This window comes from Natrinema sp. H-ect1 (assembly GCF_041821105.1).
Classification (GTDB): domain Archaea; phylum Halobacteriota; class Halobacteria; order Halobacteriales; family Natrialbaceae; genus Natrinema; species Natrinema thermotolerans.
In genome coordinates this window covers 1-105,353 of the sequence record NZ_JBGUBA010000009.1, presented here as the reverse complement: position 1 = coordinate 105,353, position 105,353 = coordinate 1, and the positions used below count along the sequence as shown (strand labels likewise).

Here is a 105,353-nt window from a genome sequence, read left to right as displayed (position 1 = left end):
TCGATGGTACTCGAGTGCGTCCTCGTCTAATCCCATATCGGGGACACTGTGGGCGACTACAAAAAACAATGCGAAGGGGAGTTTCGACGGCTGTCGAAATAAACTGTTCCGCGGCCGCAGTTCGCCCGGACAAAAGACGGAGATTCGACCGTTTTATACACTCCGCGGAAGTGTGGTGGGGTATGGACGTCGCGCTTGGTGGGACCTTCGACCCCGTTCATGACGGCCATCGGCGGCTGTTCGAACGGGCGTTCGAACTCGGGGACGTGACTGTCGGCTTGACCAGCGACGACCTCGCCCCGAAGACACGAGACGTCGACCGGCGGGTTCGGTCGTTCGACGAACGGAAACGAAACCTCGAGTCGGAACTCGAGTCGATCGCGGCCGATCACGACCGCACGTTCGAGGTCCGGCTGCTTGAGTCGCCAACGGGGATCGCAACGGAACCGCAGTACGACTATCTCGTCGTCTCGCCGGAGACCCGCGAGGGCGGCACGCGGATCAACGAGATCCGCCGCGAACGCGGCCACGACCCGCTCGAGGTCGTCGTCGTCCCCCACGTACTGGCCGACGACGGCGACATCATCTCGAGTACCCGGATCGTCCACGGCGAAATCGACGAACACGGAAACGTCGTCGACGGGGAGTAAGCGTCGTCGCGGAGACCAACCCGTCGGTGACGAGCGTCAAGCCAACGGCCGATTGCCGTCGGACAGTACCGGCCGATACGGCTTCGTATCGTACAATTACGCCGGGACAGCCCGCTTCTGAGTCGTGGAACGGTCGTGCTACGAAACGATTACCAGCGCGGCGGCTCGAGACCCGCCGCCTCGAGCAACTCCTTCCAGCGCGATTGGATCGAGAGCCGGGAGACGTCGGCGGCGTCGGCGACCGCGCCCTGGGTACGGCCGTCGCCGGCGACGAGCGAGCCGGCATAGAGGCTGGCGGCCAGGACCGCCCGCTTCGATCGATCCGACTCGGGCACGTCGGTCAGAAAGAGGTCGACCGCACACGAGCGAGCCTCCGTCGACAGCTCGAGGCGGTCGGCGATCGTCTCGAGTTCCGCGAGCCACGGCTCGTACTCGACCCGGTCCCGGGCACTGTGCATACCTCCGAGTACCTGCTGAGCCGATATAAACGTGCGGTCACGGCGAGCCGTTCGACGAGCGGCCGATCGGCTCGCCGTCCCAACGAGAGACTACCGACACAACGGTCGGCTACGATTCATGGAGTGTGTGGACCGTTCGCGGCGGATTCGACTAGGAGCCGACTACTAAACCGCGTGTCGCCCCAACGGTCCGTCGACGTGCGGCGTGTCGAGTCCACCTCATGACAGAGCCAACCTGCAAACTCGTCTGTACCGGCTGCGGGCTCGAGTTGGCCTACCGGGAGCGCTCGCTGGCCGAACGGGCCGCGGAGTTACACCAGCTTCGGGATTCGGAACACGTGACGTTTATCGTCCCACCGGACTGGTCGCCCGAGGAGCCGGTGACCCACTGTTGAGCGCCGCTTGGCGCGGACCGACAGGTACTTACTCGATTCGTGAAAACTCGAGAGCGAGCGCGGGTAGCCAAGCCAGGCCAACGGCGCAGCGCTTAGGACGCTGTCCCGTAGGGGTCCGCCGGTTCGAATCCGGTCCCGCGCATTCTCCGCGAACAACTTCGTGAGCGGAGAATGCGGTCAGCGGATTCGAACGAGAGAAGACGGACGAAGCGACGCGAGTCCGTCTTCCCGTTGTTCGAATCCGGTCCCGCGCGCTATACTCGATCGGTCCCGACACTCCCTCGAGCCGTGCTGCTATCGCGACTAAATCCGTGAGCGATACGACCGGTGACCGAGCCACTGCTGGAGGGCCAACGGCCGCGCCGATCGTTTCGGCCGGCTACTGTCGAGAGAAACGACGGACAAGCGTCAGACGCTCCATAACGCTTATTCGGGCAGAAACAGGTTGTATGTTCAATGGCCGGGTTAGACGACGTCTTCGGGGACCTCTTTGCGAGTGTCGATGCGGTCGTACTCTTCTCACCCAGCGGCTCCTACTACGAGCAGTTCGTGGACATCGAGGACCTCGACGTGATCGTCGTCGGGACCGAAAACGCCGTCGGCGCGGAGACGTTCGTCGAACTCCCCCTCGAGTTCGGGAACATCTCCGAACGGATCCGATACGGCCTCGAGGGGGCTCTCGAGCAGGGCGTGATCGAGGACGGCGACGAGTTGGCCTGTGCAAGCAGCGTCTTCAGCGATGGAATCGATACCGTCTCGCGGGTGCGGGCCGACGCGGAGACCCGGACGGGGATCTACGACCTGTTCGTCAAGTCTCGGGCCGATCCGGAAGTAGTCAAGTCGGTGCTGGAAGTGGCGATCGAACTAGGCAAGAAGGGCCAGAAGGGCAAGCCGGTCGGCGCGCTGTTCGTCGTCGGTGACGCGGGCAAGGTGATGAACAAGTCCCGCCCGCTTTCCTACAACCCCTTCGAGAAGTCCCACGTTCACGTCGGCGATCCGATCGTCAACGTGATGCTCAAGGAGTTTTCGCGGCTCGACGGTGCCTTCATCATCTCCGACGCGGGCAAGATCGTCTCGGCGTATCGCTACCTCGAGCCCTCCGCGGAGGGGGTCGACATCCCGAAGGGGTTGGGCGCGCGGCACATGGCCGGCGGCGCGATCACGCGCGATACCAATGCGATCGCGATCGTCCTCTCGGAGAGTGACGGCCTCGTCCGGGCGTTCAAGGCCGGAGAACTCATCCTGGAGGTCGATCCGGAGGCGTACTGATATGGTAGAGTGGCAGCCGCTTCTGAACGAACCGGCCGTCATAGCCGCGGCGGTACTGACGCTCGGCCTCGCCGTCGGCTATCTGGTCGGTCGGCTCAACGAGGAACTGCTCTCGGCGTCGGGCGTCCCGGAGGCCGTCGAAGGAACCCCCTTCGAGCGGACCGCCCAGTCGATCGGTACCTCGACGGTCGAGATCGTCGCCCGCCTGAGTTCGTGGTTCATCTACGGCATCGCGGTGTTGACCGCGATCCACATCGCCCAGCTGCTCGACACCGACGCCTTCTGGCTGCGGGTCACCGAGTTCGTCCCCCAACTGTTCATCGCCGTCCTCGTCCTCATTCTGGGGTTTATCGTCGCGGACAAGACGGAACTGATCGTCAGCGAGTACCTCCGTGGCGTCAAGCTCCCCGAAGTATCGGTCATCCCGAAAGTGGTCAAGTACTCCGTCCTCTATGTCACTTTCATCATCGCGCTCGGGCAGGTCGGCGTCCACGTTCTCGCGCTCTTGATCCTGCTGACCGTCTACGCCATCGGCATCGTCATCGTCGGTACCGTTGCGTTCAAGGACTTCCTCGTCTCGAGCGCCGCCGGAATCTATCTGCTTCTGAACCAGCCCTACGGGATCGGCGACGAGATCCGGATCGGCGACCAGACCGGTATCGTTCAGGAAGTCGATCTGTTCGTCACCAAGATCGAGGACGACTCCGAGGAGTACATCGTCCCCAATCGGAAAGTCTTCGAAGACGGGATCGTCCGGATGCGGGACTGACTGGGCCGAGACGGGAACCGACTACTCGAGCGAGAGGCCGGCGTGCCAGCGATCGACGCCGGCCTCGCGTTTGACGGCATCCATCTTCGCCAGCAAGTGCGTCGCAAGCGTCGCGGTCTCGGCGGCACGGGACTCGCCTTCGGTCCGGAACGCGCCGGTCTCGCGGTTGGCATAGACGGTACAGACCGCGCCGGCCCGGAGCCCGTAGAGGTTCGCGAGGGTCAGGATGGCGCTGGCTTCCATCTCGATGTTCTTCACGTTCGCCGCTTTGAGTTCGTCGACTAACTCGTCCGAACCGGCGGCCTCGAAGCCGTCGAACCCGGGCCGGCCCTGGCCCGCGTAAAAGGAGTCCGAACTCATCGTCACGCCGGTGTGGTAGTCGTAGCCGAGCCGTTCGGCGGCGGCGACCAGCGCCGAGACGACCTCGCCGTCGGCGGCGGCCGGGTAGTCCTCGCGGACGTACTCGTCGCTGGTCCCCTCCTGACGGACCGCGCCGGTGGTGATCACCAGGTCGCCGACTGCCATGTCGGGCTGGATCGCGCCGCAGGAACCGACCCGGAGGAACGTGTCGACACCGATCCGGGCCAGTTCCTCGACGGCGATCGCGGCCGACGGGCTACCGATCCCCGTCGAGGTGACCGAGACCGGCGTCCCCTCGTAACTGCCGGTCGCGGTGCGGTACTCGCGGTGGTGGCCGCGGATCTCGTGGTCGTCCCAGGACGCCACGATCTTCTCGAGGCGTTCGGGATTGCCCGGCAACAACACGGTGTCGGCCACGTCGTCGGGGCCGACCTCGAGGTGGTACTGTTCGTCGGCGTTCGGGTCTTCGCTGTCTCGAGTCATCGAATAGCGGCGGTTCGGTGCGACGCTGTATATAAACCCGGGGCGGCCGTAGCGACGGTATGGCACGCGGGACGCTCACGGACACCTATGTCGCGGCGATCCAGCACGACCTGGCGGAGCTGCCGGCCGACGCGACCCGGGTCGGCGTCGTCCGCCGGCCGACCTCGTGGTTCCACGCGGCCGTCGACAAGAACCTGCCCGAACTCGGGCCCCCGGAACCGCTCCTCGAGTCGATGCGCGACGCCGAGGAGGACATGAAGATACAGGGGCTTTGCGAGGAGGGTGCCCACAACGCCGCGTGGGATCAGGTCGGGTTCGGCGAGGCCTACCGGGACCATCTCGAGAGCGACGACAGCGCGCGGGCGGCGATCGAAACGCTCTCCGAGCGGTTGGCAGCGGGCGAGTCGCTGGCGCTGGTCTGTTACGAAAACACCGAGAAGAAGCGGTGTCACCGGACGATCCTCCGGGAGTACCTCGACACACAGGCTTGAGTAGGCGGCCCGCAAACGGACGAGGAGAGGCACGAGTTCGACCCGTCGGAGCGATCCAACGACGAGATAGCGCGGTTCGTCAAGACCGCCGTCACGCCCCGCCCGATCGCCAGGGTCAGCACGCGAAGCGAGAACGGGACCGATAACCTCGCCCCGTTTAGTTCGTCGCTCTTGTGAAGCACGCTGTTGATTTTCAGAGCGCGGCGTCAAGAGCATGTTTGAGCGCTTCATCACCTGGTTTTCTGTAGAGTCCGGAGCTGAAAGGCTCTAAGATACTGCGTTAGCATGTCTTTTGATACTCCTCGGTGGGGCGAGAGCCACCGTCGCGTCAGCGACGCGTGGCTCTGACAGCTGTTAACGTGGACTTCGCCGTCAGCGTATTCACCGTCGCCGTGGATCTCGAAGCGCCCAAATCGCGAGTTCACCCATGTCGTATCGGGCGTACATTGTATCCGTTACACCCAGCCAGTATATAATTAAATAATATTTATTTTATATTTACAAAATTTGAATTATATATCGGTGGGAGATATTAAATTCAGACAAACCAAAACCCATATTAATACCGTAGTGTATTTTGACCTGTGTATACTGGGATTGCAGAGACAACAGGAAAGGTAGCAGAAGTCACCGATGCGGGCGAGGGACGTCGCCTTGTGATCAGCGCAGACGGCGTGTTCGACGACCTGTCGGTTGGGGATAGTATCTCGATCAGCGGTGTCTGTTTGACGGTCGAAGAGGTCGGCGGCGGTGAAATCGAGTGTTTTGCCGCCGAGGAGACGCTCGAACGGAGTTGGTTCTCCGAGCTAGCAGCTGGACAGTCCGTCACGCTGGAACGGCCACTACAGCCGAGCGACAGGATGGGGGGCCACATCGTTGAAGGACATGTCGAAGACACCGCCGAGATCCTCGATATCGAGGAACTCGATGAAGGGTGGAACCTTACACTTAAAAAACCGGCCGATCTAAGCCAGTACATCGTCGAGAAAGGGTACATCACTATCGAGGGAATGAGTCTCACCGTCACTGGCGTCGAAGACGACAGTTTTTCGGTGACGATCATCCCGGAGACGTGGAATATCTCAAATCTCTCGGAGAAGTCGACCGGTGACCACGTGAACATCGAAACCGACGTCGTTGCTCGGTACGTCGAGAACATCGTCTCCGAGACGCAGTAGCCGAAAAAGTCCTTCCACGCCGTACTCTTGAAGAGGCTAGGGATGCTGTCACCCGTGTCCTCGTTGAGGAATTTAGCGTTGTTCGTATCTGGTACAGTAGGCTATCTGGCCGTCAAAATGCTGCACTCGAAGCTGAACTCGAGCGGTCAGTGGGAACCCATCACGAGACAGTAGGCGTCGTGACGTAGCAAATCTCCGAAGTAGATTTAGATAGCGCCCTTGAGGCGGTCGCGACTGATAGCCGATCACTCTTGTGGCGTAGATTGTTGGTGAGTTAGAGCGTAGTTTCGAAGATGGTTTTGAGTGCCTCTTTCCCTGGTTTTCGGTAGGCTTGTCCTTGGAGACGCATTGATGGGGCGAGAGGCAGGATAGCGCCAGCGATCCATGGCTCTCGCAGGTAGTGACGTGAACGTCTCCATCGGCGTATTCGCCGTCGCCGTGGACGACGTATTCGCGGTCGAATGCGTTGTCCTCGTCGAGCGGTTCGTACGCTCGAAAGCCGTCGGTATAGACCGTGATCGACACTTCTTTGCGGTCAGCAAGGAGGAGTCGAATTGTCGATTCATCAGCGGCTTTCGCTGGCAGCACGTAGCGGTCGCCGGTGCCGCGATCAGCCAGAATAAACACGGGTGGCTTGTCCTGCTCGTACGGTCCTCGTCCACGCGTGGAGAGGCCACGCGAGCGCGACGATCGGTCGCGCTCGCGGCCTTTTAGCCCTAAAGAAACGCAGACTTCGTCGATTTCGAGGGGACCGACGAGGTCGAGCGAAGGCGTGTCGAGCGCCTTCGTGAATCGCTCGACGTGCTGGTAGATCGTTTTGTACTGGACGTCGATCTCTACTGAAGTTGGTGAAAACTCGTGTCAAACCGGAGAAACACGTATATCGAGAACAGCCACTCTCTGAGTGCAATCTTCGAATGGGCGAAGATCGTGCCGGTCTTGTCGTTGAATGTACGGTCACAATTCACACACAGATAGCGCTGAAGGTGTCCATAGCTGCCGTTCTGACCTGACGGTCAAGAACCGCAGCGAGGGCAAGGAACTCCGTTACGCCAGCGAACCTGCTGTAACTGGTCCGCTGCGACCGATTCCGATCCAAACACATTGAGCGGAATCATACCTAACGGACACCGCTGACGCGGTGTCCTTGCTCTCTTTGATTCTAGAGCGACAGCTACGCAGCATCAACAATCTCCTACAGAAGAGCGTTAGTTCGTCCAACTACGTCTCTCTGCAGGAGCCGACCGTCCTCTTCAACACGCCCGACGGCGACCGCGGCGAGTATCACACCGTCTCGGCTCCGCGGGTCGCGGACGCGACGATCTCGATGGAGTGTACGCTCCACGACTCGCTCGCGGTCCACGACAAACTGATGTGCCTCGGCGACTGACCGACGGCAAACTCGACGCCCGCGACCTCGACACGGTCGACCGCCTCGGAGGGCCGTACTACACCATCTCGGAGCCGGTGCCGTTCGAACGCAAGTTCTGATGCGGGTAACGACGCAGGCGGCCGCTGGCTCGAGACCTACTCAAGCGTTTCTTCGGAGATCGTGTTCGGCAGCAGTTCGCCCAGCGTGTACTCGGTCACGTCGTCGCCGCCCTCGTCACAGATCACGGCGAGGTCGTCGTCGTCGCAGAACTCCGCCAGCGTCTGGCGACACATTCCACAGGGCGTGACGCCGTCGCGCCGATCGGAACTGACCGCGAGCCGCGAGAACTCGCGGTGGCCGTTCTTGACCGCCTCGGCGACCGCGACCTCCTCGGCGTGGAGGCTGTTGCTGTAGTTGGCGTTCTCGAGGTTACAGCCGGTGAAGACCGCGCCGTCGGCCGTCTCGAGGGCGGCACCGACACGGTACTCGGAGTAGGGGACGTGGGCCCGGTCCTGTGCGTCGCGGGCGGCCGCGATCAAGTCGTTCATGGGACCCGATTCGACCGGCGGGGACCAAAGGATGTCGGCTCCGACGCCGGTCGTCGACGACCGCTACCGGACGTCCTCGATTGCCGCTTCGATGACCCCGCTGGCCTCGTCGACGAGATCGTCGACCGACTCGCTCTCCGCGTAGAGGCGCACGTAGGGTTCGGTACCGCTCGGGCGGACCAGCAGCCACGAGGCGTCGTCGAACTCGAGGCGGACGCCGTAGTCGGTGTCGACGGCGGCCTCGGGGAACGCGTCGGGCAGGTCGCTCTCGAGGGCAGACATGGCGTCGCTTTTGGCCGTGTCGGGGCAGTCGAGACTGACCTTTCGGTAGGGGCGTTCGGTGACCGGCTCCCGGAGCCGGTCGGTGTCGCCGGCCGCGGCGACGAGCGCGGCGACGACCGCCGCGCTTGCGACGCCATCGATCCAGCCGCCGAAGGCGGTGTGGATGTGCTTCCAGGGCTCGGCGGCGAAGGCGATTTCGGTGTCGTCCGAGCCGCGCTCGCGCTCCCGCGCGATCCCCTCGTGGAGTGCCCCGAGCCGGACGCGCTCGACCCGGCCGCCGGCCGCGCGGACCCGCTCGTCGATACGGGCGGAAGCGTTGGGTGTGGTGACGACGACGGGGTCGTCGGCGTCGCTGTCGGCCGTGTAGCGTGCCGCAACCACTGCGAGGACCGTGTCCTCGTGGATCACCTCGCCGTCGGGGTCGAGGACGACCAGCCGGTCGGCGTCGCCGTCGTGAGCGAGTCCAAGGTCGAACTCGCCGTCCGCGACGAACGCCGAGAACTCCGCGAGCGTCTCCGGGGTCGGTTTGCTCCCCCGGCCGGGAAAGTGGCCGTCGACGGAGGCGTTGACCGCGACGACCGTCGCGCCGAGTCGCTCGAGGACCTGTGGGGTCGCGAGCGCGCCGACGCCGTTCCCGCAGTCGACGGCGATCCGCAGTCCCTCGAGCGGGTCCGGCGGAGTCGCGGCGTCGCCATCGGGACCGGCATCGGCGAACCGCTCCCGGACGTAGCCGGTGACCGCGTCGCGGTACTCCGAGAGGACGGCGAGGCGTTCGCCGTCGCCCCACTCGTCCCAGTTAGCGAGGCCGTCCTCGGCCGCAACGGCCTCGTCGACGGCCCGTTCGGCGCCGCTGTCGTACTCGACGCCGTCGGCGAAGAGCTTGATGCCGTTGTCCGCTGGCGGGTTGTGGCTGGCGGTGAGCATCACGCCCCGCCGGCCGCGCGAGGCGTAGGCCAGTGCAGGCGTCGGCACCTGTCCAACACGGCGGACGTCGGCCCCGGCGCTCTCGAGGCCGGCTTCCATCGCCGCCGAGAGCGCCGGGCCGGTCTCTCGCCCGTCGCGGCCGACGACGAACGTCGCCCCGGGTTCGCCGGCGGCTTGGCCGACGGCGAGCGCGAGCGACGGCGTTACCTCATCGACGGGACCGCGAATCCCCGCGGTTCCGAACAGCGTCATATGCGCTCGTTCCGCGAGCAGCCACTTAGCAACGTTGCAACTCGTCGCGGACGATAGCGGGGCTCGACGCCGGACAAAAGGGGTTACTCCGCCGGCAGGTCGTCGATCAGTACGACGGCCTCGCCGTCGATTACGGTCGCGTCGTCGTCCTCGTTTCGGACGACCGTCTCGAGGCGGTACTGGTCGTTGCCGAGGGACTCGACGATCTCGACGCGGGCGGCGACGCGATCGCCGATGCCGACGGGGCCGCTGAACTCGAGGTCCTGTGAGAGATAGATCGTGAGTCCTGGGAGGCGAGCGAGGGCGGCACTGATGAGTCCGGAGACGAGCGTCCCGTGGACGATACGTTCGCCGAAGCGGGTCTCTTCGGCGAAGTCCTCGTCGAGGTGGAGTCTGTTCGTGTCGCCGCTGACCGCGGCGAAGGCCCGGACGTCCTCGTCGGTCAGCGCCTTCTCGAAGGTGACGGTGTCGCCGACGCTGATGCCGTCGGGGTCATCGACCGTGCGATCGAACTGCCAGTCGAGGTCGGAGTACTCGATGGAGGGGATCGGCGGTACGATCCTGTCGCCTTCGGAATCGCGGTCGCCGTTGGCGGCGGGAACCATCGCGGAGACGGCCGCTCGGTTGGCCGCGGTCGCGGTTCGGAGGAACCCCCGCGTCATCGCCGACCAAGCGTCGGTCATGGCGGCGAAGTTCTCACCCCCAGTGTTCTCGTGTGACATCTACGAGCGGCTAAGCGAGGGACGTATATGACTTCTTTGGCTGCATTTCGGCCGATCCAAGCCCGTGTTACTGGCCACAAATCGCCGTAAAACTCGATTACGACTCGGTCGTATTCGCCGGTCATCCCGTCGCCATGACGGTCGTGATCGGCGAGCGGTCGGCACCGATGGGACTCGCTCGAGACGGGGACTGTCCGGACGGGTCGGCGACGTGGCCCGGAGTGACCCACTTCGAACCCCCTGAAACCATCTGCTGGTACTAGATGGTATCTAGTGGAAAGCCTTATGCTGTCCGCGATCCAAGAGACTGTTGATGACGGACGACTCCGACCGATCGCCCTGGTTCCCGCCTGCCATGTTTACCGAGCAGATGCAGGAAGCGGGCGAGCAGGTTGCCCAGTCCCAGCAGGAGATGATGAAACAGTTGCTCCAGGCCAGTTCGGCGAATCCGCTCGAGGATACGTCGGCCTTTGGCCCGATGAACATGGGCACGGCGACGTTCAAGGCCCGCGTCCAAAGCGGCGGTCGGATCAGCATTCCCGAACCCGAACGGGACGCCCTCGACATCGAGGAGGGCGATATCGTCCAGACGATCGTCGTCCCCGTCAAACGCAACCGAGAGGATCAATCATGACTCAGAACCCATTCACCGCAGTCTTCGACGCACAGCGCACCGCACTCGAACAAAGCCAGTCGTTCGCCCACGAGGCTCTCGAGGCCCAGCAGACCTCGATCAGCGCCGTCGCCGACGTCGTCGAGACGTCGGGATCGCTGGCCGAGTCCAACGCCGAACTGACCAAGGGCGCGATCCACGCCTATTTCGACGCCCTCGAAGCGTCGATGCCCGAAGAGGCCGCCGAGTTCGACGACCTCCGCGATCTCGTCGACGAGAGTTTCGATTCCGCGACCGAGGCCCAGTCGCAGTCGCTCGAGGCCGTCCTTGAGGCCCTCGAGGAGTCCGAACTCGCCTACGAGGAGTTCGCCGCGAACTACTCCGAAGTCGTCGACTCGTCGTTCGACGCCGCCCTCGAGGCCCACGAGCAGGTCGAGGAGAACGTCGAAGCGGTCGCCGAGGACGTCGAGACCGCCGCCGACGAGTTCGACGCGTCGGCCTGAATTAGGCCCACCCGTTTTTCACCCACCATCCCCAATTTCCGTATATGTCAGACCAACACCAGCCCCAGGCAGGAGACTGGAGCGCGTTCGCCGAACAGTGGAACGAGCAGTTCCTCGACGCACTCGAGGACAACATGGAAGCGCAGGCCCAGTTCGTCGAGCGCTGGTCCGAAAGCGTCGGCGAACTGAGCGAGGACGAGGAACTCTCCGACGGCGTCGAGGGCTATGCCCGTGCCTACGAGACGTGGATGAACGCCTCCCAGCAGATGGTCGATCGGATGAACGACCAGCTCGAGGGCGAGGACGTCGACATCGAGGAGTTCCGTGACATCTGGCTCAACACGGCCAACGAGGCGTTCAAGGACGTGATGTCGACGACCGCGTTCGCCAAGATGACCGGCGAGACCGTCGGCGACGTCCTCGAACTGCAACAGCAGGCCGACGAGGCGGCTCAGGAGACGCTGCACACGCTCGGCTTCGCGACCGAGGACGACATCGTCGAGGTCGGGGACCGGCTCGTCGAACTCGAGCGCCGCCAGCACGCCGTCGAGCAGAAACTCGACCGCGTTCTCGACCACCTAGAGGAGCAATGAAGAACCCCTTCGCAACCGCCCTGAACATGCAACGGCAGGCCTGGGAGGCGACCGCCGACCTGGCCGAGAAAAGCAGCGTCGCACCCGACCGGACCGAAACCGTCGAGAACGTCGGGGTCGGGCAAACGCCCAGCGAGGTCGTCTACGAGGAGAACAAGCTCGAACTCCTCCACTACGAGCCGATGACGGAGGAGCAACACGACATCCCCATCCTCATCGTCTACGCGCTGATCAACAAACCCTACATCCTCGATCTCCAGCCGGACCGCTCGGTGGTCCAGACGCTGCTCGAGGCCGGCTTCGACGTCTACCTGATCGACTGGGGCGAACCCTCCAAGCTGGATCGGACGCTCGGTCTCGACGACTACGTCAACCGGTATATCGACAACTGCGTCGACGTGGTTCGGGATCGCTCCGGACTGGACGCGATCAACATCCTCGGCTACTGCATGGGCGGGACGATGTCGGCCATGTACGCCTCCTTGTCTCCCGAGAAAGTCGAGAACTTGGCGCTGATGGCCGCCGGGCTCTGCTTCGACGGCGACGGCGGCGTCCTCGAGCTGTGGGGCAGCGAGGACTACTACGACCCCGAGACGGTCACGGCGACGTTCGACAACGTTCCCGCCGAGTTCTTGGACGTCGGCTTCGCCCTGATGGATCCGGTCCAGAACAACGTGACCAAGTACGTCACGTTTTACGACAACATGGAAGACGAGGACTTCGTCGAGAACTTCGCCCGGATGGAGCGCTGGCTGGCGGAGGGGATCGACGTGGCCGGCGAGGCCTACGAGGAGTTCATCCGCGACATCTATCAGGAGAACAAGCTCTACGCAAACGAACTCCGGTTGGGCGGCGAACACGTCGATCTGGCCAACATCGACATGCCCGTCCTCCAGATCGTCGCGGAGTACGACCACCTCATCCCGCCGGCGGCCTCCAAACCGTTCAACGACGAGATCGCCTCGGACGACACCGAGATCCTCGAGTTCGCGACGGGCCACATCGGCATGTCCGTCTCCTCGCGAAGCCACGCGGAACTCTGGCCGGAAGTCTGTGACTGGTTCGAGGCGCGCTCGAACGGGACGGAAGAAGGGTCACGCACCTCGGATCGGTCGACCGACCCCGACGCCGCGGACGCGGCGCTGGCCGAGGACGTCGCCGGCAACGAATCGGGTGCCAGCGACCTCGCCGACGGCGGCGTCGACTTCGAGTCGGGGACGGATATCGACGCCGAGACGAGCGAGTTCCACGGTCAGGATCTCTCGGACGCGGAGATCGCCGATCGCGGCGAGGGGGACGTCCAGGCAGAACCGGCCGAGCCGGGCGAGATGACCGTCGACGAGGACGTCGTCGAGGAGGTCGCTGGCGAGGACGCGGCCTCGGAGATCGCGTCCGAACCCGACGATCTCACCGATCTCCGGGGCATCGGCGACGCCTACGCAGCGGCGCTCGCCGAGGCCGGGATCGAGACGTTCGCGGAGTTGGCCAACGCCGATGCCGCCGACCTCGCCGCCGAAACCGGGATCTCGCCGACTCGAGTCGAAGACTGGATCGACCAGGCTCGAGAGCGCTGAGGCCGGTGTCGACGATGGGGCGATCCGATCGCCCCGGTCGCCCTCCGGTCGTTTGCACTCACTGTATTGATAGCTAACAGGTCGTTATTTACCATCGGACGTTGAATGTGTGAGTTATGTCCATGGATGGTCGCACCTGCGTTATTACGGGCTCGGCGAAGGGGATCGGTCGCGGCATCGCCGAGTACCTCGGCGAGGAGGGAGCGAACGTCGTCATCAACTACCGATCGTCGGAGGGCGAGGCCTACGAGGCAGTCGACGCCATCGAATCGGCCGGCGGCTCGGCGGTCGCGGCTCAGGCCGACGTCTCCGACCGTGCGGCGGTCGAGAACATGGTCGAGGTCTGCCACGAGGCGTTCGGCCCGGCGGACGTCCTCGTGAACAACGCCGGCATCACAGCCGACAAACAGTTCACCGAGATGTCCCCCGAGGAGTGGAACCGCGTGATGGACGTCAATCTGGGCGGCATGTTCAACTGTACGCAACTGTTCTACGACGACCTCTGGAACGCCGAAGAGGGTCGATTGATCAACATCTCGAGCGTCGTCGGCAAACAGGGCAACTACGGCCAGGCAAACTACGCGGCCGCGAAAAGCGGGATGTTCGGCTTCACGCGGACGATCGCCCTCGAACTCGCGAAGGGGGGATCGACGGCCAACTGCGTCGCACCGGGCTTTACCGCTACCGATATGCTCGAGAGCGTCCCGGACAAGGTGTTAGACCGGATCATCGCGGGGATCCCTCTCGAGCGACTGGCGGAGGTCGAAGACATCGCCGCAGTAGTTCGATTCCTCGCCAGCAAGGACTCCTCGTACGTGACCGGCGAAGTGATCGACGTCAACGGCGGGATGGACCTGTAACGACAGTCGTCGCTTCGTTCTGCGTTCGAACGCGACTCAGTCTGCACTCCCCGGGAGTTCTGAAATCGCGTCCGCCGTTTCCGCGGCGAGTTCCGCGACGATCTCTCCTGCGGGACGAACGTCGTTCGTCAATCCGACGCTCTGGCCGGCAAACAGCGCCATCGATTCGACGTCGCCCTCGACGCCGGGCGTCGCGAGCGCCTCGTCGTAGCGTTCGATGGGGGCACCGTCACCGCTGTCGGTCCGCGCGACGACCTCGTCTTCGCCCGGTCGCTCGCCGGCGGGCGGTTCGCCGGCCTCGCGCCAGCGCTCGAGCGTCTCGTTCTCGAGGACCCGATGCGGCGTCCCCGGCCAGCCCTTGTCGAACAGCGTCGTATAGGCGGTATCAGTCTCGTCGCTCTCGCGGAGCCGCCGCCGGTACTCGTCGTGAACGCGCGCCTCCTCGCTCGCGACGAATCGAGTCCCGAGCCACGCGCCGTCGGCCCCGAGCGCGAGCGCGGCGGCGATCCCTCGGCCGTCGGCGATCCCGCCGGCCGCGACGACCGGGACCTCGTCGCCGACCGCGTCCGCGACCCGCGGCACGAGTGCCGTCGTCGCGACCTCGCTCTGGACGTGACCGCCGGCCTCGAGGCCCTGCGTGACGACGGCATCGACGCCGGCGTCGACGGCGTCGCGGGCCGCCTCGGCGCTGCCGACCGTCCGGGTGACGACCGCGCCTGCCTCGTGGATCCGATCGACGTACGGAGCGGTATCGCCGAACGAGAGGGTGACGATCGGCGCGCCCGCATCGAGAACGGCCTCGAGGTGGTCGGCGGTGTCGATGGCCGTCGTCGCTTCGTCCAGCACGAGGTTGACTGCGAACGGGTCGTCGGTCAGCCCGCGGGTCTCGCGGATCGCTCGCCGCGTTTCCTCGCGGTCGCGCCACGTGACCGCGAGGTGACCGAGCCCGCCGGCGTTCGAGATGGCGGCCGCGAGTTCCGGTGTGGTCGCGCTGCCGATCGGTGCCTGGACGATCGGGTACTCGATTCCGAGCAGGTCAGTGAGTCGCGTCTCGAGCGTCATCCGTGACTACGCCTGCCGCTTTTCCTTCTCGAGGACTCGAACGTCCTCGATCCCGGTGTCGGGGTACTGTCCGTCCGCGTCCTTTTCCACGGCCTTGACCATGTCCCAGACGACGTTCAGGCCGGTCGTCACGCCCTCGAGGGCCTCCATCTCGCAGCCGGTCTTGCCGGTGGTCTCGACGGTGACCCGGAGTTCGATCCGGTCCTCGTCGAGGGCGAACTCGGTATCGACGTTCGTGATCGGGATCTGGTGACACATCGGGATCGTCTCCCAGGTGTGTTTGACGGCCTGGATCGCGCCGACGCGGGCAGTCGCGAGGACGTCGCCCTTGCCGACCTCGTCGGCCCGGATCGCCTCGATCGTCGCGGGCTGCAGGCGGATCTCGCCGGCTGCGACCGCGCGGCGCTCGCTGTCGGGCTTGTCGCCGACATCGACCATCTGGACGTCCCCGTCCTCGGTGGTATGCGTGAGATCGTCGGCGCTACCTTCGTCCGCACTGTCGGCCAAGCGGTCGTCACTCATCGTCACCACCCCAGAGGACCCCCGGGAGTTCCCCGACCAGTTCCGACGCGAGGAGGCCGTAGTCGTCGCGCTCGGCGAGGCGTTCGCCCGCGAGCCCGTTAACCTGAGCGCCCGCCGCGGCGGCCTCGAGCGGGTCGGCATGCTCGAGCAGCGCCGCGACGATCCCGGCGAGCGTGTCGCCGGTGCCGCCGACTTTCATGCCGACGGTGCCCGAGCGACTGATCCGGGTCCGCTCGCCGTCGGTGATCACGTCGTTTGCACCCTTCGCGAGGACGACGTGTCCCAGATCGGCCGCGAACGCCTCGATCTCGTCGGCCGCGGCCGCCAGATCGTCGGTGTCCGGGCCGCCCATCCGTGCCAGTTCGCCCCGGTTGGGCGTACAGACCAGCGTCGCGTCGGTCTCTAACTCGGGGACGACCGCGAGCGCGTCGGCGTCGACGACCGCCCGGCCCGTGTAGGCCGAGAGGAACTGACGAGTCGCCTCGAGGGTCTCGTCGGCGGTCCCGAGGCCGGGGCCGATGACGACGACGTTGTCGTAGCGCTCGGCCGTCTCGAGCAGGTCGTCGGCCACATCGGGCGTCAGAACCTCGCTGTCGTAGGGCTGGACGATCAGGTCCTCGCTGTAGCCCTGTATCTCGCCGGCGACGGAATCGGGGGCGGCGACGAAGGACAGTTCCGCGCCGGCCCGCAGGGCCGCCTGTGCGGCCAGCGCCGGCGCGCCGGTGTAGGGACCGCCGCCGATGACGTTGGGTCGACCTTCGCGACCGTCCGGTCGCGCGAGGGCCACGTCACCGGGGCCGACGAACCGCTCGGCGGCGGCCGGGATGCCGATGTCCGCGACCGTGACGGCCGCCTCGAGGTCGTCGAGTCCCGGCTTCGTGTCGTGGAAGGTGACGACCCGATCGGCTTCGACGCCGTTGTCGGCGTGGTCGCCGCCGTCGGCGTCAAACCCGGAGGGGACGTCGACCGAGACGACCGTCGCGTCGGCGACGTTGATCGCCGCGGCCGCGGTGGCGGCCGGTTCCCGCAACTCGCCGCTGATTCCCGTCCCGAGCATCGCATCGACGATCACGTCCGCCTCGGGGAGGTTGATCCCGCTCGAGTCCGTGATCTCGTGTGTCTCGTAGTCGGCCCGCTGGAGGGCCGCCCAGTTCTCGCGAGCGATCTCGGTGCCGATCCGCTCGGCCCGGCCCAGCAACAGCGTCGTGACGTCGTATTCATCGAGAAACCGGGCCGCGACGAACGCGTCCCCGCCGTTGTTGCCACGTCCGGCGACGATGGTAACGCTCGCACCCGGTTCCGCGACCTCGCGGACCGCGCGAGCGACGGCGCCCCCGCTCGACTCCATCAACTGCTTTCGCGGGACGCCAAGCGACGCGGCGTTCTCGTCGACGGCGGCCATCCGTTCGCCTGTAATCATGGCTACTGATTCGACCGGCCGACTGGTGAAGATTGCGGACGACCGGCAGCCTGAAACCGACGCGGCCCCCAGCCCGTCCGTGAACGTCTTCTGGCTCGACGAGGACCCTCGCCTCGCGGCGCGGTACCACTGCGACCAGCACGTCAACAAGCTGCTACTCGAGGCCGCCCAGGTCCTGTGTACTGCCGCCCGCGAGAACGGCTACGAGGCCGAGTTCCTCTACGGGTCGACTCACGTCGATCACCCCGTCACGCGGTGGGCAACCGAATCGCGGGCCAACTGGCTCCGGCTGCGCGACCACGCCGAGGCGCTCAACGCGGAGTTCGTCGAACGCTACGACAAGGACGAGGCTCACGCGAGCTGGACGGTCATCGAACGCATCGACGTCGACGCGATCGCGTTCCCGTCCGCGGAGCCGACACCACGTCCCCAGGCTATGCCGGACGAGTACAAACAGCCCGGCGATCCGGTCGCTGCCTACCGCGCCTACTACGCCGGCGAGAAGGCCGACTGGGCCAAGTGGGCGTATACCGAGAAACCGCCGTGGCTCGCGGCTCATTTGTCCGACGCCGAGTGAACCCACGGCGTCTCGAGCGGTCTACTCACCCAGCGGTCCGTGATACGTGCCCTCGCGGCCCGCGGGACCCGGACTCGATAACGATTATTCGACTTAATTTCGTCCCGATAACTCTGAACGCATAAGTACTCCCGACCCGTATCGAACACATGAACACGCTCGAAGCAACCGAGCCGATCGACAGCGCCGACGACGAATTTCACGACCCCCCGCTCGCACAACCGGACCCCGACATCCATCTGCCCGGAACGCCGACCGTGTCGTTCATCGAGTACGTCGCGGTCGCTATCCGGACGCTGCGTCGCTGAATCGGCACCGAGGTGGCCGCGAAAACGGGGTACCGCTCGACCGAACGTTCCGAGCGACGATTCAGTACCGGATCTCGAACCCGTCCTCGTCTCGAGGCTCCTCGTATTCGACCGTGACGTCGTCGACCTCGGCGGCGGGGCTCCCCGTGTGACACCACTCGACCATCGCTTCGACGGCGTCATCGGGGCCCTCGAAGACCGCCTCGACGCGACCGTCCTCGAGGTTTTTCACCCAGCCGTCGACGCCGTTCTCCCGGGCCGTGTCACGGGTGTTCGCTCGGTAGTAGACGCCCTGTACCGTTCCGGAGACGAAAACGTGTGCGCGAGTTCGGTCGGTCATGTTCGTGCCCTCGAGCGCGACGGGCAAAAATCCGCGGCCGTTCGGCCGGCGAGTGACGCGATGACGATGTGGCGAACGGCCTGCCTGCGTTTACCGCGGCTCTTCGTAGCGGCGAGCGCCGACGATCATCCGGACGGCAAGTACGACGACGCCGACGGCGAACGCGATCCAGACCGCGTCCGATCCGCCGAACGAATCGGTGTATTCGACGGCGGCGACGAGGAGAACGAGCGACGCCACGTACAGCGTATTGGTGCCGATGAAGTCCGCCAGCCCTTCCTCGTCGGTCACCCGCTCCGGATCGTAGCCCGCGATCAGCTCGACCACACCGAAGTACTTGATGAGGACACCGAACGCTCCGATGAACCCTGCAGTCACGAGGAGACCGATGACCGAGTCGGTGGCCATACCGAACAATTGACACTCATCTCACAAAACATTTGGTGCGTTAGTCGCGTGGACCAAGCCAGTACTCGCCGGGTCAGTGGGACGCCCCGTTATTCACCGGTTCGCAGGTGATGGAAGATATAGGTCTGGGCGTACCCCGCGTACTCCCCGCCGAGTCGTTCCCGGATCGCTCGAGAAGTGTCAGCGTAAGACCCGCGATCGCAGTCGGGGTAGTACTCCTCGATCGCCGATCTGATCCACGTATCGAGCGGGACGGCCTCGTCGAAGCCCAGCGAGAACAACAAAACGCAGTCGGCGACCTTCTCACCGACACCGACGAACTGCGTCAGATACTCCCGGGCAGCCTCGTACTCGAGGTCCCGTGCCGCGGCCGGATGTGCCTCGCCGTCGGCGACCATCTCGGCGGTCCGGACGACGTAGGGGGCGCGATACCCTAATCCGAGATCGCGGAGTTCGTCCTCGGTCGCGGCCGCCAGCTTCTCGGGCGTCGGGAACGCGTGGTAGGTCTCGCCGTCGAAGGCGATCGGACTGCCGTACTCCCGAGCCAGCGCCCTGACCATCCCGTGGATCCGACTCACCCGCATCTGTGCCGAGCAGATGAACGCGATCAGACAGCCGAAGGGCGGATCCTGAACCAGACGCAGTCCGCGGTGGGCCTCGTAGGCCTCCCGGAGCAGGGGATCGTCCGGTCCGGCCGCGACGATCGCCTCGAGGTCGTCGTCCAGACACAGAAGTCGACGGACGGTCGGCTCGGCGTCGGTCGTCGATTCCCACTCGAGGCGATCGTCGCGAGACCGAACACGGATCACGTCGCCGTCGACGACCGTCGAGTACCACGCGCCGGGGGCGGGGTCCCCGTGATACATCTCGCCGTCCTCGCGTCGCCAGAGGTAGCTCTGTCCGCTCTCGAGCGTCCGATACAGATCGAGTCCACCGGCGAGTTCCGCGAGTTCGATCGTGCCCGTCGCCATTCGTTGGGGCCTTCGCGGGGGCAGGCTTTTGCCTTTCGAACCGACCGGGCTGACCCGGAGCAACAACGTGTTTCCGCCGCTCCTCGGTCGGGCGAACCTTCTTACTGTAGGCCACACATTGTCTAGGTATGAATTGCAGGGTTGTCGTCGAAGCTGCCGTGCCGGTATTCGACGTCGAAACACCGGACGAGGCGATCCGTATCGCCATCTCGAAGACGGGCGAGATGTTGAACCCTGACCTGAACTACGTCGAGATCAACATGGGCGAGCGTACCTCTCCGTCCGGAGAGGAACTGCCCCCCGCGTTCATCGCGGCCGATGAGGCACTCGTCGCGCTCGAACTGGAGATGACCGTCTTCAACGTCGAGCGCGAGGAACACGCCTCCCGAATCGCGCGCAAGGAGATCGGCCAACGCCTCGAGAACATCCCGCTCGAGGTCACGCAAATCGAGATCATCGAAGACGAAGACGCCGAGGACGAAACGGACGACGAATCGGCCGGAACCGAGTCGGCCGACGACGAAGCCGTCGAGTCGCCGACCGACGTCGACGAGGACGAGAGTGACGACGAGGAAATCCTCCCCGAGTTCGAGGATCTCGTCGAGTAGTCGTTTTCGGGGTCACGGACGGCGAATAGTCCGATAGTTGTCCGTCTCGAGTCGGTTGTCGGAGAACGTCGAACCGAGAGAGATGAGACTCCGAAGCGGTTGTGACGATCGGAGGATGCGACGAGTGACTCAGTCGGCAGTAGCGGCGACTGCTTCCTGCTCCCCTTCCTCACGCATGTTCTTCGTGATTCCCCCGGCGAGTGCAAAAACAGCGGCCTTGTGGTCGGTCTTCGATTTGTGGATGGATGTCGGTCGGATCCCTTTCGCTTCGTATTTCTCGAGATCGATCTGACAGTTGTCCCACTCGGCGCACTGGTTCGATACCTCCGCGAGAAGGCCGTGAAGGTGAATGAGCTCCTGCTTCTTCATAACCATCCAGTCCTACCCACTGCAGGGTTATATTATTATCTTGAGTTGCGTTAACACGCGCCTCGTGGCGATCGAACGGCCTGTCATCGTCCGGTACGGTTCGAACGGATCACCTACAACGGCGTAATCACAAGCCGGGATCGAGGTAGAGGTTTATTTCTCGCCGTAATAGATTGTTTCTCCCCACGTTCCGAAATGCTGGCTCCGGAGAGTTAAACGGTGACTACTCGGAGAACGACGGCGGGAGAAACCGTACTGCTAGCCGAGCTGTTTCAGCGTCTGGAGGTCACGATCCGTCCGCATGAACTCGGCGGTCCGGTGGGAGGCATGGCAGTTCGGGCAGTGGAACATCTCCGCAGCTGCGGGGAGTTCGTCCGGGGAGACCTGCCAGTCTTTGGTACATTCGGGACACAGTAACTGGACGGTCGTCGTATCCATGTGACTCCCTTTCACTGGGGGATAGAAAAACGTTGCCGCAGTTTCGGACGGTCGAGAATACCACCCGCTCCGAGCCGACCTGACAGATGACGGTCGGAAGCTTACGCAGGTGCGGCCGTATCGGAGGCCTCGAGCAGCTCCTTGTAGCGGTTGCGGATGGTGACCTCGGAGATACTGGCGACGTCGCTAACCTCGTTCTGGGTGACCTTCTCGTTGGTCAAGAGGGCGGCGGCATAGACCGAGGCGGCCGCGAGGCCGACCGGGGACTTGCCGCTGTGGACGCCCTCCTGTCGCGCGGACTCGAGCAGTTCACGCGCCATGCGCTCGGTTTCGTCCGAGAGGTCGAGGTCGCTGACGAACCGCGGCACGTAGTGTTCGGGGTCGGCCGGCTTGACCTCGAGGCCGAGTTCCCGAATGATGTAGCGGTACGTGCGGGTCAGTTCCATCTTCTCGACGCGGCTGACCGCCGAGATCTCGTCGAGACTGCGGGGCGTACCGGCCTGTCGGGCGGCGGCGTACAGCGACGCCGTGGCGACGCCTTCGATCGAGCGGCCCGGCAGCAGGTCCTCCTCGAGGGCGCGTCGATAGATGACGCTTGCAGTCTCGCGGACGTTCTCGGGGAGACCGAGCGCGCTCGCCATCCGGTCGATCTCGCCCAGCGCCTGCTTGAGGTTGCGCTCCTTGGAGTCGCGGGTACGGAACCGTTCGTTCCAGGTGCGCAGGCGCTGCATCTTCTGGCGCTGGCGGCTCGAGAGCGAGCGGCCGTAGGCGTCCTTGTCCTGCCAGCCGATGTTGGTCGAGAGCCCCTGGTCGTGCATCATGTTGGTCGTCGGCGCGCCGACGCGGGACTTCTCGTCTTTCTCAGCGGCGTCGAACGCACGCCATTCGGGGCCGCGGTCGATCTCGTCTTCCTCGACCACGAGGCCACAGTCCGTACAGACCGTCTCGGCGTGTTCGTCGTCCGAGACCAGTCGGCCGCCACACTCGGGGCAGTGTTCCTGCTCGTCGGATACCGCGGTCTCGTCCTCGGTCTCCGCCTCTCGCTCGTTCGTATAGGTTCGGATGCTCGTATCTGTCATGGTGTATCGGGTGGGTTACTCGGGGCTCCCGGGTGGGGTAACCAGAAGAAACCCGGTCGCCTCGGCTAACATAGGGTAAGGCCGAAACGCATATAAACCTTTCGCCTACTTTATAAACTGACCGTATTTTCTATTATATAGGTTCCGGTTACATAGTGATTAATCGTGTGGGATCCCCCACCTTGGACCGAGTGCCGTCGGACGACCCGAGTCGCTACTCGACGGTGAAGAGATGCCCCTCCCTCGGGACGTCGAACAGTCCGACCCGGGCACCCGCGTCCAGCCACGCGTGTCCGTACGAAAACGACGCCAGGGCGTTGACGAGGTCGTCCCGCTCCCGAAAATGGTTGCCGTCGTCCAGATACGACGCCGCCATCTCGTAGCAGTCGGCGGCCGCCTCGGCCATCGGTGTCCCCTCAGGCGGTGCGATCGTCGCCTCCTCGAGCGCCTCCGCGAGCAACTCTCCGTACCGGTTCGTCTTCTCCTCGAGATCGGCGGCCATATCCGACCGTCATCGCTTGCGTCCGTAAGTGCATCGGCTGGTCGATGGGCCGTCGGCAGAGTGCGGTCGAACCGTCCGGTGCGGTCTCAGCGTGTGCGTCGAGCGATCGCCGCTGCAGCGAGACGTGCGACGCTGCTCGCAGTTCGAACCGACCGCGACGGGCCGGTAGGGCGGCGTTCGTGACGGCCTCGACGACGGTGCCCGCGTCACAGTACGGGGGAGTGATTGCTGAGAACGCAAGCGGTTTAGGCGCTCTACCCCAACCGTGACACATGAGCGACCAGCCACGCGTCGAGATTTATACGAAGACTGATTGTCCGTATTGCGAGAAGGCCAAAGATCTCTTCGACAGCAAAGGCATCGAGTACGAGACGTACAACGTCACCGACGACGACGAACTCTTCGAGGAGATGGTCGAGCGAGCGGACGGCCGCCAGACCGCTCCCGAGGTGTTCATCGACGACGAACTCATCGGTGGCTGGGATGACACCTCCGCGCTGAACGAGACCGGCGAACTCGACGAAAAGCTGGGCATCGCCGAGGACGACGACGATGAGATCGTCGAACACCGCAAACTCATCATCGCCGGCACCGGCATCGCCGGCCTCACCGCCGCCATCTACGCCGGCCGCTCGAACAACGAGCCACTGGTCATCGAAGGCGACGAACCCGGCGGTCAGCTCACCCTGACTACCGACGTCGCCAACTACCCCGGCTTCCCCGACGGCATCGGCGGCCCGGAACTGGTCAACAACATGAAAGAGCAGGCCAAACAGTTCGGGGCCGACCTGAAAAACGGTATCATCGAGTCCGTCGAGCGCGTCGAGCAAAGCTCGACTGCAAACCAGAACGCGTCGCGTTCTGGTGATGACTCGAGTCGTCCCTTCCGCGTCGAGATGAAAGACGGCGACGTCTACACCGCCGACGCCGTCATCGCCGCCTCGGGTGCCAGCGCCCGTACGCTCGACATCCCCGGCGAGGACGAACTCATGGGCTACGGTCTCTCGACGTGTGCGACCTGTGACGGCGCGTTTTTCCGCGGCGAGGACATGCTCGTCGTCGGTGGCGGCGACGCCGCCATGGAGGAAGCCACCTTCCTCACGAAGTTCGCTGACACCGTCTACATCGCCCACCGCCGCGAGGAGTTCCGCGCGGAGGACTACTGGGTCGATCGCGTCCAGGAGAAAGTCGAGGAGGGCGAGATCGAGATCATGAAAAACACCGAACTGATCGAGATCCACGGCTCCCAAGAGGACGGCGTCGACCACGTCACCCTCGTCGAGAACGAGCAGGGCCACCCCACCGACCGCCTCGACGACCCCGAGACCGAGGAGTTCGACTTCGACGTCGGTGCAGTCTTCTTCGCGATCGGCCACACCCCCAACACCGACTACCTCGAGAACACCGGCGTCGAAACCGACGCCGACGGCTACCTGAAAACGAAGGGTGGCGACGGCGGCGACCAGACCGAAACCGACGTCCCCGGAATCTTCGGGGCCGGCGACGTCGTCGACTACCACTACCAGCAGGCCGTCACCGCGGCCGGCATGGGCTCGAAGGCCGCTCTGGACGCCGACGAGTACCTGGAGGACCTCGAGCGCGCCGAGTCGACGGCCGAGGAAGCCGAACCCGCTGCCGCGGACGACTGAACCGTCGCGTCGGTCCCGGTGACGATCATCCGGTCGCTCTTCCGACACTCTTTTGCCGACGTGTTCGATCCCACGCCGAGCAGTGATCGGACTCCGTCGGCGCGCCTCGAATGTACTGCCCATCGGCCGTTCGTCATCGCGTCCTCCGTTTGCCCTGTCGTTTCTGCCATCGGTCCGCGATGACCTGCACTGTCGTGAGCGCGACGCAACTGCTCCAGAACAGTAGCGACACGATCGGCATGGTACCTCGAGCCCGGACGTGGCGTCGGACGAGCGGCTCACTTTCGCCGCGATACCAACGTGTGGCTCTGCCTCGAGGTCGAGCGGTCGATGCCGTCGGTCGGGTCAGTACTGACTGGACGTCGTCCGACTCGATCCCGCGACACCCGTCGCTGGTCGGTGTAGCGTCCGATAAAAGAAAACCGCGGAAATTGAAACCGGAGTGATCCGGTGGTTCTACAGCTTAGTTCTGACGGCGCAGCGCCAGCATGGCAGCGCCGAGGAGTGCGACGAGAGCGACGCCGACACCGAAGCCGGGCGTTCCGTCATCGGAGTCGTCGCCATCTTCGCCGTCGTCACCGTCGGATCCGTCGTCACCGTCGGATCCGTCGTCACCGTCGGAGCCGTCGTCACCGTCGGAGCCGTCGTCACCGTCGGAGCCGTCGCCCTTGTCGGGGTCTTCGACGGTCAGCGTACCGTCGGCAACGACTTCGCCGTCAGCGGTCAGTTCCCACTCGTAGTCGCCAGCGGAGGCGTTCTCGAGCAGGGTTGCGCCGTCGACGATCGTGGCAGAGGCGCCGCCCTCGAGTTCGACGGTGTCGTTAGCGAGTTCCTCACCGTCGAAGGTGAAGGTGACGTCCTCAGACATGGTGTCTTCGGCCGGGTTCTCGACGGTGATCGTACCGGTCACGTCGTCACCCACGACGGGCTCGGACGGACTCGTGGAGACGTCGTACTCGAAGGAATCAGGGGCGGAACTCTCGCCCTGAACGATGATACCCGAAGCCGAGGTCTCTGCATCAGCACCGGTTTCAGTCACGCGGATGTTGTCGATTTCCTGACCGGCTTCCTTGTCACTGAAGTCCCAGGATGCGGTCGCCGTACCGTCCTCACCGACGACAGCTTCGCCGGAGGTGACCTCAGTCGGGAAGCGGATACGGTAGGTGACTTCCGTACCGGGTGCGACGTTCGTTTCGGCCGTGATCTCGGAGTTTTCGCTGTTCTCGATTTCGAGGCGGTCCTCGTCGTCGAGTTCACTGGCGAAGTCGATGGAACGCTCCTCAACATCGACTTCCTGAGAGACGAGTTCCTCGTCGTCCGCGTTCTGGATGTAGCCGTTCGATTCGTTCACGGAGAACGAGACGTTCCACGTTTCGTCATTGTCGACTTTGTCGTGAGCGCCGATGTCAGCGACGACGTAGAACGTATCGTTTTCAGCGTCTTCAACGATCTGGGCGTCGTTACCGAGGTCGTTGACACCGAACTGGTCAGGCGAGCTGTAGCGTGGGTCGTTCGTGTCCGTGTAGTTGATGTTCAGACCTTCGCCGACCAGTTCGCCGGCGTCGTTGGTCATGTACCCGTAGACACCAGAGGCCTCGACTTCCGTCACGAGGAGGTCGCCGTTAGCGACCGTGTCGCTCTGGGTTGCATCCTCGAGGATGGTATCGATGTCGCTGTCGACGTTGTGGGTGGCGGGTGCAGTCCACGTCGTCAGATCGTCGGTCGATCGCTCGTTGAGGATGAGGATTGCAGCGTCCGTCGCGTCGGCCTCGCCTTCGGACGAGTTAGCGACGTATGCCTCCATCTCGAAATCAGACGGCAGGAGCCGATTGTCGCCGCCAATGTTGTTCGTACTGTTAACCAGTTCAACTTCTCCTTTGTCTGCGGCGGAGAATGAACCAGCGACGTCTGTGCTAGCCGTGTACGTGTTGAAGTTGACCGTCACTTCGTCGGCGTCATCGTAACTGTGGACGCGGAGAACTGCGTGGTAGTTCTCGTTCTCCTCAGTGACGTTAACGTACATCTCGTCCGTCTGGGACGGCTCGAGCGTGAACTGAGCGACGTCACCGACTTCCTGCTCGTAGGTGTTCGCGTCGAAGTTCGCGGTCGTGTCAGCAGCCGAGGTCAGCTCGATCGACGTGCTGGTTTCGGCACCAGTGTCGTTCGCGGTGAACGTGAACGTCTGTTCACCGGTGGAGAAGTTGCCTTCATCGAACGCAACGGTCCACTCCTGGCTGCTCTCGACCGTTTCGATGGTGACGACATCGTCAGTGACAGTGACATCGGCATTGCCCTTAACGCCGAGCGCGTGTGCGAGGTTACTGCCGCTGATTCCCTCCGCAGTCACGTTCACGTCGTAACCGTTACGAGCGGACGTGAGCGTCAGGTCTTCCTCGGTGTTAAGCGAGGTCTCGTTAGCACTGAAGTCCGCCTGAAGGTTCTGGTCGTTAACAGTGAAGTTCACACTGCTGGGAGTCCCAGTAGTGGCAGCTTCGAGGCTGTATTCCCCGGAGAGTTCACTGGTGTCCAGATTGATGTACGGTGTCGAGTCATCATCAGTCGACTTGAGGGGGATCTCCCGGACGAGAGTTCCCTCATCGTCGATCAGAGCAACCTCATCCTCTGTACTCGAATCCCAGTTATTGCTGTCAATGCCGGAAACGTAGAGCTGTTCACCTTGCCAGAAACGATCTCCGTCGTTGATCGTTTCCGTATTACTGCTGTTGACTGCTGCTGCGCCGCCCGCGAACGCTGCGGACATGGCGACAACAGAAAGGACCATAAGCGCGGCCAGGACTACTGCACGTCCCTTTTCGCGATAGGTCGTTTCGCTTGTCATGTGTTGTGTATTATTATCATGTTGCGTTAGTTAGCGCGCGATTCACCTGGAGCGCGAGCCGACCCCAGTACCGCACTGCCGGGCTGATGGGTAGGCTCACACCGGGTAGGGGTAACCGATTCTTTACGTAACTCCGTAATAAGCTTTCTGTCTCACACATAGCTGGGCCGACAGGTGAAAATACGATATTACCGCAGTAGGGAGGCGGGTCAGCGGCGCGGTGGCCGTGATATCTACACTATCTGCGAAAGTGCCGATAGTAGATTATTTACCGCTATCGCGAGCGATGAGAACTTAGTAAAATAGTAATACCGGCCTCATGATCTCGAGACAACGTCGCCCGGGTCCGAAGCGACGTGGCGGTTCGATCGCGACAGTCCCCCTCGAGCGACCGAGCCGAGCCCTGACGACGACCCCAACATCGGAGTGGGCCGACGGCCCCTCTATCGAGTCGTCGATCCGGTGACCGATGACCCGGATACGTCTCGTCAGGACGTTCGCGGGACGAAGGGACGACGAAAACTATCGGCTTTCGCGTTGCTCGACCTTGTTCAGTTCGATCAACAACCGAAAGATCGCCTTGACGAGGTTCGCATCGACGTCGAACTGTTCGGCGTTGTCCCCCGCTCGGTCCATGACCTGCTGTTCCTGTGACTCGTCGGTCGTCGGCAGGTCCTGTTCGTCTTTGACCGCCGCGATCGTGTCCGCGACGTAGGTCCGCTGGGCGATCAGCTCGACGATCTCCTGATCGATCGAGCGGATCTCCTCCCGGAGTTCGTCGAGGCTCATCTCGTCGGGCGTGCGGTTCTCATCGTCGTCGGTCGGGTCGTCGGTTGGCTCTCGAGTCATAGTCGTTGCGTACCGTCGGTTCGCGTTTTCAGTAGCCGCGTCCGTCCGTCCCGGTCGGTCCAGCGTTCCTGTACGGCCTCGAGCGCGTCCCGTTCCCCGACGGCGACGTAGCTCGGACCGGTGCCGGACAAGGAGACGCCGGCGGCGTCGGGGAGGGCGTCGAGCATCGGTCCGGTCGGGAACTCGAGGGCCGCGGCGAACGCGAAGCCGTTGACAGTCATGGCCTCGCCGTAGCGGCCGTCGAGTGCGAGTTCTTCGACGAGTCGGGCCATCGGCGCGATGCGCTCGCAGGCCGAGACGTCGGCGTCGGCGCTGTAGGACTGTTCGGGCGGGGTGTACACGAGCGCGTGCCAGTCGATCTCCTCGCGGGCGAGCAGGGCGTCGGCCGTGTTGTCGGTCACCGTCACGCCGCCGAGCATGCTGGCGCTGGCGTCGTCGAAGGCACCGGTTACGGTGACGCCGGCGTCGCGGGCGGCCCGGACGCCGAGCCGGCAGGCCTCGATCCGTTCGACCGCGTCGGCGACCTCGAGCGCGTCGAGCGTCGCGAGGACCGTCGCGTTCGCGGCGGCGCTGGAACTCTTCAGGCCGGAGGCCATCGGCACGTCGCTTTCGGTCGTTACGCGGGCGCCGACGGTGGACTCGTCCAGGCCCGCGGCGGCCGCGTACTCGGCGACCGTCAGTTCGACGCAGCGTTCGACGAGCGTCGTATCGGCCTCGGGCCGGCCGGCGACCTCGCCGACGACGTCGCCGTCGTGGGTGAGTTCGACGCTGGCCGTCGTCTCGAGGTCGATCGCGAACGCCGATCCGGTGCCGGTCGCGAGTGCGTTGAGTACCGTCCCGGCTGCGGGTGCGACAGCACGGCCGTCCATACTCGAACACTCTCAAAGCGTGTACTTACGGCTGACGGTCTCGTGGTTACGCGACCCAGGCGGGAGCGGGGTGGTTCTCGAGCGGGTACCGACACCTCGAGGGCGAACGTCTTGGCCGGACCGACGCGGGCAACGGAACGCACTCCTTTTCCCCGATCCGACCGAACGAGCCCCTATGAGCGCGCGCAACAACGTCGCCCCCAGCACGATCGGCGTCGATCTCGTCGACGGCGGCGTCGTCGTCGAGTACCACGACGGTCGGGAGGTCTTCTACCATGGCCCGCCGGAACCGGTCGAGGATGCCGTGACGACCCCGCCCGGCAAGGAGGTCCACGTCCTCGTGACCGATCCCGACGGCGTCGAGGGCGTCATGACCTACGTCAACGATCGCAACACCCACGACGACATCCTCGAGTCGACCGGCGTCGGCCGCGTGATGCTCGATCGCAACGACGAAGAAGAGCTGTTCCCCGGCGTAACCGTCGCCACGGAGGCCTACTCGATCCGTGTCGAGGCGGACCCCTCGGTCGTCGACGGGCGGGTGTTCGTCTTCGCCGAGGACGAGATGAGCGAACACGCCTACGAACTCGTCGAGGAGGCCGACTGATGCCGCTGCAGAAGTCCTGGCGCGACCTCGACCGGGACGCGGTCGCGGCCGCACCTGACCGTCCCGGCGTCTACGAACTCGGCGACGGGTCGGGCACAGTACTGGCGGTCGACCACGGCGTCCTCCGGGACGAACTCAAGAGCGCGCTGGCCTACGGGGACGGTGACCGCGTCCGCTGGACCGAAGCCCACACGCTCGAGCGGGCCGCGGAACTCGCCGCCGAGCATCGCGACCGACTCGAGTGACCTACTGGATGTAGGACGGATCGCTGTCGTCGCAGTGTTTCTCGTGGTCGGCGGCGTCCGCCTGTTCGTCGAAGAGCATCCCGCAGGTCTCGCACTCGTACCAGGTGGCGTCGTCGCGTTCGGTCTGGACGACCATGGTAGTCGTTGGAACGCGAACGACAAAAGGCGTTGCTCCGGTTCCATCGCCCGGGAACTGACCCGCGACGCTATGGTCAGTTCTCGAGTTCGGTCAGTTCCTCGACGTCGGGAATCTTCTCGCTGGCGGAGGTGATCTGTTGCATGCGCTGTTCGTGTTTCGTGTAGGCGTAATCGGCCAGTTCGGACGGGCTCGGGCCGGGGCCGCTCTCGGAGCTTGCACCGCCGTCACCGGCCAGACTCTCCTGAACGAGTGGCACCAGTTCGTCGACCGTCTCCCGAAGGAGGTCCGGCTCGACCTCGCCGTCGCCCACGAGCGACTTGAGTTTGGCCATCCCGAAGCCGACGTGACGACCCTCGTCGCTGCGGACCAGTTTGAGCCCCTCGACCAGCCCCGGTAGGTCGGGAAGTTCGGGCTCGTTTTCGCCGTAGGCAAGCGTGAGGCCGTAGTAGCCGGTCTGGGCGAGGATTCCTTCGATCGTCAGATGGTAGTGACAGTGTGCACGCGCACGGTTTTCGGGAGTATCGTCCTCGAGCAGCCGCGCCATCGCCCGCTCGTTGCGCTCGAACAGTTCGTCGTACGGCTCGTTGTACCACTTCTCGTCGGTCGGCGACGATAGCTCCTGCCCGCGGCGCTTCTCCTCGGCGTGGATGACTTCCCGCCAGTAGCGGTCGAAGAAGTCCGTGTGTTTCGACTCCTCGTAGAGCTGGGTCGTGAGGAACATCTGGTCGTTGATGTCCTCGAGGACGACGGCCAGCGGCGCGAGGTCCTCGGTCACCGATTCTTCGCCAGCGCCGAACAACGCGAGCGACTGCTTGAGCCCCTCGAAGGCCGGCTCGGAGAGTTCGGCCGCTCCCTCGCGGTCTGCCTCGAGATCGACCTCGTGGGGGTCCCAGTGTTTCTCGACCGCGTTTCGGTAGTAGTTGTGCGAGCGAATTCCCGTATCGAGTTGCATTGCCGGCTCGTCAGCGCTCATGCGTGCCCGAACATATGCGTCGGTTCCCGATGAGGCTGTATCTCATGTATTAGGGTGTTTAAGTGCTATCGGGCCGAACGCGACGTATGGGTCTCATCGCGGAGTTCCAGCATAACTCGCCGGATATGCCGCTGACGGACGCCGTTGCGGCCGTTCCGGACGTGACGCTCTATATCGACCGAATCCTCGTCGTCGACCCCGATCGGCCGGTCGTCCTCTGTCGGGTCATCGGCGACGAGGAGCGGTTTTCGGCGGCGCTTGCGGACGATCCGACGGTCGAAATGGCCGAGACGATCGACGCAGGCGGGGACGAGGATGCGATGTACCGGATCAGACTCCGGAACCCGCCGCTGCCGATCTACCGAAAGTACGTCGAACTCGGGACGACGCCGCTGGGCGGGATCGTGACCGTCGACGGCTGGTGGGCACGCGCCCGATTCCCCGACCGGGAGGCACTCGCCGAATACCGGGCGTTCTGTACCGAGCGGGGCAGTGACTTCAAACTCGAGCGACTCACCCGTGAGTCGGCGAGCGACGAGCCGCCGTTCGGGCTCACTCGCGAGCAGTACGAGGCCCTCGTCGAAGCCCGCGATGCGGGATACTTCGCCGTCCCGCGGGCGGCCTCCACCGAGGAGGTCGGCGATCGACTGGGTATCTCGGCACCGTCTGCCTCCGAGCGGCTCCGTCGCGGGATCGATCGATTGCTCGAGAACGCACTGTGAGGGCGCTTCCGAGGGGACAATTCTCAAGGCCACCGGCGCGAAAGGAACGGGTATGAGTTCGTCGGAAGCGGACGGCGTGACGCTGTCGGTTCGCGCCGCGGAGAAAGGCGACGCCGGCCGGGGCGTCGCGCGCATCCCCGAGCAGGCGCGGCGACAGCTCGGTGTTCTCAGCGGCGATACCGTCGTGATCGAGGGCACGGCAACGACGGTCGCCAAGATGTGGCCGGCCGACGCGTCCGTCCCGGAGACGGCGATCCAGATCGACGGCGATACGCGCGCGAACGCGGGCGTCCACGTCGGCGATACGGTCGCCGTCCGGGCCAAGGACAAGTCGACGATCACCGACGCCGACCGCGTGACCCTCGTCGCGCCGCCGGGACTTTCCGACCGCCAGCAGCGGGCCGCCGAAACCGATGCGACGAAGCGACTCCGGAACCGGCCGGTCCGTGCCGGGGAACAGATCCGGATCGAAGGGATCGACCAGCAACCGTTCAGGGTGACCGACACCGATCCGAACGGCGACGTGCGGATCACCGACGAGACGACGGTCCGGATCGTCGACGCCGGCGCGGGATCGGGTGCTGTCGGCTCGAGCGACGCCGGCTCCGGTACCGCTGCCAGCGGCGGTTCGGATACCCGCAGCGAGGGGGGCGCGTCCCTCCCGTCCGACGGCGCGACCGACCGCGACGAACCCGGGCCGAGTTCGGGCGTCACCTACGAGGACATCGGCGGCTTGGACGAGGAACTCGAGCAGGTCCGGGAGATGATCGAACTCCCGCTGTCGGAACCGGAGCTGTTCCGTCGTCTCGGCGTCGAGCCGCCGTCGGGCGTTTTGCTGTACGGCCCGCCGGGCACCGGGAAGACTCTGATCGCACGGGCAGTTGCCAACGAGGTCGATGCCAATTTCGAGACGATCTCGGGGCCGGAGATCATGTCGAAGTACAAAGGCGAGAGCGAGGAACGGCTCCGAGAGGTGTTCGAAACCGCCGAGGCGAACGCACCGACGATAATTTTCTTCGACGAAATCGATTCTATTGCGGGCGCTCGAGACGGCGAGGGTGACGCCGAAAACCGGATCGTCGGCCAACTGCTGACGCTGATGGACGGTCTCGACGCCCGCGGCGAGGTCATCGTCATCGGCGCGACCAACCGCGTCGATACGATCGATCCCGCACTCCGGCGCGGCGGTCGCTTCGACCGCGAGATTCAGATCGGCGTCCCCGACGAGGAGGGCCGCCGGGAGATCCTCGAGGTCCATACCCGCGGGATGCCACTCGCGGACGACGTCGACGTCGACGCGATCGCGCGACGGACCCACGGCTTCGTTGGGGCAGACCTGGACGCCGTCTCGAGCGAGGCCGCGATGGCGGCCATCCGCGACCGGCCGACCGATACCGACGAGAAACAGGACTGGAACCGGAACCCGACGGTGCGAAAGGCCCACTTCGACGCCGCGCTCGCGTCGGTCGAGCCCTCCGCGATGCGCGAGTACGTCGCCGAGTCGCCGACCACCGACTTCGACGACGTGGGCGGCCTTGAGGCGGCGAAACAGACACTCCGGGAGTCGGTCGAGTGGCCGCTGACCTACGACCGACTCTTCGAGGAGACCAATACGAACCCGCCGTCGGGCGTCTTGCTGTACGGGCCGCCCGGCACCGGCAAGACGTTGCTCGCCCGGGCGCTCGCGGGCGAGACCGACGTCAACTTCGTCCGCGTCGACGGGCCCGAGATCGTCGACCGCTACGTCGGCGAGAGCGAGAAGGCGATCCGCGAGGTCTTCGAGCGCGCTCGCCAGTCGGCACCCTCGATCGTCTTCTTCGACGAGATCGACGCGATCACCGCCGCCCGCGGCGAGGGCCACGAGGTCACCGAACGCGTCGTCTCACAGCTGCTGACCGAACTCGATGGAATGCGGGAGAACCCCAACCTCGTGGTGCTGGCCGCAACGAACCGCAAAGACCAGATCGACCCGGCACTGCTTCGACCCGGCCGGCTCGATACCCACGTCTTCGTCGGCGAACCGGACCTCGAGGCTCGGAAAAAGATCCTCGCGGTCCACGCCGAGGGCAAGCCGCTCGCCGACGACGTCGACATCGACGACCTGGCGGTCGAACTCGAGGGGTACACCGGTGCCGACCTCGAGGCGCTGGTCAGGGACGCCTCGATGCGAGCGATCCGCGACGTCGCGAGCGAGTACGGGCCGGAAACGGCAAACGAGAAGGCTTCGGAGGTCCGAATCGAGCGCCGCCACCTCGAGGCCGCGCGGGACGCGACCGACCGGCCCTAGCGTCGCGTCACGGGCCGGCGATCCGAGGCCGGCCCGTCGGCGTCGGCGGCTCGGCCAGTGTCGTCACGATCGTCCGTCCGGGGCCACCGAACGCAGTTCGTCGACGGTACCGAGGACGGAGAGGTCGTCGCCGGCCCGGAGGGTCAGGTTGTCCGCCGGGAACGGACGGACCTCGCCGTCGCGGACCACGGCGAGGACGGTCCCCGGAACCCACCCGACGAAGACGTTCTCGAGCGACCCGCCGTCGTCGACGGTGACCGACCTGACCGTCCCATCGGCCGCACGGAGCGCGGCGAGTAGCCGGAAACCGTCGTCAGGGGGGTCAGACCGAGCCGCGAGTCGATACCGGGTGTCAGGCTCGGTAGCGAGTCGGTCGGCAGCGTCGGCGTCGACGGCGACGGTCGCGGCGTCGCCGTCGGTAGCCCACAGCCGCCCGGTCGCGACGAGGCGACTCGAGCCGTCGGCGGTCGTCCAGACCTCGACGGGGTCGCCCGCGCCGACGGCGGGCGCCGGCTCGCCGCGGATCGACACCGCGACGGTTCCCGGCGGGATGGTCGCTGCGATCCCCGACCGGGTTCCCCCGACCGCGAGCCGGTCGATCGCCCCGTCGGCCCCGACCGTGATCGAGACGTGGCCGAGATCGTAATCGCGCTCGAGCCGGCTCGAGAGTCGGGTTCGAAGCGCCGAGTGGGTATCGACCTGCGGTAACAGGACCGTGCTGCCGGCGAGATCGCGTTTGATCGACGGCTCGACGGATGGGTAGCCCGCCGCGTCGTCGATCCGGTCGGGCAGCCGGACGACCGACGGGAGCCGCGCCGACCGAACGAGTGCGGCGATCTCGCCGGTCGCGCCAAGTCGCTCGATGTCGAAGACATCGCGGGCGATCCGATCACCAACCCGCCGGCCGCCCTCGGCGCTGAGGGCGCTCGCGGCGATCGCCCCGAGGAAGTACGCGGCGGTGGCGTAGTGAACGAGTGGCGTCCCATCGAGTATCGTCGACCGACCGAGCCCGACTGCGTTCAGCCAGCCGACGACGACGCCGAGCCCCGCGAACAGCCCCACGCCAACGGGGAGCGCTCGAGCGCTCGCGACGCGGTAGCCGAACGCGACGACCGTCGCGACGAGCCCCGACAGGAGCGCGAACCCGACGACGGTTCGCATCGCCGTTTCGGTCCACTCGGTGACGACCGCCTGAGCGAGGATGCTCATGGCGACACCCCCGTCGCCGCCTCGACGGGCGGCGGTGGACGCAAGTCGCGATCGTCGTCGATGTAACGCTGGAGGGTGACTTTCTCCCCCGAAACGAACACCGATTCCCGGTCGTCGAGTGTCTCCGGATCCGGATCGAGCTGCCACCGGTTCCGGTCGGCAACGGGCTTTGCTCCCGTCGTCTCGGTCGCATCGACATCGACCGGTGAACTCGCCGCAACGGGATGGATCGAATCGTCAGTCTCGCCCTTGCTCGCCTCGAGCGCCGATGCGATCGTCCCCCCGGAGACGTGCCGGACCGCGTAGTCCGCTCGCTCGAGGCGGGCCAGCGCCTCCCGCTCGGGGTCGTGACCGGTCGCGGGAACGGCGATGCGAACGTGATCTGCGGCCAGGAGCGGCGTGGCGTCGGGTGCGGGAACGGCGACGGTAACGGTCTCGTCCTCATCAGTCGAATCGTCGGCTCCCGTCTCTCGCCCCGGGCGGGCACACCCGTCGACAGACAGGACGGTTCCCGTCGTCGACGCGTCTCGAGTGACGACCTCGACGGTCGTCCCGGGCACCAATCCGGGCGGGAAGGGGGCGGAAACCGAAACCGCACGCCAGCCGTCCGGAACCGCAGCCGCGACGCCGTCGGTCGGCGGTGCAGCGGCGACGGTCGCCCGGCCGCGGCCGTCGATCGATACCGACACGGCCGTCAGGTCGTACTCGGTTCGGAGCCGCGTCGAAAGCCGGGCCTCGAGGGCCGAAAGCGGAAGGTCCGCGGGCAGTCGCCACGCGTCGGCTTCGATCGCCGTCCGTACGTCCGGTGACAGCGGCGGGTAGCCGTCGATATCGCGAACACCGCCGGTCGTCCGGATCCGCACCTGTCCCATGGCATCGACTGCGTCGATGGCTGCGGCCGACAGCGACCGCTTCCGGATAGTCGGCCGATCGGCCCCGATCGGGAGTTCCGCGGCGATGCGCTTGCCCTGACTCGCCGCGGACGCCGAAAGGAGGGCGACGACGAGCGCCGCGGCCCCGAATCGGGGGACCTGCGCTCGACTGACCCCTCCCTCGAGGAGGCCGACGAAATACCCGTTGCACCCGGCGAGGAAGACGCCGATACCGACGGCGGCCGGGAGCGGGAGTTCGCGATCCCGGCAGTCAGTTACGACGGCGAGGGCACCGACGACGATCGCGGGACCGACGCCGACGACGAAGCCGAACGCGATACCGACGACGAGTTCCGTCGTAATTTCGATCATCGGTGGTAGCGGCCGGCGATCATCGGGAAACGACCCGGATGGTCGGGTTCGGTTGCTCGTCGATATAGTTGCTGTCCGACGGCGGGATCACCTCGAGCTGGATCGCCCCCATGTCCTGATCGGCCCGCAGGCTCTGGTCACCGCTGAAATCGAGCTGTGCGTGATTGTCGTCGCCGGTCGGTTTGTCGAGGACGCCGTCGAGTTGCGCCGAGTCGGCGGTCGCGACGATGGTTGCGTCCGAGACGTTGTTCCCGTTCTCGTCGATCGCGTAGACGTCTACCTTCGCGTCGCTTCCGGTCGCGTCCGCCTCGATCACCTGATCGTCGTCGGCGATCTTCACGGTCACTTCCGTATCGCCGACGCTACCGATCCCGCCGAGCATGTTCAGCATGATCGCGAGCGCCGCGACCCCGACGACCAGCGCGATGACTAGCCGGATCGGCAGCCCCTCGATCGCGCGGTCGTCGCGAGCGAACGACGACAGTGATCGATGCGGTCCGTCCCTCGAATCGGACTCAGTCCGGTTCGAACTCATGGGCGTGCTGGCCGCGGCTTCCGTTGTAAACGGTGGGACGCGGGTTCAAATACGAAGCCGCGGGAGTCGGGGCCGTGAGCTTCGTACTCGGTCGCGATGCCGACCGCGAGGACGGCCCCAGCTGTCGGCTCGGTGTCTATCGGGCGCTCGACGGCAGCGACGGCGCCCCGCTCGCGCTCGATCTGGACTCTCCCCACGCGATCGCGCTCGTCGGCAAGCGCGGCTACGGTAAGTCACATACGATGGGCGTGATCGCGGAGGGACTCGCGCGTGCGAGCGGCCTCGCGCCGGTCCTCATCGATCCGATGGGGGCGTTCGAGACGCTCGCGTCGTCGGCGGACGGCGAACCGGTTCCGGCGACGGTCGTCGCGGAGCCGACGGTCGCGCCGGCGTCGCTCGACCCCAGGTCGTGGTGTACGCTGCTCGGTCTCTCGCCGGAAAGCGCCGCCGGAAGCCTCCTCTGGCGGGCCGCACAGGCCGAACCTACGATCGACGGCATGCGAACGCACGTCGAATCGGCCGACGCGGCACGCGCCGCACGACGCGCCGCGACGAACCACCTGCGGCTGGCCGACTCGTGGGACGTCTTCGACGCCGACGGGCTCGGCGCTCGAGCGCTTGCCGGTCCCGAAATAACGGTCGTCGACGTCTCCGGCCTCTCGGCCGCCCCGATGAACGCCGTCTGTCGCGGGGTCGCTGAAGCGCTGTACCGCGCCCGCGTCGACGCCGCGGTCGACCGGCTCCCCTGGCTCTTGCTCGACGAGGCCCACACCTTCTTCGACGGCGTGGCCGCACCCGCCCTCGAGACGATCCTGACCCGCGGCCGCGCGCCCGGCGTCAGCCTCGTGGCCGCGACACAGCGTCCGAGCGCGCTCCCCGACGTCGGGATCTCACAGTCCGATATCCTCGTCTCGCACCGGCTTACGGCCGGGGACGATCTGGCGGCGCTCGAGGCCGCCCAGCCGACCTACGTCGGCGGCTCGCTGGCCGACGCCGACCGACTACCGGAGGCCCCCGGCGAGGTCCTCGTCATCGACGACGCCACGGAGACGGTCCACGCGGGGCGGGTGCGGGAGCGAGACACGCCACACGGCGGCGAGAGCCCGGCCGCGAGCGACGTGGTCGTCCCCGAGCGGTGACGGTGATCGTCGCGAAACTAATAAATCGCCACGTAACGGCGAAAAGAGCGGCGAGCGCGTTACTGGAAGCCGATCCGGCTGCCGCGACGCCCCGTCGGATCGGGACCGCCGCCGCCACCGCCGCGGAACTCCTCTTCGATCCGCTCGTAGTAGTCGAGAATGTCGTCGGTGATCGTCGGCCGGACGTTCTCCATGGCCTGCCGGAAGTGTCGCATCTCGACGACGTCTGCCTCCTCGTCCTCGCGCAGCGCCTCGATGGCCGCCTCGCGGGCGATCGACTCGAGGTCGCTGCCGACGTAGCCGTCCGTGATCTCGGCGATCTCGCGCAGGGTGACGTCGGCCGCCAGCGGCGTGTCCTGGGTGTGGATCTCGAGGATGCGTTCGCGGCCGTCGACGTCGGGCTGGCCGATCATGACTAGCCGGTCGAAGCGGCCCGAGCGCAGCAGTGCGGGGTCGATCATGTCCGGGCGGTTGGTCGCGCCGATGACCATCACGTCGCCCATGTCCTCGAGCCCGTCGAGTTCGGTCAGCAGCTGGTTGACGACTCGCTCGGAGACGTTCGAGCCGGTCTCACCGCCCCGTCCGGGCGCGAGCGCGTCGAGTTCGTCGAAGAAGATGACCGTCGGCGAGACCTGCCGGGCCTTGCGGAAGGTCTGGCGGATGGCTTTCTCCGATTCACCGACCCACTTCGAGAGCAGCTGCGGGCCACGCACCGAGATGAAGTTGGCGTTGGTCTCGTTGGCGACGGCTTTCGCCATCAGCGTCTTCCCGGTGCCGGGCGGGCCGTACAGCAAGACGCCGGCAGGCGGGTCGACGCCGAGCCGATCGAACCGCTCGGGGTTCGAGAGCGGCCACTCGACCGATTCCTGGACCTGGTCCTTGGCGTCGTGGAGGCCGCCGACGTCGTCCCAGGAGATCTTCGGCAGCTCCACGAGGACTTCCCGCATCGCCGAGGGTTCGACCTCGTTCAAGGCGCCGCGGAAGTCCTCCCGTTTGACGATCATCCGGTCGATCAGGCTCGGCGGGATGTCCTCCTCGTCGAGATCGATCTCGGGGAGGTACCGGCGCAGTGCCTTCATCGCCGCCTCTTTGGTCAGGCTCTCGATGTCGGCCCCGACGAAACCGTGGGTCTCGTCGGCCAGGTGACCGAGGCTGACGTCGTCCGAGAGGGGCATCCCGCGGGTGTGAATCTGCAGGATCTCCTCGCGGCCCGTCTCGTCGGGGACGCCGATCTCGATCTCGCGGTCGAACCGGCCCGGCCGTCGGAGCGCGGGGTCGACGCTGTCGACGCGGTTAGTCGCCGCGATGACGATGACTTGGCCCCGGGACTCGAGGCCGTCCATCATCGTCAGCAGCTGGGCGACGACGCGGCGCTCGACCTCGCCGGTGACGTCTTCCCGTTTGGGAGCGATGGAGTCGAGTTCGTCGATGAAGATGATCGAGGGAGACTCCTCGGTCGCGTCCTCGAAGATCTCCCTGAGTTGCTGTTCGGACTCGCCGTAGTACTTCGAGATGATCTCCGGCCCGGCGATAGAGAAGAAACTGGCGGAGGTCTCGTTGGCGACCGCTTTGGCCAGGAGGGTCTTCCCGGTGCCCGGCGGGCCGTGCAGGAGAACCCCCTGTGGCGGCTCGATGCCGAGTTTCTTGAAGATCTGCGGGTGTTTCATCGGGAGTTCGACCATCTCCCTGACCCGCTGGATCTCGTTTTGGAGGCCACCGATGTCCTCGTAGGTGATCCCGCCACCGGTCTTCTCGAACCCCGAGATCGGCTCCTCGCGGAGTTCGACATCGGTGTCCTCGGTGATGAGGACCACCCCCTCGGGCTCGGTTTCGACGGCGATCAGCGGGATCGCCTGGCCCGGCGACCGCATGAACGGATGGTTCGTCGAGGACATCACCGGGACGATGTCGCGACCGACGACCGGCCGCTTTAAGATCTGGCGTTTCACCATGCCGGCGGCGTCGGAGCCGAACTGGACCGACGCCTCCTCCGGCGGCGCGAGGACGAGCTTGTCGGCTTTCGTCGCCTCGGCCTTGCGGATCGTCACCCGCTCGCCGATACCGACGTCGGCGTTCTGGCGCGTGAAGCCGTCGATTCGGACAGTGTCGGTGTTCCAGTCCTGCCGGTCGGCACGCCAGACCTTCGCGGCAGTGGTGTCTGCACCCTCGATCTCGATGATGTCGCCCGGACTCAGCTTCAGATGCAACAGCGTGTCCGGGTCGAGTCGGGCGATACCACGACCCGAATCGTTCGGGTACGCCTTCGCAACCTCCAGTTGGACTTCGTTCATGATTTGGGGACGGCGATGTGATTGACTCCGATTCGTGCGCGGATAGGTTTTTTGCTAGGGTGAGTCATTTCCTGTGCTAGTAGCTACCATACTCACGTCGGACGGGCGGTTACAAAGATGTACCGGCCTCGGTTGGTTTTGGCCCTATCGATACCGCCCCTCGAGCGAGGAGAGATGGCTTTTTGCGTTTTCCGCGCCGAGAACTGGCATGCGAGTCCTCGCGTTCGACGGCCGGATGGGAGCCAGCGGCGATATGATCCTTGCCGCGCTCATAGACGCCGGTGCCGACGCCGACGTCCTCGAGCCGGTAACCGAGGCGCTGCCGGTGGCCTACCGGATCGACGACACCGAAAAGACCGGGATCGCGGCCACGACGGCCGACGTCGTCTTCCCCGACGACGATCACGCACACGACCACGATCACGCCGACACGGACGGTGCGCACGATCACGATCATTCCCACGGCCACGACCATTCTCACGACCAGGCTGACACGGAGGGCGGGCACACACACGAGACGGCAGGCGACGGTACCGACACTCCCGCAGAGGGCCACGGCCCCCATCGCAGCTACCGCGAGGTCTGCGAGATCGTTCGGGAAATGGCCCTCGAGCCGGCAGTCGAGCGCGATGCGCTCGCGATCTTCGAACTGCTCGGCGAGGCCGAGGCCGCCGTCCACGGCGCAGACCTCGAGTCGATCCACTTCCACGAGGTCGGGGCCGACGACGCGATCGCGGACGTGGTCGGCGCGGCGGCCCTGTTGCACGACCTCGAGCCCGATCGCGTCGTCACGACGCCGCTCGCGACCGGCGGCGGGACGGTTGCGATGAGCCACGGCGAGTACCCCGTCCCTACGCCGGCGGTGGTCGAACTCGCCCAGCGGGCCGACTGGTCGCTGCGGGGCGGCCCCGTCGACGCCGAACTCCTGACGCCGACCGGCGCGGCCATCCTGGCGCACGTCGCCGACGGCGTCGATTCGCTGCCCGCGCTGGATCTCGAGTCATCGGGCTACGGTGCGGGCGGCTACGATCTCGACCCGCATCCGAACGTGCTTCGTACGCTGGTCGGGACCGGCGAGGGGACGCTGGTGAAAGACGATATCGCCGTCCTCGAGACGAATCTCGACGACGCGACGCCGGAAGTGCTGGGTGGCCTGCAGGAGACGCTCTCGGACGCGGGCGCTCGAGACATGTCGATCCTCCCCGCAACGATGAAGAAGTCCCGGCCCGGGCATCTGGTGAAGGTCATCTGCAAACCCGCGGATCGGGAACGGGTCGCTCGAGCGCTGGCCGAGGAGACCGGGACCTTGGGCGTTCGGGACGCCGGTGTCACGCATCGGTGGATCGCGAACCGCGAGTTCGAGACTGTGAGTCTCGGGATCGACGGTGAGGAATACGAGGTCAGCGTGAAGATCGCGAGCGACGCCGACGGCGAGGTATACGACGTGAGTGCGGAGTACGACGACGCGGCACGGGTGGCTCGAGAGGCGGGGGTGGCTACTCGAGACGTGATCGATAGAGCGGAACGGGGTGTCGACGCGTCGCACAGGTAAGCGACTTCTCCCCGGGACCGGAAAGCCGATTTTGCGAACGCTTTCGCTATTGGCGCTGTGAGTACACCATAAAATAAATTAGTTATTTCGGTGCAGCTACTTAGAGACTGATGCCGAGCTGGGCGAAGATATCGACCAGTTCACCGCCAGTAATACCGTCAACGGAGTTGTCGGTGGAGTTGTCGTCGTCGTCACTGGCGTTTGCATCCGAGTCGACATCAGCGTAGTTTCCAGAGATCGTGGTCGTATCCTCGACCTCGTTTTCGTTCTCTTGCTCGACCGCTTGACCTTGTATCGCAGTCGTCTTAGCAGTACTCACATCCGAACTGCTGTAGGACGTTGCAATCTGCGTCTGCTGGTTGTTGTTCTCCTGGTCGGTATCGATGACGGTCACCGCGTCCGAGTCCTGATCGACGTCGACGCTAGAGTTAGCGTCTGCCTGTGCCGCCGCTGTTCCAGCAGCCCCCATGAATGCGAGGCCGCCGATCACTGCTACCGTCAGTGCGAGCGTGAGTGCGCGTTTCATTGGTTCGGTCACCGTGTGTGGGCACCACGCGTCGCCACACCGGGAAGACCCTCGAGGGAGATCCCTCGAGCGACGGCGCTGTCGCTGGTCGCGGACGAGGCCGTCGTCTCCCGGTCGCTCCCCGCTGTGGCGCGTTGCCCGGTCGCTACTCATCACGGGGACCCATTTGAATCCGTCAAACGGTTTCGAGCCGAATAGCGGCATTAGAGAACCTGATACGGCTATTTATGTGTACAGGATAACCGTTCAGCGACCGTAACCAACAACGTGTCGTCGTTTCGACGACCCTATTCGGACTTCCCTCAGCGTTTCGAGGACGGGATTCCGCGCCCCCGTTGCCGAAATCCGCGGTGTGAAACGGTTGTTGATCCGTTTCGCGGCGCTAATACCCGCATTCGATCCCTGAAACGATCAGTAAGCAGATCAATGGCGCGCCAAAGCATTCCTCAATTTTCATTTTCAGTCGAGTGGCGATAAATACGCCCAGACAGGTTCGAGCAAGACGGTTCGGTGAACCGAAGCCGCCGATTTCTCCCCGTAAGTAGCCCCCTTCGGTCCCATAGGCGACTTCATACTCCGGCCAACCTGTCGATAACAAAGTCTGTAATGGGAGAACGGGGGTTTGCGTTGCACAGTTACAGAAACGAAAGACAATCACGACGAATATCAAACACTCAATGACAACCGATACGACGAGACGATCACGAGCTACGACGGTTCTTATGGCCTGTATGCTGGCCTTGTCGATGGCGATGGCTGGCGTCCCGGCCGCGTCCGCGGGCGGTGACGCCGCGTCCAACAGTGACACGGTACACACGCTCGAGGACGGCGACGAGCTGTATCTGGTCTTTGGCGCCGACCTCGGCGATATGTCGCTCGAGGAGTACGTCGACAAGCACGCGGACGGGACGAGCAGCTCGGCCGCCGAAGTCATCCAGCACCAAGACGTCGATCAAGTCAACATCAACGAACAGGGATCGGCGGTGTCGGTCTCGATCGACGGCGGCCAGGCGACGGCCGTCCAGGAGGTCAACCAGCAGAACGACAACGTCCAGACCGGTGAGGCCACGGCCGGCAACGTCGAGGTTCGAACCGCACAGACGCAGTTCGAAAACGTCGGCGAGGTCAACATCATCATCGGCAACGGTGGCGACCAGCAGTTCGACGGCTGGGGAATCAAAGACGAGAAGGGCGACGACGAGACGGTCACCCAGGAAGCCATCGCCGGCGTGACCCAGTCCCAGACGGTCGGTCAGGTCAACTACAACAACCAGAGTACCGCGTTCGCGTACGCCATGAACGACAGCGAGGCGACCGCGCTCCAGCAGTCCTACCAGCGCAACGAGAACCTCCAGGAGGGCATGGCCAACGCCTCGAACGTCTACCTCGGTGACGGCGAGTTCGGACACGCGAAGGACAAGTCCGGCGACGACGGTCCCGGTGTCGGCCAGAGTGCCGAAGCACTCGTCAACCAGTCACAAGACGTCGCCCAGCAGAACGTCAACGAACAGGGCGGTGCGGTTGCCATCGCGATCGGCGAAAACAGCACTGCCACGGCGATTCAGTTCACCGACCAGAGCAACCTCAACGAGCAGTTCGGTAGCGCAACCGCCTCGAACCTGATGGTCTCGTCCCTCGGGATGAACGTCGCCACCGCCGGCGATGTCGACGGCGACGTCCTCTCGACCACGACTGACGCACACAAGCCCGACAAGAAGGACAAGGTAGATGGCGTCGACGACACCGAACAGACCGCTACCGCGGGTATTGCCCAAGAACAGGCAGTCGAACAACAGAACATCAACTTCCAGAACACCGCGATGGCACTCGCGGAGAACGGCAGTGAGGCCACCGCGATCCAGCTCGCCTACCAGCAGAACTACAACGCACAGGTCGCCTACGCCGACGCGCTCAACGTCTACGCGAGCCCGGGCTACGTCTCCGACGACGTCACTCGGACCTCGAGTATGACCGTCACGGTCGACGGGAACGCGGGCATGGGCGCCGGCACGTCGTACGACTACGCCGGGAACGCCACGCAGACGAACGACGCCGAGCAGGAGGCAAGCGCCGCGATCGCCCAGCAGCAGATCATCACGCAGCAGAACCTGAACGAACAGCACAGCTCCATCGCAGTCGCCGAAGACGGCGGCAGCGCCGGGAGTTCACAGATCAGCATGCAGGAGAACGAGAACGTCCAGCTCACGTCGGTCGCCTCGACGAACACCTGGGTCGGCGCGTAACCTCTCGATCCGTCACACGGTCGGTTTTCGACCGCAGTGACCGACGTATCCGTTTCTTTTGTCCGGTTTTCCGACGCTACGACGACGGCTCCGAGCCGTCGGCCTCGTCCGTCTCGCGCGACTCGGTTTCCGAGCCAGTTCCATCGTTGCGGTGTTCCGCGAGCGCCTCGTCGATCGTCAACTCGCCGGCGGCGACCCGCCGGGCCAGTGCCTCGTCGATCGCCCGGTTGTGTTCGCTTCGCTCGCGCGAGCGGTCCTTGATGACCTGAATCTCCCCTTCCGTCGGCTCGATCTCGCGGGCGTCGACGACCTCTCCCTCGAGGCGAGCGATGTTGACCGCGGCCAGCACGTCGCCCATCCCCCGCGAGCCCGTGCCCAGATAGGGGGTCGTCCCCGTCTCGTCGACGAGTTCGACCCGGACGTCCTCGAGGTCGGTGACGAGTTTCGCGCCCTCGAGGCGGGAGCCGTCGCCGATCCGGACGACCGGCGAGGGCGCGTCGCTGGCCTCGCGTTCGATCACGTCGACGGCGTCGGAGAGCGGGACCTGAAAGGCGGCGACGACCGTCTCGCCGGTGAGGACGGCGATGCCGGGTTTACGACCGGGATCGACGCCGATGATCGTCCGACCGCCGTCGCCGCGGACGGCCGCCAGCGCCCGGTCGACCGCACGCCGTGGATCGTCCGGATCGGCGACGACGGTCGTCGCGTTCGCGAAGGCATCGGCGTTGTCCCCGTCGGTGATGACGACGGCCGCCCGGTCCGGTAGCTCTTCATCGAGTTCGATGGTCGTAAACGTCGTTCCGCGGTCGCGAAGTTCGTTGACGACACCGTGGTACACCTCGAAGTCCGCCGTAGCGACGACGATCACGGGCGACTTTCGCCCCCATCGGAGATAAACGTACGCGAACGGATTCCATCGTCGAGACGAGCGGTCGGAGTCGCGAGCGCCGACAGTATCGGGCCGCGATCGCCCGCGGGGCGGGGGCGAAGTCCCGCCCCGGCCGTTCCGGGGCCTTTTTGCGCGTCCCCAGTCAACTCGAACCGTGACCGACGAGGCGATCCCGACCGGCTGTGGCCCGGTCGACGAGTTGCTCGACGGGGGGTTCGAACGCGGGACCGTCACACAGTTGTACGGCCCGCCGGCGGCCGGGAAGACGAACCTCGCGCTGTCTGCCGCCGTCCAGACGGCCGTCGACGGGGGGACCGTCGTCTACATCGATACCGAAGGCGTCTCGGTCGACCGCTTCCAGCAGTTGCTCGAGGGAAGCGTCGACGGGGAAGACCTCGAGGCCGTCGCCTCGCGGATCGTCATCGAAGACGCCGTCGATTTCGAGGAACAGGCCGAGGCCGTCCGCGACGCCGAGGGGTTCGCCGAGCGCGCCGAGTTGATCGTCCTCGATAGCGCGACGGGCTTTTACCGGCTCGAGCGGACCGCCGACGGCGACGAGGGGGAAGCGCTGCGAAGCGTCACCCGACAGGTGACCCACCTGCTCTCGCTCGCGCGCAAACACGATCTCGCGGTCGTGCTGACGAATCAGGTCTTTTCGGACCCGGACTCGGACCGGACCCGTGGGCTGGGCGGCAACACGTTGGAACACTGGACCGGGACCGTCGTCCGCTTGGAGCGGTTCCGGGGCGGGAACCGACGCGCGACGCTGGAAAAACATCGCTCGAAGCCGGCCGGCGAGTCAGTTCAGTTCCGGATTACGGATCGGGGGCTCGAGGGCGGCGAGGAGTCGGCGCGACATTGAGCCACCTCCGGCCGGCCGATGGTCGGTGTCCAGTCCGGAGTTGGAAAAACGAACCCGGGGTCGACGTCGACGCTACAGTTCGTTGAGTTTCCGCAGGAGCTGGCCGCGGTACTCCTCGTCGCTGGTGACGCCCTTGAGTTCGAGGACGTTGCGCTCGAGTTTATCGAGCGCGACGCGGAAGGCGTTCTCCGAGCCGTAGCCCTCACCGGTGCCGGCGACTTGGCCCTTGTTAGTACGCAGTCGGATCTGTGACTGCACGAGCGGCGTGCCGCGGAGTCGCTCTTGGTGTTCCTTGAATCGAACGTGGGCGTGCATCACCTGCATGTCCTGGTACTTGTCGACGACGTCCTCGATGTTCTCGACGATCCCTTCTCGAGTGATGGTATCAAGCATCGAGATGTTGGTGATCTGGACGTCCATGTGTTCCTCCTCGGTGAAGGTCAGCGCCCGCAGGACGTCGGTCTTGGTGATGACGCCGATGACGACCCGGTCGTCGTCGGCCGGCGTGACCATCAGCCCCGCGTAGTCGTTGCCCAGCATCCGCTCGACGGCAGCCTCCGCGGTCGTGTCCAGCGTGGTTGTCTCGACGGGGCTGGTCATGATGTCGTAGACCGGCACGTCGAGCAACCGATCGGAGTCGCCGACCCGATCGCCCGTCGTCGTCGTGTGGTTCTCCCGGATGACGAAGTCGGCGATGTCGTGGGTCGTGACGACCCCAGCGAGGAAGCCGTTCTCGTTCATCACGGGCAGGCGGGAGATGCCGTGTTCGCGCAGGAGATTGATCGCCTTGCCGATCCCGTCGTCCTCGGTGACCGTGACCGGGTCGGCGGTGTAGATGTCCTCGACGGTCAGCGCGTCGAGGTTCTCCAGGACCGCCTCGAGGATCGCGTCGTCGGTGATGACCCCCCACAGCTCGCCGTTCTCGAAGACCGGCGCGACCTTCGCGTTGCTCTCGACGAGGACGCGGGCGGTCTCCCGGACGTCTTCCTGGCGGTCGACCTTGGGCGATGGCGTACTCCGACTGGGCTTCGTGAGTGCCGCCACCTTGGCGTCGTCCTCGACGTGGGACTGGAGGATCTCCCGCTCGCTGATGACCCCCTCGTAGTCCCCGTCGTTCATGACGATAATTCCCTTGGGGTTGCCGTCCTCGAACATGGACCGGACTTTCCCCATTCGCGTCCCGACGTCGACTTCGATGAACTCCGTGGTGGCGATATCAGCGATATTCATCCTTCTACGTGAACGTAGTGCCGCCGGGGTATTTAAGATACTGCCCGTTTTATCCGGGTGGATCCAGCCCGGGTGTTTTTATACTGGCCGTTGAATGGCCGTCGATGTTCGACATCAGCGTCTTCGGACGCTACACCTACCTCGTGACCGAACTCGTCTGGGGGATCGTCGCCGCGCTCCTGTTGCGTCGTGCAAACGCCGTTCGGAAGGCCGCCGTGACCATCCTCGCGCTGTATCCGATCGCCTACGTCTGGGACCGATACACCCTCGCCGTCGGCGTCTTCGATATCAAACTCCGGACCGGGATCGATGTCGCCGGCATCCCGCTCGAGGAACACCTGTTCATGGCGGTCGTCCCCGGTCTCGTGATCGGCATGCACGAGACGATCTTCGGCGACGGGGCGGACGGGGTCGCGGTCACGGACCCGTAATCGGTCCCTACCGCTCTCACTCGCTGTAGTCCGTCCCGACGCTCTTGTACCGGCGAGTCGACGGTCGATCCGATGGATGGGAGCCGGTCCGACGGAACGGGACACGACCGCGCCCGGCGGTGCGACCGGGCACTGCTTCGGGGACTCCTGAGTCTCCTCGTCGCGATCGCGCTCGTCGTCTCCCTCGCTGTCGGAACCGCCGTGTTCGCCCCGCAGGTGACCGACGGGCTCGGCCTCGGCGAGGGGCCCGCGCCCAGTTCCGAGCCGCCGCCGGCCGGCGAACGCAATCCGCCGGTAACGGATCCCGACGACCCGGGTACGACCCGGTACGAAACCGACGTCGAGACGATCACCTCGCCGACCGTCGAGGACTTCGTCCACGCCGAGATCAACGAGCGGCGGGCCGAACACGGCCTCGAGCCCCTCGAGTGGGACGGGACCGCCGCGTCGGTGGCTCGCGCACACACTCGCGACATGGGCCAGCGGGACTACTTCGCACATACGAACCCCGACGGCGAGGGGCCGTACGACCGCTTCAGAGACGTCGACGACTACTGTCGGGCCTACGGCGAGAACATCGCCATGACCTGGGTCGATCGACGCGTCGAACGACCGTCCGGCGGGGTCGTTCGCTACGAAACGGCCGAGGCCCTCGCGATCGGTCTGGTCGATCAGTGGATGAACTCCACCGATCACCGGCGGGCGATCCTCGAGGAGGGCGAGACGCCAACGTGGGATCGGGCGGGGGTCGGCGTCTACATCGACGAGGACGGCGCAGTCTACGCCGGCCAGAACTTCTGTCGCGAGTGGTAACATCGCCACGGGCACGAGTCGGTCGGCGGCTGCCGCTCTCCCCGATACCGGACGACAGGAACTGCGAACGATTTACACGTTCATAGTCCTGACCGTCGTACGAACTGTATGGAGCTTCCGGAGACGGTCACGACGATCTATCGGACCGCGAGCGACCGCGATCTAACCTTTCTCGCGGCCGGCTTCGCTTACTACGCGTTCGTGTCGCTGATCCCGCTGGTCCTGCTTGCGCTCGTCGTCGGCTCGCTGCTGGGCGGCGAGGCGGCCGCCGAGCGGCTGATCACTGTCGCCGGGGATTTCCTCCCGGCGTCGGGCGAAGACCTCGTTACCGAAGCCCTGACGACCGAATCGGGACGGGCCGAGGCGACCGTCGTCGCGCTCGTCGTCGCCGCCTGGGGTGCGCTCAAGGTCTTTCGAGGGCTGAGTCTCGCGTTCGACAAGGTCTACGACGAGGTCACCGAAGAGAGCCTCGTCGGACAGCTCGTGGACGGACTGACGGTACTCGTCGCGGGCGCGGGCGCGATCGCGCTGATGATCGGGATCGGGGCAGCGCTCAGGCTCGTCGCCGATACCGTGCCGTTAGCCGACTTCCTCGGCTGGCTCATCCTGCTTGCCGGGCTCATCCTCGTCTTCCTGCCGATCTACTACGTCCTGCCGCCGATCCCCGTCGACGTGGCCGAGATCCTGCCGGGCGTGGTCTTCGCCGCCGTCGGGTGGACCATCCTCCAGTTCGGGTTCCAGCTGTACGCGGCCAACGCCGCCCAGTACGAGGCCTACGGGGCACTCGGTGCCGTGTTGCTGTTTGTTACCTGGCTCTACTTCGCGGGCATCATCATTCTGGTCGGGGCCGTCCTCAACGTCGTCCGGGCGAACCCGGCGCTCGCGGAGTGACCCCGCAGCCACTGCCCGGGTACGGCTGACGGGACCGTCCCCGACCACCGACAGGGGAAGGATTATGTCGTCGGCAGCGACAGCCACCACCATGAGCGACGAGCGACAATCCGGTCCCTCCCCGGCCGACGAGACGGACGCGGCCGACGCCGACTCGGATGACGCCTTAGAGCCCGGTGGCGGTCCCCAGCGGGTCGTCTCCGAGGAAAGCGTCGACGACATCCTCGAGTCGCTGGATTCGACCCGGTCGGATCCCGACTCGAGCGATGGGAACGCTGGCTCGAGCGACGAGGCCGACGATACGGCGACCAGCGAGTCCGTGACGGCTGCGTTCGACGAGGACGACGTTCCGACAACCGATCCCGTGACCGACGACGGCGACGACGAGCAGTCGTCGGCGCGAACGGACACCGCTCCGGCCGACTCCACGGCCGCCGAACCGACCCCGGAGCCGAGTCCGGGCGAGGGTCGCGACAGCACGTCCGCGGACACCACTGAGACGAAGCCGACGTCGATCGACGACGCTGCCGCTTCGATCCCGGACGACGCTGACCTCGAGGACCTCGCGGCCCGCGTCGAGGCGGGCGACGTGACCGGCGCGGACGTCCGCGCGGCCGAGGCCGGCGAAGGCCGCGAATCGACCCCCGAGATCGACGATGTCGATCTCTCGATGGACGACCTCGAGACGACGGCCGCGTCGGGGTCGGCGGACGACGACTGGCCCGACGACGCCGGCCCACTCGCCGGCTCGGTCGATCGCGACGGAAACGGCGGCGGAAGCGACGACGCGTCCGACGACACCCCCGGTCTACTCGGGCGGCTCAAACGCTTCTTTTCGCCGTAACGCGGCGTCAGCTTGTGATTACAGCTCGAAGGAGCGCCCGCAGTCACTCAGCCGACCAGTGTAATGAGGACGAACAGCGTCGCGATCGAGGACAGCGTCGTGACGAAGACGTTCAGCGACGCGAACTCCGGGTCGCCGCCGAGTTCGCTCGCGAAGACGAACGTCGAGACGGCCGTCGGCGTGCCGAGCATCACGACGCTGGCGATAAACGTCGCGGTGTCGACGGCCAGCGCGGAGAAGACGAGCCACGCGAGGGCCGGCATCACTACGACCTTGCAGGCGACGACGGCCGCGGTCGTGGCCGCGTCGATCGAGGACCGGTCGATGTCCAGCGATGCGCCAACACAGAGCAACGCGACGGGCAGCGCCAGCGACCCGACGGCGTCGAGACCGACGGCGACGGGTGACGGCACCCCGAGCCCGAGCGAACCGATCGTCAATCCGGCAAGCAGCGTCACGAGGACGGGGTTCGTCGCGAGTCGCCGCAGTTCGCCGGTAACCGTCGCGCCGGCCGCGTTGAGTGTCGAAAGGATGACGACCGTCAGCGGGACCTGAGTCAGTGAGACGACGCCGAGTACCACGCTCGCGATCGCCGTGACCGTCGGATCGAACGTCGCGGCGACCAGCGGCAATCCCAGATAGCCCAGGTTGGAGTGATACGACTGTACGATCGCGACGCTCCGGCGCGCGCTCGAGTCCCGATGCCAGTGGACGACCCAGGCGACCCCCGCGGTTCCGAAGACGACGAGCAAGAGCCCGCCGAGCAGCGCCGGCGAGAGCAACGTGGCGATCGAGCGATCGAACGTCGAAACGAAAATCAGTGCCGGGAGCGCGACGTAGTAGGCGAGGTCGTTCAACAGCGCGGTCCGGCGGTCGTCGAGGACGCCGATCGCTCGGATGCCCGCGCCGCCCACCAGGACGACGAGCAGTGCTAACAGCCGACCGACGACCTCCATACCCCGTCCCAGTCGGTTCCGTGGTTTGTACCGTTCGATCCGGTTCAACGGGGTTTTATAATAGATAACGGGACTGGTATACGATCATGACTGTAAACCGCCGTGACGTGTTGAAGCTCACGGGTGTTTCGATGGCAGCGGGTGCCGCCGGCTGTCTCGGTTCCGGCGACGAGAGCGGCAACGGGAACGGAGACGGCGAGGACTCCCCGCCGACGTACGCGCAGTGGCTCACCACCGACGACGAGGGCGCGGTCGGGTTCATCTACATCGACTGGTCGGACTTCGAGGACTCCGAAAGCGACGAAGAGAGCCAGAACGACGAACTGGACGAGACGTATCAGAACGACCCGATGATGGGACTGCCGATGGCCGGAACGATCGCGGCGGGGTTCGCCATCGGGTTCGGTCTCAGTTCGTACGGGCTCACCGGGGTCCTCGAGGCGACCGACTCCGAGGACGTGGAATCGCTCGAGTCGAGCGCCAACGCGACGCTCGTGGCGAATCAGGCGGTCGTCCTGCCCGGCGATATCGACACCGACGAAGTGGCCGATATCCTCACCGCCGAACCCGAGTCCGCGTTCGCGAGGCAGTACGAGCGAACTGATGGGATCGACGATTACGACATCTTCACCCCCGCCGACGGGAGTTCCGACGCGATCGCCGTCAGCGGCGGCGCGATCGTCTTCGTCAGCGGCAACGAGGTCACCGATCCCGTCGCCGCGGTCAAGACGCCGATCGAGGCCGCCGCGGGCGACGCCGAACGAGCGACCGAAGCGGTCGCGGACGTCGAGTGGTTCCTCTCGGCCGCCGGTCATGGTACCGTCGCGTACGGGGGCTACGGTGACGAGTTCGAGACCAACCCCAGCGGCGACAGCGGTACCAGCGGTGACGGGATGTTCTCGGACGTGGAATACACCGAACTCGAGGGGCTCGAGGGCGGGGTCAGCACGCTGTCGTTCGACGGCGACGGCGGCGGTTCCGGCGAGTTCGCCGCCGTTCTCGGCGACGCGGACGCGAGCGCGCTCGAGGAGTCGCTCGGCGCCTCCGCGGACGAGCGTTCGGTCGACGTCAGCGACGGTCGAGTGACCGCCTCGGCGACCTGGAACTCGGCGACCTGGAACGACGGCGAGTAAGCACCGCGACGAAAGCGACGCCTTCGATGGCGATTCTGCCCGACGGAAGACGCGGACTTCCGACGGGATCGCCCGTCTAGGGGCCGGCTCTTCGAAATCAACTGCTTCTCGAGAACGACGCCTCGAGCGGCGGGTCCCGCCAGTCGAAATCGCGGACGACTACCTCGACGTGATCTCGAGTTCGGTCGCAACCAGCGCTCGAGCCGTAGATGTGGGGTAGAGCGGATTTGAACCACGTCGAGACGGTCGCCCTCACTACGTTCGGGCGCTGCGGCTCGCCTCGTTCAATCTGTCCGTACCAATCGTTCGAGCGACGCGCTCGTCGCTCAGCTCCTCACGATTTGTCGCTCGAAAAAATGGGTTGGAGCAGATTTGAACTGCCGGCCTCCTCCATGTCAAGGAGGTGTCGTAACCAGACTAGACCACCAACCCTGGTTCGACCTTCGTCCGTGGCCTGCGTCGCCACGTCCGCTGCACTCAATCGTTGCCGGGCACACTAATTGAAGGTTTCGAATCGACCGCCGTACGCGACTCGTCCGCACGCGGCCGGGCGACACGCTTAAGTCGATGTACTGATTTGGGCATTACAAGACAACTACGTACATTGGTGTTCACTATGCAGGACTACGTCGAACGAGTCACGGACGGGCAGGATCTCACGCAAGCGGACGCTCGAGCGGCCTCGACGGCGGTTTTCGAGGACGCGACGGAGGCACAGATCGGCGCGCTGCTGGCTGCGCTGCGAGCGAAAGGCGAGACCGAAGCCGAGATCGCCGGCTTCGCGGAGGGCATGCGCGATGCGGCCCGAACGATCTCGCCGGACCGGGCGCCGCTGGTCGATACCTGTGGTACTGGCGGGGACGACTACGACACGATCAACGTCTCGACGACGAGCGCGATCGTCGCCGGCGGGGCCGGGGTTCCGGTCGCCAAGCACGGCAACTACTCCGTCTCCTCCTCGTCGGGCAGCGCGGACGTCCTGGAGGAAGTCGGCGTCGACGTCGAGGCCGAGCCCCCGGCCGTCGAAGAAGCCATCGAGGAGGACGGTATCGGGTTCATGCTCGCGCCGGTCTTCCACCCGGCGATGAAGGCCGTCATCGGCCCACGCAAGGAACTGGGGATGCGGACGATCTTCAACGTCCTCGGGCCGCTGACCAACCCCGCAGGCGCGGACGCACAGGTCGTCGGCGTCTACGATCCCGACCTCGTTCCGGTCCTCGCGGACGCCCTCGCCCGAATGGACGTCGAGCGCGCGCTGGTCGTCCACGGCGCGGGCACCGACGAGATCGGGATCCACGGCGAGACCCGAGTCGCAGAGGTCGACGGCGAGTCGGTCGAGGAGTACACCCTCGAGCCGGCCGATCTCGGCCTCACTGAACACGACATCGCGGACATTTCGGGCGGCTCGCCCGAGGAAAACGCCGCGGACATGCGCGGGATCGTCGAGGGCGACGTGACCGGCGCGAAACGCGACGTCATCCTCGCGAACGCGGGTGCGGCGATCTACGTCGCCGGCGAGGCCGACTCGCTCGAGGCCGGCGCGGACGCGGCCCGCGAGGCCATCGAGTCGGGCGCGGCCGCCGAGAAACTCGACCAGTTACGCGGCGTCACGGCCCAGCCGACCGGGGACCGATGACCCGGGTCAAGATCTGCGGCCTGACTGATGAGACCGACCTCGAGGCGGCGATCGACGCGGGCGCGGACGCCGTCGGCATCATCTGTGACGTCTCGGTCGACACGCCCCGCGAGGTCTCGATCGAGCGGGCGACGGCGCTGGCGGCGGCGACTCCACCGTTCGTCACGAGCGTCCTCGTGACGATGCCCGACGGCCCGGCAGAGGCGATCGAACTGGTCGAAGAGATCGAGCCCGACGCGATCCAGATCCACAGCGACATCCGACCCGGCGACCTCGCGTACCTGCGCGCGAACCTCGAGGCGGAACTGCTGCTCGCGGTCGACGCCGACGACGCCGCGACCGCCGAGACCTACGACGAGATCGTCGACGGACTGCTCGTCGACACGGGCAGCGCCGAGGGCGGCGGTGGGACCGGCCGCACCCACGACTGGGACCGGACCCACACCGCCACGGCCGACCTCGAGTCGCCACTGATCCTCGCCGGAGGGCTCACCCCCGAGAACGTCGGTGACGCGGTCCGGACCGTCGCGCCCTTCGCCGTCGACGTCGCCAGCGGCGTCGAGGAGCGGGGCGGGGTCAAAGACCACGAGGCCGTTCGCTCGTTCGTCGACCGAGCCAAGACCGCCCGCAAGCGGGCGGAGCCCGACGCGTGACTCCCATGCCCGATCCCAAACCCACCCCCACCGACCGGTTCTCGTTCGATCTCGATCGGGAGGCGTTCTGTGAATACGCCGGCTCGAGCGCCGACCGGGACGACCGACCGGCCGTCGTCCGGACCGTCGCGACCCTCGAGGTCGAGACGACGCCGCTCGCGGCCTACGCCGCGCTCACCGGCCGCTCCGAGGCGAGCGACCGGGAGCGCTCACCCTACGCCTTCCTCCTCGAGAGCGCGGGGAAGACCGCCTCGAGCGATCCCGACGGCGCGTTCCGGCCGAGTTCCGCCGACGCCGAGCGCCACGCGCGCTACTCCTACGTCGGCTACGACCCCGAGGCCGTCGTGACGGTCGAATCCGGCGAGGCGACCGTGGAGGCCCTGACCGACGAGGCACCGCTCGCTGCCATCGACACCGACGCCGAGGGCGACACCGTCGACGCGCTCCGGGCCGCGATGCCCGACGTTCGCCTCGAGAACGTGCCCGATCACGACCGCCAGCATCTCGAGGGCGGGCTGGTCGGCTTCCTGGCCTACGAGGCCGTCTACGACCTCTGGCTCGAGGAAGTCGGCTACGAGCGGCCCGATTCGCGATTTCCCGACGCGCAGTTCCTCCTGACGACGAAGACCCTGACCTTCGACGAGCGCGACGGGACGATCTCGCTGGTCTGTACGCCCGTTCTCGAGGCCGACGACGACCCCGACGCGGTCTACGACGCGCTCGTCGCGGAGGCCGACGAGGTGGCGGCGACGCTGTGTGCGGCCGAACCGCCCGAGACCGGCGGCTTCGTCCGCGACGAGGAGAACGCCGGGCCGAAAGCCGCCTACGAGGACAGCGTCCGTGCGGCCAAGGAACACGTCCTCGACGGCGACATCTATCAGGGCGTGATCTCTCGCACGCGGGAACTCTACGGTGACATCGATCCGCTCGGCTTCTACGAGGCGATGCGCGAGGTCAACCCCTCGCCGTACATGTATCTGCTCGACCACGACGATCTGACCGTCGTCGGGGCCAGTCCCGAGACCCTGCTCTCGGTGCGCGGTCGCGAGGTCATGTCGAACCCCATCGCCGGCACCTGTGACCGGGGCTCGAGCCCCGTCGAGGACCGCCGGCTCGCGGGGGAGATGCTGGCCGACGGCAAGGAACGCGCCGAACACACGATGCTGGTCGACCTCGCGCGCAACGACGTGCGCCGCGTCTCGGAACCGGGCTCGGTCCGGGTCGACGAGTTCATGAACGTCCTCAAGTACAGCCACGTCCAGCACATCGAGTCGACGGTGACCGGCCGGCTCGCCGCGGACTCGGACGCGTTCGACGCGACGCGGGCCTCGTTCCCCGCCGGGACGCTGTCGGGCGCGCCGAAGGTCCGCGCGATGGAGATCATCGACGACCTCGAGTCCGAGCCCCGCGGGCTCTACGGCGGCGGCGTTGGCTACTACTCGTGGTCCGGCGACGCGGACTTCGCGATCGTGATTCGGACTGCCACGGTCGAAGACGAGGGCGACGAGGACCGGATCACGGTTCAGGCCGGTGCGGGACTGGTCGCCGACAGCGACCCCGCCGCCGAGTACGAGGAGACCGAACAGAAGATGGGGGGCGTCCTCGCGGCCCTCGAAGAGATCGAACTCCCGGCCGCGGAGCCGCCGTCGGACGGCGAACCCGACGCGACGCCGGAGGTGAGCCGATGAGCGCGACGGCGGCGGACGACCGCGACGCGGCGGGCCGCGACAGCGAGACGGAGCCGCTGACGGTGCTGTTCGTCGACAACTACGACTCTTTCACCTACAACCTCGTCGAGTACGTCAGCCAGCAGGCCGGCACCGAGACCGCGGTTCTGAAAAACACCGCGTCGCTCGCGGACGTCCGCGCGGTCGACCCCGACGCGATCGTCATCAGCCCCGGCCCCGGGCATCCGAAGAACGACCGCGACGTGGGCGTCACGATGGACGTCCTCCGGGAGATCAGCCCCGAGGTACCGACCCTGGGGGTCTGTCTCGGCCTCGAGGCCGCCGTCTACGAGTACGGCGGCAGCGTCGGCCGCGCGCCGGAGCCGATCCACGGCAAGGCCTCCGCGGTCGATCACGACGGTGAGGGCGTCTTTGCGGGCTTAGAGCAGGGATTCCGTGCGGGCAGGTACCACTCGCTGGTCGCGACCGACGTGCCGGACTGTCTCGACGTGACGGCGACCGCGGAACACGGCTCGGAGACGCTCGTTATGGGCGTACGCCACGCGGAATACCCCCTCGAGTGCGTGCAGTTCCACCCCGAGAGCGTCCTCACGGCCGTCGGGCACGACGTGATCGAGAACTTCCTCGCGTTCGCGAAGGAGTGAGGGCGGCGAAAAGGGGGCGTCTCAGAAGAACGGGAGGAAGCCCAGGTCGGTGAAGCCGGTGGCGTACAGCGCCGCCAGCACGACGGCGGCGACGATGCCGATACGGACGGCCAGTTTGATTGCGATCTTGATCGCGACGACGGCGACGGCGAATGCGGCAAGCGCCGCCAGGACCAGGAGGATCGTCGGTCCCGAAGTCAGTGCTTCGATCATGTACGACCCCCCGCACTGGAGGGACGTAATCTTTCTGGAAGTCGTGACTGCCAGTCGCCGATGACTGACTCGCTCGAGCGATCGTTCGGCGCGTCGGACTGTGAAGCCATGAAAGAGAAAACCACCGGAGGGAACCGTGATCACGTCGCAGACAGTCACTTTCAGTCCGGTCTGAAAATGGTTAAGACGGTCGGCCACGTAGGTTCGAGCGACCACGGCAGCGGCCGTTTCACCGGTCGTCTGCTGACCGAACACGACAAGGTGACAGAGACATCTATACAACCTAATTTGTATTACTACAAGAACGGTAGGACTACAACACCACGTTTTATGATGGATGGATGAATACCGAACCTTCGTCACGAATGATGCAAGTCAGGACCCGGACCCACGCCACGATCGACGTACTGCAGCGAGGTAGCGACGAGGTGACGCGCGCATGAGCGACGCCGAGCTCTCCGCGGAAGAGTTGACGCTCCCGATCAAGCGCACCGAGGGGGAAACCCTCGAGGAGCGGTTGACCGACAACGCCTATCACGACATTCTGCCGGCCCGCTATCTCCGCAAGAACGCCGACGGCAACCTCATCGAGGCCCAGGAGGATCTCTTCGACCGCGTTGGCAAGAACATCGCGCTGGCCGAGGCCGTCTACGAAGCCGACAACCGCGATACTGAGATTACGGTTACGCCCGACCAGCTCAAGCCCGACCACCCGCGACGGGACGAACTCGCCGCGGACGTGTTCGGCGCGGGCACCACCGCCGAGGACGATGCCGAAGCCACGCTGTCTATCTACAACGTCAACAAGTTCGCCTACGACACCGTCGTCCCCGAACTCCCCGACGAGATCCGCGACCACGTCGAGGACATCGCCGACGAGTTCCAGGGCATGATGGAAAACCTGGATTTCATGCCGAACTCGCCGACCCTGATGAACGCCGGTGACGAACTCCAGCAGCTCTCGGCGTGTTTCGTCGACTCCCCCGAGGACGACATCGACGATATCCACCAGACCGCCAAGGAAGCCGCACAGGTCTTCCAGAGCGGCGGCGGGATGGGCTATGCCTTCTGGCGGCTCCGGCCCTACGGCGACGCGGTCGGCTCGACCGGCGGCATCGCCAGTGGCCCGATCACGTTCATGCGTACGTACGACCAGATGTGCGAGACGATCGCCCAGGGCGGCGCTCGCCGCGGCGCACAGATGGGCGTCATGCGCGTCTCCCACCCGGACGTCATCCAGTTCATCCACGCCAAGAACAAGGACGTCTCGCTGGCCGAGACGCTGCGGCTGAACGACCCCGACGACTACACGCACACCTCCTTCCAGGATGCCCTCGAGGAGGCCCGCGAACTCATCGACGACGACGGGCGGGTCCCCAAGCACCTCCGGAACGCGGTCGAGGGCCACCTCTCGAACTTCAACATCTCCGTCGGCATCACCGACGACTTCATGGACGCCGTCAAGAACGGCGAGGAGTTCACGTTCACCAACCCCCGAACGGGCGAACCCCACATCGCCACGGCCGAGACGAAGGAACTCTACGAGATGTTCGGCCTCGGCGACCACGTCGAGGTCGGCGAAGAGCTGTCGATCCCGGCCGAAGAACTCTGGGACGACATCGTCGAGGGTGCCCACGAGAACGGCGAACCCGGCGTCGTCTACCTCGAGCGGATCAACAAACAGCACTCCTTCGACGTCGAGAAACACCCCGACCACCGCATCCTCGCGACCAACCCCTGCGGCGAGCAGCCCTTAGAAGAGTACGAGGCCTGTAACCTCGGGCACATCAACCTCTCGACGCTCGCCGACCTGGAGGCCCCCGACTGGCGCGTCTGGTACGACGACCACGGCGACGAGTACGAGTCGCGAGCCGAGGCCGTCGATGCCTTCCTCGAGGAGGCGATCGACTTCGAGGAGTTCGACCGCCGCATCGAGATGGGCACCCGGTTCCTCGAGAACGTCGTCACGATGAGCGACTTCCCGGTCGAGAAGATCGAGCAGAAGGTCCGGGAGATGCGCAAGATCGGCCTGGGCATCATGGGCCTGGCACAGCTGTACATCCAGCTCGGCATGGAGTACGGCAGCGAAACCTCCAACGAGGTCGCGCGCCAGCTGATGCGCCACATTAACCATACCTCGAAGTGGACCTCCCACGAACTCGCCGAAGAACGGGGCAGCTTCGACGAGTGGGACAAATCCAAGTACGCGAACCCGACCGAGTACCGCGAGTGGTTCGAGAAGCAGACCGGCCTCGACGCCGACGACTGGGAAGACGGCTTCGCCATCCGGAACCACAACACGACGACCATCGCACCGACCGGCACGACCTCGATGGTCGGCAACACCACCGGCGGCTGTGAGCCGATCTACAACGTCGCCTACTACAAGAACGTCTCCGACGACGTCCAAGGCGACGAGATGTTGGTCGAGTTCGACGATTACTTCCTCCGCGTTCTCGAGGACAACGACATCGACGTCGACGCGGTCAAAGAAGAGGCCAAAGAGCAGATGGCCACCAACCAGTTCGACGGGGTCGAGGGACTCTCGACGGTGCCCGACGCCATCGGCGAACTGTTCGTCACGACCGGCGACCTCTCGGCGAAGGAACACGCCGGCGTCCAGGTCGCCTGTCAGGAAGGCGTCGACTCCGCGATCTCGAAGACGGTCAACGCGCCAAACGACTCCACGCTCGAGGACGCCAAGGACGTGTTCGAGTACATCTACGAACACGGCGGCAAGGGCGTCACCTACTACCGCGACGGCACCCGCAGCAAGCAGGTGTTGACTACCCGCGCCGACAACGCCGACTTCGCCGACGAGACCGAGGCCGCACAGGCCCTCGTCGAGCAGATCGACGAGATCTTCGGCGGCCTAACGGCGTTCCTCGAGAGCGAGGAAGTCCAGGACGTCCTCGAGGCGGACGTCGGCGGACTCCTCGACGAGGACGGCGAGCCCGTCCAGGTCGACTTCACCGAGAAGCGCGAGCGGCCCGACGCCCTGCAGGGTGTCAGCCAGCGCATCGACACCGGCTACGGGAAGATCTACGTGACGATCAACGAGGATCCCGAGACCGGCCAGCCGTTCGAGCTGTTCGCCAACATCGGCCATTCGGGTGGCTTCACCAACTCCTTCACCGAGGCGCTGGCGAAGGTCATCTCGACCTCGCTGCGCTCCGGTGTCGACCCCGAGGAGATCGTCGACGAACTCTGTGGGACCCGGTCGCCGAAAGTCGCCTGGGACAAGGGCGAACAGATTCAGTCCATTCCGGACGCCATCGGCACCGCGATGCGCCGGTACCTCGAGGGCGAGATCGACAAGCCGTATCCGAAACAGCAGACCCTCGAGGAGTCGGCCGACGCCGAGGTCTACGACGGGCCGAAGACCGACGGCGGGGCGGCCGCCGCGTCCGCGGACGCCGACGACACGACCCAGGACCTCATCGAGGCCGGCGAGTCGCCGGAGTGTCCCGACTGCGGTTCGATGTCGCTGTACTTCTCCGAAGGCTGCAAGACCTGCGAGTCCTGTGGCTGGAGCGAGTGCTGAGCGCTAACTGAGGGTTCGGTTCCGTTTTCGCGGTCGTTTTTTCGGGACAGCGGACGGGAGCGTCACCGCAAACACCACACTTAGCACCGGCCGGCGCGAACGGCGTCGTATGACTGCCGACGCTGGGGACGGCTCCGCCGGTGGTAGGGAGACGGCGGCCTCGAGCGACGGTACCGGCGCGCCGCGGTGTCCCCACTGCGAAGCCCCGATGTACAAGCGCCACTGCAAGTACGTCTGCCCCCAACACGGGGTCATCATCGACTGTAGCGACCCCTTCCGCTGAGCCGTTCTCGTTATATCGAGCCGAACGCCCGACTCGAGACGCAACTCCCGGCGATGAGCGAGTCGCTGCTCGAGAGCGAGTAGCGACGAGCAGCGGTGGGCTGTTCGGTCAGTTGTCCGTCGACTGGCCGTTTCCCGTTCGGAGCGGGTCTCGCGATCGGAGCGTGCGGTAGGCGGGCCCGGCGAGCAAGAGACAGGCCGCGAGAAGGCCGGCCAGCGAAACTGCTAGCCCGGCGTCGCCGATCCCGCCCGCCGTCGCCGTCGCCGCGGAGGCCCCGACGACGACCGCAGCGATCGTCCATGGGAGTTCGCCGACCGCCGTGCCGACGAGAAACCACCGGAGCGAAACGTCGCTGACCGCCGCGGCACACGTCGCCACGTCCGACGGGATCGGGGCCAGCCGCGAGGCGACGACGCCCCGAAGCGGACCCGCGGTCTCGTAGTAACGATCGACGGCGTCGCCGGTGCGCTCGAGGAGTCCGCCCTCGTCCCACCCGTTCGACGCCGTGGGGACATCCTCGGTCGACTCGTCGCCAGCGAGCCAGCCGACGGCGACAAAGATCGGCAGGACGGTGACGACGACGCCTGCGAGTGCGACCGGAACGCCGACGGCGACACCGTACCCGTAGCCGACGACGGCCGCGAGCGGCGTGGTCGGCCACGCGAGCAGGGGCCGCACGAGATAGAGCCCGGCGACGACGAGGCCGAAGGAAAGCGGATCGGCGGCGAGCGAGTCGACGGCCCCGATTGCCGTCGACGGCGAGACGAGCAGACCCGCTGCGACCATGCCGCTGGCCACGACAGCACCTGCGAGCGCACGTGTTCGTCCCGACTGCATCGATCTGAGATTTCGCTCGAGCGTTGAAACCTTTGTGTCTCGCGGGGCGCGGCAAGAATATGCCGCACGTGTTCGCGACCGTGGCGTCTCGGTCGGGGAGTAGTCCGCGAACCTGTCACGCGGGACCGTCGTCCGCGTGTGATCCGGCCGCAGTCGCCGATCCAAAGGAAAGGGCTTTTATAATCACACTGGATACCATTGAGTGCAGACAGAGACCGCGAGCGTGGGTAGCCAAGCCAGGCCAACGGCGCAGCGTTGAGGGCGCTGTCCCGTAGGGGTCCGCCGGTTCGAATCCGGTCCCACGCATCGCACAGGTGGCTGAGCTCCACCCCAAACCGATGCAGGTGATTTCCCTTCGTGGACATCACCCACGCATAATCCTTTCCGACGCTACACCGACGAGCGACAGCAGTACGGAGCCGATGTGACGTGTTCTCGAGGACAGCGGCGACAGCGCTATGAGCGGTTCTACTCGGCTCGATGACAGCGTTCGATACCGGGTTCGGTGTCAAAGCCGTCGTGGCCGTCGCGGAAGGTAACCGCTTTCCCGCTTCGCTCGAACGATCGCACATGGAATACGTCCCTCGAGAGCGCGTGCGCCTGCTCACCGGCGTGTTGAGCGTCGTGTCGCTAGCGGTGGTCTTCGCGGCCGCCGGCGGCCGGATCCCTGCCTCGAGCGTGCCCGCCGCCCCGGAGTGGGTCATCGATGTGATTCCGGCGGTCAACGCCGTGATCAGTGCGGTCGCGATCGGGACGATCGCGGTCGGCTGGCGGGCGATCCGCCGCGGTGCGATCGGCCGGCATCGGGTCGCGATGCTGTCGTCGTTCGGGCTGTTCGTGGCCTTTCTCGCGCTCTATCTCTATCGACTGACGGTGATGGGCGGACCGTCGGACTTCCCGGGGCCGGCGACGATCGAGCAGTTCGTCTACCTGCCGCTGCTGGCGATTCACATCCTGCTGGCGATCGTTTGTATCCCGCTGCTGTACTACGTCCTCCTGCTGGCGGCCTCGCGGCCGGTCGCGGAGATCCCGGCGACGAGCCACGCCCGGATCGGCCGCGTCGCGGCGTCGCTGTGGCTGGTCTCGTTCTCGCTGGGGATCGTCGTCTTCGTGTTACTCCACGTGGTCTACTGACCGGGTCGGATTCAGTCCAGAATGTCACCGACGCGTCGTGGCTCACCCTGCAGGTTCGGCTGTTCGGCGACGATCTGTAACACCTCGTGGTCGGTCACGTCGTAGTAGGACTTCTCGGTGGCTTCCTCGATCAGGTCCTTCTCGAGACGGAACTCGGTGCCTTCGTAGACGACGTCGACGCCCTCGTCGTCGAATGCGAGCGTAGTCATGGCCGAGAGTACGCAGCGGGGGTGTAAAAGCGAGGCGACTGGTCGCGACGGCCGAGCGCCGGGACCGGCAGACGGGCGTCCGACGGACGACTGACGACGCGCGAGGTTTATTAGGTGGTGCCCCCTTTGAGCCCGAGTGTGGCCTTCAGCAGGGACCCGCTCGACGAACTCGTCGTTCCCGACGGGACGGAAGCCCAAGAGCGCGACCTCGTTACCGACGGGGACGTCCTCGTCGGGGCCCGCTCGACCGTCGGGTTCGGCGTGCGCGGCCGGAACGTGCTGGCCGGCGAGTCCGCCGAGTTCGGCGGCGCGATCGAGGCCGACGGCGACTGCCGACTCGACATGTGGTGTGACGTCGCCGAGAACGTCCTGGTCGGCGAGGACGCCTACGTCGGCGAGCGCGTTCACATCGGCGGCAGGCTCAAAGTCGCCGGCGATCTCGACATCGGCGACGACGTCGAGATCGACGAGGGGTTCGAAGCCAACGGCTGGATCGTCATCCGGAACCCGATGCCGACGATCGTCTTCCTGTTCGTCTATCTCAAGCACTTGCTGTTGATCGGCGAGGAAGACACCGCCCAGCGGCTCGTGTCCGAACTCGTCGAGGACGACGACGGCGACTCCGAGGCCGAACCGCTGGTGATCCCCCGGAACGCGACCGTCGGCGACGACGCTTGGCGCGTCTCGACGCCCGCGACGATCGGCGACGACTGCCGACTCCACGGCAACGTCCGTGCCGAACGGATCGCCGTCGGCGCGGACTGCAACATTTTCGGGAGCCTCCGTGCGCGCGGCGACATCGCCGTCGGCGAGGGGACCCGCATCCACGGCGACGTGACCACGCGCGAGGGCGACGTCGACGTCGCCGCCGACGCGCGGGTCCTCGGTGACGTCGTCTGTGCGGACCTCGAACTCGGCCCCGACGCCGAGATCGACGGGACGATCCGCGCTGACGGCGAGATCACGATGCGGACGACCGAGCGCGATCGCGAATGAAGCGGACGGCCGATCGCTCCTCGCAGTACTGATTGTCTCCGCTCGAGCGGACGCTACGGACGGAACCTCGGAGCGTCTCGACGGGCGGCCGACAGCGCCGACCCGCCGATCAGCGCTCTCTATCGGCGATTTTCACCCCTATTCTTAATACTGATACTATGATAGAAGGCCACAGCCATGTCAACAATGGTCATATACCGACGGGGGTATTCATGCGATCGATCGTACTGACGAAAGGCGTCCCCGACTTCTCCGAGGGGGCCGTCTCGTTCGACGAGGAGGGCCACTTAGAGCGGGGGAAGACGCCGACGGTGATGAACCCCAACGACGAGTTCGCGCTGCAGGCCGCGCTCCAGACGAAGATCCGCCACGGCGGCCACGTCAGCGGGATGAGTATGGGGCCGCCGGGGTATGCCGAGGTCCTGCAGGGGGCGATGGAGACGGTCTACACCGACGACAGCTACCTGCTGTCCGACCGTGAGCTTGCAGCCTCCGACACGTGGGCGACGGCGATCACGCTCTCGGCCGGCCTCGAGACCTACCAGGAGGAAGTCGCCGACATCGACATCGTCTTCGCGGGGTTCAAGACGGCCGACGGGGAGACCGGCCAGACCGGCCCACAGACCTGCTGGGCGATGGACTGGCCGATCGTCACCCACGTCGTCGCGCTCGACATCGATCCCGACGAGCGGCTCCTGCGCGCGAAGCGACTCGTCGAGGGCGACGTCGACGAGATCGAGACGGTCGAAGCGCCCCTGCCGTGTTTCGTCGTCACCGATCCCGAGTTCGAGCCGACCTACCGGACGGCGTCCCAGCGGTTGACCCGCAAGCGGCTCCGGGCCGAGACCGAGGAGCGGGCCGCCGACCACGAGGAGTACCTGACGACGTGGGACCACGCCGACCTGAACCTCGATCCCGACTACATCGGGCTCGACGGCTCGCCGACGATCGTCTCCTCGGTGGATCCGATCCCCAAAGCACCCTCCGAGCGCGAGGCGACGATGCTCGATCCCGACGCCGGCGACGGCATGGGCGAGGTACTCGAGGAGATACAACCCTACGCCGCGGAGGCGGGTGATTGAGATGCCGGCCATCGATCCGGACGACCACACGGTAGCGGAACTGACCGACGAACTCGAGACCGTCGACGATGCGGACGAGCTATGGGCGATCCTCGAGGCCGAGCGGGCTGGTCAGGATCGCGACACGGCCCGCGACGCGGTCCACGGCCGGCTCGAGGCGATCGGAGCCGAGAGCGACGGCGTCGAGGCGGGCGCCGAGCCGGAAGACGAGTCGGACGCCGAATCCGACGACGCAGAGACGGATACCGACGAACCCGAGACCGAGGCCGATGAAGACGACGGCCTCTCCCACCCCACCCGCGACAAGCGACACGTCCGGGCGCTCGCGGACGGCGACTACGCCGACATGTGGGTGTTCTGTGAGACCCAGAACGGCGAGTTGCTCGAGGTCTCGAAGGAGATGCTGGGGAAGGCCCGCGAACTGATGGACGACTTCGCCGAGGAGTACGGTGACGAGGCGCGGGTCGTCGCGTTCCTGATGGGCGAGGACTGCGAGGGACTGGCCGAGGAGTCGATCGCCTACGGGGCCGACGTGGCGGTCTATCACGACGACCACAGGTTGGAACGGTTCCTACACAAGCCCTACACCGAGATCGCCTCACACATGGCCCGCGGCGAGGGCTCGATCGAGAGTACCGACTGGCGCGACTACGACAAGCCCCGGTACGTCCTGTTCCCGGCGACGAACAACGGCCGCGACCTCTCGGCGAAGGTCCAGGCCGAACTCGACTCCGGGCTGGCCTCGGACTGTTCGGACCTCTTCATCGAGGAGAACGAGGTCTCGAACCCAGTCAAGACCGGCGAACCGGGCGTGAAAAAGACCTTCGAGAAAGTCCTGCACATGAAGCGGCCGGACTTCTCGGGCTTCGAGTACTCGACGATCCTCTGTCTCGACAACCCGGGCCGGGAGTTTCATCCGCAAGGCTGTTCGGTCATTCCGGGCAGCTTCGAGCCCATGGAGCCCAACCACGACCGCGACGGGCTCGTCGTCGAACACGACATGGAACTGGACGACGACTGGTTCCGCGTCGAGATCACCGAGTACGATCAACTCGAAGCCGGGATCGACCTCACCGGCCACGACGTGATGGTCTGTCTCGGGCGCGGGATCGCGGACGACCCGACCCGCGGGATGGAACTGGGGCTCGAACTGGTCGACGCCTTCGCGGACGCCGAACTCGGCATCACGCGGGGCATCGTCACTTCCTCCTACGAGTTCGAGGGCCACGTCGAGAGCTACGCGACGGAAGAACGCCAAATCGGCGAAACCGGCCAGGTCGTCGCGCCGGACGTCTACATCGCGGCCGGCGTGTCGGGCGCGGTCCAGCACAAGGTCGGCATGGACGAGTCCGACACCATCGTCGCCGTCAACACCGACACCGACGCCCGGATCCGGGACTTCTCGGACTACTTCATCGAAGGCGACCTCTTCGAGGTACTGCCGCGCCTGACCGAGGCCGTCGAGGCCGGTGAGACGGCGCTCGAGGCCGAAGCCGTCGCCGACGGAGGTGAGGACGATGACTGACGAGTACGAACACTACGAGGCGATCGTCGTCGGCTGTGGCCCCGGTGGGGCCGCGGCCGCGGCGCGGCTGGCCGACCACGGCGTCGAGACGCTCGTCTTGGAGCGCGGTACCGAGGCGGGCTCGAAGAACGTCTCCGGCGGCCTGATTTACGGCGAGGAGTCCGCCCCCTACACGCTCGCGGACCTCTTCGATGGCTTCCGCGAAGAAGCGACCGAACGGCCGGTGACGGACTACTACATCCACAACGTGGCCGGCAACAAGGTCAAAACGTACGATCTGACCGACCTCCACGAACACGACACCGACTGGTGTGACGCCGTCCTCCGCCGGGAGATGGACTCGTGGCTCGAGCGCCGCGTCCACGAGAAGACAAGCGAGACGGGCGGCGGCGTGCTGACGAACGTCCGAGTGAACGGCCTGCTCGAGAATGAGGGCGAGATCGTCGGCGTCACCTGCGACGAACTCGAGCCGATCACGGCCGACCTGATCGTGGCGGCCGACGGCGTCAACTCCGAACTCGCTCGCGAGGCGGGACTGATGGACTGGGAGGAGCCCAAAGAGTGGTTCCAGGGGGTCAAGGCCGTCGTCGACGTCGATCCCGACGCGATCGACGACCGCTTCGATATCGGTTCCGACGAGGGCGCTGCCCACCTGTTTTCCGGCGATCTCTTCGACGACGTCCGGGGCGGCGGCTTCCTGTATACCAACGAGGATTCGCTCTCGATCGGGACCGTCTTCCACCTCGATAGCCTCCTCGAGCGGGAGGCCGAACCGCACGAACTGCTCGACGCGTTGCTCACGCATCCGCTGCTCGCCGGCTGGTTCGGCAACGAGTACGACGAACGCGAGTACGCGGCGAAACTCGTCCCCGACTCGAAGAAGGCCGCCCACCGGGAGCCGTACCGCGACCGACTCGTCCTCGTCGGCGACGCCGCCGGCCAGATGCAGGCCCAGGGGCCGATCATCAAGGGGATGAACCACGCCGTCACCGCTGGCGCGCTCGCGGCCGACGCCTTCGCCGTTACTCGGGGCAACGCCGACCCGGCGGCCGCCGGGCGGCGATACACAAAACTGCTCGAGGACTCCGGCACCATGGCCAAGCTCCGGCCCCGACGGTACGACCTCGCCCGGACCGTCGGCGAGCGCGAGGCCGTGACCAGCGCCGTCGAACGCGTCCTCGAGTCGCCACTTGGCTCGCTGGCGGTCGGCAATCCGATCGCGGACCGGCTGCTCGAGCGGGCGTACAACTCGCCGTTGCTGGTGTCGATGTTGCCGGATACGAAGACCGGCTACGTCTCCCTGCCGACGCTGATCGCCGAGGAACACGGCAAGACGATCCACTGGGAGAGCGAGATCGAGCCGCCGACGCTCGAGGAGCGCATCGGCGACCTGACCTACGACACCGACGTGGGCAACCCACACATCGAGTTGCTGGATCAGTCGCTCGACGCCAGCGGCGCGGCCGTCACCGCCTGTCCGGTCAGCGCCGAGGACTTCGGCGGCGGCTGCTACCGCTCGGAGGCGGTCAAGACCAACGGCACCGAGGAGACGCTGGTCAGTCTCGACACCCAGCCCTGCGTCGAGTGTGGCACCTGTGCGGTCGTCGCCGACACGGAGTGGGAACACCCCCGCGGTGGCAAGGGCGTCGAATACAGGGAGGGGTAACGTGAGCCGGTACGGACCGCGGATCGCCGCGCTCGCACGCCGGGCCGAGCGCGAACGGGCAGCGCTCGACGGGGACGACCGTTCCCCGACGGCGTCGAACCGCTCTCCGGCCCCCGGCGATGCCGACGCCTATCTTCGGGATGGCGTGGGCCCGGCCGTCTGGCTCTACGTCGAGGGACGGACTGGCGGCCGCACGGTCCCGTTTACCGAGGCCGAACTGGCTGCCCTCGAGACCGCGATGAACCGCTGGCTCGAGTGTTATACGCGGTGTCACGGCGTCGACCTCGAGGCGGCGTTTACGGTCCGGGAGGCGGCGGAACTACTGCTCGAGACGCGAAACGTCGTCGACACGGCCCAGTTGCTGACCCGCGTTCCGGAACGCGACCGGGCGTCGCCGCCGACCGGGTAGTGACCCGAGCCAGCACTCCCGAACGGGAGCTATAGTAGCCGCTGAAACGATTCACACACTGATCGCAACGCCGTCGTTCGATCAAGTGTGCAATGACTTTCAGTGGCTACTATAGTCGGGAAACAGCCACAAATCCCGCGCAGACCGGCTCGTATATGAGTCCCACGCAGTAGACGGGTATTCGACTATTCCCGTTGAGCGCAAAGTCAGCCCGATGGCACGAGACGATCGGTTATCCCGACGGCGAATGCTTCAGTTGACAGGTGTCGCGGCTTCGACGGCAGTCGTTGCGGGCTGTGGTGGCGGTGGTAACGGTGACGACGGTAACGGCAACGGTAACGGGGGCGGTGGGGGCGAGACGATCGAACCCGGTACCCAGATCGAGTTCGACGGACAGACGGCCGGCTGGGTCGGCATCGCGCCCGACTCGATCGCTGACGAGGAGAACCCGACGATCACCCTCCAGGAGGGGGAAACCTACGAGATCGGCTGGACGACCGGCGACGGCGCCGAACACAACATCGCGATCTACGACGAGAACGACGAGGTCGTCGACGACCTCGCGACCGAGCGGGTCACCGAACCCGAAGACCAGTGGCTCGAGTTCGAGGCCAGCAGCGAGATGGTCACGTACATCTGTGAGGTCCATCCGACGACGATGGTCGCCGATATCGAAGTCGAAAGCGGCGGCGGTGGCGGCGGTAACGGCGGGGCCGAAAACGAAAGCGAGGGCAACGAGTCGATGGGGAACGAGACGGAGGGCAACGAAACGGACGGCAACGAGTCGATGGGGAACGAGACCGAGAGCAACGAGTCCGAGTAACTCGGTTCTCGAGCGGGGCGTTCAGTAGATGAGTTCGTCGTCGTTCTCGACCATGTACAGCGTCCGCGCAGCGATGTTGACCGTGTGGTCACCGACCCGCTCGAGGTCGCGGATCGTCAACAGGAGTCGGGAGACGTCCTGCAGAATGCGCTCGACCTCCTCGGTCGAGTCGAGTTCGCGCTCGATGAGGTCGCGAACGACGATCTCGCTGGCCCGTTCGGCGAACTCGTCGAGATCGTCGTCGCGGCCGGCGAGTTCCCGACAGCGGTCGGTGTCTTCGGTGTCGTAGGCCATCATCGCGTCCTCGAGCATGTCGAGGGTCAGTTCGCCCATCTCCTGGACGTCGACGTCGGGGAACAGGTCCCGCTCGGCGTCCATGGTGTACTCGCCGAGGTTCGTCGCCAGATCGGCGATCCGTTCCAAGTCGGTGATGATCTTGAACGAGGCGGCGATAAAGCGGAGGTCGCTCGCGACCGGCTGCTGCAGCGCGAGCAGGTCGATACAGTCCTGCTCCAGATCGAGGTACATCCGGTTGATCTCGCCGTCGCCCTCGATCACTTCCTGTGCGAGGTCCTCGTCTTTCTGTTCTAACGCGTCCAGTCCCATGCGCAGTCGTTCCATGACGACCTCACTCATGTAGAGGACGTCCTCACGGAGTTCCGTGAGCTTCTCCTGGTAGGATTTCCTGGCCATAGTAGTTAAAGCCCGCCCGTCCTTCATAAATACTGTGTGCGAAGTGCCGCTACGGGTCAGCGGCTGCCGGTCGCGGAGACACTGCGACCGGGTCGGCGATCGTGGACGCGTTACCGGAGCCACTCGAGCGGTGTCGCCGGGAAACGAAGTGGCTCCGGGCGTCGGACGTCGTATTTCATCGCGAGCAAGCCACCGAGGACGACGGTGACCGCGACGGCCGAGACGGCGGCGTTCAGCAGCAGCCAGTCGACTGACGTGCCATACACCGTATCGTCGATGGGGGCAAGCAGCCGGACGCCGCCGCTGACGAGATCGAGCGCGATATGCGAACTGACACCGAGGACGGCGGCCCGCCAGGGGCCGACGGCCGAGAGGACCCCGATCAGGACGAGGCCGCCGAGCAGCGAGTGGGTCAGCGCCCGGTGGCTCCACAGCGCTCCGTGGACGGCACCGAGTTCGACCAGCGGCCGAAAGAGGAACGTGTCGGCGTCCGGAGCGGCGGTGGCGAGCGCGGCCACGAGGTACGGGGCCCCGCGCCGGGATCGGGTGACTAGCATGACTACCGCCAAACCGCACAGGATATGGACCCCGGTTGCGACCATCCCGCTCAGTACTCATGCCGTGTGGGACAATAAGTCACATTCCCAGTACGGAACACACATTCCCGCGTTTGACGGTGTGTCTCGGCCGACTTACTCGCTCGAGTGAGAGCGGTAGCGTCGGATCGAACGCGGTGAGCAACGGGAAACGCCGTCGTCGACCGGTGACACCGACTATCCGAACTTGCCGGTGATGTAGTCCTCGACGCGCTCGTGTTCGGGGTTCTCGAAGATCTTGTCCGTGTCGTCGAACTCGACGAGTTCGCCGCCGGTCAGGAAGACCGCGGTCTTATCGGAGATACGGGCCGCCTGCTGCATGTTGTGCGTGACGATGACGACCGTGTACTCCTCGGCCAGGTCCTCGATCAGGTCCTCGATCTTCGAGGTCGCGACCGGGTCCAGCGCCGAGGCCGGCTCGTCCATCAGGATCACGTCCGGGTCCGGCGCGATCGCCCGCGCGATACAGAGCCGCTGTTGTTGCCCACCCGAGAGGTCCAGCCCGCTCGCGTCCAGTTGGTCCTCGACTTCCTCGAGCAACGCGGCCCGCTCGAGGGCGGTCCGGACCTTCGCGTCGACGTCGCCGTCGTCTTTCCCCTGGACTTTCAGGCCGTAGGCGACGTTGTCGCGGATCGACTTCGGGAACGGGTTCGGCGACTGGAAGACCATGCCGATCTTCCGGCGCAAGGCGACGGGATCGACGTCGTCGTCGTAGACGTTCTTCCCGTCGAAGCGGAGTTCGCCCTCGACGCGGGCGCTGTCGACGAGGTCGTTCATCCGGTTGATACACCGGAGGAACGTCGATTTCCCACAGCCCGACGGGCCGATGACCGCCGTGACCTGCTTTTCGGGGATCTCGATGTCGACGTCGGAGAGCGCCTGTTCCTCCCCGTAGTAGACGTTCAGGTCTCGGGCCTCGAGCAGCGTTCGGTCGGTCGTCGTTTCCCCGCCGGAATCGGCGGTGTCGGTGAGGCCGTCGGTGCCCGGCGTCGGGGCCGGTTGGTCGTCGGTCGGTTCCGTTTCCGAGGAAGTCATCTGTTCGTTAGTCATTGTCAGGTGCGCTGTTGATAGCGGTTGCGGATGATGATCGCGATCGAGTTGATCGTTAACAGGACGACCAGCAGGGTGACGACGCCGGCGGCGACGACGCCGTACTGGAACTCCGTCTGTGGATAGGACGCCCAGTTGTAGATCTGGAGCGGCATGGCGCTGACTTTGCTGAAGAAGCTGTTCGGCAGTCCGAACACCGTCGTCGGCGCGGCGATCATGATCAGCGGTGCCGTCTCGCCGATCGCTCGCCCCAGCGCGAGGATCGTCCCGGTCATGATGCCGGGCATCGCCCGCGGCAGGACGACGTTGCGGATCGTCTGCCACTTCGTCGCGCCCATCCCGTAGGACGCCTGTCGCTGCGAATCGGGGACGGCCCGAATCGCCTCCTGGGCGGAGATGATCACGATCGGCAGGATGAGCAAGGCGATGGTGAACGCGGCCGCCAGTACCGTCCCGTAGCCGATGTTGAACAGGCCCACGAACAGGCCAAGTCCCAACAGGCCGTAGACGACCGAGGGGACGCCCGCGAGGTTCGCGATGTTGAGCTGGATAAAGCGGGTGAGATAGCCGTCATCGGCGTACTCCTCGAGGTAGACCGCGGCGCCGACGCCGAGCGGGAAGGTGACCAGCGCGATCATCAGCATGATCGCGATGGAGCCGACGAGCGCGGGCAGGAATCCGGCCTCGTAGGGGTTGGGGTGTGGCGGGTTCGTGAGGAACTGCCAGTCGAGCCAGCCGACGGCGTCGACGGCGACGTTCAACAGCAACGCCGCGAGCGACACGATGCCGACGAGCGTCGCCGCGAGCGCGAGCAGTCGGAACGCGACGTCTTTCGTCCGGCTGATGCGTCCGAAGCCGTCGGCGGGCGTCTCTCCGGTGTCGGCCGCCATCAGCGATACACCTCCCGATACCGCGACGCGACGAGTTCACTGATCAGGTTCATGACGAAGGTGATGACGAACAGGGTCAGACCGACCGCGAAGAGGCTCTTGTACGCCGGTCCCTGCCCGACGATGTCGCCGGTGCCGATCTGGACCATCGCGGAGGTCATCGGCTGGATCGAGTCGAGGAACATCCCCGCCGGGTCGGTCAGGTCGATCATCCGCGGCGTCTGGCCCGCGGCGATGGCGACGATCATCGTCTCGCCGATCGCCCGCGAGAGCGCGAGGATAAACGAGGAGAAGATCCCCGACAGCGCCGCCGGCACGACGACCGACGTTGAGACGGTAAACTTCGTCGCGCCGAGCCCGTAACTGGCCTGCCGCAGCGAGTCCGGGACGGCGCTCATCGCGTCCTCGCTGATCGAGGACACCATCGGGATGATCATGATACCGACCATGATCGAGGCCGACAGCGCGTTGAACGTCGAGAGATCGACCGGCAAGATCGTGTCGATCGCCGGCGTGACATAGACCAGCGCGAAGTAGCCGTAGACGACCGTCGGGACGCCGGCGAGTACCTCGAGCGCCGGTTTGAGATATGCCCGCTGTCGATCGGAGGCGTACTCGCTGAGATAGATCGCGGTCAACAATCCGATCGGGAGCGCGACCATCGCCGACCCGATCGTGATGACCAGCGTTCCCGAAATCAGCGGGAGGACGCCGAATGCGATCGGTTCGTTCGTCGGACTCCAGCGCGTGCCGGTGAGGAAGTCGACGAGCGGGATCTGTGCGAAGAAGTCGATCGCGTCGAGCAACAGCGTCAGAATGATCGCGACGGTCGTCAGGATCGACAGGAGCGCACACAGCATGAAGAGATAACGAAAGGCGGTGCCCCGTGCCGTGCGGATCCCGTCGTGGGAGAAGTCCGGCTGGCTCATGCCGTTACCTCCTCGATCGCAGCCTCGAGTTTCTCGAGGTTCTCGTCGCGTTTGTCTTCGGTGAGCGGCACGTAGCCGACCTCCGAGACCAAGTCCGTCGCGGCTCGCTTCATGTAGAACCGGACGAAGTCACGGACGGCCGACTTCTCGAGCGACTCCTTGGCGACGTAGATGAACAGGGGTCGCGAGAGGGGCGTGTACTCGCCGTTCATCGCCGTCTCGATCGACGGCTTGACACAGCCGTCACCGTCGTCGACCGAGATCGCCTTGATCGAGTCCGGATTCTCGCTGTAGAACGAGAAGCCGAAGTACCCCATCGCGTACTCCGAGCCCTGCACTCCTTGTACGATCGTTCGGTCGCGCTCGGTCGCGTGGTAATCGCTGCGGTGGTTCGCTTCCTCGCCGATGATGGCCTCGTTGAAGTAGTCGAACGTGCCGGAGGTCGTCGCGGCCCCGTACAGTTCGAACGGTTCGTCGGGCCACTCGTCGTTGATATCGCTCCAGTGGGTCGCGCCGTCAGCACGCCAGATTTCTCGGAGCTGTTCGACGGTAAGACAGTCGATCCAGTCGGCGTTTGGGTTGACGACGACCGTCAGCGCGTCGGTCGCGATCGGAAACTCGATCGGCGTCACATCGTTGTTCCCACACTGTTCAACCTCGGCGTCAGCGATCGTCCGACTCGCGTTGTTAATGTCGGTCCGTCCCGCACAGAAGAAGTTCCCGAACCCACCGCCGGTTCCGGTCTTACTGAGCGAGAGGTTGACGGTCGGATTTTCCTCGGAAAACGAGGAGGCGATCGCCTCGGTCACGGGGAAGACGGTACTGCTCCCCGCGATGTTTACGTTGTTGCCCTCCGCGGCGAAGACACCGGTACAACCGGCCAACCCGCCGGAGAGGCCAACGCCCGCTGCGGCGAGAAAGTCACGCCGACCGAGTCCGGCCGGCAAAGACGCCGTGGAATCTCTCGACATCACCGGATCGAAGTCACAGAGTAGGTAAGTATACTACTATGAGATCTATATAGCACTATGTACTACTGCGGCGATTCACTGGGTCCCAGCCCAGGGCCGGCGACGGCGTCTCGAACGCATACATATGGCAACAGTTGCCACCCACCAATCTAGTGGTGTCTGAAGGTACTTCGGTCCGTCCACTATTCGGCTGAAGACGAGGTGACATATATAGACGAGTCATGCCGAGAACCGAGCGAGAGATGGTGGGCAGTCTCGGGGCCGCTGGTGCCGATGTCGGCGGCGATCCGGTCGGCCGTGGCGTTGTCGCGGTATTCCCCATGAATTCGTTCGAATTGCGCAAACTACGTCAGCAGGGAGCCCACAGCGGACAAAATCAGACGCGACGTGACGTGTCTCTCGGTCGATCGCCGTATAGAGACGACCGTCAGGCAAGCAGCGACGCGTCGTTCTCGAGGGCATACAGCGTTCGAGCGGCGACGTTGACCGCGTGGTCGCCGACGCGTTCGATATCGCGGACGACAACGAGGGTTCGTGAGACGTCCGCGAGAAGGGGGCCGGCGGGGCGACCGCCGCTTCCGGCCCCGGACGATCGGCCCCCGACGCAGTCGTCGGCGTCGCGACGCAACTCGATGAGCCGCCGGACGACGCGCTCGGCGACCGCCACACAGCGGCGATCGAGTTCCGCGTCGCGCTCGGCGACCGCCCGGCAGGCCGCCGGTTCCTCGTCGACGAACGCCTCGACTGCGGTCTCGAGTTGCTCGAGTGCCAGCGCGGCGATTCGCTCGAAGTCCACGTCCGGCAACGCCGGATCCGAGCCGGTTGCGTCGAGCGTGTACTCGGCCAGATTGGTCGCCAGATCGCCCACCCGCTCGAAGTCGGTGACGATCGTGAACGCGGCGACGACGGTCCGGAGGTCACCGGCGACAGGCTGGTACAGCGCCAGCAGGTCGAGACACTCCCGTTCGATTTCGAGATACCGGTCGTTGACCGCGTGGTCCCGCTCGATCACCTCGCGGGCGAGGTCGCGATCGCTCGTAAACAGCGCGGAAAACCCGTCGGCGAGTTGCTCGCGAACGAGATCACCCATCGAGACGACCGTCTCGCGGAGCCGCTCGAGGCGGTGCCGGTAGTCCTCGCGGGTCATCACCCGAACTTGCCGGTGATGTAGTCCTCGACGCGCTCGTGCTCGGGGTTCTGGAAGATCTTGTCCGTGTCGTCGAACTCGACGAGTTCGCCGCCGGTCAGGAAGACCGCGGTCTTATCGGAGATACGGGCCGCCTGCTGCATGTTGTGGGTGACGATGACGACCGTGTACTCCTCGGCCAAGTCCTCGATCAAGTCCTCGATCTTCGAGGTCGCGATCGGATCGAGCGCCGAGGCCGGCTCGTCCATCAGGATCACGTCCGGGTCCGGTGCGATCGCCCGCGCGATACAGAGCCGCTGTTGTTGCCCACCCGAGAGGTCCAGCCCGCTCGAGTCCAACTGGTCCTCGACTTCCTCGAGCAACGCGGCCCGCTCGAGGGCGGTTCGGACCGTCTCGTCGACGTCGACGTCCTTCTCCTGTACGTCCAGTCCGAACGCGACGTTGTCCCGGATCGATTTGGGGAAGGGGTTCGGCGTCTGAAAGACCATCCCGATCTTCCGGCGCAGCGCGACGGGGTCGACGTCGTCGTCGTAGACGTTCTTCCCCTCGAAGCGGAGTTCGCCCTCGACGCGAGCGGCGTCGATGAGGTCGTTCATTCGATTGATGGTGCGCAGGAACGTCGATTTCCCGCAGCCCGATGGACCGATGAGCGCCGTGACGCCGTTTTCGGGGATTTCGATGTCGACGCCCTGTAACGCCTGGGCGTCGTCGTAGAAGACGTCGATATCCCGCGCCTCGATCACCGTATCGGCGCCCGCGGGAACGGAGCCACCCTCGACGTCGAGCGAGGCATCGAGTAGTGATCCGCTTGTCGCCTCTGATCCCGCGGTCGGTTCGGAGACCGCCGTTCCGCTGCTGTTCGTTCGCTGTTCGTCACCGTCGTCGACGTTTCGTGTATCGTTTCGAGTCATTTCAATCGCGCCTCTGGTACTTGTTTCGCAGCAGGATCGCGGTGCCGTTCATCATCAGCAAGACGATGAGCAACACGAGGACCCCGGCCGCGAGGACGCCGTGGTAGAAGTCCGGTTTGGCTAACTGTGCCCACGAGTAGAGCTGTCGCGGCATCGCGCTGAACAGTCCGAAGAACGACGTCGGCGAGATCCGGACGACCGCCGCGACGCCGACCATCAACAACGGTGCCGTTTCGCCGATGGCGCGGCCGAGCGCGAGGATCGTCCCAGTGAGGATCCCGGGCATCGCCCGCGGCAGAACGACGGTCCGGACCGTCTGCCACTTCGTCGCGCCCATCCCGTAGGCCGCCTGTCGCTGGGAGTCGGGTACCCCCCGGATCGCCTCCTGTGCGGAGACGATGACGATCGGGAGGATCAGCAGCGCGACCGTCAATCCGCCGACGACGACGATCCCGGGCTGCAGGGCGCCGGCCTTGACGAACAGCGCCAGGCCGAGCAGTCCGTAGACCACCGACGGGACCCCAGCGAGGTTCGCGATGTTGATCTCGATGAGTTCGACGACCGATCCGAGCAGTCCGCCGCTCGGCGCGTACTCCTCGAGGTAGATCGCCGCGCCGACGCCGACCGGGAACGCCGCGATCGCGACGACGATGATCATCATCACCGACCCGACGAGCGCGGGATAGATGCCGGCCTCCCGCGGTGTCCGACTGTGCGCGGCGGTCAGGAACTCCCAGTCGAGCCAGACGTTCGGGCCGGCGAACCCGGCCGCGTCAACGACGACGGCACAGACGACTACGCCTGCCGCGATGACGAGCGGCAGCGCGAGTCCGGAGACGCCCTCGCCGCCTCTGAAAACCCGTTCGACGTATAGCCCGACGGGAACGCCGACGACCGTCGTCAGGATGAGCCACGTCGTCCAGGAGACGCCCGCGAGCGGCCCGGCGACGACGCCGAGCGCGGCCGCGGCGATCGTGGCCCCGCCGGCGATCGACCCCGCACGCTCGTTCTCGCGGGCGCGACGGACGTACCAGCCGGCCGCTATCCCGACCGGCACCACGAACGTTCCCAGCAGCGACAGGGGTGCCATCGGGAGAACCGGGAGCGACAGGATCAGCGCACGGAGGCTCGGGACGAGTCCGGGAACCCCGACGATCGTCAGTCCGAGAACGACCACGCCGACCGCGGCCCGCTCGAGCGCACCGGCGTCCCGCGTTCGCTCGTGGGCCTCGAGCGCGCCGTAGGCGACGATCGCAGCGATCACGAGCGCGAGCCACTCGTGTGGGCTGACGACATGTCTGAAGACGATACCGACGCCGCCGGCGAGCAGCGCCGCGGCGACGGGCAGTCCGAGCGCCGTGTACGCGACTTCACCCGCCCGTGGATCGGAGCGGTAGTAGTAGAGCGAGAGGACGACCGCCGGGAGCGCGACGGTCGCGACGACCGTCGCCCACCAGGCCGGATCGGCCGTCCCCGGTTCGACCGCGTCGACCGCCACGTAGATGAGAAAGACGAACACGAGGAACAGCGTGAGTACCGTCGCCCCGAGGCAGCTGGCTTTGAACAATAGCCCGCGGAGCTGACTCACTTGTCCGTCCGCGCCGAACCAGGCACCCGTCGACTCGTCGGTCGTCGCCATCAGCGACGCACCCCCGGTGTGGCCGTGGCGTTCGCAGTAATCGTTCGGTTCATTGGTATTCCTCCCTGTATCGAGCGGCGATGCGGTTGCTGAGTAGGTTCATGCTGAACGTAATGGCGAAGAGCGTCAGCCCGATCGCGAACATCGAGTAGTAGCCGGCGGTTCCGCCCGACAGGTCCGTCGTCACCGCCTGCACCATGGCAGCGGTCATCGTCTGCCCGGAATTGAGGAGGTTCGCGAACGGCTGGGACGGGTCGAACATTCGGCCCTGACTGCCGCCGGCGACCACGACGATCATCGTCTCGCCGATCGCCCGCGAGAGCGCCAGAATGTACGAGGAGAAGATCCCCGAGATCGACGCCGGGATGACGATCTTCGTCGAGACCTCGAACTTCGTGGCACCGAGGCCGTATCCCGCCTGGCGTAGCGAGTCCGGCACCGCGCTCATCGCGTCCTCGCTGATCGAGGAGACCATCGGAATGATCATGATTCCGACCATGATCGACGCGGACAGCAGGTTGAACAGGTCCACGTCGAGCCCCAGTTGCTGGAGCCACGGCGTCAGGTACACCAGCGCGAAGAAGCCGTAGACGACGGTCGGGATCCCCGCGAGGATCTCGAGGGCCGGTTTCAGCACCGATCGCATCCGATCGCTCGCGTACTCGCTCAGATAGACCGCGGCCGCCGTGCCGATCGGGATCGCGACGAGCGCCGAGACGATCGTCACGGTCAGTGTGGCAGACACCAGCGGCAGGATACCGAGAATCGGATTTTCGCTCCGCAGAACCCACTCCGTGCCAGTGAAGAAGGCGAGGGGGTCGACGCGGCTAAAGAACTCGACGGCGTCGATCGCCAGCGTAGCGACGATACTGAGCGTCACGAAGACCGTCAGTGCCGCACAGCAGAACAACAACCCGTGGTACAACCGCTCCTTTGCAATTCGTCCGTTCGCCGATCGTGTGAGATCGGCTTCCATTGATGTGTCACTCATTTTCTATTCGGTTTCCCCGAAAAATCGGTCGGCGTTCGCGTTACTCGCCCGCTGCGTCCTCGAGCGCGCTCATGTTCTCATCGACCATGTCCTGGTTCGACGGGACGTAGCCGACGTCGTCGGCGATCCAGTCGGCACTCGAGTTCTCGAGGTAGTAGTTGACGAACTCGTAGACCGGATCACGCTGGAGTGCGCCCTCGGCGGGGTAGATGAACAGCGGTCGGGCCAGCGGGTACGAACCGTCCTGGGCCGCCGACAGGCTCGGCGCGGTCGGCTCGTCGCTTTCGCTCTCCGCGATCGAGAGGGCCTTGACGCGGTCCTTGTTTTCGCTGTAGTAGGCGTAGCCGAAGTACCCCATCGCGTACTGGCTGTTCTCGAGGCCCTGAATGATGGTGTTGTCGTCCTCGGTGCCCTCGTACTCAGTCCGGTGGCCGCCGCCGTTGACGTTCTCGCTGAACCAGTCGTAGGTCCCTGAGGTGGTGTCGGGGCCGTAGAGCTCGAGTTCTTCGTCGGGCCAGTCGGAGTTGATATCGGACCACGTGGTAGCGCTGTCGTCGCCCCAGATCTGCGCCAGCTCGTCGAAGGTCATGCTGTCGACCCAGTCGTTGTCGGGGCTGACCGCAACCGTGAGCGCGTCGCCCGCGATGTGCATCTCGATCGGTGTGACGTCGTTGTCGGCGCAGTGACTCTGCTCCGCTTCCTTGATCGGGCGCGATGCGCCGTTGATGTCGGCGTCACCGGGACAGAAGTGGTTCTCGAAGCCGCCACCGCTGCCGGTCGGGTCGACCGTGACGTTGACCTTCGGGTTCTCCTCCATGAACCGTTCGGCCATCGCGTCGGAGATGGGGAAGACGGTACTCGACCCCTTGACGATGACTTCCCCCGAGAGTTCGTCGTCGCCGTTCCCGCTGCTCGTGTCGCTGCACCCTGCGATCACGGCCGTCCCGGCGGCGCCGGTTGCGGCGATGAACTTCCGTCGCGATACTGCGTCGCGTCCGAACTGGTTGTCTGCCATCACGTGAGTGATTCGAAGGGGTATAAAAAAGGGATGCTATGAATCATATATATGCGTCAGTGATCACATATCTCTATATAGTCCTATTTCGTCGGCAGCGGGAGGGTCGGAGCGCGGTGTCGAGGCGGCGAACCGCAGTCGATCACGTCATCGACCGATCGCAGCCATCGACGCGAATTCGTCGCTGCGGGCATATGGACCGGGAGAATAGCAGTCCAGGATTCGTCGGGCGACGGTCGGTGTGACGGCCCGCTGGGACCACCGCGATCGACTCGTGTCCCCACCGATCCCACCGACCTGCTCGAGGGTACGCCGCTCACGGAGCGACGACCCGGCTGCCACCTGTATCTATATACTGATCTCGTTCACTACCGGGTAGTCCCGTTCGTGTTCATATGCCGTTCGTATTCCGGGATTAGGCGGCGCTGAATCGCCGTTCTATGGGGCCACCAACGGCGCTCTATAGACCCGCGTATATTTATGCCCGAGCGGCCGAAGCCCACCGTATGGAGACGCGAAAGGTCCAGGTGACCGGCGGCTCGACGTACACGGTCTCGCTCCCCAAAACGTGGGCGACGGAAAACGACGTCAGCGCCGGGACGACCGTCGAGTTCTACCCCGAAGACGACGCGCTCTTGTTGACCCCTCAGAGCGACACCGAACGACAGGAGGGGAGCCTCGACATTTCGAGTCTCGAGGGCGAGCGGCTGACCCGGGCCGTGATGACGATGTACGTCAGCGGCTTCGACATCATCAGGCTCGAGGCCGGTCGGATCACGACCGACCAGCGGCGGGCGATCCGGGACGCCACGCAGGGGCTGGTCGGCGTCGAGGTTTTGGAGGAGACGACCGACAGCGTGGTCATTCAGGACCTGCTCGACTCCTCGGAACTCTCGATCGTCAACGCCGTCACGCGCATGCGCCTGATCGCCCAATCGATGCTCGAGGACGCTGTACGCGCGCTGATCGAGGACGACGACGACATCGCCCACGACGTCATCGAACGCGACGACGACGTCGACCGGCTCTGGCTGGTCGTCTCGCGGATCTTCCGTGCCACCCTGCGATCGCCGCGGGCCGCCGAGGAACTCGGCGTCCCCCGCGAGGACTGCTTCGACTTCCACTCGAGCGCCCGGCAACTCGAGCGCGTCGCCGACCACGCGGCCAAGATCAGCAACATCGCGCTCAAACTCGGTGAGATCCCCGAACCGGTCGCCGAGGCGCTCGAGGAACTGCGAACCGACGCCGCGACGGTGTTGGAGAAGGCGATGGACGCGCTGTTCGCCGAGGGAACCGAGGAGGCGAACCGATTGGGTCACGACGCCCGCGAGGCCGTCCTCGAGATCGACGAACACACCCGACAGATCGACGACATGCTACGGGACCTCGAGCCGGTACAGGCCCAGTCGCTGGGGCTGATCGTCGACTCGCTGTCCCGGAGCGCCGACTACGGCGGGAACATCGCCGAGACGGCGCTGCAGAAGGCCGCACCCCGGCCCTGACGGTTCGCTCGTATCGACTGCTATCGTTCCAAGAGTCGGTGAGAGTCGTTCTGGTGATCGAGCAAAGTGAGCAGTAGATGAGAATGGACCGGAGGAAGTCTCCTGCTATCGTGGCAACAGGGAGTAGCCACGCCCTCCCCAGCCGATTGCTGCTCACGGGTGCGTAGCACCCGTTCGCATGGTTCGCGGGACCGGAGGTCCCGCGTAACGTTCGCTCCTTCCAGTCGCTCACTCATCCCTCGCACAGTGTCGTCGACCGACCTCACTGGCGTTCGGCGGCCGACAGCGCGCGCCACCGCACGCCAGTTGATCGGCCCGAGATACGACGCTGAGCCCCGTACTGACCGTGCGTTTCGGAACCGGGACGGATTCACTTCCGCCCTCCTCCGGGAACGCTTTTTAAGCCCCACCTCCAAAGGAAAACGATGGAACTCGACGATCATGCCGAGGATCTCGCCTCCGACCTCGGTGTCGACAAAGAGGAGGTCAAAGACGACCTGCAGAACTTGGTGGAGTACAGCGTGCCGGTCGACGAGGCCAAACAGAGCCTCCGGCGGAAGTACGGCGACGGGCAGAGCGGCGGCGGCGGGACGCCATCGGCGAAGGACATCGCCGACATCACGCCCGACGACAGCAACGTCACCGTCACGGGCGTCGTCCTGACGGCCGGTGAGCGGTCGATCCGCTATCAGGGTGACGACCACGTCATCGTAGAGGGGCGACTGGCCGACGAGTCCGGCGTCATCGACTACACCGCCTGGGAGGACTTCGGCCTCGAGCCGGGCGAGACGATCACGGCGGGCAACGCCGGGGTCCGTGAGTGGGACGGCGAACCCGAACTCAACCTCGGCGAGAGTACCTCGCTGTCGATCGATTCGGAGTCGCTCGACGTCCCCTACGAGGTCGGCGGTGAGGCACAACTGGCCGACCTCCGGACCGGCGATCGCGCAGTCAGTATCGAGGTCGACGTCCTCGAGTGCGAGCGCAAGACGATCGACGGCCGCGACGGCGAGACCGATATCCTAAGCGGCGTCTTCGGCGACGAGAGCGGCCGCCTCCCGTTCACGAACTGGGACCCTGCGCCGGAGATCGAGGACGGCGGGACGGTTCGTATCGAGAACGCCTACGTTCAGGAGTTCCGCGGCGTCCCCGAAGTCAACGTCTCGGAGTTCTCGACGGTCACCGCACTCGACCGGCAGATCGAGGTCGGGAGCGATACCTCGACGATGGACGTCGCCGATGCCGTCGGAACCGGCGGTATCTACGACGTCGAGATCGTGGGGAACCTGCTCGCGGTCCGTGACGGCTCCGGGCTCATCCAGCGCTGTCCCGAATGCTATCGGGTCGTCCAGAAGGGACAGTGCCGGACCCACGGCGACGTCGACGGGATCGACGATCTGCGCGTCAAGGCGATCCTCGACGACGGGACCGGTACCGTCACCGTCGTCCTCGACGACGAACTCACCGAGCGGGTCTACGGCGGCACCCTCGAGGACGCCCTCGAGCAGGCCCGCGAGGCCATGGACCAGGAGGTCGTCGCCGACCGGATCCGCGAGCGCATCGTCGGCCGCGAGTATCGGGTACGCGGCCACCTCTCGGTCGACGAGTACGGCGCGAACTTAGACGCCGAGACGTTCGAGGAGAGCGACGACGATCCGGCCGCGCGTGCGACGGCCTTCCTCGAGGAGGTGGACGCATGAGCGCGAACGACGACGAGGAGGTCCCCGGACGGGAGATCGCCTACCGCCTGTTCGCGGCCGAGTACGACGACGCCTCGCTGTCCTACGCCGAGAGCGACGAGGAACGGGCTCCGAACTACGTGATCTCGCCGACCGGCGCGCGGCTCAACCGCGTCTTCGCGGTCGGCACTCTCACGGAGGTCACGTCGGTCAACGAGGAGATGGTCCGGGCCCGCGTCGTCGACCCGACCGGCGCGTTCGTCGTCTACGCCGGCCAGTACCAGCCCGACGAACTGGCCTTCCTCGAGGGAGTCGAGCCGCCCGAATTCGTCGCGGTAACCGGCAAAGCACGGACCTTCCAGCCCGAGGACGGCGACCAGGTTTACACCTCCCTGCGCCCCGAGAGCATCGCCACGGTCGACGCCGACACTCGGGACCGCTGGGTCGTCAGCGCGGCCGAACAGACCCTCGAACGGATCGGTACCTACGCCGGCGCGGCGGACCTCGACGCGGACGGCGAGGACCTGACCGACGCGCTGCTCGAGGCCGGCGTCGAATCCGGGCTGGCAGCGGGGATCCCGCTCGCACAGGATCACTACGGCACGACGCCGGCGTATCTGGCGGCGCTGCGTGAGTGCGCCCGCGAGGCCTGCGAGGTCGTCGCCGGCGAGCGCGATCAGGTGAGCGGGCTCGACCTCGCGCCCGACACCACGAGTCCCGAGTACGACGTCTCGTTCGCGTCGCTGGCCGATCTCGACGGCATCGACGCCGACGCGCTCGAGTCCGAGCCGGCGGAACCGATGGCGGCGACGGCCGGCGGGAGCGGGGCGGCAACCGATCCCGACGACGCACACTCGGGCTCCGCGGCGGGGACGGCCACCGAGACCGATTCCGGGACCGAAGACGCCGCGATCGACGTCGACGCCGACGGGACGACGACCGATCAGGGAGAGACCGCAGGTGTGGTCACCGAGGACTCGTCAGTCGAGGACGCCGAATCCGAGACCGCGTCCCTCGAGGCCGACGAACCCGAAACCGAGACGGCGGCCGCTGATACCGCGGCCCCGACTCCCGACGACACCGGCGAGTCGACGAGCCCCGAATCCAACGACGGTGACGCCGACGACGACCTCGGCGACTTCGACGCCGGCGCGATGGACGACGGCGGGATGTACGAGATGGACGACGAGGAGCGTGAACAGCTCGAGGAGGAGTTCGGCGCGGAGTTTACGACCGGTAGCCAGGTCGAGGAGCCCGGCGAGGCGGAGATCGATGTTCCCGAGCCGGACGAACCGGCCGACGACCCCGCGGACGCGCCGGAACCCGACGATGCCGACGCGGAGTCCGCGACCACCGAAGCGGGCGACTCCGACGCCGACGACGGGCTCGGGGAACCGCCCGAATCCGGTCTCGAGGCCGACGACGCGAGCGACGCGTCGGAGCCCGACGCCGAGCCGGAGGCGGCGGTGACGGCGGACGAGTCGGCCGACGAGGCGGCAGCCGAGACGGACGACACCGAGAGCGACGCGGAACCGGCCGACGACGTCGACCTCGAGGACTACGTCGTGGAGACGATGGAGGAACTCGATGACGGCGACGGGGCCGACCGGACGGAACTGGTCGAGGCAGTCGCCGACGACACCGGAGCCGCCCCCGAAGACGTCGAGGAGGCCATTCAGGACGCACTGATGGGCGGGCAGTGTTACGAACCCGACGACGAGACGCTGAAAGCGATCTGATCGCGAACGGATGCGCGACGATTCCCGCCGGCGCGACGGGGCCGCACCGTCGAGGCAGCCGCTGGTCGAACCCGTCCCCAACGAACCGGCCGCGACCGCGACGATCGGCCGTGACCGCGCCCTGCTCGTCGCCGACTACCACGCCGGCTACGAGGCGGCGTTGCGGTACGAGCGCGGTGTCGACGTCCCCAGTCAGGCCCCGGACCGCCGGGAGCGGCTCGAGGCCCTGCTCGAGCGGATCCGACCCGACCGACTGGTCGTCTGTGGCGATCTGATGCATTCGATCGGCGATCCGGGCGGGGCCGAACGCGGCGAACTCGAGGTGCTGTTCGAGTCGTTCCCGAGCGACCTCGCGGTCACCGTCGTCAAGGGCAACCACGACGGCCGGATCGAGACGTGGCTCGGCGAGAGCGACGATATCAGTGCGACGGTCGAGGTTGTCGCCGGCGCGGGTGTTGCCCGCGGCGACGTCGGCGTCTGTCACGGCCACACCTGGCCCTCGCGGGCCGTCCTCGAGAGCGACGTGGTCTGTCTGGGACACGAACACCCCTGTGTCCGACTCGAGGACGAGGTCGGCGGGAGCCGCGTCGAGCGAGCGTGGCTGCGGGGGCGACTCGCCCCCGACCCGTTTCGCGACCGGCCGGAATACGAGGGCGTGTCGTGGCTCGAGGGGGCGGCCGAGCCGCCGCGAGCCGTAGTGATCCCCGCGTTCAACGAACTGGTCGGCGGGACGTGGACCAACGTCGCCGGCCAGTCGTTTCTCTCGCCGTTCCTTCCCACGGGGCTGGCCGACGGCGAGGCGTACCTGCTCGACGGGACCCGGCTCGGTCCCTACGAGTCGGTCTGATTCGACGGCGGGACCCCTCCGATCCGATCGAAACGTTTCAATTAAAAACTATTTTGGCGAGAGAGGCCCAACGAGGGATATGTCTCTCCGGAAACCGTCGGCCCCGTTCTTTTCGATCGTCCTCGGCGGATACGTCGGGGCACTCACGCTGTGTGCGACCAGCCGCGTCCTCGGCGCGGCGTACACGGCGTTGTGGCCCGTCGCGATCGGTGCGTGTGCCGGGCTGATCGCGGCCGGCTGGTGCCATACGCGGTCCGCGCTCGCGACGACACTCGTCCGAACGCGGTTGTACGCCCTCCCGGTCGCGGTGATCGTCGCCGGAGCCGCCGTCGTCCCGGTCCTCCCGGCGGTCGGCGTGCGCGGCCTCGAGCCGTGGCTCCGCGAGTGGATCGTGGAGTTCTTCGTCTTCAGTCTCGGCGGCGCAGTCGCCTATCTGGTCACGATAAACCGCTACGTCACCGCACTCCACGAACGGGAGTCGGTACTGGCCGAGTGGCACGCCCGGCCGGACCGCCGGTATCGGCGGTTGCTCCGCGCTGGCGGGCTCGTTCTCGGGTGCAGCCTCCTCGTCGTCGGGTTCGCGCTCATCTTCGTCCTCGAGCCGAGCGTCAATCCGCTACCCGCGTTCGGCGGTGCCCTCATCGGACAGGCGATCACCGCCGGCCGGCCCCGGACCTACACGCTGTTCGAAAGCGGGCTGTGTGTCCACCGGTCGAGAACGATCAACTACCAGTTCGTGCCCCGATCGCAGTTACGGGCGGTCGATCTCACTGCCGACCGACTCGAGATCGAACGCGGGCTTCCGTGGCCGCTCCCGATCCGGTGTGCCACGGCGACGGTGGCACACCCAGACCGGGTCGCGGACGCGCTCACGCGGGTCCTCGAGTCCGCCCCGGCGGCCGACTAACGACGCCGCCGTCGTCGCGCGGCGAGACCGCCGCCTACCGCCGAACCGTCTCCGATCTGATCTCGTCGCCATCGCGCCACTGGAAGTAGTAGTACTCGGTGCCGGCGATCTCGGTCACCGAGACGCTCGCGCGTTCGGGGACGCCGTCGGGGTACGTGGCCGGCCCACCGTCGTCCGGAGACCGGTCGTCTTCGTCGTCGCTTTCCTTCCACGCCGCCAGTTCCTCGAGGTACGCACTCGCCGCGCGAAGCGCCGCCGGCTCTCGGGTCGCGAGTTCGTCGAGTGCCTCGTGGCCAACGCGGTCCAACTCCGTCGGCGGGGTCGGCCGCTCGTCCGCGGTCATACTCGCTGCTGGGAACTGACGGTCCGTAAAACTCGTCGTTCCGTCGAGACGGTCGTCGGGACCGGCCAGTGACGCGGTGTCACGACCCATATCAGGTCCTAGTATCCATTAGTACCCCAATTACGTGTGGATTTATATACACGAACGAGGTCGCTGAGAGTGACAATGATCTCACAGACACAGCGGCAAAAGACGCTCGATCCGGTTCCGGACGACCTCGAGTCGGCCCGTGCGAAGTTGGTGTACCTCTACCTCGAGGTGGCGGAAGGCGCGACGATCGAGGAAGTTGGAGAGATACTGGCGATGAAGAAGATCAACGTCCTGAGCGTGTTGCACTCGCTGGTCGACGCCGGCCACGTCGAAAAACGGGAGTCGGCCTACATCGTTGCGAACTGAGCGGGCGACGACGAGCCGCGGAGACGGGAGCGTCGGCTGACTGACGACTGGCGGGACGGAAATCGGTTTCTCGGCGTGCCGTCGCGGTCGCCGGTTCATACGGTCTCCTGTCCGTCAGTACTGGTGGGACCGCAGGACGGTCGCGGTCCCACCGGGACATCGGGACAGCAAACCGTCTCAGAAGGTCTCGAGGTAGCGGTCGATCTCCCACTGGGAGACGTCGACGAGGTAGTCCTCGAACTCCTGGCTCTTGGCCTCGACGAACTTCGGCCCGACGTGGTCGCCGAGCGTCTCGTAGATGACCTCGTCCTCCTCGAGGGCCTCGACGGCTTCGCCGAGGTTGGTCGGCAGCGTGTCGATGCCGTACTCCTCGCGTTTTGCCTCGTCGAACTCGTAGATGTTCTCCCGGATCGGGTCGGGACACTCGAGGTCGCGTTCGATCCCGTCGAGGCCGGCGCTGATGAGCGCCGCAAGCGCGAGATACGGGTTACAGGACGGGTCGGGGAAGCGGGCCTCGATGCGGGAGGCCGCCGGGACCCGCGCGGCCGGCTTGCGGATCAGCGCCGAGCGGTTGCGGTCGGACCACGCGACGTAGACCGGTGCTTCGTAGCCGGGCACGAGGCGCTTGTAGCTGTTGACGGTGGGGTTCGAGACGGCCGTGATCGCCGGTGCGTGTTCGAGGATCCCGGCGATAAATGACTGTGCGGTCTCCGAGAGGTCGAACTGGCCGTCCTCGTCGTGGAAGGCGTTCTCGCCGTCCTCGGTGAACAACGAGAGGTGGGTGTGCATCCCCGAGCCGTTGATGCGCGGGATCGGCTTGGGCATGAAGGTGGCGTGCTGGCCGTGCTGAGCGGCGATCGCGCGGACTACTGTGCGGAAGGTCCCGACGTTGTCGGCCGTCGCGAGCGCGTCGTCGTACTCGAAGTTGATCTCGTGTTGGCCCTTAGCGACTTCGTGGTGGCTCGCTTCGATCTCGAAGCCCATGTCCTCGAGGCCGTAGATGATGTCGCGGCGGACGTCGCTGGCGAGGTCCTTCGGCGCGAGGTCGAAGTAGCCGCCGTGATCACCGGTCTCGGTCGTGGCGCGGCCGTCCTCGTCTTCCTCGAACAGGAAGAACTCCGGTTCGGGCGCGGCGTTGACCGTGTACCCCATCTCGTCGGCGCGCTCGAGGGTGTTCTTGAGGACGCGGCGCGGGTCGCCCTCGAAGGGTTCGCCCGTCGAGGTGTCGATGACGTCACAGATCATCCGGGCCGAGGCCCCGTCCTCGCGGTTTTGCCACGGCAGGACCGCGAACGTCTCGGGGTCGGGCTTGAGCCGCATGTCCGATTCCTGAATGCGGACGAACCCCTCGATCGAGGAGCCGTCGAAGTAGATTCCCTCGGTGAAGGCCTTCTCGGCCTGTCGAGCCGGCACGGAGACGTTCTTGACAGTTCCCAGAATGTCCGTGAACTGCAGGCGAAGGAAGTCGATGTCTTTCGCCTCGATTTCGTCCAGTACCTCCTCTTCGGTAGCGGTTAGGTTCCCGTTCGTCATCTTCTGCTCGCCTATGCCAACGGATTCTACTATTAAAGCTCTACTGTTGTGGGCGAATATACGCAAATGTAGCAAAAAGTGGCCGTACGTCGATTATAATAGGTAATATTCGGTGGGTGGCTGACATCGGCAGGAAGACGGCGATGAAATTGAATAGTTGTGGAGCGGCCGCGTCCCAGCCGCCGGCAATCAGCACCGAGATCGGGTACCTGGATCGAGAAATATCAGAAGGTAGATTGCTTGGATTCGAGCAGGTGCCGGACCGTCACCGGCGTTCGAACCGCCCGCTCCCACGCTGCCACTGGTTCGGACGACGGCCGCTCACGTGACCACTCCGTCCGGCGCGGGCGCTTCGTGAGCGTCGTCTCACACTCCGGACAGACGTACGCGACGCAACGCTTTCGCGACTGGAACACCCAGTCGCCGTCGATCGGACTCGAGTGATCACACTCCCAGCAAAACAGCGTCACCTTTCTCAGTGTCGACGTGCCGTCGTCGTGGGCAGTTGTGGGCCGGGTCATCGAGCGTGGGTACAGGACCGACGCATAAAGTTACACTCCGTGCAGCGTTCACACAATACAGCGAAACGGTGAATCCGGTCCGCGACAACGTCTCCGCACGTTCGAAATGAGACGCGTTCACACCGGACAGTCGCGTGGCCAGCCGACGCGACCGTCGCTCGAGGGTCACCGTCCGTCAGGGGTTTCAGCGACCGAGTCGTACCTGGGATATGGCCGCGACCAGTAAACCGCGTCAGCTCGAGACCGGCGACGACGTAGACGAGTTCGTGGCGAGTCACGACGTCGCGCTCGTGGAGTTCTACACGAGCGGCTGTGCGCTGTGTCAGGCGATGGAACCGGTCCTCGGCAACGTCGCTCGCGCAACCGATGTCTCGATCGGAATGGTCAATCCCGGCGACGACATCGGCCTCGTCGACCGGTTCGACATCCGGTCGGTACCGACTCTGCTCCTGTTCGAGGACGGCGAGGAGGTCGCGCGGCTGGCCGACGGATTCCAGGGCGGCGATGCCGTAACCGACTTCCTCGAGTCGAACGTTCCCGAAGCAGTCGACGCCGACTGACCGGCTTCCAAGGTCCGCCGCACGTCCGAGAACCCTTATGCCCGCTCGCTCGCATGCCTTTCCTATGCCCGACGAGGAGGGGGCCGACCTGCTCGCGCTCCGGTGTGACGCCGTCGCTGACTTGGACGACGCGGCGGTCCGCGACGCCCTCGAGTACTTCGGTCCGGACCTCGTCTACGTCGTCCGGGAGTCGTCTGACGTCCGCGTCGTGAGCCGGGTCCGACGGGCCGCCGACTGTCCCGTCGTCGCCGCTGCCGGCCCCGCGGAGATCCGGACCGAAACCGTCGCGGGGACCTCGTTCGTCTTCGCATCGTCGGCATCCCTGCTGGCGGACGCGCCACCCGCCGACTACGTCGTCTGTGACGACCTCGAGCCGACGACCGACGCCGTCGCGCTCGAGGCGAGGCTCGCCGGCCGCGAGGCGATCGGCCGCTACCGCGCTCGCTCGAGCCGAGAGACGACGTTTCTAACCGGCGCGCTCACAGCGAGCTACGACCACGTCTGGGAAACGACGGTCGACGGTGTTCCGGTCCGGTTGCCGATCCGCGGGGTCGCTCCGCTGGAACGGTCGGGAGCGGTCGAACTCGCTTGCCTCACCTGCGGCCGAACCGGCTCGGTCGCGGTGTCGTCGGTCCCGGCCGACAGGTTCGGACTGGGGGCGCTGTCGGGCGTCGGTCCGACGATAGCCCGGCGGCTCCGGGACACCGGCTACGGGACGCGCGCAGCCGTCGCCGCGGCGTCCGCGACGTCACTGTCCTCGATCGACGGGATCGGCCCGTCGACGGCCCGCGAGATCGTCCACAGCGCGCGAGCGCTCGCCGACGGCCGCGTCGTCCGGACGACGGCGGATCCGCTCCCGCCGACCGACGACGCGACGCCGCTGTTCGTCGACATCGAAACCGACGGGCTCCGGCCGACGATCGTCTGGTTGATCGGCGTCTACGACCCCGACCGGGAGGCGTACGTCGACTTCGTGGACACCGAGCCGTCCCGCGAGGACCCGGGGCAAGCGACCCGCGAGTTCGTCTCGTGGCTGGCCGCCGAGTACGATGCCCCCTCGCTGGTCGCGTGGAACGGCCACGGGTTCGATTACGACCACCTCGAGCGCTTCGTCGCCCGCTACACGCCCGAGTACCGCGCGTACTGGCACGATCACGTCTCGACGCACGACCCCTACGACTGGGCGGTCCGCCGGGACAACGCCGTCCTGCCGGGTCGAACGAACCGGCTCGAGGACGTGGCCGCCGCACTGGGCCGGGACCGAACGGGGGCCGCGGCCGCGATCGACGGCAAAACGCTGGCCGAGCGGATTCGGCGGCTGCTCGAGGGCTCGAGTAGTGCGGACGGGGGATCCGGATCGGAGGGGGCGACCATCGACTGGACGGCCGCCCGCCGGTACTGCGAGGCGGACGTTCGCGAACTGGCCGCGGTCTACGAGGCGATCGCGGCGGCCCCACTCGAGACGGAATCACCGGGAGAGCAAGCGGACGGATCCACGGCGGAACCGACACAGACTGGACTCACTGATTTCTAGTATGCGACCGCAAGACTCCGACGGACCGATCGACGGCTGGGACGACACCGGCTCGGACGGCCTCGCCTTGACCGCCGAGGAACTCCGCGAGACGTATCCCGACGCCCGCTACGGCGGACAGTGCCGCGAACGGTTCATACTGCCGGCCGAATCCGCCGATCACGTCCCCGCGAGGGAGGTACTGCCGCCCGACCTCGCCGCAAAGCTCGCCGTCGATCCCTGGCGCCATCAGGCCGACGCGCTCGCGGCGCTCGAGCGCGGCGAGAACGTCTGTGTCACGACCTCGACGTCCTCGGGGAAGACCTACGTCTACGCGCTGGAGATCGCGCGGCGGTTCCGCGAGAATCCCGACGTGCGTGCGCTGCTGGTCTACCCGACGAAGGCGCTCAGCCGCGATCAAGAGCGGGAACTCAACGACCTGTTCGACGACCTCGGGCTGGACGTCACGGTCGGCGTCTACGACGGCGACACCAAGCGCCGGGAGAAGTCCCGCATCCGCGAGGAGGCGAACGTTGTCATCACGAACTTCGCGGGGCTGAACCAGTACCTCGAGGGCCACCACCGCTGGGCCGCGTTTCACGCGGACTGCGACCTGCTCGTCGTCGACGAAGCCCACGCGTGGACCGGGGTCAGCGGGATGCACGCCGCCTGGATCCTTCGGCGGGCCCAGCGGGTGATCGAATGGTACGGCGGCGACCCCCAGTACGTCCTGACGAGCGCGACGATCGGCAACCCGGCCGACCACGCCGAGGCGCTGACGGGCGAGCCGGCGACGGTGATCGACGAGGACGGCTCCCCGAGCGGCCGCCGCCACCTCGTCTTCTGGGACCCGCCGGCCGACGGCGACGCGGGCGAGGGCGGCCGTGACGGGGACGACGAGGGGGACGACTGGCGACCGAGCAAACGCCCCGCCACCGTCGAGGCCCCCGAGGTGTGGGCCCACTGCTGTTATCACGGCGTTCCCTCGCTGCTGTTCTGTGACTCGCGGAAGGGGACGGAACTCGCCGTCGGTCGCGCACAGGAGTTCCTCGAGACGCCGTCGCTTCCCTACAGCGGCAGCGCCGACCTCGCCGCGTACAACGCCGGCCACGGCAAACGATCGCGGCGAGGTACCGAAAACCGCCTCAAGAGCGGTGACCTCGACGGCGTCGCGACGACCAGCGCGCTCGAGGTCGGCATCGACGTCGGCGGGATCGACGGCACCGTCCTGCTGGGGTATCCCGGCTCGAGACAGTCGTTCTGGCAGCGGATCGGCCGCTCGGGACGTGGCGAGCGCGAGGCCCTGTCCGTGTTCGTCCCGAGCCACTCGACGCTCGATCAGTACGTTCGCAATCACCCCGAATACCTGCTCGAGGAGGAACCCGAGAGCGCCGTCGTCGACCTCGAGAACAACCCGGTCTACCTGCAGCACCTGCGGTGTGCGGCCCAGGAACTGCCCCTGCGCCGCGAGGACGCGGCCCGGTTCGGCGGGCGCGATCGGCTCGAGCAGGCCGTCGAGTACGGCCGCCGGACGGGCGACTTCGAGGGCTCGCTCGCGGGTGGGATCACCTACGCCCACCGCGACCGGCCACAGGACGAGATCAGCCTCTACGCCTCGGGCGGGGATTCCTTCGAGGTCCGACTGGCCGGCGAGGGCTCGATCGATCACCAGCCGATCGGTCGCGCACGCGCGTACCGGGACTATCACGAGGGCGCGACGGTGCTGTATCGGGGCGACCAGTACGAGGTGGTCGAACTCCGCGAGGATCGACCCCAGCCGTATGTGAAACTCCAGACGGCCGACCTCGACTACTACACTCAGTCCCAGCGCCGGACGACGATCTACAACACCGAGGTCCGCGAGTCGCGCGCGGCCGGCGATTTCCGGCTCAACTGGGGGTACGGGACCGTGACCGTCCACCACGAGACGTTCATGAAACGCGACCTCGAGTCGGGCGACGTCCGCGCGGTCGGCCTCGAGACCGGCGTTCCACCCCTGGAAATGCGCACCCAACTGTGCTGGGCCGAAGTCCCCGCGGACGTGGAACGGGCGGTGACGGCCGCCCACAGCGACTATCACAACGACGAGTGCGAGGAGCTACCCCCGCGGCTCCACGGCTACCTCGGGGGGATCCACGCCGTCGAACACGCGATGATCGCCGTGGCCCCGCTCGAGTTGACCGTCGACGCAGCGGATCTCGGCGGGCTCGCGACCAACCGGCTCCCCGACGGGACCGACGCGAGCGGCTGGTTCATCTACGACGGGATCGAGGGCGGGCTGGGCTTTTCCCGGCGCATCTACGAAGAGTACGAGGCGGTCGCACGGCGGGCCCGCGATCTCTGGGTCGACTGCGACTGCGGTCGCGACGAGGGCTGTCCCGCCTGTCTCATGAGCGATCGCTGTGGGAACGACAACCGGCCCCTGTACGGCCCCGCCGCGCGGGACGTGATCGAGGCGCTGCTGGACGAGGGCAGCGCCTCCCTATACCCAGATCTCGCGGACGAGGACCGCGACGAGCGCCGCCCGCCCGCGTCGATCTCGTAGCGGCTACTCCTCGGGCGCTAACTCGCTGGGGTCGAGTTCGCCCGCGAGGTAGCGTTCACCGGCGTCGGTAACCTCGTAGACACCGGGCATGTGACGCTTCAGGAGGCCGTATTTGGCCAGTTCCCGGCACCGATAGGCGGCGAAATTCGCCGGACAGATCCCCGCCTCGTCGAACTGGTTCGGTTCGAACACGTCTTCGGACTGCATGAACTCGAGGATCCGCTCGTCGGCGGGGTCCATCCACTCGGCGTCGGTTTCTGCCTCGTCCGGCTCGGTCTCCTCGTCGGCCGCGCCGGACGCGTCACTCTCGGTCTCGACCGACGGGTCGGCGTCGGCGTCGGGAGTTGCGTCGTCCATGTGCGTACGTGACGGTTCTAGTCCGGGAGTATGTTTGCGTATCGATCGACCGGATCGCGCCGTCCCACCGGCTCGGACGGGATCGGCCCCGCCGGTCCGTCCGCATCGGCGACGGGATCGACGGACCGCAGGCTACGACCCGCGCCCGTCGGGCACGCCGTAATCGACGTGGACGTTCGGGGTCGCCGCCGGTTCCCGGCCCGTGATCCCGCGATCGACGAACGTGACGTCGGTCAGGTCGCCGGAGAACCGAACCGTCACCGTCTCGGACTCGACGGTCCCTTCGACGCTCGTGCCGGAGCGGACGGTCACGTCCGCCGTTCCGGATTCGGCGGCCAGGTCGATCCCGCCGTCGACGGTGATCTCGAAACTCGAGGGGGTCCCCTGCCCAATGATCGTCAGCGTGTTCGGATGACCGACTGCGCCGGTGTCCGACGGCGTTCGCGTCGCCGCGATCGTCGCGGCCGGTTCGGTTTCGGCCGGCAGCCGCGTTCCCTCGTCCGTCTCGGTGGGACGTCCCTCTTGGTCGACCGTCGCGTTCTGGCGTGTCATCTAGTGAACGCAGTCGAGGATGGACCCATAAGCCTTCCCACTGAACTAACGGTAAGCAAAGACGAAATATAACCGCTCGAGCCGGAAACGAGCGGCGTTTTGTGATCGGTCGCGTCGGTGTGGCCACCGGAACGGGACGCCGTCGGCGGTCGGCGCGTCGGGTGAACCTAGGGGAACGACTCTGTCACCGGTTGCCGTACTCGAGGGGGATGGACTCGAAACGACCCGACGTTCGACTCGACGACGCGCCCGACGAAGAAGGACGCGTTACCGCACGGAAACGCGAGGGATCGTCCGGTTCACTCGTCGATAGACTCCGCCGATTCTTCGGCCGGTGACGACACCGGCCGTCACTCCGTGTTCTCGAGCAGTCCGAGTTCATCCGCGACCAGGTCCGCGATCCGATCGGCGATTTCCGGGTCGACTTCCGCGACGGCATCGCCGTCGTGAAGTTGGTCGTTGTGTCGTTCGATCGCGTCGGCCACGTCCGAGAGCGGGACGCGGGAGGTCGTCTCGCAGTCGGGACAGACGATGGGAACGCGGGGGGTCTCGTCCGAATCGTTCGCGGTCGTCATTTCCCGGGTGTCTCGCGTCGACCGTCAAAACCTAATTGGTTCCGGCGGCCGACTATAACCCGTCACTCGGGACCGACTGCGTCGCGAGGCCGCCACCCCGAAACGACGGGCGTCGGGATCAGGTAGTAGGCCGTCATGTAATGCCATACCATATCTGCCGTTCGACGGATTCTACCGGCGATTTTCGCGTCGTTCCCGACGCGTTGGCCAGCAGAATTATTGTGGTTCGAACCAATCGTCCGATAGACGGGGGTACGACAGTCTGTCGGTGGGGCGACCCACTCGATCGTCACCCCGTCGTCACACAACGGAGCTCCATGGTTCCCGGCTACATCCGGTAGCCGTTCCCTGTCTTTCGTCTCCTCGAGTTCGAAAGCGACGCATCCCGGTAACCGCCCGCCTTAACCGCGACGGCGAGCGAGGACGGCAACGGACAGCGCGACGAGCGCACTGACGACGCCGAAGCCGGGCATCCTGTCATTGCTCTCGGCATCCCCGTCGTCACCGGTTTCGCCGTCCGATGCCGGGTCGGACCCGTTCGGTGGATCGCTCGAGTTGTCGGGGTCGAACCGCTCGTCGGCGGGGGCGTCGAGCTGCAGGACGACGACCACCTGGCCGTGGGTCGAGTTCTCGGCCGCGTTGTATGTCCAGCCGCCGCCCGCCTCTTCGTAGGACTCCGCGGCGGCGACCGGGTCGATATCGGTGTCCCAGCCGTCGCCCGCCGGTTCCTGTTGGATATAGCCGGCGACGTCGATTCGGTCGGCGTATTCGCCGCTGATCTCGGCTTCGCCGTAGGTGAGGGTCGCGTCTTCGGGGTTCCCGTGGAACTCGAGGCAGTGGGAGTCCATATAGCCGTCGCCCTGTGCGACGTCCGGACTGGTTCCGAACTGATCGCCGTCGAGCGGGAACTCGTAGTGGTCGTCCATGGGGAACTGGACGGTCATCGGATCGGCGTCGGAGTGCCACGTCGTCGCGCCGCCGGTCGGGACGGTCACGGACGTGTTCGGCACCGACTCGCCGATGACTGGGTCGCCGTTTTCGTTGACCAGCGAGACGCAGACTTTCCCGGAGCCGTCACCGAGGTACGGGCTCCGGTACTCGTCGCGCGGATTCTCGTAACTGACCCAGCTGCCGTCGTCGGCCGCCGCCTCGAAGTAGGGATCTCCCTTCTCGGGTGCGGGGTCGACGTATGCCGCCTCCGAAACGGTCCCGTTGTCGTCCGGATCGGCCTGCGCGGCGACCGCCCCGGAACCCGCCGCGACGAGGCTGCCGATCACGGCCAGTCCGAGCCCGAGCGCGAGGAGCGTTTGCCACCGCTTCGGGCCGTCCGTACCGCGTGCGTCGGCCATGGTTATGCGCCCCTCTCCGGCTCGATTCTCCGGGCGTCGAGCGGGCGATCGATCAGCGTCGACGACTGTCGTTTACTTCTATATGTCATCGACCTGCCGTACCGGATCGGCTATCCTATATATGAGCCGCGTACTCGAGCGGTAGCAGGTCGTTACGAGGCGTAGGCGGTCGTTTGAATGATCGGTGGCCGTCGAAACCGACACCTACTGCTGGCTCCGACACCCGAGCCGGACGGCCACGACTTTGCTGGCGAGACGACGGCCGGTCCGTCGATTCGTCGGCTTCGATTGCCGGTACGATCGATGAGAGTTGCGTATTATCCAATAAGTGGTGATCATATAGAATATTATCTTGACTGTTTTTGAATGGTTAGACTTAACACCCATCACTTGGCACTGCGTGGTATGGCAGGAAACGACAGTGACTTCGAGCGGATCCTGACGAAGAAAGATCTCTTCGTACTCGCGTTCGGCGCGATGATCGGCTGGGGATGGATCATCCAGACCGGGTTCTGGATCGACGAAGCGGGTGTGGCCGGGTCGGTACTCGGCTTCGTCGTGGGCGCGATCATGGTGTGCGTCGTCGGACTGATCTACGGAGAACTCACGTCCGCGATGCCGTTCGTCGGCGGCGAACACGTGTACAGTTTCCGGGCGCTCGGCCCGCTCTGGTCGTTCGTATGTACGTGGTCGCTCGTCCTCGGCTACGTCGGCGTCGTCGTCTTCGAGGTCGTGGCGCTGCCGTCCGCAATGGCGTTTATCGTGCCCGGATTCAACGTCCTCGAACTCTGGACGGTCGCCGGCGAACCGGTGTACGCGTCCTGGATCCTCGTCGGTGGGATCGGGGCGATCGTAATGACAGGGCTCAACTACCGCGGCGTGAAACCCGCGGCACAGTTCCAGACGCTGCTAACGCTCGTGATCGGCCTTGCGGGCGTCATGCTCGTCATCGGTGCCCTGTTTAACGGACAGACCCAGCCGAACCCGCCGCTGTCGGACGTCGGGACGGCAGGCGTCGCCACGGTCGCGATCATGACGCCGTTCATGTTCGTCGGCTTCGACGTCATTCCCCAATCCGCCGAGGAAGCGGACGTCCCGCCCCGTGTCATCGGGCTTCTCATTCCGGCGGCGGTCTCGCTGGCCGCGCTGTTCTACGTCGGCGTGATCTGGGCGTCCGGGCAGGCCATGCCCGGCGTCGAACTCGTCGAGAGCCCGCTGCCGGCTGCCGCGGCCATGGAAACGATCTTCAGCAGTCAGTTGATCGGCCGCATCATGGCGCTGGCCGGCATCGCGGGTATCCTCACGAGCTGGAACTCCTTCCTGCTGGGGGCCAGTCGCGCCGTCTTCGCGCTCGCCGATTCGGGGATGATCCCGCGACGGATCAACGCGCTCCACCCCGAGTACAACACGCCCTCGACGGCGATCGTCCTCATCGGCGGACTCTCGATCTTCGCGCCGCTGTTCGGCGAACAGATGCTGGTCTGGATCGTCAACGCGAGCGGGCTCGGCCTCGTCGTCGCCTGGTTCCTCGTCGTCGTCTCGTTCCTCGTTCTCCGCTACCGAGAGCCCGGCCTGAACCGCCCGCTGAAGCTCCCGTTCGGATACGCGTTCGGGGCCGCGGGGCTGGTCCTGACGCTCGGCTTCATCGGCCTCTATCTCCCGGGCGGGCCGTCCGCGCTTGTCTGGCCCTACGAGTGGGCGATCGTCCTCTGCTGGACGCTGCTCGGCGTGGTGCTGTATGGAATCACCTCGACGGACTCGGAGATCGAACTGGCCGATCTGGAGCCGAGCGAACTCGAGTGAGTGCTGCGACAGTCCGTCGGGAGTCAGTCCTCGTCCGCGGTCGACTCGACTAACGTCTCGAGTTCGAAGTCGTTCAGCGGATGCGGTTCGTCCTTGACCGTTTCGACCACGAACTGCGAACTCGTGCGAACGACCTCGTCGATCGCCTCGTAATCGCTGATGAGACGGTTGACCATCTCCCGGTCCGCCAGATGTGCGATGACGATGAAATCGGTGTCCCCCATCGTGAAATACACCTGATTGGCCCCTTCGATGGCGGCGAGTTGCTCTCCGACGTCCTCGTGATACTGTTCGTCGTACTCCGCGATGACTTCCGTGACGACCGTGATCTCCAGTCCCAACGCCTCGAGGTTGACGTCCAACAGGTCGTTGGTCACGACGCCGTCCTCCTTGAGTTTCGTGAGCCGGTAGTGGACGGTCGATTTCGGGATATCGGTGTACTCCGAGATCTCGTCGGGACTTCCCGTTCCGAGTTCCGCGACGGCCTGTAGAATGCGAACGTTTCGCTCGTCCATGTCACGGATATTCGTCCACTCCGATAAACAACATTCGAATATCGGGTCCGTCACCGGACGAAAATCGGACGGCGTTCGATGGCTCGGCCCGGCGCAGAGTCCGATCGCTCCGACGGCGTCGCGGAGGTGGAGCCAGATCTGTGTATTGAGTCCTAGATACTATAGTTTATTAGGACCCAGTCTAGAAGTATGTAGTATGTCCGAACAAGAGCCCAGGAGAGCGGCCGATCGCGAATCGAACGCGGCCGTCGTTTCGGCCTACGAAGACCACATGATGCCGATCTGGAAATCACTCGATGTCCCCGTCAAACGGGCCTCGGGCTGTACGCTCGAGGACGTCGAGGGCAACGAGTATCTGGACGTCTTCGCGGGGATCGCGGTGACGAACGTCGGCCACGGGAACGAGGCCGTCGTCGACGCCGCCAAAGACCAGCTCGAGGAGTTCGTCCACGGCTGTTCGTACGTCCATCCCAACGAGCCGGTCGCCGACCTCGCCGAGCGGATCGCCGACGTAACGCCGGGCGATCTCGAGAAGACGTTCTTCTGTAACTCCGGAACGGAGGCCGTCGAGGGCGCGGTCAAGCTCGCGCGGAAGTACACCGGATCGAAGGAGGTCATTTCCCTCGAGATGGGCTTTCACGGCCGGACGCTTGGTAGTCTGGCACTGACGGGCAACAAGTCCTACAAGCAGGGGATGGCCCCGACGCTCAACGACGTCGCCCACACCGCGCCGCCCTACGGCTACCGGTGTCCGCGCTGTGAGGGCGGAGAGTGTAACTCGGGGTGTGCCGACGAACTCGAGCGCGTGATCGGCTCTCATACGAGCGGCGACCTCGCGGCGATCGTCGTCGAGCCGGTGATGGGCGAAGCCGGGATCGTCGTGCCGCCGGAGGGCTGGCTCGAGCGGGTCCAAGAGATCGCTCACGACCACGGCGCGTTGCTGATCGCCGACGAGGTCCAGACCGGCTACGGTCGGACCGGCGAACTGTTCGCGAGCAGCCACTTCGACGTCGAACCCGATATCCTGACCCAGGCCAAGGGGATCGCGAACGGGCTGCCGCTCGGGGCCTTTACCGCCACCGCGGAGATCGCGGACGCCTTCGAGTCCGGCGACCACCTCTCGACGTTCGGCGGGAATCCGGTCGCCTGTGCGGCCGCGCTGGCGACGATCGACGAACTACAGGACGGGATCGTCGACGACGCCCGCGAGCAGGGCCAGTGGCTCGCCGACGAACTCGGCGCGCTCGAGGCCGAGTACGACGTCGTCGGGCAGACCCGCGGGCTCGGGCTAATGTGGGGCGTCGAACTCGTCGATCCGGAAACGACGGGGCCACAGAACGTGTCGCCGGCCCCGGACAGCGACCTCGCGGCCGCCGTCAGCGACTACCTCCGCGACGAATCGAACGTCGTGATGGGGGTCGGCGGCTACTACAAGAACGTCATGCGGTTCCAGCCGCCGCTGACCATCTCGCGCGACCAGTTGCAGTACGCCGTCGACGAACTCCGTGCCGCGCTCGAGACGGTCGCCTGAGTCCCGATGCGTTCGGACGCTGAGTCGAACTGAAAACGATCGGTCGGTTCGCACGAACCGTCCGCTACTGCCCGCCTCACTCGTCGTCCGATAGCGATAGACCGGACAGCGAGCCGTCGACGGCGGTGAAGTCGGTACACCCACACTGACGGCCGTCTCGGCGACCGCCGATCGGGCGGAGCTTCTCCTCACCCAACTCGAGGGCCGCACAGAGTGCCCCGCACCGTTCGCAGACGGCGATCGTTCGCCGGTTGTTCCGTTTCATCTATCGCCGCACCGCCACTTGGCCAACCGCAAGTATCGGTGTGAGGACGCGAGCGACACTATCGTCGCTCTTGAACGTCAATGTACACCCGATCGCAGGACAACGTTGCGATCGGTCTGTAACTCGTTTCAAGAGCGACGATAGGTCTGTTACCACTGCCGTCCAACGGGCCGGACGGCCGCGTTTGCGACCCGGTCGCGTCCGCGGGCCACGCGATCGCCGGCCCGCCGCTTTTCGGTCGGGTAGCGATAGCTCGAGCCATGAGCGACGGACCCAGCCGCGACCGGGCACAGGACAGCGCGGAACGACGGAAAGCCGAGCGGGCCGACAACACGGAGTCGATCCTCGAGGCCGTCGAACGCGATCTCGGGGAGCTGGAGTATCCGGTCACCAGCGAGGAGCTGGCGACGGAGTACGCCGACGACCCCATCGACATGCCAAACGAGACGGAGTCGCTAGGGAGCGTCTTCGACCGGCTGGCGGGCGAGCAGTTCGACTCCCCCGAAGCGGTCCGGGAGGCGGCCTACGGCGAGATCACCGGCGAGGCCGGCGGCCCGAACGAAGCCAACCCCGAACGCGACCTCCGAGAACTCGACGAGGGGAAGGGGGACTCGCTGACCGAGAGCGGCGGGGACGACCACTGACCCGACGGCGGGATCGTGCCCTCGCTCGCGGGCCGATCGACGGACCGCCGCGCCGTCGGTCGGATCGTGAGAGATAGTAGCCGCTGAAACGATGGACACGCCGACCGCGATGCGGTCGTGCGATCAGGGTGTCCACTGACGGTCAGTGGCTGCGATAGCAGAACGGATTTACGTTCGCGTCGCCTGTTTTCGCGTATGGATTACGAATCGAGCCTCGACCGCGCGATGGAGGACGTCCCCGATATCGGGGGCGACGAACAGCGACTGCAGATCCCCGATCCCGAGCCACAGAAAGACGGTGCGTTCACCCGCGTCACGAACCTCGACGAGATCGCGGACGTCCTCTCGCGGGACACCGAACACGTCCACCGGTTCATCCAGCGCGAACTCGGTACCAGCGGCAAGCTCGACGACGGCCGAGGCCGGTACAACGGCACCTTCTCCCAGCAGGACTTCGATGCGGCCATCGACGCCTACGTCGACGAGTACGTCCTCTGTTCGGAGTGTGGCCTGCCGGACACCCGCCTCGTCCGCGAGGACCGCACGCCGATGCTGCGCTGTGACGCCTGTGGTGCCTTCCGCCCGGTGACCAAGCGCTCGACGGCCAGCCAGCAGCAACAACAGCAGGAGGCAGTCGAGGAGGGCAAGACCTACACCGTCGAGATCACCGGCACCGGCCGCAAGGGCGACGGCGTCGCGGAGAAAGGCGAGTACACCATCTTCGTCCCCGGTGCCGAGGAGGGCGACGTGGTCGATATCTACATCAAGAACATCTCCGGGAACCTCGCGTTCGCTCGGCTCGACTGAGTACCCCTTTTTCGCCGCACTCGCGGTTTCGACGACACGACCCAGCGTGACGATAGTCAGCGGGCCGACTCGGGGACCGCCTCCGGCAGACAGACGACCTTTTCGCGGCCGACCCGGTAGCGGGCGATCACGCCTTCGTCCTCGAGTTCGGTCAGGAGGCGGCTGAGCGACGCCGCCGACCAGCCGTACCGGTCGGCGAATCGGTGCTGTTTGATCCGACCGCCGTGTTCGACCAGCACCGCCCTGACGTATTCGGCGGGCGTGAGACCGTACGCGACGAGGTCGCCCCTGCTGGTCGGCCCATCGTCGGGGTCGACGATCCCGGTCGCGATCGACGACTCGTCGTCCGACCCACCTTCGGCAACGGCCGCTCGGTCGGCACTCGTCCGGCCGTCGGTCGCGTCACCAGTCCGGGACCGACCCGACTCGAGCCGGTCGCGAGCGGTCGATCGCCCCTCGCTGGTCCCGGTCGCACTGAACGCGTCGGTACAGGCTCGAACGGTCCGGCCCACGGCCGTCGTGAGCCGGGATCGGAACGGCACATGTCGTTGGGACATCGTACGTCCGACTGGCCGCGACGGTTTCAAAGGGGTATGCACAAAACCACCCAAAAGGTCGTGACCCGCCACCGACGGACCGCGAAATTAAAGTCAGATTGTGCTAGTCACACCACTGTGGGAGTATCGTTCGACCTCTTCGGGACCTTGGTAGACGCCGACAGACCGACCGACCCGGCCGCCGCGGTCGCGGCCGAACTCGAGAAGCGGGACGTTCGAGTGCCCGACGACTGGGCCGACGCCTACGCGGAGCCACACATCGATGCACCCGAGGGTGCGGAGATCCCGTTACCGGCCCACGTCTCGCGGGCGCTTGCAAGCCGCGGCGTCGACTACGAGGGGAACGCGGCCAGACGGGCCGTCGTCGCGGCGTTCGATCCGGACGTCGAGACCAGACCCGGCGCACGCGAGGCGGTCGCGGCCGCCCGCGAGCGCGGTCCCGTCGCGATCTGTTCGAACTGCAGCGTCCCGGAACTCGTCGGTCGCACGCTCGTCCGCTCGGCGTTCGACCGCGACGATTTCGACGCCGTCGTCTCGAGCGTGGGCTGTGGCTGGCGCAAGCCAGCCCCCCAAATCTTCGAGTTGACCGCCGACGAACTGGGCGTTGCGCCCGCCGCCCTCGTCCACGTCGGCGACGACCCCGGCACCGACGGCGGGGTCGAGGCCGTCGGCGGCACGGCGTTGCTCCTCGAGGAGGTGTCGCTCGCGGACGTTCCCGACCGGCTGGCCACGGTGTCGGCCGACGAACACAGCAGTAATGACTGAACGCTGCCCCGCTCCGACTAGCATGGAGGCGACGCCGGTGTGCTGACGACGCTTGCGGTCCTCGGGCTGGCGTTCAGCCTCGACCTGCTGATCGGGGAGCCGCCGACGGCCGTCCACCCGGTGGCCTGGTTCGGCCGACTCGTCGACGTCGTGGACCGGAACTGGGCCGGCAGCGAGCGGGGACAGCGGCTGGTCGGAGTCGCCGTCGCCGTCCTCACACCGCTGGTCCCCGCCGCCGTCGCCGGCGGTCTCGTCCTCGTGGCGACGCCGCTGCATCCGATGGCCGGTCCCGTCGTCGCCGCGCTCGTCCTCTTTCTGACGACCAGCCTGCGCTCGCTGCTCGAGCTGACCCGGGACGTGGTGGCGGCGACCGACGGGGACCCTGATCGAGCCCGCGAGCGGGTCCGCGGGCTGGTGGGCCGGGACACGTCCACCCTCTCGCCGGCGGGGCTTCGTAGCGCGGCCGTCGAGAGCGCGGCCGAGAACCTCGCCGACGGGCTGGTCGCG

111 protein-coding genes, 3 tRNA genes and 2 pseudogenes are annotated in these 105,353 nt (G+C 65.8%); 60 read left to right on the top strand and 56 right to left on the bottom strand.

What is annotated here, in order from left to right; genetic code table 11:
- Positions 1-182 precede the first annotated feature (182 nt).
- The gene (locus tag ACERIM_RS15965; protein ID WP_006179674.1) at positions 183-650 is read left to right on the top strand and encodes a phosphopantetheine adenylyltransferase; all 468 of its coding nucleotides are present in this window, start codon (positions 183-185) and stop codon (positions 648-650) included.
- Between the two features lie 149 nt (positions 651-799).
- On the opposite strand, the gene ACERIM_RS15960 is transcribed toward ACERIM_RS15965, so the two are convergent.
- Entirely contained in the window at positions 800-1,108 is a 309-nt protein-coding gene (locus ACERIM_RS15960; RefSeq protein WP_006179675.1) for a cyclin, read from the bottom strand.
- A 221-nt stretch (positions 1,109-1,329) separates the two neighbouring features.
- On the opposite strand from ACERIM_RS15960, the gene ACERIM_RS15955 reads away from it, so the two are divergent.
- The 4 genes from ACERIM_RS15955 to ACERIM_RS15940 all read left to right on the top strand — a co-directional run bounded on the left by ACERIM_RS15955 (position 1,330) and on the right by ACERIM_RS15940 (position 3,541).
- The gene (locus tag ACERIM_RS15955; protein WP_006179676.1) at positions 1,330-1,503 is read left to right on the top strand and encodes a hypothetical protein; all 174 of its coding nucleotides are present in this window, start codon (positions 1,330-1,332) and stop codon (positions 1,501-1,503) included.
- Positions 1,504-1,560: 57 nt separating this feature from the next.
- Positions 1,561-1,645: transfer RNA gene (locus ACERIM_RS15950), tRNA-Leu, on the top strand.
- Between the two features lie 314 nt (positions 1,646-1,959).
- Positions 1,960-2,772, top strand: coding sequence for a diadenylate cyclase DacZ (dacZ, locus tag ACERIM_RS15945; RefSeq protein WP_006649381.1), 813 nt, complete (start codon positions 1,960-1,962; stop codon positions 2,770-2,772).
- A gap of 1 nt (position 2,773) precedes the next feature.
- Positions 2,774-3,541: a mechanosensitive ion channel domain-containing protein gene (locus ACERIM_RS15940; RefSeq protein ID WP_006649380.1), complete on the top strand. Its 768-nt coding sequence runs from the start codon at positions 2,774-2,776 to the stop codon at positions 3,539-3,541.
- Positions 3,542-3,562: 21 nt separating this feature from the next.
- On the opposite strand, the gene ACERIM_RS15935 is transcribed toward ACERIM_RS15940, so the two are convergent.
- Positions 3,563-4,384, bottom strand: a complete 822-nt coding sequence (locus ACERIM_RS15935) for a nucleoside phosphorylase (protein ID WP_373633424.1) — start codon at positions 4,382-4,384, stop codon at positions 3,563-3,565.
- 59 nt (positions 4,385-4,443) lie between these two features.
- On the opposite strand from ACERIM_RS15935, the gene ACERIM_RS15930 reads away from it, so the two are divergent.
- On the top strand, positions 4,444-4,875 hold the full coding sequence (locus ACERIM_RS15930) for a DUF488 domain-containing protein (RefSeq protein ID WP_373633423.1): 432 nt from the start codon (positions 4,444-4,446) through the stop codon (positions 4,873-4,875).
- 193 nt (positions 4,876-5,068) lie between these two features.
- On the opposite strand, the pseudogene ACERIM_RS15925 reads toward ACERIM_RS15930, so the two are convergent.
- Positions 5,069-5,279, bottom strand: a pseudogene (locus ACERIM_RS15925) (IS1595 family transposase); the annotation flags it as partial.
- A 180-nt stretch (positions 5,280-5,459) separates the two neighbouring features.
- On the opposite strand from ACERIM_RS15925, the gene ACERIM_RS15920 reads away from it, so the two are divergent.
- Positions 5,460-6,053: a riboflavin synthase gene (locus ACERIM_RS15920; protein ID WP_373633422.1), complete on the top strand. Its 594-nt coding sequence runs from the start codon at positions 5,460-5,462 to the stop codon at positions 6,051-6,053.
- 274 nt (positions 6,054-6,327) lie between these two features.
- Here ACERIM_RS15920 and ACERIM_RS15915 read toward each other — a convergent pair.
- A pseudogene (locus ACERIM_RS15915) lies at positions 6,328-7,171 on the bottom strand (IS1595 family transposase).
- Between the two features lie 23 nt (positions 7,172-7,194).
- Between ACERIM_RS15915 and ACERIM_RS15910 the strand changes: the two are divergent.
- Positions 7,195-7,443: a hypothetical protein gene (locus tag ACERIM_RS15910; protein ID WP_373633421.1), complete on the top strand. Its 249-nt coding sequence runs from the start codon at positions 7,195-7,197 to the stop codon at positions 7,441-7,443.
- Positions 7,444-7,580: 137 nt separating this feature from the next.
- Here ACERIM_RS15910 and cdd read toward each other — a convergent pair whose 3' ends face one another.
- The 4 genes from cdd to ACERIM_RS15890 all read right to left on the bottom strand — a co-directional run bounded on the left by cdd (position 7,581) and on the right by ACERIM_RS15890 (position 10,403).
- A complete protein-coding gene (gene cdd, locus ACERIM_RS15905; protein WP_373633420.1) occupies positions 7,581-7,973 on the bottom strand; it encodes a cytidine deaminase in 393 nt (130 codons plus the stop codon).
- 63 nt (positions 7,974-8,036) lie between these two features.
- Positions 8,037-9,431: a phosphomannomutase gene (locus ACERIM_RS15900; protein ID WP_373633419.1), complete on the bottom strand. Its 1,395-nt coding sequence runs from the start codon at positions 9,429-9,431 to the stop codon at positions 8,037-8,039.
- 83 nt (positions 9,432-9,514) lie between these two features.
- Positions 9,515-10,153, bottom strand: a complete 639-nt coding sequence (locus tag ACERIM_RS15895) for a MaoC family dehydratase (RefSeq protein WP_373633418.1) — start codon at positions 10,151-10,153, stop codon at positions 9,515-9,517.
- 121 nt (positions 10,154-10,274) lie between these two features.
- On the bottom strand, positions 10,275-10,403 hold the full coding sequence (locus ACERIM_RS15890; protein WP_373633417.1) for a hypothetical protein: 129 nt from the start codon (positions 10,401-10,403) through the stop codon (positions 10,275-10,277).
- A gap of 63 nt (positions 10,404-10,466) precedes the next feature.
- Between ACERIM_RS15890 and ACERIM_RS15885 the strand changes: the two genes are divergently transcribed.
- From ACERIM_RS15885 to ACERIM_RS15865, 5 genes are all read left to right on the top strand, one after another.
- Positions 10,467-10,787 (top strand): AbrB/MazE/SpoVT family DNA-binding domain-containing protein, encoded by a 321-nt coding sequence (locus ACERIM_RS15885; protein ID WP_006649374.1) that lies wholly within the window; start codon positions 10,467-10,469, stop codon positions 10,785-10,787.
- The gene (locus ACERIM_RS15880; protein ID WP_006649373.1) at positions 10,784-11,269 is read left to right on the top strand and encodes a hypothetical protein; all 486 of its coding nucleotides are present in this window, start codon (positions 10,784-10,786) and stop codon (positions 11,267-11,269) included. Before ACERIM_RS15885 ends, ACERIM_RS15880 begins: the two co-directional genes overlap by 4 nt.
- Before the next feature lie 44 nt (positions 11,270-11,313).
- Entirely contained in the window at positions 11,314-11,862 is a 549-nt protein-coding gene (locus tag ACERIM_RS15875; RefSeq protein WP_006179686.1) for a poly(R)-hydroxyalkanoic acid synthase subunit PhaE, read from the top strand.
- Positions 11,859-13,436, top strand: a complete 1,578-nt coding sequence (phaC, locus tag ACERIM_RS15870) for a class III poly(R)-hydroxyalkanoic acid synthase subunit PhaC (protein ID WP_373633416.1) — start codon at positions 11,859-11,861, stop codon at positions 13,434-13,436. Before ACERIM_RS15875 ends, phaC begins: the two co-directional genes overlap by 4 nt.
- Positions 13,437-13,552: 116 nt before the next feature.
- Positions 13,553-14,296, top strand: a complete 744-nt coding sequence (locus tag ACERIM_RS15865; protein WP_006179688.1) for a beta-ketoacyl-ACP reductase — start codon at positions 13,553-13,555, stop codon at positions 14,294-14,296.
- Positions 14,297-14,332: 36 nt separating this feature from the next.
- On the opposite strand, the gene ACERIM_RS15860 is transcribed toward ACERIM_RS15865, so the two are convergent.
- The 3 genes from ACERIM_RS15860 to ACERIM_RS15850 are packed head-to-tail and all read right to left on the bottom strand — an operon-like array spanning position 14,333 to position 17,300.
- Positions 14,333-15,358 carry a nitronate monooxygenase family protein gene (locus tag ACERIM_RS15860; protein ID WP_006649371.1) on the bottom strand — a complete coding sequence of 342 codons (1,026 nt, stop codon included), beginning with the start codon at positions 15,356-15,358 and terminating at the stop codon, positions 14,333-14,335.
- A gap of 6 nt (positions 15,359-15,364) precedes the next feature.
- Positions 15,365-15,880: a cyclic pyranopterin monophosphate synthase MoaC gene (gene moaC, locus ACERIM_RS15855; protein ID WP_100243419.1), complete on the bottom strand. Its 516-nt coding sequence runs from the start codon at positions 15,878-15,880 to the stop codon at positions 15,365-15,367.
- Positions 15,873-17,300 carry an NAD(P)H-hydrate dehydratase gene (locus ACERIM_RS15850; RefSeq protein ID WP_373633415.1) on the bottom strand — a complete coding sequence of 476 codons (1,428 nt, stop codon included), beginning with the start codon at positions 17,298-17,300 and terminating at the stop codon, positions 15,873-15,875. The genes moaC and ACERIM_RS15850 overlap by 8 nt, the downstream gene beginning before the upstream one ends.
- 79 nt (positions 17,301-17,379) lie before the next feature.
- Here ACERIM_RS15850 and ACERIM_RS15845 point away from each other — a divergent pair, with 79 nt between their 5' ends.
- Both ACERIM_RS15845 and ACERIM_RS15840 read left to right on the top strand, forming a co-directional pair.
- Positions 17,380-17,877, top strand: a complete 498-nt coding sequence (locus ACERIM_RS15845) for a hypothetical protein (protein WP_373633425.1) — start codon at positions 17,380-17,382, stop codon at positions 17,875-17,877.
- Between the two features lie 149 nt (positions 17,878-18,026).
- On the top strand, positions 18,027-18,185 hold the full coding sequence (locus ACERIM_RS15840; RefSeq protein ID WP_015298822.1) for a hypothetical protein: 159 nt from the start codon (positions 18,027-18,029) through the stop codon (positions 18,183-18,185).
- Between the two features lie 61 nt (positions 18,186-18,246).
- On the opposite strand, the gene ACERIM_RS15835 is transcribed toward ACERIM_RS15840, so the two are convergent.
- The 3 genes from ACERIM_RS15835 to ACERIM_RS15825 form a co-directional block, all read right to left on the bottom strand.
- On the bottom strand, positions 18,247-18,525 hold the full coding sequence (locus ACERIM_RS15835) for an acylphosphatase (protein WP_049966902.1): 279 nt from the start codon (positions 18,523-18,525) through the stop codon (positions 18,247-18,249).
- Positions 18,526-18,615: 90 nt separating this feature from the next.
- Complete coding sequence (locus tag ACERIM_RS15830) at positions 18,616-18,933, bottom strand: DUF3784 domain-containing protein (RefSeq protein ID WP_373633414.1); 318 nt, start codon at positions 18,931-18,933, stop codon at positions 18,616-18,618.
- A gap of 89 nt (positions 18,934-19,022) precedes the next feature.
- Complete coding sequence (locus ACERIM_RS15825; protein ID WP_373633413.1) at positions 19,023-19,904, bottom strand: DNA-3-methyladenine glycosylase; 882 nt, start codon at positions 19,902-19,904, stop codon at positions 19,023-19,025.
- Between the two features lie 128 nt (positions 19,905-20,032).
- On the opposite strand from ACERIM_RS15825, the gene ACERIM_RS15820 reads away from it, so the two are divergent.
- Positions 20,033-20,512 (top strand): DUF555 domain-containing protein, encoded by a 480-nt coding sequence (locus ACERIM_RS15820; RefSeq protein WP_006649364.1) that lies wholly within the window; start codon positions 20,033-20,035, stop codon positions 20,510-20,512.
- Positions 20,513-20,641: 129 nt separating this feature from the next.
- On the opposite strand, the gene ACERIM_RS15815 is transcribed toward ACERIM_RS15820, so the two are convergent.
- The 4 genes from ACERIM_RS15815 to ACERIM_RS15800 all read right to left on the bottom strand — a co-directional run bounded on the left by ACERIM_RS15815 (position 20,642) and on the right by ACERIM_RS15800 (position 22,900).
- Positions 20,642-20,881, bottom strand: coding sequence for a UPF0058 family protein (locus ACERIM_RS15815; RefSeq protein ID WP_006179697.1), 240 nt, complete (start codon positions 20,879-20,881; stop codon positions 20,642-20,644).
- A gap of 258 nt (positions 20,882-21,139) precedes the next feature.
- Positions 21,140-21,319 (bottom strand): hypothetical protein, encoded by a 180-nt coding sequence (locus ACERIM_RS15810; protein WP_006179698.1) that lies wholly within the window; start codon positions 21,317-21,319, stop codon positions 21,140-21,142.
- A 101-nt stretch (positions 21,320-21,420) separates the two neighbouring features.
- On the bottom strand, positions 21,421-22,398 hold the full coding sequence (locus tag ACERIM_RS15805; protein WP_006649363.1) for a transcription initiation factor IIB family protein: 978 nt from the start codon (positions 22,396-22,398) through the stop codon (positions 21,421-21,423).
- A 214-nt stretch (positions 22,399-22,612) separates the two neighbouring features.
- The gene (locus ACERIM_RS15800) at positions 22,613-22,900 is read right to left on the bottom strand and encodes a DUF357 domain-containing protein (protein WP_006649362.1); all 288 of its coding nucleotides are present in this window, start codon (positions 22,898-22,900) and stop codon (positions 22,613-22,615) included.
- A gap of 272 nt (positions 22,901-23,172) precedes the next feature.
- Between ACERIM_RS15800 and ACERIM_RS15795 the strand changes: the two genes are divergently transcribed.
- The gene (locus ACERIM_RS15795) at positions 23,173-24,549 is read left to right on the top strand and encodes an FAD-dependent oxidoreductase (protein WP_373633412.1); all 1,377 of its coding nucleotides are present in this window, start codon (positions 23,173-23,175) and stop codon (positions 24,547-24,549) included.
- 463 nt (positions 24,550-25,012) lie between these two features.
- On the opposite strand, the gene ACERIM_RS15790 is transcribed toward ACERIM_RS15795, so the two are convergent.
- From ACERIM_RS15790 to ACERIM_RS15780, 3 genes are all read right to left on the bottom strand, one after another.
- A complete protein-coding gene (locus tag ACERIM_RS15790) occupies positions 25,013-27,388 on the bottom strand; it encodes a BGTF surface domain-containing protein (RefSeq protein WP_373633411.1) in 2,376 nt (791 codons plus the stop codon).
- Positions 27,389-27,910: 522 nt separating this feature from the next.
- Complete coding sequence (locus ACERIM_RS15785) at positions 27,911-28,237, bottom strand: chorismate mutase (RefSeq protein WP_006649359.1); 327 nt, start codon at positions 28,235-28,237, stop codon at positions 27,911-27,913.
- The gene (locus ACERIM_RS15780) at positions 28,234-29,106 is read right to left on the bottom strand and encodes a shikimate kinase (protein ID WP_006649358.1); all 873 of its coding nucleotides are present in this window, start codon (positions 29,104-29,106) and stop codon (positions 28,234-28,236) included. Before ACERIM_RS15780 ends, ACERIM_RS15785 begins: the two co-directional genes overlap by 4 nt.
- A gap of 175 nt (positions 29,107-29,281) precedes the next feature.
- Here ACERIM_RS15780 and ACERIM_RS15775 point away from each other — a divergent pair, with 175 nt between their 5' ends.
- Positions 29,282-29,713: a DUF5796 family protein gene (locus ACERIM_RS15775; protein ID WP_006179720.1), complete on the top strand. Its 432-nt coding sequence runs from the start codon at positions 29,282-29,284 to the stop codon at positions 29,711-29,713.
- Positions 29,713-29,958, top strand: coding sequence for a hypothetical protein (locus tag ACERIM_RS15770; RefSeq protein WP_006649357.1), 246 nt, complete (start codon positions 29,713-29,715; stop codon positions 29,956-29,958). Before ACERIM_RS15775 ends, ACERIM_RS15770 begins: the two co-directional genes overlap by 1 nt.
- 1 nt (position 29,959) lies before the next feature.
- Here the strand turns inward: ACERIM_RS15770 and ACERIM_RS15765 are convergent, their stop codons facing one another.
- On the bottom strand, positions 29,960-30,094 hold the full coding sequence (locus ACERIM_RS15765) for a hypothetical protein (protein ID WP_049966271.1): 135 nt from the start codon (positions 30,092-30,094) through the stop codon (positions 29,960-29,962).
- 76 nt (positions 30,095-30,170) lie between these two features.
- On the bottom strand, positions 30,171-31,070 hold the full coding sequence (locus ACERIM_RS15760; protein ID WP_049905653.1) for a ribonucleotide-diphosphate reductase subunit beta: 900 nt from the start codon (positions 31,068-31,070) through the stop codon (positions 30,171-30,173).
- A gap of 86 nt (positions 31,071-31,156) precedes the next feature.
- Here ACERIM_RS15760 and ACERIM_RS15755 point away from each other — a divergent pair, with 86 nt between their 5' ends.
- The gene (locus tag ACERIM_RS15755) at positions 31,157-31,792 is read left to right on the top strand and encodes a helix-turn-helix domain-containing protein (RefSeq protein ID WP_006179724.1); all 636 of its coding nucleotides are present in this window, start codon (positions 31,157-31,159) and stop codon (positions 31,790-31,792) included.
- A gap of 52 nt (positions 31,793-31,844) precedes the next feature.
- Positions 31,845-34,079: an AAA family ATPase gene (locus ACERIM_RS15750; RefSeq protein WP_373633410.1), complete on the top strand. Its 2,235-nt coding sequence runs from the start codon at positions 31,845-31,847 to the stop codon at positions 34,077-34,079.
- Positions 34,080-34,142: 63 nt separating this feature from the next.
- Here ACERIM_RS15750 and ACERIM_RS15745 read toward each other — a convergent pair whose 3' ends face one another.
- Genes ACERIM_RS15745 through ACERIM_RS15735 form a run of 3 tightly spaced genes read right to left on the bottom strand, consistent with a single transcriptional unit; the run spans position 34,143 to position 37,067 of the window.
- A complete protein-coding gene (locus ACERIM_RS15745) occupies positions 34,143-35,288 on the bottom strand; it encodes a hypothetical protein (RefSeq protein WP_373633409.1) in 1,146 nt (381 codons plus the stop codon).
- Complete coding sequence (locus ACERIM_RS15740) at positions 35,285-36,532, bottom strand: hypothetical protein (RefSeq protein ID WP_373633408.1); 1,248 nt, start codon at positions 36,530-36,532, stop codon at positions 35,285-35,287. Before ACERIM_RS15740 ends, ACERIM_RS15745 begins: the two co-directional genes overlap by 4 nt.
- Positions 36,533-36,551: 19 nt before the next feature.
- Positions 36,552-37,067: a hypothetical protein gene (locus tag ACERIM_RS15735; RefSeq protein ID WP_006649351.1), complete on the bottom strand. Its 516-nt coding sequence runs from the start codon at positions 37,065-37,067 to the stop codon at positions 36,552-36,554.
- Positions 37,068-37,141: 74 nt separating this feature from the next.
- On the opposite strand from ACERIM_RS15735, the gene ACERIM_RS15730 reads away from it, so the two are divergent.
- A complete protein-coding gene (locus ACERIM_RS15730; protein ID WP_373633407.1) occupies positions 37,142-38,206 on the top strand; it encodes an ATP-binding protein in 1,065 nt (354 codons plus the stop codon).
- A gap of 59 nt (positions 38,207-38,265) precedes the next feature.
- On the opposite strand, the gene ACERIM_RS15725 is transcribed toward ACERIM_RS15730, so the two are convergent.
- On the bottom strand, positions 38,266-40,497 hold the full coding sequence (locus ACERIM_RS15725) for a CDC48 family AAA ATPase (RefSeq protein WP_006179730.1): 2,232 nt from the start codon (positions 40,495-40,497) through the stop codon (positions 38,266-38,268).
- A 208-nt stretch (positions 40,498-40,705) separates the two neighbouring features.
- Between ACERIM_RS15725 and larC the strand changes: the two genes are divergently transcribed.
- Positions 40,706-42,049 (top strand): nickel pincer cofactor biosynthesis protein LarC, encoded by a 1,344-nt coding sequence (larC, locus tag ACERIM_RS15720; RefSeq protein ID WP_373633406.1) that lies wholly within the window; start codon positions 40,706-40,708, stop codon positions 42,047-42,049.
- Between the two features lie 100 nt (positions 42,050-42,149).
- Here larC and ACERIM_RS15715 read toward each other — a convergent pair whose 3' ends face one another.
- On the bottom strand, positions 42,150-42,728 hold the full coding sequence (locus ACERIM_RS15715; RefSeq protein ID WP_373633405.1) for a hypothetical protein: 579 nt from the start codon (positions 42,726-42,728) through the stop codon (positions 42,150-42,152).
- A gap of 569 nt (positions 42,729-43,297) precedes the next feature.
- On the opposite strand from ACERIM_RS15715, the gene ACERIM_RS15710 reads away from it, so the two are divergent.
- The gene (locus tag ACERIM_RS15710) at positions 43,298-44,818 is read left to right on the top strand and encodes a hypothetical protein (protein WP_373633404.1); all 1,521 of its coding nucleotides are present in this window, start codon (positions 43,298-43,300) and stop codon (positions 44,816-44,818) included.
- A gap of 76 nt (positions 44,819-44,894) precedes the next feature.
- Here ACERIM_RS15710 and ACERIM_RS15705 read toward each other — a convergent pair whose 3' ends face one another.
- Entirely contained in the window at positions 44,895-45,686 is a 792-nt protein-coding gene (locus tag ACERIM_RS15705) for a hypothetical protein (protein ID WP_373633403.1), read from the bottom strand.
- Between the two features lie 175 nt (positions 45,687-45,861).
- Here ACERIM_RS15705 and radB point away from each other — a divergent pair, with 175 nt between their 5' ends.
- Positions 45,862-46,569 (top strand): DNA repair and recombination protein RadB, encoded by a 708-nt coding sequence (radB, locus tag ACERIM_RS15700; RefSeq protein ID WP_006649343.1) that lies wholly within the window; start codon positions 45,862-45,864, stop codon positions 46,567-46,569.
- A gap of 72 nt (positions 46,570-46,641) precedes the next feature.
- Here radB and ACERIM_RS15695 read toward each other — a convergent pair whose 3' ends face one another.
- Positions 46,642-47,799, bottom strand: coding sequence for a CBS domain-containing protein (locus ACERIM_RS15695; protein ID WP_006649342.1), 1,158 nt, complete (start codon positions 47,797-47,799; stop codon positions 46,642-46,644).
- 104 nt (positions 47,800-47,903) lie between these two features.
- On the opposite strand from ACERIM_RS15695, the gene ACERIM_RS15690 reads away from it, so the two are divergent.
- From ACERIM_RS15690 to ACERIM_RS15675, 4 genes are all read left to right on the top strand, one after another.
- The gene (locus ACERIM_RS15690) at positions 47,904-48,230 is read left to right on the top strand and encodes a lycopene cyclase domain-containing protein (RefSeq protein WP_006649341.1); all 327 of its coding nucleotides are present in this window, start codon (positions 47,904-47,906) and stop codon (positions 48,228-48,230) included.
- Between the two features lie 72 nt (positions 48,231-48,302).
- Positions 48,303-49,043, top strand: coding sequence for a CAP domain-containing protein (locus tag ACERIM_RS15685; RefSeq protein WP_006649340.1), 741 nt, complete (start codon positions 48,303-48,305; stop codon positions 49,041-49,043).
- 108 nt (positions 49,044-49,151) lie between these two features.
- Positions 49,152-49,934 (top strand): YihY/virulence factor BrkB family protein, encoded by a 783-nt coding sequence (locus ACERIM_RS15680; RefSeq protein ID WP_373633402.1) that lies wholly within the window; start codon positions 49,152-49,154, stop codon positions 49,932-49,934.
- Positions 49,935-50,025: 91 nt separating this feature from the next.
- The gene (locus ACERIM_RS15675) at positions 50,026-50,778 is read left to right on the top strand and encodes a hypothetical protein (RefSeq protein WP_373633401.1); all 753 of its coding nucleotides are present in this window, start codon (positions 50,026-50,028) and stop codon (positions 50,776-50,778) included.
- A 47-nt stretch (positions 50,779-50,825) separates the two neighbouring features.
- Here the strand turns inward: ACERIM_RS15675 and ACERIM_RS15670 are convergent, their stop codons facing one another.
- A complete protein-coding gene (locus ACERIM_RS15670) occupies positions 50,826-51,734 on the bottom strand; it encodes an AEC family transporter (RefSeq protein ID WP_049966259.1) in 909 nt (302 codons plus the stop codon).
- An 86-nt stretch (positions 51,735-51,820) separates the two neighbouring features.
- Between ACERIM_RS15670 and ACERIM_RS15665 the strand changes: the two genes are divergently transcribed.
- Entirely contained in the window at positions 51,821-52,867 is a 1,047-nt protein-coding gene (locus ACERIM_RS15665) for a hypothetical protein (protein WP_373633400.1), read from the top strand.
- A 357-nt stretch (positions 52,868-53,224) separates the two neighbouring features.
- Here the strand turns inward: ACERIM_RS15665 and ACERIM_RS15660 are convergent.
- A tRNA-Val gene (locus ACERIM_RS15660) sits at positions 53,225-53,299 on the bottom strand.
- A 184-nt stretch (positions 53,300-53,483) separates the two neighbouring features.
- Between ACERIM_RS15660 and trpD the strand changes: the two genes are divergently transcribed.
- From trpD to trpG, 4 genes are read left to right on the top strand one after another with little or no spacing between them, the layout of a single operon-like run.
- Positions 53,484-54,503: an anthranilate phosphoribosyltransferase gene (gene trpD / locus ACERIM_RS15655; protein WP_373633399.1), complete on the top strand. Its 1,020-nt coding sequence runs from the start codon at positions 53,484-53,486 to the stop codon at positions 54,501-54,503.
- Positions 54,500-55,156, top strand: coding sequence for a phosphoribosylanthranilate isomerase (locus ACERIM_RS15650; protein WP_373633398.1), 657 nt, complete (start codon positions 54,500-54,502; stop codon positions 55,154-55,156). The genes trpD and ACERIM_RS15650 overlap by 4 nt, the downstream gene beginning before the upstream one ends.
- Before the next feature lie 5 nt (positions 55,157-55,161).
- Positions 55,162-56,844 (top strand): anthranilate synthase component I, encoded by a 1,683-nt coding sequence (gene trpE, locus ACERIM_RS15645; RefSeq protein ID WP_373633397.1) that lies wholly within the window; start codon positions 55,162-55,164, stop codon positions 56,842-56,844.
- Positions 56,841-57,488 carry an anthranilate synthase component II gene (gene trpG / locus ACERIM_RS15640; protein ID WP_373633396.1) on the top strand — a complete coding sequence of 216 codons (648 nt, stop codon included), beginning with the start codon at positions 56,841-56,843 and terminating at the stop codon, positions 57,486-57,488. Before trpE ends, trpG begins: the two co-directional genes overlap by 4 nt.
- 21 nt (positions 57,489-57,509) lie before the next feature.
- Here the strand turns inward: trpG and ACERIM_RS15635 are convergent, their stop codons facing one another.
- Positions 57,510-57,701, bottom strand: coding sequence for a hypothetical protein (locus ACERIM_RS15635; protein WP_006649331.1), 192 nt, complete (start codon positions 57,699-57,701; stop codon positions 57,510-57,512).
- A gap of 60 nt (positions 57,702-57,761) precedes the next feature.
- Between ACERIM_RS15635 and ACERIM_RS15630 the strand changes: the two genes are divergently transcribed.
- From ACERIM_RS15630 to ACERIM_RS15620, 3 genes are all read left to right on the top strand, one after another.
- Positions 57,762-58,046, top strand: a complete 285-nt coding sequence (locus ACERIM_RS15630; protein WP_172704560.1) for a hypothetical protein — start codon at positions 57,762-57,764, stop codon at positions 58,044-58,046.
- Positions 58,047-58,140: 94 nt separating this feature from the next.
- Entirely contained in the window at positions 58,141-61,245 is a 3,105-nt protein-coding gene (locus ACERIM_RS15625) for an adenosylcobalamin-dependent ribonucleoside-diphosphate reductase (RefSeq protein ID WP_373633395.1), read from the top strand.
- A gap of 109 nt (positions 61,246-61,354) precedes the next feature.
- A complete protein-coding gene (locus ACERIM_RS15620; protein WP_373633394.1) occupies positions 61,355-61,528 on the top strand; it encodes an HVO_2523 family zinc finger protein in 174 nt (57 codons plus the stop codon).
- A gap of 108 nt (positions 61,529-61,636) precedes the next feature.
- On the opposite strand, the gene ACERIM_RS15615 is transcribed toward ACERIM_RS15620, so the two are convergent.
- The gene (locus ACERIM_RS15615) at positions 61,637-62,365 is read right to left on the bottom strand and encodes a TVP38/TMEM64 family protein (protein WP_373633393.1); all 729 of its coding nucleotides are present in this window, start codon (positions 62,363-62,365) and stop codon (positions 61,637-61,639) included.
- A gap of 221 nt (positions 62,366-62,586) precedes the next feature.
- Here ACERIM_RS15615 and ACERIM_RS15610 point away from each other — a divergent pair.
- Together ACERIM_RS15610 and ACERIM_RS15605 are read left to right on the top strand one after the other, a co-directional pair.
- A tRNA-Leu gene (locus ACERIM_RS15610) sits at positions 62,587-62,671 on the top strand.
- A 264-nt stretch (positions 62,672-62,935) separates the two neighbouring features.
- The gene (locus ACERIM_RS15605; RefSeq protein ID WP_006649327.1) at positions 62,936-63,499 is read left to right on the top strand and encodes a DUF420 domain-containing protein; all 564 of its coding nucleotides are present in this window, start codon (positions 62,936-62,938) and stop codon (positions 63,497-63,499) included.
- An 11-nt stretch (positions 63,500-63,510) separates the two neighbouring features.
- On the opposite strand, the gene ACERIM_RS15600 is transcribed toward ACERIM_RS15605, so the two are convergent.
- A complete protein-coding gene (locus ACERIM_RS15600; RefSeq protein WP_006179753.1) occupies positions 63,511-63,708 on the bottom strand; it encodes a DUF5800 family protein in 198 nt (65 codons plus the stop codon).
- A 138-nt stretch (positions 63,709-63,846) separates the two neighbouring features.
- On the opposite strand from ACERIM_RS15600, the gene ACERIM_RS15595 reads away from it, so the two are divergent.
- The 6 genes from ACERIM_RS15595 (at position 63,847) to ACERIM_RS15570 (ending at position 70,209) form a co-directional block, all read left to right on the top strand.
- A complete protein-coding gene (locus ACERIM_RS15595; RefSeq protein WP_006649326.1) occupies positions 63,847-64,704 on the top strand; it encodes a polymer-forming cytoskeletal protein in 858 nt (285 codons plus the stop codon).
- Positions 64,705-64,916: 212 nt separating this feature from the next.
- The gene (locus ACERIM_RS15590; protein ID WP_373633392.1) at positions 64,917-65,786 is read left to right on the top strand and encodes an electron transfer flavoprotein subunit beta/FixA family protein; all 870 of its coding nucleotides are present in this window, start codon (positions 64,917-64,919) and stop codon (positions 65,784-65,786) included.
- A 1-nt stretch (position 65,787) separates the two neighbouring features.
- Positions 65,788-67,311, top strand: a complete 1,524-nt coding sequence (locus ACERIM_RS15585) for an FAD-binding protein (RefSeq protein WP_373633391.1) — start codon at positions 65,788-65,790, stop codon at positions 67,309-67,311.
- On the top strand, positions 67,304-68,977 hold the full coding sequence (locus tag ACERIM_RS15580; RefSeq protein WP_373633390.1) for an FAD-dependent monooxygenase: 1,674 nt from the start codon (positions 67,304-67,306) through the stop codon (positions 68,975-68,977). Before ACERIM_RS15585 ends, ACERIM_RS15580 begins: the two co-directional genes overlap by 8 nt.
- Before the next feature lies 1 nt (position 68,978).
- Positions 68,979-69,386, top strand: coding sequence for a hypothetical protein (locus ACERIM_RS15575; RefSeq protein ID WP_006649322.1), 408 nt, complete (start codon positions 68,979-68,981; stop codon positions 69,384-69,386).
- 247 nt (positions 69,387-69,633) lie between these two features.
- Positions 69,634-70,209, top strand: a complete 576-nt coding sequence (locus ACERIM_RS15570; RefSeq protein WP_373633389.1) for a hypothetical protein — start codon at positions 69,634-69,636, stop codon at positions 70,207-70,209.
- Between the two features lie 21 nt (positions 70,210-70,230).
- On the opposite strand, the gene phoU (ACERIM_RS15565) is transcribed toward ACERIM_RS15570, so the two are convergent.
- The 11 genes from phoU (ACERIM_RS15565) to ACERIM_RS15515 form a co-directional block, all read right to left on the bottom strand.
- Positions 70,231-70,902: a phosphate signaling complex protein PhoU gene (phoU, locus tag ACERIM_RS15565; RefSeq protein WP_006649475.1), complete on the bottom strand. Its 672-nt coding sequence runs from the start codon at positions 70,900-70,902 to the stop codon at positions 70,231-70,233.
- 110 nt (positions 70,903-71,012) lie between these two features.
- Complete coding sequence (locus ACERIM_RS15560; RefSeq protein WP_049905673.1) at positions 71,013-71,504, bottom strand: metal-dependent hydrolase; 492 nt, start codon at positions 71,502-71,504, stop codon at positions 71,013-71,015.
- 171 nt (positions 71,505-71,675) lie between these two features.
- On the bottom strand, positions 71,676-72,548 hold the full coding sequence (gene pstB / locus ACERIM_RS15555; RefSeq protein WP_049905674.1) for a phosphate ABC transporter ATP-binding protein PstB: 873 nt from the start codon (positions 72,546-72,548) through the stop codon (positions 71,676-71,678).
- Between the two features lie 2 nt (positions 72,549-72,550).
- Positions 72,551-73,438 carry a phosphate ABC transporter permease PstA gene (pstA, locus tag ACERIM_RS15550; RefSeq protein WP_006649478.1) on the bottom strand — a complete coding sequence of 296 codons (888 nt, stop codon included), beginning with the start codon at positions 73,436-73,438 and terminating at the stop codon, positions 72,551-72,553.
- On the bottom strand, positions 73,438-74,367 hold the full coding sequence (gene pstC, locus ACERIM_RS15545; RefSeq protein WP_006649479.1) for a phosphate ABC transporter permease subunit PstC: 930 nt from the start codon (positions 74,365-74,367) through the stop codon (positions 73,438-73,440). Before pstC (ACERIM_RS15545) ends, pstA (ACERIM_RS15550) begins: the two co-directional genes overlap by 1 nt.
- Positions 74,364-75,338 (bottom strand): PstS family phosphate ABC transporter substrate-binding protein, encoded by a 975-nt coding sequence (locus ACERIM_RS15540; protein WP_049905684.1) that lies wholly within the window; start codon positions 75,336-75,338, stop codon positions 74,364-74,366. The genes pstC (ACERIM_RS15545) and ACERIM_RS15540 overlap by 4 nt, the downstream gene beginning before the upstream one ends.
- A 427-nt stretch (positions 75,339-75,765) precedes the next feature.
- A complete protein-coding gene (gene phoU, locus ACERIM_RS15535) occupies positions 75,766-76,485 on the bottom strand; it encodes a phosphate signaling complex protein PhoU (protein ID WP_373633388.1) in 720 nt (239 codons plus the stop codon).
- Positions 76,485-77,396, bottom strand: a complete 912-nt coding sequence (gene pstB / locus ACERIM_RS15530) for a phosphate ABC transporter ATP-binding protein PstB (protein WP_373633387.1) — start codon at positions 77,394-77,396, stop codon at positions 76,485-76,487. The genes phoU (ACERIM_RS15535) and pstB (ACERIM_RS15530) overlap by 1 nt, the downstream gene beginning before the upstream one ends.
- A gap of 1 nt (position 77,397) precedes the next feature.
- Positions 77,398-79,035, bottom strand: a complete 1,638-nt coding sequence (pstA, locus tag ACERIM_RS15525) for a phosphate ABC transporter permease PstA (RefSeq protein WP_373633386.1) — start codon at positions 79,033-79,035, stop codon at positions 77,398-77,400.
- 49 nt (positions 79,036-79,084) lie between these two features.
- Positions 79,085-80,026 carry a phosphate ABC transporter permease subunit PstC gene (gene pstC / locus ACERIM_RS15520; protein ID WP_049966241.1) on the bottom strand — a complete coding sequence of 314 codons (942 nt, stop codon included), beginning with the start codon at positions 80,024-80,026 and terminating at the stop codon, positions 79,085-79,087.
- 40 nt (positions 80,027-80,066) lie between these two features.
- Positions 80,067-81,041 carry a PstS family phosphate ABC transporter substrate-binding protein gene (locus ACERIM_RS15515; protein WP_049966240.1) on the bottom strand — a complete coding sequence of 325 codons (975 nt, stop codon included), beginning with the start codon at positions 81,039-81,041 and terminating at the stop codon, positions 80,067-80,069.
- A gap of 506 nt (positions 81,042-81,547) precedes the next feature.
- Between ACERIM_RS15515 and ACERIM_RS15510 the strand changes: the two genes are divergently transcribed.
- The 5 genes from ACERIM_RS15510 (at position 81,548) to ACERIM_RS15490 (ending at position 87,715) form a co-directional block, all read left to right on the top strand.
- A complete protein-coding gene (locus ACERIM_RS15510) occupies positions 81,548-82,543 on the top strand; it encodes a phosphate uptake regulator PhoU (protein ID WP_006649488.1) in 996 nt (331 codons plus the stop codon).
- Positions 82,544-82,968: 425 nt separating this feature from the next.
- A complete protein-coding gene (locus ACERIM_RS15505; RefSeq protein ID WP_373633385.1) occupies positions 82,969-84,243 on the top strand; it encodes a Single-stranded DNA binding protein in 1,275 nt (424 codons plus the stop codon).
- The gene (locus ACERIM_RS15500) at positions 84,240-85,961 is read left to right on the top strand and encodes a hypothetical protein (protein WP_373633384.1); all 1,722 of its coding nucleotides are present in this window, start codon (positions 84,240-84,242) and stop codon (positions 85,959-85,961) included. The genes ACERIM_RS15505 and ACERIM_RS15500 overlap by 4 nt, the downstream gene beginning before the upstream one ends.
- Before the next feature lie 10 nt (positions 85,962-85,971).
- Positions 85,972-86,808, top strand: coding sequence for a metallophosphoesterase (locus ACERIM_RS15495; RefSeq protein WP_373633383.1), 837 nt, complete (start codon positions 85,972-85,974; stop codon positions 86,806-86,808).
- A 79-nt stretch (positions 86,809-86,887) separates the two neighbouring features.
- Positions 86,888-87,715: a hypothetical protein gene (locus ACERIM_RS15490; protein WP_006649492.1), complete on the top strand. Its 828-nt coding sequence runs from the start codon at positions 86,888-86,890 to the stop codon at positions 87,713-87,715.
- Between the two features lie 34 nt (positions 87,716-87,749).
- On the opposite strand, the gene ACERIM_RS15485 is transcribed toward ACERIM_RS15490, so the two are convergent.
- Positions 87,750-88,058 (bottom strand): hypothetical protein, encoded by a 309-nt coding sequence (locus tag ACERIM_RS15485; RefSeq protein ID WP_373633382.1) that lies wholly within the window; start codon positions 88,056-88,058, stop codon positions 87,750-87,752.
- A gap of 165 nt (positions 88,059-88,223) precedes the next feature.
- Here ACERIM_RS15485 and ACERIM_RS15480 point away from each other — a divergent pair, with 165 nt between their 5' ends.
- A complete protein-coding gene (locus tag ACERIM_RS15480) occupies positions 88,224-88,454 on the top strand; it encodes a MarR family transcriptional regulator (RefSeq protein ID WP_373633381.1) in 231 nt (76 codons plus the stop codon).
- Between the two features lie 177 nt (positions 88,455-88,631).
- Here ACERIM_RS15480 and glnA read toward each other — a convergent pair whose 3' ends face one another.
- Together glnA and ACERIM_RS15470 are read right to left on the bottom strand one after the other, a co-directional pair.
- Positions 88,632-89,987 (bottom strand): type I glutamate--ammonia ligase, encoded by a 1,356-nt coding sequence (gene glnA / locus ACERIM_RS15475; protein WP_006649494.1) that lies wholly within the window; start codon positions 89,985-89,987, stop codon positions 88,632-88,634.
- A 224-nt stretch (positions 89,988-90,211) separates the two neighbouring features.
- Positions 90,212-90,508: a hypothetical protein gene (locus ACERIM_RS15470; RefSeq protein WP_084813306.1), complete on the bottom strand. Its 297-nt coding sequence runs from the start codon at positions 90,506-90,508 to the stop codon at positions 90,212-90,214.
- A 209-nt stretch (positions 90,509-90,717) separates the two neighbouring features.
- Here ACERIM_RS15470 and ACERIM_RS15465 point away from each other — a divergent pair, with 209 nt between their 5' ends.
- From ACERIM_RS15465 to ACERIM_RS15455, 3 genes are all read left to right on the top strand, one after another.
- On the top strand, positions 90,718-91,068 hold the full coding sequence (locus tag ACERIM_RS15465) for a thioredoxin family protein (RefSeq protein ID WP_373633380.1): 351 nt from the start codon (positions 90,718-90,720) through the stop codon (positions 91,066-91,068).
- Between the two features lie 64 nt (positions 91,069-91,132).
- Positions 91,133-92,602 carry a ribonuclease H-like domain-containing protein gene (locus tag ACERIM_RS15460; RefSeq protein WP_373633379.1) on the top strand — a complete coding sequence of 490 codons (1,470 nt, stop codon included), beginning with the start codon at positions 91,133-91,135 and terminating at the stop codon, positions 92,600-92,602.
- A 1-nt stretch (position 92,603) separates the two neighbouring features.
- Entirely contained in the window at positions 92,604-95,126 is a 2,523-nt protein-coding gene (locus ACERIM_RS15455; protein ID WP_373633378.1) for a DEAD/DEAH box helicase, read from the top strand.
- A gap of 3 nt (positions 95,127-95,129) precedes the next feature.
- Here ACERIM_RS15455 and ACERIM_RS15450 read toward each other — a convergent pair whose 3' ends face one another.
- The 4 genes from ACERIM_RS15450 to ACERIM_RS15435 form a co-directional block, all read right to left on the bottom strand.
- Entirely contained in the window at positions 95,130-95,483 is a 354-nt protein-coding gene (locus ACERIM_RS15450; protein ID WP_049966231.1) for a hypothetical protein, read from the bottom strand.
- A 132-nt stretch (positions 95,484-95,615) separates the two neighbouring features.
- The gene (locus tag ACERIM_RS15445) at positions 95,616-96,035 is read right to left on the bottom strand and encodes a hypothetical protein (RefSeq protein WP_373633377.1); all 420 of its coding nucleotides are present in this window, start codon (positions 96,033-96,035) and stop codon (positions 95,616-95,618) included.
- Between the two features lie 350 nt (positions 96,036-96,385).
- Positions 96,386-96,610 (bottom strand): hypothetical protein, encoded by a 225-nt coding sequence (locus ACERIM_RS15440; RefSeq protein ID WP_006649500.1) that lies wholly within the window; start codon positions 96,608-96,610, stop codon positions 96,386-96,388.
- Positions 96,611-97,011: 401 nt separating this feature from the next.
- A complete protein-coding gene (locus tag ACERIM_RS15435) occupies positions 97,012-97,959 on the bottom strand; it encodes a PGF-CTERM sorting domain-containing protein (protein WP_373633376.1) in 948 nt (315 codons plus the stop codon).
- 405 nt (positions 97,960-98,364) lie between these two features.
- Between ACERIM_RS15435 and ACERIM_RS15430 the strand changes: the two genes are divergently transcribed.
- Positions 98,365-99,762, top strand: coding sequence for an APC family permease (locus ACERIM_RS15430; protein WP_373633375.1), 1,398 nt, complete (start codon positions 98,365-98,367; stop codon positions 99,760-99,762).
- Between the two features lie 23 nt (positions 99,763-99,785).
- On the opposite strand, the gene ACERIM_RS15425 is transcribed toward ACERIM_RS15430, so the two are convergent.
- Positions 99,786-100,277, bottom strand: a complete 492-nt coding sequence (locus tag ACERIM_RS15425) for an Lrp/AsnC family transcriptional regulator (protein WP_006179786.1) — start codon at positions 100,275-100,277, stop codon at positions 99,786-99,788.
- A 196-nt stretch (positions 100,278-100,473) separates the two neighbouring features.
- Here ACERIM_RS15425 and ACERIM_RS15420 point away from each other — a divergent pair, with 196 nt between their 5' ends.
- Positions 100,474-101,808 (top strand): aspartate aminotransferase family protein, encoded by a 1,335-nt coding sequence (locus tag ACERIM_RS15420; protein ID WP_373633374.1) that lies wholly within the window; start codon positions 100,474-100,476, stop codon positions 101,806-101,808.
- 76 nt (positions 101,809-101,884) lie between these two features.
- Here the strand turns inward: ACERIM_RS15420 and ACERIM_RS15415 are convergent, their stop codons facing one another.
- Positions 101,885-102,073: a hypothetical protein gene (locus tag ACERIM_RS15415; protein ID WP_373633373.1), complete on the bottom strand. Its 189-nt coding sequence runs from the start codon at positions 102,071-102,073 to the stop codon at positions 101,885-101,887.
- 260 nt (positions 102,074-102,333) lie between these two features.
- Between ACERIM_RS15415 and ACERIM_RS15410 the strand changes: the two genes are divergently transcribed.
- Entirely contained in the window at positions 102,334-102,717 is a 384-nt protein-coding gene (locus ACERIM_RS15410; RefSeq protein WP_373633372.1) for a hypothetical protein, read from the top strand.
- A 195-nt stretch (positions 102,718-102,912) separates the two neighbouring features.
- The gene (locus ACERIM_RS15405; protein ID WP_006179789.1) at positions 102,913-103,524 is read left to right on the top strand and encodes a translation initiation factor IF-2 subunit beta; all 612 of its coding nucleotides are present in this window, start codon (positions 102,913-102,915) and stop codon (positions 103,522-103,524) included.
- 56 nt (positions 103,525-103,580) lie between these two features.
- Here the strand turns inward: ACERIM_RS15405 and ACERIM_RS15400 are convergent, their stop codons facing one another.
- A complete protein-coding gene (locus tag ACERIM_RS15400; RefSeq protein WP_373633371.1) occupies positions 103,581-104,081 on the bottom strand; it encodes a helix-turn-helix transcriptional regulator in 501 nt (166 codons plus the stop codon).
- A 117-nt stretch (positions 104,082-104,198) separates the two neighbouring features.
- Between ACERIM_RS15400 and ACERIM_RS15395 the strand changes: the two genes are divergently transcribed.
- Both ACERIM_RS15395 and ACERIM_RS15390 read left to right on the top strand, forming a co-directional pair.
- Positions 104,199-104,846, top strand: a complete 648-nt coding sequence (locus tag ACERIM_RS15395; RefSeq protein WP_373633370.1) for an HAD family hydrolase — start codon at positions 104,199-104,201, stop codon at positions 104,844-104,846.
- A 39-nt stretch (positions 104,847-104,885) separates the two neighbouring features.
- Positions 104,886-105,353: CobD/CbiB family cobalamin biosynthesis protein (locus ACERIM_RS15390; RefSeq protein WP_373633369.1), on the top strand; the 468-nt coding region annotated here is incomplete at its 3' end.

Coding starts and splice junctions, on each gene's coding strand:
- ACERIM_RS15965 (WP_006179674.1), top strand. CDS start 183: ATGGACGTCGCGCTTGGTGGGACCTTCGACCCCGTTCATGACGGCCAT.
- ACERIM_RS15960 (WP_006179675.1), bottom strand. CDS start 1,108: ATGCACAGTGCCCGGGACCGGGTCGAGTACGAGCCGTGGCTCGCGGAA.
- ACERIM_RS15955 (WP_006179676.1), top strand. CDS start 1,330: ATGACAGAGCCAACCTGCAAACTCGTCTGTACCGGCTGCGGGCTCGAG.
- dacZ (WP_006649381.1), top strand. CDS start 1,960: ATGGCCGGGTTAGACGACGTCTTCGGGGACCTCTTTGCGAGTGTCGAT.
- ACERIM_RS15940 (WP_006649380.1), top strand. CDS start 2,774: ATGGTAGAGTGGCAGCCGCTTCTGAACGAACCGGCCGTCATAGCCGCG.
- ACERIM_RS15935 (WP_373633424.1), bottom strand. CDS start 4,384: ATGACTCGAGACAGCGAAGACCCGAACGCCGACGAACAGTACCACCTC.
- ACERIM_RS15930 (WP_373633423.1), top strand. CDS start 4,444: ATGGCACGCGGGACGCTCACGGACACCTATGTCGCGGCGATCCAGCAC.
- cdd (WP_373633420.1), bottom strand. CDS start 7,973: ATGAACGACTTGATCGCGGCCGCCCGCGACGCACAGGACCGGGCCCAC.
- ACERIM_RS15900 (WP_373633419.1), bottom strand. CDS start 9,431: ATGACGCTGTTCGGAACCGCGGGGATTCGCGGTCCCGTCGATGAGGTA.
- ACERIM_RS15895 (WP_373633418.1), bottom strand. CDS start 10,153: ATGTCACACGAGAACACTGGGGGTGAGAACTTCGCCGCCATGACCGAC.
- ACERIM_RS15890 (WP_373633417.1), bottom strand. CDS start 10,403: ATGGTTTCAGGGGGTTCGAAGTGGGTCACTCCGGGCCACGTCGCCGAC.
- ACERIM_RS15885 (WP_006649374.1), top strand. CDS start 10,467: ATGACGGACGACTCCGACCGATCGCCCTGGTTCCCGCCTGCCATGTTT.
- ACERIM_RS15880 (WP_006649373.1), top strand. CDS start 10,784: ATGACTCAGAACCCATTCACCGCAGTCTTCGACGCACAGCGCACCGCA.
- ACERIM_RS15875 (WP_006179686.1), top strand. CDS start 11,314: ATGTCAGACCAACACCAGCCCCAGGCAGGAGACTGGAGCGCGTTCGCC.
- phaC (WP_373633416.1), top strand. CDS start 11,859: ATGAAGAACCCCTTCGCAACCGCCCTGAACATGCAACGGCAGGCCTGG.
- ACERIM_RS15865 (WP_006179688.1), top strand. CDS start 13,553: ATGTCCATGGATGGTCGCACCTGCGTTATTACGGGCTCGGCGAAGGGG.
- ACERIM_RS15860 (WP_006649371.1), bottom strand. CDS start 15,358: ATGACGCTCGAGACGCGACTCACTGACCTGCTCGGAATCGAGTACCCG.
- moaC (WP_100243419.1), bottom strand. CDS start 15,880: ATGAGTGACGACCGCTTGGCCGACAGTGCGGACGAAGGTAGCGCCGAC.
- ACERIM_RS15850 (WP_373633415.1), bottom strand. CDS start 17,300: ATGATTACAGGCGAACGGATGGCCGCCGTCGACGAGAACGCCGCGTCG.
- ACERIM_RS15840 (WP_015298822.1), top strand. CDS start 18,027: ATGAACACGCTCGAAGCAACCGAGCCGATCGACAGCGCCGACGACGAA.
- ACERIM_RS15835 (WP_049966902.1), bottom strand. CDS start 18,525: ATGACCGACCGAACTCGCGCACACGTTTTCGTCTCCGGAACGGTACAG.
- ACERIM_RS15830 (WP_373633414.1), bottom strand. CDS start 18,933: ATGGCCACCGACTCGGTCATCGGTCTCCTCGTGACTGCAGGGTTCATC.
- ACERIM_RS15825 (WP_373633413.1), bottom strand. CDS start 19,904: ATGGCGACGGGCACGATCGAACTCGCGGAACTCGCCGGTGGACTCGAT.
- ACERIM_RS15820 (WP_006649364.1), top strand. CDS start 20,033: ATGAATTGCAGGGTTGTCGTCGAAGCTGCCGTGCCGGTATTCGACGTC.
- ACERIM_RS15815 (WP_006179697.1), bottom strand. CDS start 20,881: ATGAAGAAGCAGGAGCTCATTCACCTTCACGGCCTTCTCGCGGAGGTA.
- ACERIM_RS15810 (WP_006179698.1), bottom strand. CDS start 21,319: ATGGATACGACGACCGTCCAGTTACTGTGTCCCGAATGTACCAAAGAC.
- ACERIM_RS15805 (WP_006649363.1), bottom strand. CDS start 22,398: ATGACAGATACGAGCATCCGAACCTATACGAACGAGCGAGAGGCGGAG.
- ACERIM_RS15800 (WP_006649362.1), bottom strand. CDS start 22,900: ATGGCCGCCGATCTCGAGGAGAAGACGAACCGGTACGGAGAGTTGCTC.
- ACERIM_RS15795 (WP_373633412.1), top strand. CDS start 23,173: ATGAGCGACCAGCCACGCGTCGAGATTTATACGAAGACTGATTGTCCG.
- ACERIM_RS15790 (WP_373633411.1), bottom strand. CDS start 27,388: ATGACAAGCGAAACGACCTATCGCGAAAAGGGACGTGCAGTAGTCCTG.
- ACERIM_RS15785 (WP_006649359.1), bottom strand. CDS start 28,237: ATGACTCGAGAGCCAACCGACGACCCGACCGACGACGATGAGAACCGC.
- ACERIM_RS15780 (WP_006649358.1), bottom strand. CDS start 29,106: ATGGACGGCCGTGCTGTCGCACCCGCAGCCGGGACGGTACTCAACGCA.
- ACERIM_RS15775 (WP_006179720.1), top strand. CDS start 29,282: ATGAGCGCGCGCAACAACGTCGCCCCCAGCACGATCGGCGTCGATCTC.
- ACERIM_RS15770 (WP_006649357.1), top strand. CDS start 29,713: ATGCCGCTGCAGAAGTCCTGGCGCGACCTCGACCGGGACGCGGTCGCG.
- ACERIM_RS15765 (WP_049966271.1), bottom strand. CDS start 30,094: ATGGTCGTCCAGACCGAACGCGACGACGCCACCTGGTACGAGTGCGAG.
- ACERIM_RS15760 (WP_049905653.1), bottom strand. CDS start 31,070: ATGAGCGCTGACGAGCCGGCAATGCAACTCGATACGGGAATTCGCTCG.
- ACERIM_RS15755 (WP_006179724.1), top strand. CDS start 31,157: ATGGGTCTCATCGCGGAGTTCCAGCATAACTCGCCGGATATGCCGCTG.
- ACERIM_RS15750 (WP_373633410.1), top strand. CDS start 31,845: ATGAGTTCGTCGGAAGCGGACGGCGTGACGCTGTCGGTTCGCGCCGCG.
- ACERIM_RS15745 (WP_373633409.1), bottom strand. CDS start 35,288: ATGAGCATCCTCGCTCAGGCGGTCGTCACCGAGTGGACCGAAACGGCG.
- ACERIM_RS15740 (WP_373633408.1), bottom strand. CDS start 36,532: ATGATCGAAATTACGACGGAACTCGTCGTCGGTATCGCGTTCGGCTTC.
- ACERIM_RS15735 (WP_006649351.1), bottom strand. CDS start 37,067: ATGAGTTCGAACCGGACTGAGTCCGATTCGAGGGACGGACCGCATCGA.
- ACERIM_RS15725 (WP_006179730.1), bottom strand. CDS start 40,497: ATGAACGAAGTCCAACTGGAGGTTGCGAAGGCGTACCCGAACGATTCG.
- larC (WP_373633406.1), top strand. CDS start 40,706: ATGCGAGTCCTCGCGTTCGACGGCCGGATGGGAGCCAGCGGCGATATG.
- ACERIM_RS15715 (WP_373633405.1), bottom strand. CDS start 42,728: ATGAGTAGCGACCGGGCAACGCGCCACAGCGGGGAGCGACCGGGAGAC.
- ACERIM_RS15710 (WP_373633404.1), top strand. CDS start 43,298: ATGGCCTGTATGCTGGCCTTGTCGATGGCGATGGCTGGCGTCCCGGCC.
- ACERIM_RS15695 (WP_006649342.1), bottom strand. CDS start 47,799: ATGAATATCGCTGATATCGCCACCACGGAGTTCATCGAAGTCGACGTC.
- ACERIM_RS15690 (WP_006649341.1), top strand. CDS start 47,904: ATGTTCGACATCAGCGTCTTCGGACGCTACACCTACCTCGTGACCGAA.
- ACERIM_RS15685 (WP_006649340.1), top strand. CDS start 48,303: ATGGATGGGAGCCGGTCCGACGGAACGGGACACGACCGCGCCCGGCGG.
- ACERIM_RS15680 (WP_373633402.1), top strand. CDS start 49,152: ATGGAGCTTCCGGAGACGGTCACGACGATCTATCGGACCGCGAGCGAC.
- ACERIM_RS15675 (WP_373633401.1), top strand. CDS start 50,026: ATGAGCGACGAGCGACAATCCGGTCCCTCCCCGGCCGACGAGACGGAC.
- ACERIM_RS15670 (WP_049966259.1), bottom strand. CDS start 51,734: ATGGAGGTCGTCGGTCGGCTGTTAGCACTGCTCGTCGTCCTGGTGGGC.
- ACERIM_RS15665 (WP_373633400.1), top strand. CDS start 51,821: ATGACTGTAAACCGCCGTGACGTGTTGAAGCTCACGGGTGTTTCGATG.
- trpD (WP_373633399.1), top strand. CDS start 53,484: ATGCAGGACTACGTCGAACGAGTCACGGACGGGCAGGATCTCACGCAA.
- ACERIM_RS15650 (WP_373633398.1), top strand. CDS start 54,500: ATGACCCGGGTCAAGATCTGCGGCCTGACTGATGAGACCGACCTCGAG.
- trpE (WP_373633397.1), top strand. CDS start 55,162: ATGCCCGATCCCAAACCCACCCCCACCGACCGGTTCTCGTTCGATCTC.
- trpG (WP_373633396.1), top strand. CDS start 56,841: ATGAGCGCGACGGCGGCGGACGACCGCGACGCGGCGGGCCGCGACAGC.
- ACERIM_RS15635 (WP_006649331.1), bottom strand. CDS start 57,701: ATGATCGAAGCACTGACTTCGGGACCGACGATCCTCCTGGTCCTGGCG.
- ACERIM_RS15630 (WP_172704560.1), top strand. CDS start 57,762: ATGACTGACTCGCTCGAGCGATCGTTCGGCGCGTCGGACTGTGAAGCC.
- ACERIM_RS15625 (WP_373633395.1), top strand. CDS start 58,141: ATGAGCGACGCCGAGCTCTCCGCGGAAGAGTTGACGCTCCCGATCAAG.
- ACERIM_RS15620 (WP_373633394.1), top strand. CDS start 61,355: ATGACTGCCGACGCTGGGGACGGCTCCGCCGGTGGTAGGGAGACGGCG.
- ACERIM_RS15615 (WP_373633393.1), bottom strand. CDS start 62,365: ATGCAGTCGGGACGAACACGTGCGCTCGCAGGTGCTGTCGTGGCCAGC.
- ACERIM_RS15605 (WP_006649327.1), top strand. CDS start 62,936: ATGGAATACGTCCCTCGAGAGCGCGTGCGCCTGCTCACCGGCGTGTTG.
- ACERIM_RS15600 (WP_006179753.1), bottom strand. CDS start 63,708: ATGACTACGCTCGCATTCGACGACGAGGGCGTCGACGTCGTCTACGAA.
- ACERIM_RS15590 (WP_373633392.1), top strand. CDS start 64,917: ATGCGATCGATCGTACTGACGAAAGGCGTCCCCGACTTCTCCGAGGGG.
- ACERIM_RS15585 (WP_373633391.1), top strand. CDS start 65,788: ATGCCGGCCATCGATCCGGACGACCACACGGTAGCGGAACTGACCGAC.
- ACERIM_RS15580 (WP_373633390.1), top strand. CDS start 67,304: ATGACTGACGAGTACGAACACTACGAGGCGATCGTCGTCGGCTGTGGC.
- ACERIM_RS15570 (WP_373633389.1), top strand. CDS start 69,634: ATGCTTCAGTTGACAGGTGTCGCGGCTTCGACGGCAGTCGTTGCGGGC.
- phoU (WP_006649475.1), bottom strand. CDS start 70,902: ATGGCCAGGAAATCCTACCAGGAGAAGCTCACGGAACTCCGTGAGGAC.
- ACERIM_RS15560 (WP_049905673.1), bottom strand. CDS start 71,504: ATGGTCGCAACCGGGGTCCATATCCTGTGCGGTTTGGCGGTAGTCATG.
- pstB (WP_049905674.1), bottom strand. CDS start 72,548: ATGACTAACGAACAGATGACTTCCTCGGAAACGGAACCGACCGACGAC.
- pstA (WP_006649478.1), bottom strand. CDS start 73,438: ATGGCGGCCGACACCGGAGAGACGCCCGCCGACGGCTTCGGACGCATC.
- pstC (WP_006649479.1), bottom strand. CDS start 74,367: ATGAGCCAGCCGGACTTCTCCCACGACGGGATCCGCACGGCACGGGGC.
- ACERIM_RS15540 (WP_049905684.1), bottom strand. CDS start 75,338: ATGTCGAGAGATTCCACGGCGTCTTTGCCGGCCGGACTCGGTCGGCGT.
- phoU (WP_373633388.1), bottom strand. CDS start 76,485: ATGACCCGCGAGGACTACCGGCACCGCCTCGAGCGGCTCCGCGAGACG.
- pstB (WP_373633387.1), bottom strand. CDS start 77,396: ATGACTCGAAACGATACACGAAACGTCGACGACGGTGACGAACAGCGA.
- pstA (WP_373633386.1), bottom strand. CDS start 79,035: ATGGCGACGACCGACGAGTCGACGGGTGCCTGGTTCGGCGCGGACGGA.
- pstC (WP_049966241.1), bottom strand. CDS start 80,026: ATGAGTGACACATCAATGGAAGCCGATCTCACACGATCGGCGAACGGA.
- ACERIM_RS15515 (WP_049966240.1), bottom strand. CDS start 81,041: ATGGCAGACAACCAGTTCGGACGCGACGCAGTATCGCGACGGAAGTTC.
- ACERIM_RS15510 (WP_006649488.1), top strand. CDS start 81,548: ATGGAGACGCGAAAGGTCCAGGTGACCGGCGGCTCGACGTACACGGTC.
- ACERIM_RS15505 (WP_373633385.1), top strand. CDS start 82,969: ATGGAACTCGACGATCATGCCGAGGATCTCGCCTCCGACCTCGGTGTC.
- ACERIM_RS15500 (WP_373633384.1), top strand. CDS start 84,240: ATGAGCGCGAACGACGACGAGGAGGTCCCCGGACGGGAGATCGCCTAC.
- ACERIM_RS15495 (WP_373633383.1), top strand. CDS start 85,972: ATGCGCGACGATTCCCGCCGGCGCGACGGGGCCGCACCGTCGAGGCAG.
- ACERIM_RS15490 (WP_006649492.1), top strand. CDS start 86,888: ATGTCTCTCCGGAAACCGTCGGCCCCGTTCTTTTCGATCGTCCTCGGC.
- ACERIM_RS15485 (WP_373633382.1), bottom strand. CDS start 88,058: ATGACCGCGGACGAGCGGCCGACCCCGCCGACGGAGTTGGACCGCGTT.
- ACERIM_RS15480 (WP_373633381.1), top strand. CDS start 88,224: ATGATCTCACAGACACAGCGGCAAAAGACGCTCGATCCGGTTCCGGAC.
- glnA (WP_006649494.1), bottom strand. CDS start 89,987: ATGACGAACGGGAACCTAACCGCTACCGAAGAGGAGGTACTGGACGAA.
- ACERIM_RS15470 (WP_084813306.1), bottom strand. CDS start 90,508: ATGACCCGGCCCACAACTGCCCACGACGACGGCACGTCGACACTGAGA.
- ACERIM_RS15465 (WP_373633380.1), top strand. CDS start 90,718: ATGGCCGCGACCAGTAAACCGCGTCAGCTCGAGACCGGCGACGACGTA.
- ACERIM_RS15460 (WP_373633379.1), top strand. CDS start 91,133: ATGCCCGACGAGGAGGGGGCCGACCTGCTCGCGCTCCGGTGTGACGCC.
- ACERIM_RS15455 (WP_373633378.1), top strand. CDS start 92,604: ATGCGACCGCAAGACTCCGACGGACCGATCGACGGCTGGGACGACACC.
- ACERIM_RS15450 (WP_049966231.1), bottom strand. CDS start 95,483: ATGGACGACGCAACTCCCGACGCCGACGCCGACCCGTCGGTCGAGACC.
- ACERIM_RS15445 (WP_373633377.1), bottom strand. CDS start 96,035: ATGACACGCCAGAACGCGACGGTCGACCAAGAGGGACGTCCCACCGAG.
- ACERIM_RS15440 (WP_006649500.1), bottom strand. CDS start 96,610: ATGACGACCGCGAACGATTCGGACGAGACCCCCCGCGTTCCCATCGTC.
- ACERIM_RS15435 (WP_373633376.1), bottom strand. CDS start 97,959: ATGGCCGACGCACGCGGTACGGACGGCCCGAAGCGGTGGCAAACGCTC.
- ACERIM_RS15430 (WP_373633375.1), top strand. CDS start 98,365: ATGGCAGGAAACGACAGTGACTTCGAGCGGATCCTGACGAAGAAAGAT.
- ACERIM_RS15425 (WP_006179786.1), bottom strand. CDS start 100,277: ATGGACGAGCGAAACGTTCGCATTCTACAGGCCGTCGCGGAACTCGGA.
- ACERIM_RS15420 (WP_373633374.1), top strand. CDS start 100,474: ATGTCCGAACAAGAGCCCAGGAGAGCGGCCGATCGCGAATCGAACGCG.
- ACERIM_RS15415 (WP_373633373.1), bottom strand. CDS start 102,073: ATGAAACGGAACAACCGGCGAACGATCGCCGTCTGCGAACGGTGCGGG.
- ACERIM_RS15410 (WP_373633372.1), top strand. CDS start 102,334: ATGAGCGACGGACCCAGCCGCGACCGGGCACAGGACAGCGCGGAACGA.
- ACERIM_RS15405 (WP_006179789.1), top strand. CDS start 102,913: ATGGATTACGAATCGAGCCTCGACCGCGCGATGGAGGACGTCCCCGAT.
- ACERIM_RS15400 (WP_373633371.1), bottom strand. CDS start 104,081: ATGTCCCAACGACATGTGCCGTTCCGATCCCGGCTCACGACGGCCGTG.